Below are 115,343 nucleotides of genomic sequence, written 5' to 3' on the forward strand. Positions count from 1 at the left end.
CTTCTTCCTCACCTCCAAGCGACTCAATTCAGGTTTTGGTGTATCCAAATCCCAGTGATGGCCACATAAAAGTAATCTCTAATCAAAATGGAAAAGGAAGATTGATTTCAGCCATGGGGCAGGTTCTCCTTTCTGATATTTCTATTAATGCAGGACAAGAACTGGAAATTCAAGCTGGATTTTTGACTCCGGGCCTATATATTTTTCAATTAGAGGCTGCGAACCGAAGCATGATTTCCAAAAAAATCTGGATTCGGTAATTATCGCTGGATTTTGTTCGGATGGTTTAAATACACTAGCTTTCGTTTTAGAAATCAACGATTATGAGAAAATTATATATCCTTGCCCTAGTGGCATTTTTCGGGTTTTCCTGTGCCTCAGGCCCCGAAAATCCTGCTGACTCTGTTTTTATCAACGGAATCATTTATACAGTTGACGAATCCAATCCCAAAGTGGAAGCAGTTGCTGTCAAAAACGGAATGATTCAGGCAGTGGGAACCACTGCCGAAATCCAGGAATTGGTTGGAGAAAATACTGAAGTCATTGATTTAGCTGGAAAAACCATGACTCCGGGTTTTATCGAGTCTCATGCCCACTTGATGGGCATCGGGTACAACAAGCTGGAGCTTGATCTGATGTATGTCAAAACCTATGATGAATTAGTGGAAAAAGTAGCCAAGGCTGTCGCAAAAGCCAAGCCCGGAGACTGGATTACGGGTCGTGGATGGCATCAGGACAAGTGGATCCAAAAACCTGAGAAAATGGTCAAAGGCTTCCAAACAAATGATGCTTTGAATGAAGTTTCTCCAGACAATCCGGTATTTCTTCGCCATGCATCAGGGCATGCTACTTTTGCCAATTCGAAAGCACTGGAACTAGCAGGCATTTCGAATTTACAAGGTGAACGTCCCGGAGAAGTAGAAGGAGGTGAAATAATCGTGGATGAGTTGGGAAACCCTACAGGCGTTTTGACCGAAAGAGCATCAAGCCTTGTGGCACGATTAGTTCCTGAAGAAACCCCTGAGCGAGCAGAAGAGGCCTTAACCTTAGCCCTTCAAGAATTAGCAGAAAAGGGAATCACTTCTTTTCATGATGCAGGATCAGGTCAGGATGTGATCGATTTGGTTCAAAAATTCAAAGATGAAGGCAAACTCACCGCTCGAATGTATATTATGCTTACAGGGCGTCAGCCGGAGCTTTTGGAAGAGTGGTACAAGAAAGGCCCGATGATCGATTCAGAAGATCACTTGCTAACAGTCCGCTCCATCAAACTAAACTGCGACGGGGCCTTAGGACCTAGAGGAGCTTGGTTACTGGAAGACTATGCGGACAGACCAGGTCATCGCGGACATGAGACACTTCCTATGTCTGTCGTAACAGAAGTATCGGAAAAAGCCTTGCCGCTAGGTTTTCAGGTTTGTTCACATGCAATAGGTGACAGGGCAAACCAGGAAATTTTAGATCGCTACGAAGCAGCTTTTGCCAAAAATCCAGAAATCCAAGATCATCGATTCCGCATCGAGCATGCCCAGCATTTACATCCAGATGATATTCCAAGATTCGGGGAACTGGGAGTGATAGCGGCCATGCAGGCCATTCATTTGAGTTCGGATCGTCCTTGGGCCATTGATAGATTGGGTGAAAAGCGAATCATTGACGGAGCGTATGTTTGGCAGAAACTATTTCAGACAGGCGCTCGAATTGCAAACGGAACAGATGCTCCTGTAGAACCGGTGGATGCAATTCCTTCATTTTATGCTTCTGTAACCCGCAAAACCTTGGAAGGTCTTCCAGAAGGAGGCTATGAAGGCGATCAAAAAATGACTCGTGAGCAGGCATTGAAGTCTTATACCCTAGACGGAGCTTTTGCCGAGTTTGAGGAAGACTTCAAAGGATCTATCGAAGTTGGAAAAGCAGCTGACTTCACCGTTTTCGATCAAAATATTATGGAAGTACCTGAGGATGAAATTTTGAAAACTCAGGTGGAAATGACTATAGTAGGAGGAAAAATTATTTTCAGCAATCAGTAGATAGCAAGTTCTAAAAATTTAGACCTGCCAAGTTTTCGAAACTTGGTAGGTCTTTTTTGTATAGTCTCAATAGTCACTTCAAGAATACGAAAGCTGTAATTATCCTAATCATTATCCTCTACTCCAAGTAAATCAAATCGGAGTTTCTAGCATTTTTCCCTATTTTCCCATCCTAGAAAACAGATAATTATGCTAAGAAAACATTTACTCGCGTTCTGGGCACTTTTCCTTGTTGCCAGTTTGGCAATCGCCCAAGACACCAAACCCATCACCTGGAAAGATATCCCTACCTGGAAATACATGCCAGGCTCAGCTTTCCGACTTTCTCCTGACGGGCAGTGGATGGCTTATGGACTCGTCCAACTCGAAGGTGACGGTGAAATCATTCTCCAAAAAGTAGGAGATGAATCCAGTAAGAAAACTTTCAAAATTGGTTCGACCAACTTCCCATCTATGCAATTTAGTGAGGATGGAAAATGGTTTGCCTACACCGAATACCCAACCTTTGCCCAGAAGAAGGCCAATGAAAAAAGCAAGGGAAAGCCTTTGAAGAACAAGGCTATTCTAGTAAAACTCGGAACTGATGACAAGAAGGAATTCGAAAATGTCAGCAACTATTCATTCAATGGAGAAGCCTCTACCCATCTGGTCATCAACCTTTCAAAAGAAGGAAATGGAAATGGTGGAGATGCCCGCGGTTCGGATTTATTGATCTACCACCTTGCCTCTGAGAAAACTCAAAATGTGGGGAATGTGGCAGATTTCGCTTTCAACAAAGCAGGAACTTATCTAGCCTATACAGTCGACGCAGCCAATCAATCAGGGAATGGTTTGTATTTGATGAATCTATCAGCCAATAGCATGCAGATCTTAGATTCAGATAAGGCTTCCTATAGATCACTTGCATGGACGGAAAAAGGCGATGCTTTTGCCGCTTTAAAAATGGTCAAAGACAAGAAATACAAACAAGACAAAGGACAGGTTGTGGGTGTGAAAAATCTTGCTGCTCCTCAGGTCACGGTTTATAATCCTGAAAAAGACTCCGTCAATTTTGATCAGGCTTACACCATTTCTCCAAACAGAAGACCGATGTGGTCCGAAGATTTGACTCGCTTATTTTATGGCATCCATCCTTTGGTTTTAGCAGAGAAAAAGGAGGAGAAAAAAGAAGTAGATCAAGACTCAGTAAAAAAGGCCGAAGCCGAAGCCATGAAGAAAATCATGGCTGACACAACCATCAAATCCATTTCAGATTTACAAAAAGCTATCGCCAAATTGGACTCTGGTAAAGTAAATGGCAAAAAAGAAAACGATGCGAAAAAGCCTGATATGACCATCTGGCACTGGAATGATACCCGCTTGCAATCCAGACAACAGGTCATGCAGAATCAGGACAAAAATTATAGTTTCTGGTCCATGTATGATGTCAATGCTGGCAAACATATCCAATTGCAGGATAGCAGCATGAGAGACTTGAATATTTTGGATAAGCAGCGTTTTGCGTTAGGATCGGATTTTCAGGCTTATGAATTGGATGGAAATCTAAACGGTCAAAGTTACCGGGATTTTTACATCGTAGATCTGAAGACTGGAGAGCGAAAAGAGCTTTTCAAAAAATTCTATCTCCCTTCTTTTGGCTCTTTCCCAAGAGAATCTCCTGATGGAACGAAGTTGATTTATGGTCAAGATGGACATTTCTACATCTATGATATTCCTTCAGGGCAAAGCAAAAATATCACCGAAGGAATGCCTGTGTCTTTCGTCAATGTGGAAGACGATCATAATGTAGAAAAGCCATTATACAGCGCTTTGGGCTGGAGTTCAGACAGTAAATACGTCCTTCTTCGAGACGGATGGGATATTTGGCAAGTTCCAGTGGCTTCTGCTAAAGAAAGCCCTGTTAATTTGACTGTAAATGGAAGAGATGATCAAATCCGCTATCAGTATCGATTCACCTTGGATCCTGAGGAAAAAGGTATCGATCTGAGCAAACCTGCCTATATCCGCATGTATGGGGAATGGACGAAAAAATCCGGAATTGCACAGCTTTCTCCAGCGAAAAAAGGTGGAATGACAGCGGGAGCCAAGGTATTGATTTGGGATGACGCTAATTTCGGAACCCTATCAAAAGCCAAGAATGCGGAAACTTATTTCCTATACAAAGAGAAATTCAATGAGCCTACCCAAGTTTACTTGACGGACGCCTCAATTACTTCCCTTCAGCAGGTAACGGAAAATGCTCCTGACGCGAAAAAATATGCTTGGTCTGAAGGTACCATGCTAGTAGACTATGTCTCTGACAAAGGGGATAAACTTCAAGGTACGCTTTTCTTACCAGCCGGATACGAGGAGGGCAAAAAGTACCCAACCGTTGTGTACTATTACGAAAAGCTTTCCCAAACCCGTCACAATTGGTCTAATCCTGGCTACAGCGGAACAGGTTGGAATCCAAACGTGTATACTTCTAATGGTTTCGCAGTCTTTATTCCAGATATCGTATATAAGTTGGATGATCCGGGCATGTCCTCAGTTTGGTGTGTAATCCCTGCGGTAAAAGAAGCTATCAAAACAGGTGTCATCGATGAAAACAACATCGGTATTCATGGCCACTCTTGGGGAGGTTATCAAACTTCCTTCCTGATCACGCAAACTGATATGTTCAAGGCCGCTGCGGCAGGAGCTCCATTGACCAATATGATTTCCATGTACGATTTGATCTATTGGAATTCAGGCAGTGGAAATATGTCCATCTTTGAAGCTTCACAGGGTAGATTCCGAGGAGGACCTTGGGAAAACTGGGAAGCTTATGAGCGAAACAGCCCTGTTTACCATGTGAAAAATGTCAAGACTCCTCTTTTGATGCTTCATAATGATAAAGACGGAGCGGTGGACTTTACGCAGGGGATCGAGTATTATTCTGCCCTGAGAAGATTGAAAAAGCCAGTGGTTTTGGTTCAATACAAAGGGGAAAACCACGGTTTGAGTAAGCTGGAAAACCGAAAGGACTATAGCGTTCGAATGATGGAGTTTTTCAATCATCATTTAAAGGGAGAAGCTGCTCCTGAATGGTTGGAGAAAGGAGTGGAATTACTTGACCTAGATGATCATTTGAAGGAAAGGGCATTCTGATAAAAAGATTAAAAAATGAAAATCCCCCGAAGTAAAATCGGGGGATTTTTTTATGGAGGCGCATAATACTATTGCTAATTACTAATATTTAAATAAGTGTATCCTTGCTGGTCTAAGCTTACAAAGGAAAATTTTGCTGATATCGCGGGGTGGACCAAGTCAGAGATATCTTCTTCTTTGATATTCATAAATCCCATACTTTGCCCACAAACATAAAATTCTACCCCAACCTCCTTTAATTTTTGTAGCGCTTCCAAATTGGGATTGCTTTTCCCAAACTTCTCCTGATACTTCTCATCATTCAAGATCGCCTGGACCAGTCCTCCATGAATGACTGCAGCGATGTGAAGTTTTTCAGATGGGACACCTGTAGCAATCCCCAAATTATAGGTTCTTGCTACTTCGAGAAAGGTCTGATGAATAGCCGTAGTATCCCGAATTCTTCCATACAAATCCAAAACTACCTTATACTCCAAAGTAGAATCATACATCAATGCTGGATCCTGAATAGGCATAACTCCAACAAATGGATGAAAATCCAAAACAGGATAAGTGATGTGATCTTTGATATGGGCTGGAATTTCATCCTGAGCCAAGGCTTCCAGAGAAAAACTCATGAATAGCACCAAGCAAGCAAAGCCTAACTTTTTCATAAAATTTGAATTTATAGCATGTTAAAAGGTAGGTAGATTTAGCTGAAAATCATATAGCTAGCTTGGACCGGCTAGTTTAATTTAAGTGATGATCCCAAGTAGGATCCTCCTCTATAGTCCCTTCCTGTTTGAGAAAGTCTTGATAAGCCTCCTTGAATTCCCGTTTGTACTTTTCATTAATTCCCAATGGATAAAGACGAAAAATTGGATACTTCTCCAACAATGCAGAAAAAGCTTCTTTGAAATCATCGAACTCTTCAATGTAATTCACCCCAAACATTTTCTCAAAGTCATAATCAGGCTCAAAGTCAAAATACCCACTCTCATCCGTAGTAAAGAAAAAACGATCCTGATTACCCTTTTTGAAACGATAAAAATTAATGGTACCACCTTCTGCTCCTATTTCACAGATTCGCTCAAAATCCAAATTGAATTCCACATCCTCCAGCACTCCCATCAATACCATTTCGGTATCTTCTTTAATTCTTGAAGAAGGAAAATAATCTCTTCCAGCTTTTTGGACACGCTCCCACGCCACATCTGCATCTGTGGTGATCGTGATGACCTCAGTTCGGATTCCCAAAGATTTTGCTTTATTACAAAGAGAAAAAAGGCCTTCATCATACCCATCAGTGTAGTATTCGACGACCACTTCATTCCCATCCATTAAGGCCATAAATGCTTCGCTGCAGGACTCATTAATTGCTTGCAATTCTTTATCTCCATCGTCCATAGCTTCATAAGTTCCAAAGAGCTCTCTAGCTTTTCTTGAAATATTGAAGATGCAAACCTCTTTTTTTCCGGCATATTCCCGCTCTATGTAGCTACTTTTTCCGACCCCGCTCGGACCAATGATAAATGTGATTTTCATGATTTTTATTTTCGGTTTTTTGCATAGTCCCACATTACTCCCCAGATATCATGATAGGCATCAAGCTTATCTCGTTGATTTGGAGTCTTCGCGATAGCATTTTTAAAGTTGAGATAATCAATGTCCCATACCAGCCTGGAAATGATTTCTACAGCCTTTTCTTTACTCACAAAAACCCGAAAACCATAATCCGCCTCCGGAGTAGCAATGATCTCCTCACTTGGAAAAAGTGATTCCAAATCTTTCTTTACCCGAGCCCGAAACAATACCTGATCGGGCATATCTCGATGTTGTACTATGGATATAAACCCATTTTTACTTGCGATCCACATAATTGAAAATGAATTGATTACAAGAATAAAATTAAGCTATTGATAATTTAAAAAATAGTTTTTGACTGTAATTGTCGCTAATAATTTGAGCTTCTTCTACTCATTTTCCCAATCCAAAACCCCTCGTACCATTGATAAAAATTAAAGCATAATTCCAATTCAAGAATTTTAAATTGTAACTCTTAAATGGTAAGCAAACACTTACCAGCCCAGCCTACAAACCTATGATAACCCCAAAATTCACATTTCGGCTTTTTTTAGCCGGGTTTACCTGCTTTCTGTTTTTTAGCCTACCTGCCTTTTCGCAAGGGAAATTGCAGGGAAAAATCCAGGACCAAAATTCCAAACAAGCCCTTTCTTTTGCTTCTGTAGCAGTTTACTCTCCTTCCGACAGCCTTGTTGGAGGGGGGATTACTGAAGAAAATGGGAGCTTTTCCATTGATCTGCCTTTTGGGAAGTTCTACGCATTGGTAGAATTCATGGGATTTGAGTCCTTTAAAAGCGAGCTCTTTGAGCTTTCCCGATCTGGAAGTCAAGTGGATTTAGGTACCATTTTTCTCCAATCTTCTGCTGAAGACTTGGAGGAAGTTCTCGTTCAGGGGGAAAAAACCTTGATGGAGCTTTCTTTGGATAAGCGAATTTTTAACGTAGGTAAAGACTTGGCCAATGCCGGAGGAACAGCTACGGATATTTTGATGAATTTGCCTTCTGTAGCCGTGGATCCTGAGGGTAATGTTCGGCTTAGAGGGTCCTCGAATGTTCGGATTTTGATTGACGGAAAACCTTCCGGATTGGTCAGTTTCAAGGGCTCCTCAGGATTGCGTCAGCTCCCGGCCAATCTCGTCGAGCGAGTAGAAGTCATTACCAATCCCTCTGCCCGCTATGAAGCGGAAGGTATGGCCGGCGTGATCAACATTATCCTAAAAAAGGACAATAAACAGGGATTCAATGGTTCCTTTGAGGTAATCGCAGGCACTCCCTTAAATCTGGGATTCTCTGCCAATCTGAACTACCGGAAAAATCGAATCAACTGGTTCATCAATTATGGTTTTGCCCGACGCTATCAGCCTTATGTCAGTGAGCAATATCAGGAGGTCTACGAAGATGGAAATACCCTGATTTTAAATCAGGCAAACTCCGGGGAACTTCGGGGCTGGAATAATAATATTCGTGGAGGTTTGGACTATTTCTTCTCCGAACAAAGCGTTTTGACGCTTTCCTACCTATGGCGTAGAACTGACGGTAGAAGAATCACCGATATCCGCTATGATGACTATTTAAATTCTTTGGATAATTTTCTAGGCTACTCCCTGCGAAGACAAGACGAAAAAGAAAAAGAGCCCAACTCGGAAATAGCAGTAAATTATAAGCGGAGCTTTGCAGAAAAAGGGCATGAACTAACGGCTACCTTTACCTATCTGAATTATTGGGAAAATTCAGATCAACTCTTCACTGAGTTTCGCTTTGATGAAAATGGGCAAGCCATTCCCGAAGAGGATTTGGTGCAGACTTCTCTAAATGATGAATTCGAAAATCAATACCTGCTTCAAGTAGACTACACCAAGCCAATAGGAACGGAAGGAAAATTTGAAACAGGAATTCGAACCAGTTTTCGGGAAATGGAAAACGACTTTATCGTTTCTCAAGAAAATGAAAGTGGAGAATTAGTACCACTACCAGGATTGGATAATATTTTCCTCTACAATGAAAATATTCTGGCAGCTTATGGAATTCTGGGGAATAAAACCGGGAATTGGAGCTACCAAGCAGGCCTTCGAGCCGAACACACCGACGTGGAGACGATTTTAGCCGAAACCAACGAGCGGAATCCTCGGAAATACACCAATCTATTTCCAAGTGCACATTTGACATACAATATTTCGGAAGAAAATGCTTTTCAACTCAGCTATTCCCGAAGGGTAAGAAGACCTGTTTACAATGACCTTAGCCCCTATGTTACTTTTTCTGATCAGCGGAATTTTTTCAGTGGCAATCCAGATTTAGATCCTGAATTTACGGATGCATTCGAACTTGGTCACATCAAATATTTCGAAAAAGGAACCCTATTTTCAACGGCATATTTTCGGAATACAGTCGACAAAATCGAACGGATACGAACTGTCAATGAAGAGGGTTTTGCTAACACCCTGCCCTACAATTTGACAGGAGAGCAATCATTCGGCTTAGAATTCAGCGCAGACTATCGACCCGTGAATTGGTGGAAACTGGATTTGAATCTGAATTTCTTCCATGCAGATATTGACGGAAGTAATATTCAAGCAGATTTTCAGGCGAAAACCACTTCTTTTCTGGCAAGGCAAACTTCCAGATTTACCCTAGAAGGAGGATGGGACTTGCAGCTTAGAACCAATTATGATGCAAGACAAAAAACGGCTCAAGGCGTAAGGAAAGGCATTTTCTTTATGGATCTTTCTGCAAGCAAACAAATCCTGGAAGAGCGTGGCCGATTGATCCTAACGGTAAATGATATTCTCAATTCCAGAAGAAATCGATTCATTACCGAAGGAGTAAACTTCTACACCGAAGGAGACTCCCAATTCATCCGAAGACAGATCAATTTGACTTTCTCCTTCCGAGTCAAACAATAATCCATTCATCCAGCCTTTGCTATAAAAGTCACATAAATCAGCTCCCAAAAACCCTAATTTTGAGGGCTTTATCCCCATGACTCGATTACACCCACTTTCCTTTCTTCTTGGCTTTTTGCTTGTTTTCTCTGCGAAAGCTCAAAAAATCAATGATGCATACCGCTTGTCTATCCAAAAAGCAAGTTCGGAAATCATTATCGATGGAGTTCTTGATGAACAAGCTTGGCTAGACGCCGAAGTGGCAACTGACTTTTTTATGATTACCCCAATGGACACGAGTTTCGCTCAGGTCAAAACTGATGTCCGAATGACTTATGACGACCAAAACTTATACCTAATCGTAGTCAATCACCATGCAGTCGATGGCCCTTACATGGTTGAATCCTTGCGTAGAGATTTCAGTTTTGGGAAAAATGACAACTTTCTTCTTTTCATGGACCCTTTTGATGATCAGACAAATGGGTTTTCCTTTGGGGCGAATGCAGCCGGTGCCCAATGGGACGGTATCATGTACAATGGGGGAAGCGTAGATTTAAGCTGGGATAACAAATGGACTTCCAAAGTCCGAAACTATGAGGACAAATGGATTTTTGAGGCAGCTATCCCTTTCAAGTCCATTCGATACAAAAAGGGCATTACCGAGTGGGGGGTGAACTTTTCAAGACTTGACCTCAAGACCACCGAGAAATCAGGCTGGGCTCCAGTACCTCGACAGTTCCCTTCAGCATCCTTAGCCTACACTGGAATTCTTGTTTGGGATAATCCACCTCCTGACCCGGGAGCCAATATTTCAGTCATTCCCTATTTATTGGGAGGGGTCTCCAAGGATTTTGAAAATAATGGGGAAACTTCCTATCGAAGAGAAATCGGGATGGATGCCAAAATCTCCCTGACTTCTTCCCTGAACTTGGACCTCACTGTCAATCCGGATTTTTCCCAAGTGGAAGTAGACCGACAAGTGACCAATTTAGATCGATTTGAACTCTTTTTCCCAGAAAGAAGGCAATTCTTTCTGGAAAATGGAGACCTCTTCGCCAACTTCGGCTATAGCACAATCCGGCCTTTTTTCTCCAGAAGAATAGGTCTTAATGCACCCATCCAATTTGGGGCCCGACTCAGCGGGAAAATCAACAAAGACTGGCGTATTGGAGCTATGAATATGCAGACCGGGGAAGTAAGTGAGGAAGGCCTTCCCTCTCAAAACTTTACCGTGATGGCATTACAAAGACAGGTAGGAGCTAGAAGTAATATCACAGGAATTTTCATCAATAAACAATCCCTGAATTACAATCCGGATCCAGATTCAGAAGCTCCTGTTTACTCTCAATTCAATCGCAATGTGGGGCTGGAATATAACTTGGCTTCTTCTAACAATTTGTGGACTGGAAAAGCCATGCTTCTTCAAAGCTTCGGGCCGGATAATCTCGCAAATGGCTTTGTGCATGCCGCAAATTTAAAATATGCATCCGGTAATCTGACCTGGAATTGGCAACATGAATTGGTTTCTGAAAACTACACTGCAGAAGTTGGTTATGTCCCCCGACGAGGCTACACCAAAATCAACCCAACCATTGGTTATCGTTGGTTTCCCGTGAGTGAAAAAATCCTCAGTCATGGACCCGATATCGGAGTAACCTACTTCTTCAACAAGGAAGGAGTCAAAACCGATAACACCACCTATGTGGCCTATAGTATTAAATGGCGAAGCCAAAGCACCTTTCTGCTTTGGACGGCTTATGACTTCATCAAACTGCAAAGACCATTTGATCCAACCAACTTTTCAGGAGAGACACTACCAGCCGGCACAGATCATTCGTGGACTGCCTTAGGAGCAGAATACACCTCCAAGCCTCAAAGTTTATTTACCTACAGCTTCACTACTCGACTTGGTGGATATTATGCTGATGGAAAACGATATAATTTCACCACGGACCTTGGTTATCGTTTTCAGCCCTATGTCAGTTTGGCCTTAAGTACGAATTTCAATCGAATCAATCTTCCAGAACCTTGGGGGAATACGGATTTTTGGTTGGTTGGTCCTCGCTTGGATGTGACCATGACCAATACGCTGTTCTTTACTGCATTTGTTCAATACAATGAGCAAATCAAAAACATCAACCTGAATACCCGTTTCCAATGGAGATTTAAGCCTGCATCAGACCTGTTTATTGTTTACACGGATAATTATTTACCTGCCCCATTTTATACCAAAAACAGGTCAATTGTGCTGAAATTCACCTATTGGTGGAATATTTAAGGAACCAACCAATTTCCTTCCCATTCTTTTTTAGAGGAAAATAAAATTCTTAAATGTCCATTTCGAGACAATTGTAGGACTTCAATTTCTAAGGGGATAAATTCAAGAACTGTGAAGAAATGATTCACATCATCTAAACGTTCCCATCCTTCTTCATGGTCAGGGATAAAAGTTCCAGGCGAGTATTTGCCCAAATATTCCTTTCTTCTGCTTTCAGAAATACTAAGCCAGAACTCTTCAGAGAAATCATTTTTAAAATGAATCTTGGTATTTGCTCTTACCCTTACCTGCACCTGTTTTTTGGGATGATAAAAATGAAGGGAAGCTTTGGGATTAGTCTTTAACTCCTTCACTTTTTGTGATCGATAGTCTGTAAAAATCAAAAAATGAAAAGTATCTGTGATTTTTCGAAGCACTACCTTTCGAATTTCAGGAAAATCAGCACCATGGGTTCCCAAATTCACCCAATGAAAAGGATGCTTAGCATCTAACGCCCCTCGATGTAGTTCATGCTTGACTACTTGCCAGATTTCTTCTAGGGAATCACTTTCCTTAAACAACATTATTGATCGATCGAATTTACTTCAAAGTAAACCAATTCTCCTTCCTCAAACTCCACCTGAAGTTCGATGGGGTTGCAGCAAACTTCACAATCCTCGATGTATTCCTGTCTGGATACAGAGGAATCCAAAAGCATGGAAATCTCCTGAAAGCAATGGGGACATTGGAAGAAGTGTTCTAACATGTTGTAGAAACCTGTGGTGCTCAAAAAAGTTGAGTGAACCCTTAAAAAAACGTCATCGCGAGAGAAGCCAAGCCCGCCTACCGGAGGGCAGGCGATCTCTTGCTTAAATGAGATTGCTTCACTTCGTTCGCAATGACGATTGTTACCGAGATACTCTTTCCTATTTAATCCTTTTTCGGAGCCAAAATCGGGATCTTCTGATCGATCATGGCTTTTTCCAAAGCTTTTGTATCTTGTAAAGCTTGATTCACTTGGACCTTAACCTTTGAATAAACATCAAGTAGATCCTTTACTCGCTGCTTTTGTCCTTCCGTAACAGGAGGCTCTCCCTCGTTGATGGCACCGTAGATATGCAGTAAATCTGCGTCTAACTTATTCGGGAAATTAATCACGTCCTGAAAAGTCTTCTGCTTGGTTTGAATCAATTCAGACTCAGCCTTATCGATAGTAGTAAGTACTTCTTTTGATTGATCATGCCAATCAGAATAAGTTTCTTCATCTATTCTACTTTGCAAATCCTTGATTTGATTTCGAATACTTCGAAGGTCCTCCGCCATACTTCGGGTATCAATAATGGCTTCTCTCAAGTTCAGAAGTTGGCTTTCTTGCTCCTGATACTGCGCAGCAGTTGCAGTCCATCGAGGATCAGCTTTGACTGTAAGATCCTTGGTAATTTCCTGATCACCATAACGCATCACAAGTTTATAATCACCTGGGATCACTCGCTGAGCAGAGGAACCGATTCCGGAAAACACCCCTTCCACACCTTCAAAGGCATCCAAACTCAAATCCCAGTTAAGCCTATTCATCCCAGCTTTTTTCTTGATTTTTCCGGTTTTGGCTTTGGAATCTGTAGTGAATTTTCGAAGCACTTTCCCATTCATATCCTGAAATTCAGCCTCTAAAAGGACTGAATCAACATTCTCCTTCAAATAGTATAGAATAGAAAAGCCGGGATATGGATTTTGTCCCAATTGAGGATTATTCCCCCGCATCGCATAATCCCGAATAGCTGGCTCTGGCTCATAGACATAGAAACCTGAGGAGGCAGCATCCTTCAATTCATACAGAGGATTCAAATCATCCATCACCCAAAACGCTCTTCCTGAAGTGGCGATGATCATGTCATTGTCCTGAATCATCAAGTCATTAATAGGAACTACAGGTAAGTTAAACTGGAATTTCTCCCACATTTGACCTCCATTGAAAGAAACATAAAGGCCAGTTTCTGTTCCTGCATACAACAAATCTTTTTGATTTGGATCTTCTCGAACTACCCGAACAAAAGCTTCATCAGGGATTCCATTAACAAGACGAGTCCAGCTAGCTCCATAGTCCGTAGACTTGAAAATATGAGGCGTGAAATCATTGAATTTATAGCTTGTAAATGCCACATAAACCGTTGCCGGGTCATGCGGTGAAACTTCAATCTGATTGACCATTCCATCCGGTGTATTTAGGATGGTGATATTGGTCCAGCTTTTACCACCATCCTGAGTCACATGAAGCAATCCATCATCAGCTCCAGCATACAAGACATCTGGAGTATGAGGAGATTCGGCTAAATACATAATGGTGTGGTAGACTTCCCCTCCTGCCCCTTCATTGGTAATTGGACCTCCACCATAATCCAAATGTTCTGGATCATTCTTAGTCAAATCAGGCGAAACTTCCTCCCAACTCAAGCCTCGATTAGTGGTCTTCAATACCACATTTCCGGCATGATAAATCACAGATGGGTCATGCTTAGAGGCGATGATAGGCGCATTCCAATTAAATCGATATTTAACCTCAGCGGGCTTGGATGCCAAACCCTGATAAGGATAAGCCATCACGTCTTTTTCCAATTCTGTTTGGGAATTCCACTCAGTAATGATTCCTTGATAGCATCCGGAATATACGTAGATCGGATTTTCTGGATCAAAGGCTGAATAGGCTGATTCACAACCTCCAACCGGATAAAACTCATCCCAACCAATTCCTCCACTATTTGCTCGTGAAGCAATGGAGACAGAAGAATTATCCTGTTGACCTCCATAAATCCGATAAGGAAACTGCTTGTCTACATTCACCCGATAAAATTGAGCGGTAGGCTGATTATCCTGTCGTGACCAGGTTTTTCCTCCATCAATAGAAACATTTCCTCCACCGTCATTAGCATTAACCATGTATTGAGGATGAGATGGGTTGATCCAAAGCTGATGATTATCTCCATGTCTAGTGCGAAGATTGACGAATGTTTTTCCTCCATCCTTCGATTCCACCAGAGGAGCATTCATGATATACACCGTTTCAGGCTCAGTAGGGTGAGCCAAAATATGCATGTAATACCAGGATCTTGCCCGAAGTAAACGATCTCCATTTACCAAGCGCCAAGATTTTCCTGCGTCATCAGATCGATATAAACCACCGTCCTCCGCTTCAATAATTGCCCAAACTGTATTTGGATTTGCTCGGGATACAGATACGCCAATTTTACCCATCACTCCTTTTGGGAGACCTTCAGAAAGCTTTTCCCAAGTTTTTCCCATGTCCGTGGACTTATAAATTCCACTTCCCGGGCCTCCACTTTGTACTTTCCATGGAAATCTTCGATGATCCCAATAGGCCGCGTAAACAATTCGGGGGTTTTTCATATCCATACTAAGGTCTGAAACACCTGAGTTTTCATCTACATAATGAACTTTCTCCCAAGTTTCTCCTCCATCTTCAGAGCGATAAATTCCCCGGGCATCAGTGGCTCCATAGGGACTTCCTTGACCTCCCACGATCACTAAGTCAGGATTGGAAGGATGGACAACGATCTTTGAAATTTGGCGAATCTCTGAAAGCCCCATGTTCTTCCAGGTTTTTCCTCCGTCAGTAGATTTATAGACCCCGTCTCCATGGGATGTCATCACACCTCGGACAGGCGCTTCCCCCATTCCCACATAAACCACATTTGGGTCGGATTCGGCTACGGTAATCGCTCCAACTGAAGCCGTCCCAAAATAGCCATCAGAGACATTAAACCAGCTTTCACCGGCGTCTGTGGTTTTCCAGACTCCACCAACGGAGCCCATGTAAAAGGTCAAAGGTTCTTGTACAACCCCAGCAACTGCCGTTGCTCGGCCACCTCGAAATGGTCCAACAAGGCGAAATTCCATCGCATTGTAAAGGGCAGTATCAAAAGTAGCCGTTTGAGCAGGCTCAGTTTTCTTTTTAGATTTCTGGGAAAACGCTATTTCTGGTGAAAAAAGCACAAGCAGTCCCAGCAAAATAGGAATGAATTTAAATCGCATGATAGATTGGTTTGGTGGTGAAAGGTAAGTTACGAAAGGAAAGGGTAATTTTTAAGAAAAAGTACTAAAGCACCTTTAATGAGAATTAGGGACTGAACTCATTTTGAATTGAATTATTATTTATCGACAAAATGGTTTTTGAAAAACTTCATTAATTAGTAAAAACTTCATCATCATAGTCAGCCAATCCTTGTTAAGGATTAAAATTTTAGAAAATATATGTAATAGCAATTTTTAGGTTTTGAGAAAAAATTTAAATTTATAGTTAGTTTTTAGTATTGCTCAATTTCGAAATGAAGGATAAAATTTATATCCCAAAACCTTGTTCTGAGAATCCAAAGAATTTCACCAAGACTCCAAACGGTGGGTTTTGCCGAAATTGCCAAAAAGAAGTAGTCGACTTTAGAGAAAAGGACAATCGAGAAATCCTTACTTTTTTATCAAAAAATCCATCCAAACAATGTGGTATTTTTTCGCCCAACCAAATACCTATACATGAAAGTCCTAACAGAAAAGTAAAATTTCAAAGTATTTGGGCTTTTGGACTTTTGGGATTATTAGGATTTTCATTACCTGCATTTGCTCAGGCACCCATTCCTCATTCATTTGAGCAATCTCCTTCTAAGGAGAATTTGATCTTAAAAACAGATACTAGTTCATTATACAAAAGAACAATTAAGGGTAAGGCGGTTAGCAAATACTTTAATGATATACAACCACTACCTGGGGCAACAATAAGCATCAAAAATTATACTATAGGAACTACTACTGATCTGGATGGATACTTTGAGCTTGAGGTACCTGATTCAGTCAAAGATCAAAAAATTATTTTGATGCTTTCATTTGTTGGTTATAAGATGAGAGAAGTAATTATATATGACACTCAGTTACCCGTCCAATTAGGTGAAATTGAACTTTATGAGGACCAAACAATCCTAATGGGTGAAATTATCTATATAAAACAAACTTTTTGGCAAAAGATTAAGCAGGTTTTCAAATCAAAAAAGCCTCAAAAGTGTGCTGATCCAAATCACCAGCATACATAAAAAACCCTCGAGAAGGATTTATCTCGAGGGTTATAAAAGAGTTGGTGCAAAAATTACTCTACAACGACCGGCGTTTCAATATTTTTGAAATACACCTGCTTATCAGCATCCAAGTCAACCATTACTGCTGAATCATTCTCAATGTATCCAGCCAAGATTTCCTTGGAAAGCTCATTCAAAATCAATCGTTGCATCGTTCGCTTAAGCGGTCTGGCTCCAAACTGAGGATCAAACCCAACATCCGCCAAGTAATCCAATACCTCTGGAGTAGCCTCAATCTCAATATTGGATTCAGACAATCGCTTCTGAATTTCTCTCCATTGGATATCCACGATTTTGCGGATTATCTCTTTGTTGAGAGGCTCAAACATGATCACTTCATCAATCCGGTTGAGGAATTCAGGTCGAACAGATTTTTTGAGTAGGTCGAAAACCTCTCCCTTGGTCTTTTCCAAAACCTCTTCCTTGTTCCAGTCCTCCATCTCAGCAAATCGCTCCTGAATCAAGTGCGAACCGATGTTGGTGGTCATGATAATGATCGTATTCTTGAAGTTGGCGATTCGACCTTTATTATCAGTCAATCGTCCATCATCCAAAACCTGCAATAGGATATTGAATACATCCGGATGGGCTTTTTCAATCTCATCCAAGAGAATAACAGAGTAAGGCTTTCTTCGAACTGCTTCGGTCAATTGTCCACCTTCATCGTATCCCACATATCCAGGAGGTGCTCCTACCAATCGGCTGACGGCATGTCTTTCTTGGTATTCGGACATGTCGATTCGGACCATGGCATTTTCATCATTGAAGAGATATTCAGCAAGGGCTTTCGCCAACTCAGTCTTACCCACACCGGTGGTACCCATGAAGATGAAGCTACCAATTGGACGTCTTGGATCCTGCAATCCGGCACGGCTTCGACGAACTGCATCGGAAAGGGCGGCGATCGCTTCTTTCTGTCCAGCCACTCGTCTTCCCAATTCATCCTCCAAGTGGAGTAATTTTTCCCGCTCGGATTGAATCATTTTGCTTACCGGAATTCCAGTCCATTTGGAAACAACGGCTGCGATGTCCTCAGCATCCACTTCCTCCTTAAGGAGAGGTGAGCCAGATTGCATTTCTACCAGTTGCTTTTGGAAGGATTCCAATTTCTTTTCAGATTCTACAATCTTTCCATATCGGATTTCGGCTACTTTTCCAAAATCCCCGGCACGCTCAGCTTGCTCGGCTTCCAGCTTAAACTTATCAATGTTCTCTTTTTCGCGCTGAATGCCCATAATCACAGCCTTTTCGCTTTCCCATTTCGCCTTTACAGACTGACGCTTTTCGGAAAGTTCTGCAATCTCCTTGCTCAAAGAAGCCTCTTTATCCTTGTTCTTTTCTCTTCGGATCGCTTCTCGCTCAATTTCCAATTGCATGATTCGACGATTCAACTCATCCAATTCCTGAGGCAAAGAATCAATCTCCATTCTCAGTTTGGCTGCTGCTTCATCCATCAAGTCAATGGCTTTATCAGGCAAGAATCGATCGGTGATATAACGTTGGGATAATTCCACTGCTGCAATTACCGCATCATCTTTAATCCGAACCCCATGGTGCAATTCATATTTATCCTTGATTCCTCTGAGGATAGAAATCGCATCCGCAACATCCGGTTCATCAACAATAACAGCTTGGAATCTTCGCTCGAGGGCTTTATCCTTTTCGATATATTTCTGGTATTCTTTAAGAGTGGTCGCACCGATAGCATGCAATTCACCTCTTGCTAAAGCTGGCTTCAGTAAGTTGGCGGCATCCATGGCCCCTTCACCTCCACCGCCTGCTCCGATCAAGGTGTGAATCTCATCAATAAAAAGAATGATCTCCCCTTCCGAGTCGGTCACCTCTTTAATGACGGCTTTCAGTCGCTCTTCAAATTCACCTTTATACTTGGCACCAGCTACCAACAAACCCAAATCCAAAGAGATAAGGGTTTTTGATTTTAGGTTTTCGGGCACATCCCCAGAAACGATTCGCTGAGCCAATCCTTCTACAATCGCTGTTTTACCTACCCCAGGCTCTCCCAATAGGATAGGATTATTTTTTGTACGTCTTGCCAAGATTTGCAACACGCGCCTAATCTCTTCATCTCGGCCAATGACAGGGTCGATTTTGCCCTTTTTGGCCAACTCATTTAGGTTTTTGGAATATTTTTCCAAAGCCCTATACTTACTTTCTGCGTTAGGGTCAGTCACTTTAGTTCCTTTTCGTAGTTCTTTAATTGCTTCAATCAAGGGCTTTTCAGCTATACCTTGATCTTTCAAGAGTTGGGCAGTGGCATCTGCACCTGCCAAAATCCCCAAGAGCAAATGCTCAATGGCGACAAATTCATCCCCAAAGGTTTTGAGATAATCCTTAGCTTTAGTCAAAGCTTGGTTGGCAGCACTTGAAAGATATGGCTGCTGATTATCTCCACTTACTTTGGGGAGTTTCCCCAATTGCTCATCAAGCTTTTGGGTAATCAACTGCTTATTTGCACCGAGTTTTTTAAAGACAAAATCGGTGACATTTTCATCCTCAGCAAAGATCCCCTTAAGCAAATGAGCCGGCTCGATGGTAGGTTGCCCTGAACCCATCGCCAACTCAACGGCTTTTTGGATCGCCTCTTGAGACTTGATAGTAAATTGCTTGAAATCCATGTATCGCTAGTGGTTTAGTTACTTTTTGTGTTCACTAACCTATTCAGCAAATCCACCTCCAAAGCTATTTTTCGGTCAGAATGGCTGGAAAATATGCTAGGAAAAACCCAATCAGGAAATTTTGACAGAAAAATAACGTCTTCAAAAAATAAGTTTAGCCAATAATGAAAATGAAAAATCTTATGCCTCTGATTCAAATGGGGCTAAAAATTTTAAAGCGAAAATCAATCCTTCTCCTCTTTCTTTTCTAAGATCATCCCATTATCTATATCTAAACTTGGATTCTCCTCTTTGATACGGTTTACGAGTTCAGAAGTAACTTTTGTGTTCCAGAGATAGACTCTTTTCAGACTTTTCATCTGTGACAAAAGAACCAAGGTAGAATCTCCAACAGAGGTATTGTAGAGGTTGACAGATTCAAGATTTTCCAATTGAGAAAGATGGGAAGTGCCTTTATCTGTGATTTCATTATTATCCAGCATCAATCTGGTCAGATTAGGGAAACCGCCTATGATTTCTAGCCAAGAATCTTCTGCCCCAGAACCACCCAAGTCTAACCAAGTGATTTGTTCCTTCGCCAAATCCAAAACTTGAATATTTTCCTTGGCAAGCTTTCCATTTCCAACTACATCCAAAAAATTGTTTCCCCCAGAAAGTGTAGAGACCCTAAATCCTTGCTCCTGCAACTTTCTTAAATCTTCTTCAGAGAGCTGAGCCACTTGAAATTTTTCATAATGAGCCTTCCTTCTAGTTGATAACCCATAAGTATTCTCCAAGAAAGCCTGAATTTCTTCCGGTATACTTTCATCCGTAATAGCAAGCTCAGGAGACATTCCGTTTTCTATCCAAAAATTCAAGAGCATGATTTCTCCATAAGAAAGCCCAGCACCTTTAGGAGGCATGTATTTTCGACTTTTTGGATCTAAAGTAACTCTAACAAAAAGCTCACTTGATTCGGGAGCACCGCTCTCAAAGGCAGGTCCGCTATCTCCTCCTCTTATGAGATCGTCAAGCGAAGTGACATTCAATCCTCCTTTAGGAGACTCTGCATTATGGCAATTCGCACATTTTTGTTGAATTGTGGGGCCTAGAATATGCTCAAAAAGTAAGGTAGAATCAGAATCAGCTGGAAAGGCCAAAGAATCCTGCTCATGATTTGCACTTAGAAAAAGGTCCTGGACAAATTCTGGAGCATAAGTATACAGGTAATTTTCTCCATGGGTCAAGCCTCCTCCCAAATGACCAGTAATCGAGACGCTGATCACAATAGCACCCATAAGTATCCCAAATGATGATTTTCGCTCAAGAATTGCTCTCTCCATTCGATCAATTTTCAATCTTGAAGTGAAGGGAAGGCCTTTCTCACTTTTTTTGAAAAATCCCAACATTAACAAAACAGCACCTACCGAAAGTACCGATACTGCAATTCCCATTATCCGGTGCCAAAAAAGATTATCAGAAGGATAACCCCCTTCTTCCGCTAAAAAGAAACCTAAAATAACAGATACCATTGCAGAAAGTGCTCCAAGAAAAAGTGTTAGTGGTAAAGCATTGAGAAGAAACCGAAATCTTTTTGAAAAGGAAAGCAAAAAAAGAATGGCTGCTAAAAGAAGAAAACCAATTGGTAAATGAACCAAAAGAGAATGAAACCGACCCAAAAAAAGTGTAGTCTCGGATTGTAAAAGGATATACATAAGAGTAAAATTGACTTATTTAAAGATAACAATTTTGTACCTTACCTTACTGTATTACAAAGACTTATTATTAAAGTTCAATAACATCAAGCTCAATGAATTCCAAATTTTTAAGGTTTAACACTTTACTTTTCGCAATTCTCCTTTTGATTTTTTCCTGTAAAAAGGCCGATGAAAACCCTCAATCGCAAGAATCTGACATTTATCTCTGGGAAGATCAAACGGCGGTTTATCTCCCCGAAACTGCTGAATGGACCAATCGAGTAGAAGTTGCAGATTTGAATAAAGACGGGTTGATAGATCTGATTTTTGCCAATGGAGGCAATTATTCTGAGCCGGGTGAGCTCGAGTCAAGCCGAGTGTTCTTAAATCAGGGACCGGATAAACAATTCCTTGAAATTACTGAACAGGTTTTTGGAGATGCAAAATTCTATGCTCGGGTAATTAAAGCCCAAGATTTGAACAAGGACGGATATTTAGATCTGGTAATTGGGAACACCTTTCAATCACAAAGCGAAATTTATTTTGGAACAGAAGAGGGTGATTTTATTCGAAAAACTTCCACACGCCTTCCCGCAATCTTAGCAAGTGTTGGTGATCTTGAATTTGGAGATGTGGATAGTGACGGGGATCTCGACATCATTTTGGCTGATTGGGGACCTGGATCCAACATGGAAAATAAAGGAGGAAGAACCATGCTTTGGTTAAATGATGGAAACGGGAAATTTGAAGATGTCACTTCCTCTCAAATGCCTGATATTCTAATCCAGTTTTCATGGGATTTGGAGTTTATTGATTTCGACAATGACTTCGACTTGGATATTGCTATTTCCTGCAAAAGATGTGGAACAAGCCGGCTATTCGTAAATGATGGAAACGGAAAATTCGAGGATAAACGAATGTTCCCAGCCTACACGAATAATTATGAATTCGAAGCAATGGACATCAACCAAGATGGGTTTTTGGATCTGGTAACAGTCAACGACGGGGAAATAGTAAATCAAATTTCCTGGTCAAGAAAAGAGCATGTTTTTTTGAATGACAGTGCTAAGCAATTCATTGATGCCACCGCTCTGCTTTGGGAAGACCTGGATAATATCGGTGAAGACGATAATAATGTGGCCTTCTTGGATTTTGATTCGGATGGGGACCCTGATTTTATTTTAAGTAGTCTTACCGGAGAAGACCGGCTTTTGGTCAATGATGGAACAGGTAAATTTCAATTAAGGCAAAAAGTACTTTCCGGAGAGGACACCCCACATACCCTTTCTCTAGTATTTGCGGACATAAATAATGACCAGAAAATGGATCTAGTAATGGGACAAGGCGAAGGTGAAAAGGATATTGAAGAGCGAATATTTATAGGAAAAGGAATAAACAAGGACTCTGCAAAACCCATCATCTCCCATTTTGAACTGAAAGGCTTAAATCAGGAAAAATCTGAGATTAGAGCCAGAATCAATGACAATAAAAGCCCGAGTGATTCCGAAGATTGGGAATCTGTATTTGTAAAAGTTAATTCAGAAATAATCCCCATGTATTGGTACGGCGAATATTTATGGAGGGCTCAATTCCAAAATGGAGAAAAAGACGAAAGTATTGAAATATGCGCAACTGATGCAAGCGGAAATCAGACATGCCTGAAGATCCAATAATCAGGTTATTTAGCTTAATATATCCTTTACTACCCTTCCTTCCACATCTGTTAGCCTGAATCTTCTTCCTTGGAATTTGTATGTGAGACGCTCATGATCTAACCCCATCAAATGAAGCAAAGTCGCATTCAAATCATGAACATGAACCGGATCCTCCACAACGTGGTAGCCAAACTCATCGGTTCTCCCATAAGTTAACCCAGCTTTAACCCCTGCACCTGCCAGCAACATGGTATAGGCATCAGGGTGATGGTCTCGACCAAAATTATCCTTGGTTAATTGACCCTGTGAAAAGCATGTTCTTCCAAATTCTCCACCCCATACAACCAGGGTGTCTTCTAACAATCCACGCTGTTTCAAATCCATGATAAGTGCTGCACTTGCTTGGTCTACTTCTTTGGCTCTCTTTCCAATTTCCTTAGGCAAATCACTATGATGATCCCAACCACCATGATAAACCTGAATAAATTTCACACCACGCTCGGCTAGCCTTCTCGCTAGAAGACAATTACTTGCAAAGGTTCCAGGCTTTTTACTATCCTCTCCATATTGTTCATAGATATAGTCAGGCTCTCCTTTTGTATCGACTACTTCAGGAACTGAGGTCTGCATTCGGAAAGCCATTTCGTATTGGGCCATCTTTGCTTTGATCGCAGGATCTTCCCAAAATTCGTAAGCTCCTTCTTGCATTTTTTTCAAATAATCTAGCTGCTCTCTCCGAGCCGATTCAGAAACTCCCGGAGGATTGGTCAAAAACAAAACCGGATCTTTTCCACCACGAAAGCGAACCCCTTGATGTTCTGCAGGCAAAAAAGCACTCGAATACAATCCTGCAAACCCTCCCTCCAAGCCTTCAGTTTTGAGAACAATGAATGCAGGAAGGTTTTCATTATCAGACCCCAAGCCATAACTTATCCAAGAACCAAAAGATGGCCGCCCAGGAAGCTCTGATCCAGTATTTGTAAACATTTGCGCCGGTTCATGTTGAACTGATGCAGTATACATGGATTGAATCTTGCAGAGTTCATCGGTAATCTTTGACATGTGAGGCATCAAATCACTCATCCACATCCCACTTTGACCATGCTGTTTGAAATTCCAACGAGTACCAACTAACGGAAGAGAATTCTGAGCCGATACAGTCCCAGTCACTCTATCCCCTAAAACGCTACCCGGAAGATCCTGCCCATTCATTTTGACGAGCTGAGGTTTAAAATCGAACAGATCTAATTGGGAAGGAGCTCCAGCCATGTAGAGGTAAATGATTCTCTTTGCTTTTGGGACAAAATGAGGTCCGGTAGTAGAGGCAAAAAGTGTGGTTGGATTGAGCAAAGAAGCCAAAGATACCGCACCAATCCCCAGTGAAGTTCTAGTCAAAAATTCTCTCCTTGTCAAAGGCGTATGTATATGATTATGTCCCATGATTACCTTTTCATGTAAGTTTCATCGAAATTATAAATGGAATTTGCCACCACTGCCAATGCAGCAGTTTGGATTTTATCCAACTTTGGGTCTCTTGGTCTTTCCCCTACAGCTAGTAATGAATCGGCTCGAGCAGGGTTTTCTTGGAAATATTTGAAAGCACTTTCATAATGCTCTTTCAAAGTATTCAAAAGCTGATCATTTGGAGTTACCCCTGTCGATAGCCTAAAACTCAGCGCAAGCCTTTCTTCCAATGATTCCTTTTCTTTGATGACACGCTCAGACAAAAATCTCGACGCCTCCACAAATTGAGGTGCATTGAGCAAGTTCAAAGCCTGCAAAGGAGTATTGGTGTTTTCTCTTCTTGTAATACAAATTTCCCGATTTCCGGCATCAAAAGTGACCATAAATGGTGCCGGAGAAAATCTCCTTGAGAAGGTGTACAAGCTCCTTCTGTACAGATTCGCGCTAGTATCTTGTTTGTATTTGTGGAGTTTGAAAGAAAAATCTCCCAACTCTGCCCAAAGGCCTTCTGGCTGGTAAGGTTTCACACTAGGGCCTCCCACCTCTTTATTTAAAATTCCACTTGAAGCCAAAGCATTATCCCGTATAAATTCTGCTGGTAGACGGTAACTGCTAGCTCTTGCATAATACTTGTTTTCTGGATCTGTCTCGTATTTTTCTTGATTAGCAAAGGAGGACTGCTGATAAGTGGCTGACATTACCATTAGCTTCAGCATTTTTCTCAAATCCCAATCGTTCTCCATGAACTCATAAGCCAACCAATCCAAAAGTTCAGGATGAGTTGGTAAATCACCTTGGATTCCAAAATCCTCCGAAGTTTTGACAATCCCTTTTCCAAAAATCATCTGCCAATAGCGATTGATAATTACGCGAGAAGTGAGCGGGTTTTCTGAATTGACAAGCCATTTAGCAAGCCCTAATCGATTTCGGGGATAATCTTCAGGAAAAGGTAAAATATATTCTGGGGTACTAGGCTGAACTTCTTCAAGATATTGATTGTAAATCCCTCGACTCAAAATATAAGTCGGCCGAGGTTTTGGCATATCTTCCATTACCATTACTTCCCGCACAGACCCCAACAAATCTGTCTTCTTTTTTCGCAAGACTCTAATTTCATTTCGAAGATCAATTGCTGATTTCTCTTTTGAAATTAGATGTTCTAGTGCTAAAAACTTTGAAAAAGAACTTTCTTCCAAACCGCCTAAAGTGGCCATTTCAATTGGGGATAATTCCCTATCATACAACTTCACTTCATCCATTGCTCCCCTGTAAATACCAGGGTCAAACGAAAAGAGTCTGTAACTTTTCCCAAGTCTAACCGGAAGCGTATCCAACTTGGATGTGTATTCATGAATTGGAAGAATACTTCGGCTTAACTTATCGGATAAAATGGATAGTTCTTGCTTTCCTCCATCGATAAAGATTGAAATTCCTGAAGCCATTCCTGTCCCATCATAGGTAAATCCAACTTGAGACCAGCGATCAAATTCTACCTGACTCTTTGTAGTCACTTCAATGTAATCATCCGGAAGCCGGTGAATTAGGCGTAGGTTTAGATGATTCATCGAATCGAGAAACATTTCCCATCCCCGATAAAAACTGGCGAAATTTCCGGTATTCCCTATAATATTTTGGATATGCTTTGTTTCTTCTTTTTTTGGATTGATCCAAAGGCTCACACTGAATGGATCATAGAGATCATAAAATCCTGACTTATTTAGACTGACATAATCATAGTCATCATCGAAAGAAACTGCTTTCCCTATTTTCCCTTCAACTAATTCAACCCCCAAAGTTGCCTCAGATATTTTATTCTTATCCAGAATTAATACTTCCTCAAATTCGACTTTCTTTTTCTTTGCCTTTTTGATTGAGTCAATCTTAGCCTTTTCCTTTGGTGACTTTTTCTTATACTCTTCAGCTTCTTCCTCCGCAAATGGATTCATCCGCTTTTCGGGCCGTTTTATTTTTTCGAAAGACTCAAATGAAAAAGCCCCAACTTCATTTTCTATCTTTTTTATTTGGCCGATTTCAGCAACATAATCCTTGATTTCGGAGGCTTGAATCCTCTTTAACTCATTTTCCTTTTCCAGAATTAATTGATCCAGAGAATCCAAGGAATTTTTTTGGGAATCTTCAAAAAGTAGAAGTGTAGGAGGTCGATTGAGATCTGTAGGGCCCAAGCCATATTCATCGATGCTATTGAAAAATGCAGAAAGCTGAAAGAAATTCTTTTGGCTAATAGGATCAAATTTATGATCGTGGCATCTGGCACAACCCATGGTCAAACCCAAAAATGCTGTCCCGGTAGTAGAAGTTCTCTCAGCCACATATTCTACCCGATATTCTTCCGAAACCGAACCTGCAGAAGCCTCCATAGGATTCAATCTGTAAAATGCTGTGGCTAGTCTGTCATCTCTTGAAGCGTTGGGCAATAAATCTCCTGCAACCTGTTTCGTGATGAAATCCCTATGAGACATGTTACTTTTGAAAGCTTCTATCACCCAATCACGGTAAGGCCACATCTCTCGATACCCGTCAAAAGAAACACCATGAGAATCTGAATACCGGGCCACATCCAACCATTCCATAGCCAGACGCTCCGCATGTGCTTGAGAAGCTAAAAGTTTATCGACTACTTTTTCATAAGCATCGGGGGTTTCATCATTTAAAAAATCATCCATTTCTTGGATAGTTGGGGGAAGTCCCGTCAAATCCATGGTGACTCTTCGCAAGAGTCTTTCTTTATCTGCAATTGGATTAGGGGTGAGATTTTGCTGCTGCAGTTCTTTTTGAATAAAATGGTCGATTGGATTATTTCTTTCCCAATCCGAATCCACACTTGGTACTTCAGGAGATTCCACCGGAATAAAAGACCAATGATCTTTCCATTCGGCCCCTTGCTGAACCCATTTAGCGATTGTTGCAATTTCTTTTGGACTTAAAGAAAGATTGGATTCAGGCGGTGGCATAATCGTCTCTGGATCCATGCTAATCATCCGATGAAAGACTTCACTAGAATTTAGATTTCCTTTGACAAAGGCTTTTTTACCCGATGCCAATTTCAAAAAAGCCTCTTCTTCAATATCCAATCTCAATCCGGCTTTTCGAGAACCTTCATCAGGCCCATGACAAGCATAGCATCTATCCGCTAATATGGGTTTGACATGAAAATTGTAATCGATTTGATCTGGAAGATCAGCGTAAGCTATTTCGACTTCTTCTGGAAGTGAAGGTTGACAAGCGACTGTAAAAAGGAGTCCAAAGAGTATTAAAGTGGAAATACAAGCAGTAGACCAATTAAGTGGGTTATAGTTAAAGTTCATAAAAAAATATTTATACTAAATATAGGGATTTATATGTAAAGTGCTGATTTTAAGCCAAATACTTTCCTTCAAAAAATACAATTTTTTATTGCTCCCAATCTCCGAAAAACAAAAAATCCAGACTTCAAAAAGTCTGGATTTCTTTCATTCCTTTAGAATAAAAATTCTAATTGGCGTTGGCAGCAAAATCCTCCACTGCCTTCCAAACTCGGAAAATGTTTTTGTAACATATTTTCTCAATATCCTCCCGAGAATATCCACGCTTTAAAAGCTCAGCGATCAAATTCGGGAACATGGACACATCCTTTAAGCCTGTGGGTAATGAATCCCCTACTCCATCAAAATCAGATCCAAAGCCCACGTGATCAATTCCAACTATACTAACCACATGGTCAATATGATCGGCAACTTTTTGTACAGTTGGAAATGGATTATTTGCTGCTGCATATTCAGCTATATAAGCTTGAGCAGCTGAGTCTCTTCGGCTCAGATTATTTTCTGCAAGCCAATTCACAATATGCTCTCGAACTTTTGCTTGACCTGCAGCATAGGTAGAATCGATAAAACTTCCTCCGAAGTTAATCATCATTACTCCCCCATTTTCAGCCATAGCTTTGATCAGTTCATCGCTCATATTTCGCTCAAAACCAGGGGTGAATTTTCTAGCTGAAGAGTGAGAAGCAATAACCGGTACCTGGGTGATAGCCAATGCATCTTTAAAAGTTTCATCAGAAACATGGCTTAAATCAACCATAATCCCTACCCGATTCATTTCCTTCACCACTTGCTCCCCGTACTCACTCAATCCTCCATATGGCCTCAATGAATCATAACTACTGTCTCCGATCAGATTAGCTTTTCCATGTGTAAGTGTTATGTATCGGATACCTCGTTGATGAAAGTATTCCACATTCTTGATATCATCCTCGAGACCAGCTCCATTTTCCATTCCCATTGGAAGAGAAATCAATCCTTTGGCAAAGTTCGCCTCGATATCTGCCGGGCTGTAGGCCATAGCAAACTTATCAGGGAATGTATTTGCCAATCGTTCAGTCATCATAATCAAGGAATCAGCAAGCGCTTTTGAGGCACCGGGAATTTGCTGATTGCCAGCAGGAATATAAATGGACATAAAAGGCGCATCCAATCCACCTTCTTTCGATCTTGGATAATCGAAGTTTCCATCAGGCGTACGGACTGATACATCCAAAATTTCTCGTTGAAGGGTAAACCCTCCAACCTTCATTCGATAAGGAAGGTCAACGTGACCATCCACCATAATAGTTTGATGAGCGATTTCTTTTGCTGCTGCCAAGCGCTCTTCATCACTCATTTGAGTGTAATCAATAGCCTCTTCAGGGGAATTACAGGCGATTAGTAATCCTAGAAAAAGACCTGGAATCAAAAATTTTTTCATAGATGCGGATAATTATCGTCTTGAATATAACAGCTTTAGCGCACACAAGAATTAGAAATCCACAAACGGTAATAACTTAAAATATAGATTCCGAACATTTCCCGTAGCTGTCTTTTTTCACTTTTAAAAAATTTGGATAGAACTTAAACAAAACACTAGAAACAGGATTTTATTTGGTGAAAGATATTTACGAACTTTGAAAGAAAGTTTGAAAAATCTAAACCTCATGAATATGAAAACTGGAATAAAATTTAGCCTTTTGGGATTAGCTGCTGGAGTAGTTTTTGCTCAATGTACTCCTCAAAAATCTACTGAAACAGAGGAATCGGTCATCGTAGAAGAAATTAAAACTCCCAGCCTAACCTTGGTTTGGGAAACACCTGCTACTTTGGAAACTGTGGAGTCAGTATTATTTGACGAATCCACTGGGAAAATCTACACTTCCAATATCATCGGTCAAGATCCTTTGGAAAAGGATGGAAAGGGTTCTATTTCTATCATCGGAACTGATGGAAGTATCATCGAGCAAGACTGGGTAACTGGCTTAAATGCTCCTAAAGGGATGGCCATTTCAAATGGTCATTTGTATGTGACTGATATTGATGAATTGGTCGAGATCAACCTTGAATCAGGCGAAATCACGAACAAATGGGCGGTGGAAGGAGCTCAATTCCTAAATGATGTAGCAGCTCATGATGGAGTGGTTTATTTCACAGACATGAATACCGGAAAGGTCCATAGCTACCAAAATGGAAGCATTTCCACTGTTTCTGAAGGTCATACTTCTATCAATGGAATCGCTGTTGCGAATGATGGCACCATCTATGGTTTGGATGAAAGCGGCTTGAAGAAATGGAATGCTGACGGAAGCACTACGATTGTAAATGATGAAGTAACTGGAGGAGACGGATTGGTGATTTTGGGAAATGACAATTTTGTGGCTTCCAGATGGGCTGGTGAAATCTGGTTTGTATCACCTGATGGCGCTACTAAGATGCTCGACACCAAAGAAGCTGAATCCAACACAGCTGATATCGGATTCAATCCTTCTGAAAACATCGTTTACGTTCCAACCTTCTTTAAAAACAAGGTAGCTGCGTATAAATTAGACTATTAATCAGTCAAAGAATTTAGCTTCAAAGCCTGCAATTATTGCAGGCTTTTTTTATATCACCAAAAACATCCTTTGGTGGAAGCAAAAGTGTGATTTAGCTTTTTTAATACTATTTCTGCCTATTAGTGCTTAACTTGTAGGAATAATAATTTCTCAAACCAGCATTAACGCTATTTTATGAGTACATCAAAGCCAATCAATCACGAACTGGAGAAAAATATGGAAGTAATCTCCCAGTTGGATGACATCGTCGGTGAAGCGGTAGATACCATTCTTGTTGATCCCGATGACTGTTGGCAACCTTCAGATTTTCTTCCAGATTTTCAAAACCCAGAAGTTTTCGAAGAAGTAAAATTACTTCAAAAAAGAGCAGAAGGAATCCCTGACACGGTTTTGACTTCCCTAATCGGAAATATGATCACGGAAGAAGCACTTCCTTCCTATCAGACTTACTTCAACCTTTTGGAAGGCATCAATGATGAAAGATCATTGCTCAATCCTTCAGGCTGGGTGCGTTGGTCAAAATCATGGACTGCTGAAGAAAACAGACATGGGGATTTGCTGAACAAATACCTATACCTCACAGGCCGGGTGGATATGAACGCTGTAGAACGCACTATCCACCGATTGATCACGAATGGTTTTGATCCGAAATCAGAATCAGATCCATATCAGGCCATGATTTATACAAGTTTTCAGGAAAGAGCCACCAAGATTTCCCATGTGAATACGGGGAAATTGGCTGATAAAGCTGGAGATCATGTACTTTCAAAAATCTGTAAAACCATTGCAGGCGACGAAGCAAGACATGAAAAAGCCTATAAAACTTTCATGTCAAAGATTTTCGAAATCGACCCTAGTGGTGCTATTCTAGCTTTTGAAAAAATGATGCGAAAGCAAATCGTAATGCCAGCCGTTTTGATGGGCCAAGGTGGAAGTAACCCTTCTCTTTTCGAACAATTCTCTGCTATTACCCAAAAGGTTGGGATTTATACAGGTTGGGATTATGCAAGAATTATCCAACACTTGGTTGACCATTGGAAAATCGAAGCATTGACAGGACTTAATGATGTGGCCGCAAAAGCCCAGGATTATTTATCCAACCTAGCTGACCGCTACATGCGCTTGGCTGACAGGATGAAAGCTCCTGATGAAGTCCAACTTGCTTGGTTAAAATAAACCACGGTCCTTCCTTTTAGGGAAGGACTTTTTTATTCCAAATTATCCTTCTTATGAAAAAATTATTAATCCTAGGATTTACTTTTTCCTTACTCATTTCATTTCAATCAATTGCTCAGCAATTAAAAGTCAACGCTGATAGACTTCATGAAAGCTTGATGACGCTATCCACCTTTGGCAAAAATGCACAAGGAGGTTCTGATCGGGTAGCTTTCTCAGAATTTGATATTCAAGGACGGGAATACGTCATGGGCTTGATGAAGGAAGCAGGGCTAGATATTTCTATTGATTTTGCAGGAAATATTATTGGAAAAAGAGCTGGTCAGAACCCAAATCTCAAGCCAATCGCCTTTGGTTCTCATATTGATGAGGTGCCTAACGGGGGTGACTACGACGGCCCCGTTGGATCATTGAGTGCGATTGAAGTGATCAAAACATTACAAGAAAACTCCATCACAACCCAGCATCCCTTGGAAGTGATCATCTTCACCAATGAGGAAGGCGGTGTAATCGGAAGCAGAGCTTTGGTTGGTTCACTAAGCGAGGAAGCTCTTCAAGTAGTAAGTAATGCAGGGATCACCCAATATGAAGGAATCAAAAAACTAGGAGGAGATCCAGATCGAATTCAAGAAGTAGCCCGGAAAGCCGGTGATCTTGCAGTATTTTTGGAGCTACATATTGAACAAGGAGCCAATCTATACAATGAAAAGCTTGATATTGGCGTAGTCGAAGGAATTGTTGCCATCGAATGGTGGGAATTCACTTTTAAAGGATTTGCCAACCATGCGGGAACTACCCCCATGAATCTACGGCAAGACCCCATGCTTCCTGCAGCCAAATTCATTCTTGCCGTGAATGAAACCATCCGAGCCATTGAAGGTCGCCAAGTAGGAACAGTTGGAAAAATTGAAGCATTCCCCGGAGCAGGAAATGTGATTCCTGCAGAGGTAAAATTGAATCTGGAAATGCGGGATTTGTCATCTGAAAAGATTTGGGACATTTATCGGAGTCTTGAAAAGCAAGCCTTCCAATTCGCTGAAGAATACAATGTGGAGCTAGATATCCGTCACATTGATGTAGCATCCACACCAGCTTTGGCAGATCCAGAAGTTCGGAAAGTCATTCAATCTAGCGCTGAGTCTTTAGGCTTATCAACTCTCAGTCTTCCAAGTGGAGCAGGACATGATGCTCAAGAAATAGCTCGAATCGCCCCGATGGGAATGATTTTTATTCCAAGCAAAGATGGCATAAGCCATTCTCCTCAGGAGTTTTCTACCAAAGAAGATATTGCCAATGGCGCCAATGTCCTTTTGAATACCATTTTGACACTAGACCAAAAATTTCCCTGAATTTTCTGTCACAAAAGCTGAACTTTCTATGATATTTCAGGATTACATGTCTATACACGAATTAAGATCTAATGCTTATGACTCTTCGATCCATAAAAAAAATACATGGCGCAGAATATCGCCCAATAGCTGATTTGATCACTTACAGCCCGATGCCTACCCGGAGCTTAGATATGATCGATCCTTTTCTATTTCTGAATCATCATGGGTTCCAAACCTATCCTGCTAATAATAGAGGCTTACCTTTTGGCCCCCATCCTCATCGAGGAATGGAAACCGTCACTTTCATTTTAGAGGGAGACATTATGCATAAAGATTCTTCTGGTCATGAATCTGTGATCGAGGCAGGAGGAGTTCAATACATGACAGCTGGAAAAGGTCTCATCCATGCAGAAGTTTCTAGCTCAGAATTCAAAAAGAAGGGAGGAGATCTTGAAATTTTGCAGCTTTGGTTGAATTTGCCAGCAGCTAAGAAAATGGTTGCTCCCCACTATTTGGGTTTGCAAAAAGAAGAAATTCCAACATTGGAACTGGATGAAGGTAAAGTAAAAATTCAGCACCTATTTGGAGAATGGAATGGAGTTTCTGGAGCATTTGAAGGAAATTTCCCTGTTAGCTTAAGTACTATCTATCTCGATGAGGGAGGAAAATTCGAAAAGGAAATCCCTGCGGCTGAGAATATCTTCTTTTACATTGTCCGAGGAAAAATAAATGTGAATGGACAAAGCGTTCCTTTCCGAAACTTGGTTGAATTCTCAAATGAAGGTTCAACGTTGAAAGTGAAAGCAGAGGAAGATTCTGTGGTGATTCTAGGTCATGCACTACCATTCAATGAGCCTGTAGTTGCTCAAGGACCATTTGTCATGAATACCGAGCAGCAGATTTATGAAGCTTACCAAGACTATCAAACCGGGAAATTCGGTTCGTGGAATGGTTAAGAATCGATAATATCCTGAGAAATCTGCCTATAAATTTCGGCAAGCTGTTCATTATAATTTAGAAAACGGTGATGCTCTTCCAAGGTCTCGTAATCTTCTCGGATTGCGGGACCTGTTTGAGCTTTTTTCGCTCCAATCTGCAAACTTTTTGAAATTGTTTCCACGATCAGGGGTTTCAACATTTCGAAGTCCAAACCTTGCCTTTGCATCAATTCCTCAGCAATTCGAATCATATGATTCGTAAAATTGCTTGCAAAAACGGCTGCGATATGCACTGCCTTTCTGTCTTTGGATCGAACAGTATAAATATGATGAGAAAGGCTTTTGGCTAATTTTTTAAGGATTTTCAAGATTTCCTGATCATCAGATTCCAATAAAAAAGACACTTCCGAAATATCCATTTTTTGCCCTGCAGTAAAAGATTGGAGGGGATAAAAAATGCCTGTATAAGTAGCCGAGCTATAGTTCAAAATATCCAAAGGAAGAGATCCGGATGTATGCACCAAAATACTCTCATCAGGTAATATTACCGCATCAGCAACCTCTGGAATCGCATCATCTTTAACAGCTAATATGAAAATCTGAGCTTCGCTTTCAGAAAAATCTAAATCATCCTTGGGGTTGGCTGTATAAAGTCGCTCCGTCACCCTTTTTGCATGATCTATATTGCGAGAATAGACCTCTGTGATTTGATGTCCGGCATTCTCCAAAGCAGGAGCCAAATGCCATGCGACATTACCAGCTCCCAAAAATGCTATCTTATAAGTCATGAATGAATTAAATCATTTTTGGTAGAAAATAAAAAAGCCAAATCCGGTAATGGAAATGGCTTTCAATTTATAGAAAACATCAATTTAAATATGCAGGGCTCGATTTTCTGTCGCAGCCAAACAAGCTTCTTTAAATGCTTCTGTATAGGTTGGATGGGCGTGAGACATGCGAGCGATATCTTCTGCTGATGCACGATACTCCATAGCTACGACCGCTTCCGCAATCATATCAGCTGTTCTTGGACCAATCATGTGCACACCTAGAATTTCATCAGTTTCTGCATCTGCCAGCACCTTCACCAATCCATCGGTATCCATAGATGCTCTAGCACGACCAGATGCCATGAATGGGAATTTACCAACTTTATATTTTCGACCACTTTCTTTTAACTGCTCTTCGGTATATCCGACTGATGCTACTTCTGGCCAAGTGTAAACTACTCCAGGAATAAGGAGATAATTGATATGAGGCTTTTGACCTGCGATAGTTTCAGCTACAAATACGCCTTCCTCTTCAGCTTTATGAGCCAACATAGCCCCCTTAATCACATCTCCAATCGCATAGATATGTGGGACAGAAGTCTGAAGATGGTCATTAACTTCTACCTGGCCTCTTTCATTGATTTTTACTCCTGCTGCTTCAGCATTCAATCCATCTGTATAAGGTCTGCGACCGATGGAAACCAAAACATAATCCCCTTTCAATTCAACATTCTCACCTTTACTATTTTCAGCAGTGACAACTACCTCCTTGCCTTTATTTTCAACCGCAGTGACTTTGTGCTTGAGATAAAAATCAAAACCAAGTTTCTTAAGTGACTTTTGCAATTCCTTACCCATGGTTTTATCCATAGAAGGGATCAAGGAATCCAAATATTCTACCACTGAAACCTTAGCTCCCATTCGGCCATAAACAGAACCCAATTCCATTCCAATTACTCCCCCACCGATCACGATCAAATGCTTAGGAATCTCTTTCAGCTTTAATGCTTCAGTAGAGGTAATAATTCGTTCCTTATCGATTTTAATAAAAGGTAATGAAGCAGGTTTCGAACCAGTAGCAATGATGATATTCTTTCCTTGGATTTGCTCCTCGCTACCATCTGCTTTAGTCACCTTAATGGTATTCGCATCGACAAATGAACCAACTCCTTGATGAACATCAATTTTATTCTTCTTCATCAAATATTGAATCCCATCCACATTTTGCTTAACCACATCCTCCTTTCGAGCGATCATTTGCTTCAAATCAACTTTGAGGTTTGAAAGATTGATACCGTGGGTTTTAAATGTATGCAGGGCATTGTGGTAATGCTCGGAAGAATCCAATAGAGCCTTAGAAGGAATACAGCCCACATTTAGACAAGTACCTCCAAGGGTTGGATATTTTTCAATAATGGCAGTTTTCATCCCCAACTGAGCACCTCTGATAGCCGCTACATATCCACCGGGTCCTGAGCCAATTACTATTAAGTCGTACATTTTTTATAGATTTAAGACACTAGAAACAAGATCTGGCTTCCAGCTAAATAAATGGGCTTGATATTTTTTTACCCTCGTATTTCGTAATTCGTCAATCGTATTTCTTCTTACACTCCAAAAAGAAGCCGCTCAGGCTCTTCAAGAAGCTGCTTCACTCGTACCAAGAAGCTCACGGATTCTCTTCCATCAATGATGCGGTGATCATAAGATAAAGCCACATACATCATCGGTAGAATTTTCACTTCTCCATTTACAGCCATAGGACGCTGTACAATATTGTGCATACCCAAAATCGCAGACTGAGGAGCATTAATGATCGGAGTAGACATCATAGAACCGAATACACCTCCGTTTGTAATCGTGAAGGTTCCACCTGTCATTTCCTCGATGGACAATTTATTGTCACGGGCTTTAGTCGCAAGCCTAACCACTTCCTTCTCGATTTGGTCGAAACTCAATCCTTCTGCATTGCGAATTACAGGAACAACCAATCCTTTTGGAGCAGATACTGCAATAGAAATATCACAGTAATCGTGATAAACAATCTCGTTACCGTCAATTTTCGCATTTACTGCTGGCCATTCCTGCAAGGCTACGCAAACAGCCTTGGTAAAGAATGACATAAAGCCCAGTCCGACACCGTGCTTTTCCTTAAATAGCTCCTTGTATTTAGATCGAAGATCCATGATCGGCTTCATGTTAACTTCGTTGAAAGTAGTCAACATAGCCGTTTCATTTTTCACAGCAACCAAACGTCGGGAAACTGTTCGGCGAAGTGAAGACATCTTCTCACGCTTTTCATCTCGTGAGCCAGCTACTCGAATAGCTGATTGAGCTGCAGGCTCCTCTTTTTTCTCTTGTTTTGCAACAGCTGGAGCTTGTTTTTGAGCAGCTTGAGCATCTTCTTTTGTGATACGACCGTCTTTTCCACTTCCCTTCACTTCCTCTGGATTGATTCCTTTTTCCGCCAAAATCTTAGAAGCAGCTGGTGAAGCATGGCCTGTGGCGTAAGATTCCATAGAAGAAGTTGAAGCAGCAGCCGGAGTGGTAGATGGAGCTTCAGAGCTAGTAGCTGCTGGCTTTCCTTCCATCACCTCAATTTTACAAATCAATCCACCAATCTCGAGAGTCTCACCCTCTTGAGCTACATGTCTCAAAATTCCGGTTGCTTCTGCAGGCAATTCAAATGTTGCTTTGTCAGAATCAACCTCAGCAATGATATCATCCAATTCCACAAAGTCTCCATCTGCCTTTAGCCAGTTGGCCAAGGTCACTTCAGTTATGGATTCTCCAACTGTAGGAACTACCATTTCTTTCACCTCTCCTGTAGCTTTTGGAGCAGCAGATCCAGAACCTGCTTCTGATGGAGCAGCAGCACTTGGCTTTTCAGTAGCAACACCACTAGTAGACTCCTCGATGACACAAATCACCGCACCAATTTCCAGTGCATCACCTTCCTCAGCCTTAATTCGGAGTGTTCCCGCGGCTTCCGCCGGTAGTTCAAATGTTGCTTTATCAGATTCTAATTCACACAGCACTTCGTCCATTTCGACTTGGTCACCGTCCTTTTTAAACCATTGACCCACTGTCACTTCTGTGATGGATTCTCCAACGGCCGGAACTTTGATTTCTTTGCTCATGAGATTTTTGTTTAAGCTTTTACCTTTCGGTCAAAGCATCACTATGATTATTCTGGATTGATTTAAAATTTAAGTGCTCGGGATACAATATTTTTTTGTTCCTCCACATGGACTTTATTGTAACCTGTAGCTGGAGAGGCAGAAACTTTTCTAGCAATTAACTCCAAGTTCAACTCCTTGTAAAGTAAGCGAAGTAGGTAAGTCCAATAGCCCATATTTTCAGGTTCTTCCTGTACCCAAACCAATTCTGCGTTCTTGTAAGGCTTCAAAGCCTCCATGATTTGCTTCTTAGGAAGTGGATAAATTTGCTCGATCCGGATGATGGCTACATTATCGATTTTCTCCTTTTCTCTTACCTCTTCAAGATCATAGTAAATCTTACCTGTACACAGGATAACACGCTTAACCTTCTTCGGATCGGCGGAAGAATCGGTAATGATTTCTCTGAAGTTTCCTGAAGTAAATTCCTCAATTGGAGACATAACCTTAGGATGACGCAAGAGAGATTTTGGAGACATGACAACACATGGCTTTCTAAATTCCCAAGTCAACTGTCTTCTCAACAAGTGGAAGAAGTTGGATGGGGTCGTAATATTTGCTACCACCATGTTGTATTCAGCAGAAAGTTGTAAGAAACGCTCTGGTCTTGCATTGGAGTGCTCAGGACCCTGTCCTTCATATCCATGAGGAAGAAGCATGACGATACCGTTTTGCTTTCTCCATTTTGATTCGCCGGAAGAAATAAACTGGTCAATCATGGTTTGGGCACCATTTGCGAAGTCTCCGAACTGTGCTTCCCAAATAGTTAAGGAATTTGGATTTGCCATGGCATATCCATATTCAAATCCTAGAACAGCATATTCTGAAAGCAAGGAATTATAAATGTAGAATTGCCCTTTTCGCTCTGGCATTTCACGAAGCGAATTGTAAGGCTGATTCGTATTCGCATCATGGATGACAGCATGTCGGTGAGAGAAAGTACCTCTTTGTACATCTTGTCCGGTCAATCGAACTGTTTTTCCTTCCAAAAGAAGTGACCCATAAGCCAAAAGTTCTGCAGCGGCCCAGTTCAAGCTCTTTGACTCAAAGAACATTTCTTTGCGTTGCTTCATCTGAACCTCGATCTGCTTGATCGCTTTGAAGCCTTTTGGTATGGTAGTCAAGGCCTGCGCAACAGTATCGATTGCCTCAGTAGAAATGCCTGTTTCAGGAGATTTTTCAAAATCCTCCGGATTAGAGTGACGGAGATTTCCCCATTCTCTTTCAAATTTTGTCAAGTGGTAAGGAAGTGGTTTTTCCTTCACCATATTCAAGCGATCCTGAAGGAGCTTTCTAAACTCCTTATCCATTTGCTTCGCAATCTTAGCGTCAATATCCCCACGCTCGGTCAACTTCTTAATGTAAACCTCTCTTGGGTTTGGATGCTTCGAAATAATATTATAAAGTTCCGGTTGCGTGAATTTCGGTTCGTCAGATTCATTATGTCCATGACGACGATAACAAACCATATCAACGAAAATATCCCTCCCGAATTTTTGTCTAAATTCAGCAGCCAATTTCGCGGCAAACACTACAGCTTCAGCATCATCCCCATTTACGTGGATTACCGGGGCATCAATGATTTTAGCTACGTCTGTACAATAAATTGAAGATCGGGCATCATCAAAATCAGTAGTAAAACCAACCTGATTATTGATGACAAAATGAATGGTTCCACCGGTATTGTAGCCTTTCAAACCTGCCATCTGAGTGACCTCATAGACTATTCCTTGGCCTGCAACAGCTGCATCACCATGAATCAAAATAGGAAGCGCTTTCTTAGCATCTCCTTGATGCTCAGAATCAATTTTGGCTCGAATGAATCCTTCTACTACCGGGTTAACAGCTTCTAAGTGAGATGGGTTTGGAGCTAATTTCAGGTGAATTTTATTGTCATCAGGAGTAACAATATCAGAGGAATATCCCATATGATATTTTACGTCTCCGTCACCCATTGTTAGATCAGGCTTCGCCGTCCCTTCAAATTCAGAGAAAATTTGTTCGTAGGTTTTACCCATGATATTGGCCAGGACATTCAATCGTCCTCGGTGAGCCATACCAATCATAACTTCCTCTGCTCCCAAATTTGCAGCGGCATTAATAACAGCATCCAAGAATGGAATAGTACTTTCTCCCCCTTCTAGTGAAAAACGCTTTTGTCCCAAGTATTTGGTATGCAAGAAGTTTTCGAAAACAACGGCCTGATTTAATTTGAAAAGAATCCGCTTTTTCTCTTCTGGAGAAGGATTAAATGCCAAGGCTTCTTTCTCTACCTTGGTTTTAAACCAATCCAACATTTCCGGGTCCCGAATATTGAGATATTCAAATCCCATAGATCCCTCATAAATAGTTTTGAGGGCAGCAATAATATCTGAAAGTTTTGCTGGACCAATTCCTATTTCCTTACCTGCTTGAAATTCAGTGGACATATCCTCCGGTCCTAATCCGAAATCCTGCGGATCAATTAAGGCTTTTCTATCTCTTCTTTCCCGAACAGGGTTGGTTTTAGAGCGTAAATGTGCTCTAGATCGATGAGCATGAATCAAAGCTCTAACTTTAATCTCCTTCGGCAATTGCTCCATGTCCATGATGGTTCCAGGAGTTGCCAAAGCGCCATTCTTGGAAGGAGATGGAGCAGAAACAGCTACCGCTGAAGGCCCGTCTTCGCTTTCCCCATATTGGGTTAAAGCAAAATCGAAACCCTCAAAAAACTCTTTCCAACTTTGGTCAATAGATTCAGGATCAGATTTATAGGATGCGTACAACTCATCGATGTATGATAAGTGAGCGTTTGCAATGAAGGAAAATTTATCCATGGTTATTTTGTCTATGCACAACAAAACTAACCTGAATATATTGTTAAAAAAAATTGGATATTTGCTTATCCAAATATTAGCATAAAAAATAATAGCGGTGTTGAACACCGCTATTATTCAAATAATTATAGATGATTATCTCAAACCTGCAGGCCAAGGCTTTCCAGCATTTGATTTCACAGTTACCAAACCTGTTTCACCATCAGTATTCAACCACTGGAATACTAAATTGTCTGCATCAGCACTTACTACAGTCATAGAGTAAGAAGCGCCGTACTTATCAGAACCTGACATGCTCAACTTACCACAGGCATCACTAATACGAGCATTTCCATTGCCCCAAGAATCACCATAGCAATCCCAGAACCCGAAAGTACCATCAGAAACTGTATAAGCACCAGGAGTACTAGCTACAGCAGTCCAAGTAGTTGTACCAGTAATAGTGCCTGCACAAGAACCATAAATAGATTCCATATTGGATTGTTCGAAGTCATATGTTCCAGCCAAATCAGATGGACAGATCACACTAACATTGTACTGGAATGGAGATGCATAGAATGGTGCACCTGCAACGTTGTTGTTAACAGATGTGTTGGTGAAAGAACGACCGAAGCGATCATTCAATACCAAGCGGAATTCAAATACATCTGCGCCTTCAACATCAGCTGGAGTTAATCCCACCGCCTGAATCGCATCAAGAGCAGAAATCTCGAAAGAAGTTCGAAGAAATCTAGACTCTGAGTTTGGAGCGAAATCAGACTTCTGAAGAGTCTTAACCAAATTATCGCCTGAAGATGGAGTAAACTCCAACCCTACACCTGGGATCAATCGTCTGTGACGAACATAAATCTCAACCGTTTCTACGGTATTTCCGTCTTCAGCATCAACAGCTTCCAAAGTCAACGCTAACTTGGAATTAGCCAAATCGAAGAAATTGAAGGTTGTACTAGTCCGCGCGATCGTTCTCAAATATGCCCCTGTATCGAAATCGGTATAAGGGATATTCGGCTCAACGAAGTCTCTACAAGAGCTGAACAAAATCAGCACACTCGCTAGCAAACCGAAACTATATTTTAACATTTTCATATTTTTCTAGAATTTTTGGTTAATAAACCCAAGCGTTACCAGCAGGATTTGTATCCCAGAACACCTGTACGGATTGATCTGCTTTCTGAACAGCCTTGTTGTTAGTAACCATGTAGTTGTTTGGATAGAAGAATGACCGAGGGAAAGTACCTGGGTTTGGCTCCAATCCTGGCTGCATATTATCAGGCTTACCAGTTCTTCTGTACAAGTTGAATGCCTCAATACCGCTACCGAATAGAGACAACCAGTACTCACGACCAATGATGTCCATACGATCATCAGCAGAAGCAGCTGCATCGTACTCATCTCCTACGTAGGCAAGGTAATTATCAATTTCATCATCCAGATCGATACCTTCATCACCTAGGAAAGAAGAAATTGCACCAGCCTGGGAAGTACCCAAACTCCAATCGAACACGAAATTCATATGCTTTTCAATACCTGAAAGCATGTAGTCTTTCGCATTTCCAGAAGTACCCAAAGTCAAGGCGGCTTCAGCCAACATAAAGTCCACATAAGAAGCCAACATGATTGGGTGGATACCAGCTCCTTGAGCACCCAAAGACGGGTTGTTCACAGGAGAGGCAGAGTCATCATCAAATCTACCACCTGCAGGATATACACCCCATGCAGTTCTCTTCAATCCATCTGGTGGAATACCATCTGGATCAAGGTGATCTCGACCCCAGTATCCACGCTCACCCGGTAGACAGTAAATGAAACCACCTACAAGGTACTGAGGAGGAGGAAGCTGTGTAATACACTCAATTTCATCCGGATTGGTAGAGTTAACCAAAACCTGACGATAGAAGTAGAATCTAGCTCTTGGATCATCGAATCCCTTTGCTTCAGTCAAGTGCCACATGTAGTAAGTGGACTGATAGTCACCACCGCCTGAAGTGTACTGACCAGCAAATCTTGGATGACGAGAATCAGGGTCAGCAGCAGTTGTTCCAAATTGGAAAACAAAGTCATCTCCTTCCTTCAACATATTGTCTTCGGCGATCAATGCGTTAATTCCGGAAGTAGAGCCAGAAGGATCAACCAACTTTCTATTCAAGAAATAACGAAGCTTCAATGTATTCACTAAGCGAATCCACTTAGTATAGCTACCTCCATAGTAATAGTCATTCGGTGCACCAGAAGAAGGAGCCGTAAAATGAGCGGCAGCTTCATTCAATGCGGCAAACGCAGCATCGTATACTGATTCTCCTGAATCTACCGCAGGATTAAACTCACTTGGATCCAAAGCCTGAGAATAAGGCACATCTCCATAAGAATCCACTAGGTGGAAAAGAACCAATGCTTTGATGGTCTTTGCAATTCCTAGGTGTCTTTGGAAATCAGCTTCTTCTGCCAAAGGCTCCAAAAACTGAATATCTGCTAAGATATTAGCATATGCATTACTCCAATAACCATTAGTAGTAACAGGAGTATATGCACCTTCGTACTGAGCTGATCCCTGATTGATAATTCGGGTCAATCTCATTCCGTCATCCCCTATTGTATTGAATAGGTTTCGATAATCCAACTGAATTCTGTTTAACAGAAAGCTGGCATCTGCTGTGTCAGCATTTACAGCATTTGGGTTTTCCAATAGATCAAGATCACAGGAAACCGCAAACAAAGTACTCGCAGCCAACAATAAACTATATATTCTCTTTTTCATAATTGATTCTGTTTGGGATTAGAATGTAAGGGTTACAGTTCCACCGAATCTTCGAGAGCTAGGACCTGTTACAAAGTCAAAGCCCAAACCGTTACCTACACCTGTACCCAACACGTCAACATCGTAATTCATGTTTGGTGGGAAGTTCAAGGCAAGGAACCAAAGGTTAGTACCACTCAAGGCAATAGAAGCTCTTTTGAATGGAGTCTTAGCCATCAAAGTAGAAGGCAACTCATATCCCAAGGATACTTCTCTCAATCGGATCATAGAACCATCAAATACGTTAGGCTCATCTGTTGCACCCTGATATCCAGAGAAGAAGTAATCAGAAGCGGTAATCATAATATCGTTTGGAGTTCCGTCTTCTTTAACACCTGGCATGATGAAAGCAAATTCACGATCAACAACCGGATCTTTGGTCACACCACGAGCAAGAGTCGCAGTTACTGTATTCGAGAATACAGCACCTTTGTGACGATACTCAAGCATTGCGTTCAAAGTGAATCCTTTGAATGTAAAGCTGTTGATCCAAGAACCATTCCATCGTGGGTTAGGATCACCCAAGATTTGAAGATCGGCAGCAGGCTTATAGATACCATTAGAAAGTACAATAGGCTGACCAGTTTGCTCATCTCTTTCAAAGCCTACACCCTTGATAATATTGAATGGCTCTCCCGGAATAGCGAAGTTACCCAAAGTAGTAAATCCAGCTACAACGATTTCATCAAGACCTGCACCCAACTCAACAGTTACAGATCGATACAATCCCCAGTTGATAGTTGAGTTCCACTCAAATCCGGAAGCAGTAGAAACTGGAGTTACGGTTGCTTGGAATTCAATACCACGAGTTCTGATCTTACCAATGTTAATAGCTGTTGAAGTAAATCCAGTAGATGGGTCAATTGGAGACTGAGTGATCAAGTCTCTGGTGTTCTTTTGATACAAAGAAAGATCGAATCTCAATTTGTTGTTGAACATCACACCTTCAACACCGAATTCAATTTCTTCGTGAAGCTCAGGCTTCAAGTTAGGGTTACCCAAGGTATTGGATACAGAGTGAGTCTGAGTTACAGATCCGTCTCTGTCAAATGCACGTGCACTTTGAACCAATACGTTTCGAGTTCTATAAGGTGCAGGGAAACCTGCAGAAGTACCATAACCTAAACGAAGTTTCAAGTCATTAACTGTGCTGCTGTTCCAGTTGAAAGCAGTACTTGGAATGAAGGACACGGAAGCACCTGGATATAGAATTCTTCTATTTTCAGGCTCTACAGTAGAAGTCCAGTCATTACGAGCAGAAAGGTTGAAGTATAAGTAATTGGAATAATCCAAAGTTACGTTAGCGTAAACACCCATTCTTCTTTCTTCCTGAGTGAAGTTCAAGTTACCTCCGCTGTAAGCATCATTAGAAGATGAGTTGGTGAAGTTGGAGTGACGGAACAATCCGAAAGCCAACTGACCTTGAGAAGCAACACCATTCTGAGCATAAGAGTCATAACGGGAGTTACCACCGATCAAAGCACTCATTCCAAACTTATCAGAGAATTGCTTCTTCCAGTTGATGATCAAATCTTGGTTCCAGATTGTGTTCTGTACGTTTACTGATCTGTAGTAACCGGAAGTAGTTGCCAAAGAAGCAGATGGTCCACCTCTGTTGTATCTCAATTCTTGCAATTCAGTATAAGTATCTAAACCGATACGATAAGTAACAGAGAAATCGTCATTGATATCATAAATCAAGGAAGTAGAGTTGAAGAAACGCTGAACATCAGAAGTATTCTGATAATATTTCACCAACCAGTTCGGGTTTACGATGTCATTACCGCCTCGGTAGTATACAGAGCTTCTGTCAATTGGATTTTCAAATGGAAGACCACCCAAATCCACAGAACGAGGAGTATACAATACGTGAGCAAATACGGAAGGGATACCTCCAGAAGGACCAGAACCGAATGCTGCGTTAACTGGAGGAGACTCCAAGTCGGTGATAGCGAAAGTGAAAGAAGACTTCACAGAAAGCTTATCATTTACAGCAGAGTTGATACCCAAACCGAAGTTATATTTCTTCAAGTTGTTACCAGGAGTAAAACCTTCTTCGTCAGTGTAACCGAAGCTAGCATTGAATCCAGTACGATCAGAACCACCCGCAATTTGTACGGAAGTATTAGAGATCAAACCAGTCTGGAAGAAGATTTCAGAAGGATCTGCATATGCTTTGTACTCATAATCAACAGGAGTACCACCTACAATACCATCCACCCAAAATTCAGGGAATGCTTCCCTAACTTTCTGAACAGAAGATCTTGCATAAGGGTGTTGTACAACTATTCCCGCATCAAGTCTTGGACCGAAGTTAGAGAAAAAGAATCCTGGGGCTTGCTGGAAACCATTACCATAAGTAGTACCATAAGTTGGCAAAGAAGCCGCCTCATTAGTAAATACGGACTGATTGATAGTTACTTCAGCAGCTTTACGCTTAGAAGCTCCAGATTTGGTTGTAATCAAGATTACACCATTTCGTCCCTGATCACCGTAAAGTACGGTTGCAGAAAGACCTTTCAACACGGAAATAGACTCGATGTTGTTAGGGTCGATATCCAAGAATCTGGAAGAAGTGGTTGCACCACCAGTAGTAAATCCGTTTTGGTTGTTAGTGCTGGTGTTGAAAGGAACACCATCTACTACGAACAATGGCTGGTTAGAACCAGTCGCAGAAGAATAACCACGGATTACCATGTTGGTACCAGAACCTGACATACCGTTGGTGGAAGTAATGTTCACACCCGGTACTTTACCTTGCAAAACGCGGGCAACGTCTTGCTCAGGACGGTTTTCGAGTTGCTCGTTACCTACGGAGGTAACTGCATAACCCAAGGCTTTTTTCTCCCTTTCGATACCGATTGCAGTAACTACCACCTCGGATAGCTGGGCTGCGTCAGTCGTCAGGGTCACGTTGATCACGGTCCGGTTGCCGATGACTTCCTCTTTGGTCTCAAGACCTACAAAAGAGAAAATCAGGATCTCACCGCCCTCTGGTACACTAATAGAGTAATTACCATCCAAATCGGTGGTAGTACCTACAGTTGTACCCTTCACGAGAACGGTAGCACCTGGCAAGCCAAGGCCATCTTCGTCGGAAATTACCTGTCCGGTAATTACCCGCTGTTGCGCCGATACTTCATAACTGAGCATCATGGTGAAAAGCGCAACAACAAAGAGTAAAGCTTTTCTCATAAGGTATTTTAGTTTAGTTGATGCGTAAAGAAAATTCCTTTCTGTGGAAAATCAAAATACGGAAAGCCTGATTTTAATATTTATATAATTATACTTAAAAAGTAAAAAATATAATTTTTCTATATTTTCATTCATTTTTTAAATGAATTCTTTGAATAGGTAAATTTTAACAGAAATTTTGAAAATAAACGGTGAAAATTTTGTTTGAACGGCTAGAAAAAATGATTATTTGGCTAGTAGCCCTCATTTAAGAAATATTAACTGTTCGATTGAGATATTTTGACTTTAACAAAACAAAATTTGGCCTATCTCTCAGGGGTAATAAAAATTGAAAAAATTTTTTGTGGAAAATCATGAAAAAAATCACCTTGACTTTTGTCAAAATCGATTCTCTAAAAATTAATAATTCTCTTTGGGTGTATTTTTGAAATAAAATTTTGAAGACCAATAATCGTAGAAATATTTTTTTCCAAAAATTAATTTTTTTTGACTTGAGGGTTCAAAAAGACAGCTTTGAATAGATTTTTTTGAAAAATCCTTAAAAGTGGGTTCTGTTTTTTATAGATATCAGAAATTTTAAAATGAATATCTCAAAGTAAAGGCTGCTTCGTCCTCCCAGAGTTTAGTAAACTCTTCAAAGTTGTAAGCCGGCTTCCAATAGAGCCCAATGTAGAAATTGCTGTGGTTGATATTGTACTCTAAACCTACAATCGCATCTACTCCAAAAACATTGTAGTCCTGATCAATTTTATAGACCCAAGGAGGCTCACCTTTTCCGTCTTTCCAGATTCCGTAATGAGCTCCAGCCCCTACATACCATTCCAAACCATCAAACTCCCGGATATCCCAGTGATGCTCATATAACAATGCTCCTACCCAACCTCTCCAGCGATTGTACACGAGTAAATCAACAGCACCGGTTTCAGAAATAAACTGCTTTACTGTCCCACCGACATTCGTGCCCCCTGTTACACCCACCATGGTATTATAGGCGCCTACTTGTGCATTTGCTGCAAAAACAAATAGTCCCAAAAAGAAAAAAAGTAATATGGCTTTTTTCATGACTAAATAATTTGACTCAAAATCTAATGACTTTTTCCGGTGTAATGCAAAAATCTAACGGAATATCATGCGGCTCATGTTCCAGCTTTTCTTCTGGCTCAAAAAAACTCAATCCTACTTTCACGGGATTAAAATCCAGGCTCGAAAGAAATTGATCATAGTAACCCTTCCCAAATCCAATTCTCCAGCCTTCCAAATCGTAGGCAAGCAAAGGCACCAAAATCAAATCAAACTTTTCACCACTTGCTCTTTCAACACCTTGAGGAATTGGGATTCCCCAAGAATCCTCGAAAAAGTGGGTGTTTGGAGGAATCCGGACAGAAACCATTGTCCCTGTTTCTTCATCGATTATAGATCCAAAAACTCGCCAATCATTTTCCCAAAACCAATGTAGCATGGGAAAGGTATTTACCTCCCCTTGCCTTTTGATCGGAAAATAAAGGTGGACTGACTTCGATGAAGACCAATTTCCCAACCAAGCTAACAGTTCTGTAAAAATAGCACCGGACCTTCTCTCCTTTTCATCCTCAGAGAGAGCAGCCCTTTTCCGCTTGTACTCTTTTCTTATCGCGGCCTTTATGGAAATCATGCCTCAATGACATTCATACAAAAATCAAGTGGATCAAATACAGGATACAGCTTTTCGATGAACTCTGGATCAGCTAAGAGAAACTGCATTACATTCACCACTCGCTCCTGTGGGCTACCACCCGGCTTTATATAATCAAAAATATCCTCAGCCCGCTTGATCTGCACTTCCAATCTCCGCTCTTCAGCCTTTCGGACTTTCTTCCCCATATGATCCAAGATTTTTAAAGCTCGAACTTTTGCCGCCTCGAAAGACTCACCAAGACTTTTTTCTAGCCTCTCAGCTTCTTGTCCTTTTTTGTCAAAAATATCAGAAAGACACTCCTTCTCCTCCTTCAATTCAAAATTCACAGATGCCTGAGAAGCCACAAACTCTTTTTTCCAAGCATCAAAATCCTGAAATAAATCTTTTTCAGACCAACCTAATTGCTCCATTTTCTGAACTATCAAAGGTTCTAGCACCAAAGCGAAATTTCTTGGAAGTAAAACAGGAAAATGAACAGAAAAGTGATCAAATACACCTTTAAGCTGCAACCAATAAACAACCTCAGCAGGTCCGCCCAAATATGCTAAGTTTGGAAGAATAGTCTCTTGGTATAAAGGTCTCAAAACGACATTTGGACTGAATCGCTCGGGATGAGCCTCGATTAATTCTTCTATCTCAGATTTTGAAAATCGAAGTTCAGAATTTAATACCACAAACTCATCTCCATGCTGCTCGATTCTCTCCCGGATCCCGTGATCCATGTAGAAGAAATTGATTTCTCTTGGAAATATCTGGCCGGAGTAGCCCAAGGATTCTAAAGATTCAGTCTTCAGGACTGCTTCCTTATGCGGTGTATGCGAAAAAATATCCTCGAACATTACTTGACGGAACAAACCTTTTAAAGCTGGCACTTGTGCATCCACAACCAACAGACCCTTTTTCCCAAATAACTCATGGACATAATTCAAGACTGCTTCTTTTAAGGTTTTAGCATTCCTATATACCTCCTTGAAAACATCAGCTGCAAAAGGAACAGTTTTTTCAAACTCCCTGAAACTCTTGTCTAGCTCAAAATTTCCAACCGCCCCAGTTTGATCCGAATGCCATTGGTATTTTTTGCCATCCAGTTTGAAATAGTTGATTTCATCAAAGTCGTGATCCTCGGTAGCCATCCAATAAATTGGCACAAAATCATAATCCGGATAGGCTTTTTTCAACTCTTCTGCTAAGCGAATCGTGGACACAATCTTATATATGAAATATAATGGTCCGGAATATAGATTCAGCTGATGACCAGTTGTCACCGTGAATGTATTTGAGAATGCGAGTTTTTGAATTTGTGCTTCTTCCTCTTCAAACAGGGAAATATCGGCGTATTGGTTTTGAAGACTCTCTACCAAGACTTGCCGATGAGCTTCAGAAAACCGTTTTTCCTTAATAGCATTATGAAAGCTTTCGATTTTTGGGGCATGATTGTAAAATGGTCGCAAATCAGCTTTCCCATCAAGGTAATCCAGAAAAAAATTCGAGAATTGTCCAGTTTTTTTCAGCTCAATACAATGATGCTTCATGGGTCAAAGGATGGTAGGTTTTCGAAGGCAAACTACTGATGTTTATCCAAAGTTCGGCTTTTTTGGGAAAATCACCAGACTCTTACATGGACGGACGCTATCATTCATCAATTGATTTGTAGAACTATTTGTCTAAAATTGGTTTTACCCATAGAAGTGGTCAAACTCAAAAAAGTGTAGCTTTGCCTCCCGATGAAATTCCCCTACGAAAGACATTTCCTGGACAATGGGCTTGAGGTGATTATCCATCCTGATCCTCATTCCAAAATTGCTGTTTTCAACTTACTCTATAAGGTAGGGTCTAGAAATGAAAAGCCCGGAAAAACGGGTTTGGCTCATTTCTTTGAACATCTGATGTTTGGCAGCTCTCAAAATGTACCTGTCTTCGATCGGGCCTTGGAGCGAGTAGGAGGAAATTGCAATGCTTTCACTAGCCCAGACATCACCAACTATTACATGACTCTTCCGGTCAGTAATTTAGAAACAGCTTTTTGGTTGGAATCGGACCGGATGCTGCATGTTTCTTTGGTAGAAAAAACCATTGAAACCCAGCGGAAAGTTGTCCTAGAGGAATTCAAACAGCGCTACCTCAACCAACCTTATGGTGATATTTGGCATTTACTCCGCCCTTTGGCGTTTGAGGTTCATCCATATCGCTGGCCCACTATTGGAGCTACGACAGAGGATATCGTCAACTATACTGAGGAAGATGTTTGGGATTTTTATAAAAAGAATTACGCTCCCAACCATGCCATATTGGTAGTAGGTGGAGATGTGAAACCAAGCGAAATCATAAAGTTGGCTGATAAATGGTTTGGCGATATACCACCTGCCTCACAGCCACAAGAAAAGACCTTTCAAGAGCCAGAGCAAAAAGAAAATCGAGAAAAGATTCATACAGCAGCTGTTCCTACAGACCTGCTTATTAAAACGTTTAAAATGCCCGGAAAAGGGGAACCAGGATATCTAGAAGCAGATTTGATTACAGATATTTTAGGCTTTGGAAAATCCTCTCCAATAGAGCAAGAATTAGTCCGAGGAGGAAAAGAATTCGCTTCTGGAGGAGCCTATATTTTGGGGAGCTTAGATCCGGGATTATTGGTTTTTTCAGGGAAAATGGAAGCAGGAATTAGCAGTCAAGATGCCGAAGCCAAATTGGATAAATTCATAGAAGATTTTCTTCAAAAAGGGGTGGATGAACAAACACTCCAAAAGGTCAAGAATCAAGGTGAAGCCATGAAAACCTATGAGTCTATCCAATTGATCAATCGCGTAATGAATCTGGCATTTAATGCCAATTTGGGGCATCCGGATATGTATTGGGATGAATTCGAGCGAAAATCGGCTATCACTCCTAACCAGGTCATGGACTGGGCCCATGCTTTGATTAGACCCGAAAAGTCCACAGTTTTACACTATCAATCGACTAAAAAATGAGCAAGTTTCGAATAGGATTTGGCTATGACGTCCATCAATTAAAAGAAGGACAAGATTTTTGGTTGGGAGGAATAAAAATCCCTCATACCAAAGGCGCGGTGGGACACTCAGACGCAGATGTTTTGATTCATGTCATTTGTGATGCTTTGCTTGGCGCAGCCAATTTGCGAGATATTGGATACCATTTTTCAGACAAAGACCCTAAATACAAAGGTATTGACAGCAAAATCTTGCTTAAGGAAGTTTTAAAACTCCTTCGGGAAGCTGGATATGAGATTGGTAACTTGGATATGACGATTTGTCTTCAAAACCCTAAAATCAACCCACATATTCCAGCTATGAAAACCTGCCTTTCCGAAGTGATGGCTGTGGATGAGGGAGATATTTCCATCAAAGCTACCACCACTGAATGGCTAGGCTTTGTCGGAAGAGAAGAAGGAGTTTCAGCTTATTGTGTGGCTTTGATTTATGAAGTATGAGTGAAAAAATAAAAATCATTACAACAGAAGATGGTTCTCATTCGCTCTATCATGAAGAACTCAAAGAAACCTACCACAGCTTTCATGGGGCTTACCGGGAATCTTTGCATGTTTTCATGATTTATGGATTGGATTCTTGGGTTGCCATGAATCCCAAAAAATACCCGATTCGTATTTTCGAAGTGGGTTTTGGAACCGGATTAAATGCTTGGTTGACTTTGGTTTGGGCAGAACAATACCAAATACCGGTTCTTTATCATACAGTTGAGCCTTATCCTCTTGAAAAAGAAATTTACTCCCAACTGAACTTCATTCATCAGAATGATGCCATCTGGCATTATCACAAATATTTTGAAGCACTTCATGACGCCCCATGGAATGAGGGAGGCCCTATTTCAGAGTATTTTAATTTCAAAAAAGATAAAGTGAGTTTGCAAGAAGCTCAACTTTACCCCACAGATGTGGTATTTTTTGATGCTTTTGCTCCTAGCAAGCAACCGGAACTTTGGGAAAAAGAAATGCTTGAAAAAGTAATAAATAGCATGCGTCCCGGAGCGGTATTTACAACATACAGTGCAAAAGGACAATTGAAGCGGGACTTAAAGGAATTGGGATTAGAAGTAGAGACTCCTCCAGGACCTCCAGGAAAAAAAGAAATGACCAGAGCATGGAAAAAGGCAGAGTAAACTCTACCTTTTTTTATGATTTAAGTCTAGCGATCGGTGTTCTTCCTCCTTTGGTTTTTTGCTCCAAAGAAACCAAAATTTCTGTACCAAGAGGCAAAAACACATCCACTCGAGATCCAAACTTTATAAATCCAAATTCTCCGCATTGAGGAAGCGTATCACCTTCCTTTATATACCATTTGATGCGTCTTGCTAGGGCTCCGGCAATTTGTCGAACCAAGATTTTTGTACCAGATTCTGCACGAACCACCATTGTTGTTCGCTCATTTTCAGTACTGGATTTTGGATGCCAAGCCACCAAATATTTCCCTGGATGATATTTAAAAAATTCCACCACTCCTTTGATCGGAGATCGGTTTATATGAACATTCAAAGGAGACATGAAAATGGAAACCTGAATTCGTTTTTCCTTTAAATATTCTGTCTCTTCGGTTTCTTCAATCACCACGACCTTGCCATCAGCTGGAGCAAATACAACACCTTCTTCTTGAGGAAGCGTAAAGATTGGATTTCGGAAAAACTGCAAAATCAACAAGTACAGTATTAAGCTCCCCAATATGCTGACGTTTAACCAAAAACGGGCATCAGGATAGAAATAATACAGAAGGTAATTGCCGGCAACCAAAATGATCAACAGCCAAAACAAGAGTACGCGTCCTTCTCGGTGTATGGTCATATTTTTTCAAAATAAAAGGCGCAGGAAGTCCTGCGCCGTAAAGATACATCATTCTGAAGATAGTTGGAATCTTTAAAATCCTCCTCGGAATGTATATGTCTTTGCTACCTTATCGATTGCCACAATGTAAGCTGCAATCCGCATAGGAACATCATATTTTTTTGAAGCTTCATATACATGTTCAAACGCATCCTTCATAATCCGATCAGAACGTCTGTTTACACGGTCAGCAGTCCATTTATATCCTAGACGGTTTTGAACCCATTCGAAGTAAGAAACCGTAACTCCACCGGCATTCGCCAAAATATCAGGTACAGCCATGATTCCTTTTTCATTAATAATCGCATCCGCCTTAGCAGAAGTAGGTCCGTTAGCACCTTCAACAATCAATTTTGCCTTGATTTGATCCACGTTTTTCGCAGTAATCACATCCTCCACAGCAGCTGGAACCAACACATCTACATCCAAGGTCAAAAGATCCATTGGATCTTCCAGTTTATCTCCACCTTTGAATCCTTCTAAATGACCTCCATTTGAATCACGGAATTCAATCGCTTTCACGATATCAATCCCCTTTTCATCATAAAATGCGCCAGTATGATCAGATATAGCTACTACCTTCAAGCCTCTCTCTTCCAATAATCGAGCAGCCCAAGAACCTACGTTTCCGAATCCCTGAACGGCACAAGTAGCCTGGAAAGGATTGATTTTCAATTTTTGCATGGCTGCCAAAGCCGACACCATTACACCACGTCCAGTCGCTTCAGTTCGACCCAATGAACCTCCCAAAACAAGAGGCTTACCTGTTACTACAGAGTTTACGGTCATACCGTGAGCCTTGGAGTATTCGTCCATCAACCAGGCCATTTCTCTTGGCCCTGTACCCATATCTGGAGCAGGAATATCCTTATCCGGACCAAAAACATCAATCATGGCCATGGTATAGGCACGCATTAAGCGTTCAATTTCTCCTTTTGACATTTCTCGAGGATTGCAGCGAACCCCTCCTTTACCACCTCCATAAGGAATATCCACTACCGCACACTTCCAGGTCATCCAGGCAGCAAGTGCTTTTACTTCATCCAGATGTACATCCGGAGCAAAGCGGATTCCCCCTTTTGCAGGTCCCAGGATATTGGAGTGAACCACACGCATTCCTTCGAAAACCTGAATTTTCCCATTATCCATAGTGATGGGAAGGGAAACAATTACCTGTCGGGCGGGATTTTTTAAGACATTGTAAACTTCATCGGAAAGACCAAGCTTTTCAGCAGCGATGTTGAATCTTTCCATCATTGACTCCAAAGGATTCTCTCTATCCTTAATTGGAGCCGGTTCAATGTAAGCCATATTGGGTTTAAATTAGAGTAGTGAAATGCAATACAATATTACGTAGTTTTTCAGATTAGCCCTTCCGAACGATCAGAAGATTTTCAAAAAAGCAGTAATAAAAGGGGCTGACAAAAGCAAACCGTCAAACCGATCCATAAAACCACCATGTCCAGGTAAACCATGACCTGAATCCTTGATTTCAATTGAACGCTTGAAAAGAGATTCAATCAAATCTCCATACGTACCAGCAATGATGATAATTCCTGAAATCACCAACCATTTCCAGTCCTGAATTGACTGAAAATATCGGGCCAATAAAAATGCGACGGCAATAGCCGAGAATGCACCTCCAAGAAATCCTTCCCAAGACTTTTTGGGAGATACTCGCTCAAACAACTTCGTTTTCCCGAATTTGGTCCCCGCAAAATAGGCTCCCGTATCACTAGCCCAAAGGATTAGCAAACAGCCTAGAATAATTTCAAAGTGATAGACTTTATCCACCGAAAACACCGCCAAATTCAATAATGAAAAGGGCACTGCAACATAAAAAATACCCAAATAAGTAAATGCTACGCCTGTAAACGGTTTTTTGTCAGTCTTTTTATAAAGCTTGATAAAGAAAGTCAAAGAGATGATCGGGAAAATGAGATAGAGGTATTCATTGGGTAATTGCTCTTTCTCAATCATGAAAGTGAGTGTGAATATCATCAGCCCCAAAAAAGTCCCAAAACTTTTCAAAGGTAACATCCCGTCCAGTCCACACAACTTATAGAACTCCATTTGTGAAAAGCCCAGAATGAAAGCAAACACTAAAAAATAGGTCCAATCTGAATAGATAATCGAAGAAATGACAATCGCAGCTCCCACAACGGCTGTAATGGCTCGCTGGCCAAGATTGCTGTAATTGTTAATATTAAAACGAGATCTCATTATTGATCAGGGTAGTGGCTCTCAAAGCATCGGTACGGTTGACATGAACCTCATATAGACCAAACACTTGATAAACCGTTTCTTTTTTATTCAAGACCACCGCGGGAATATCATTTTCTTCCAAAACACCTTTGACGATTTCAGCTCGGATTTGCTGTGGAGTTTCAAATACTTTGATCCATTCCTTCATATTCGGAGGGCTTCGTTTTTTTAAAGTAATAGAATCCTGCCGAAAGAACCAATAATCCAAGTATGGCAGCCGGATAAGATACGGTATCTGTAGACTCCAAATCAAACTCAATCAATCCCTGACTGGAAGCATAAACCAGCAATACCGTGAAGGAATTATTGAAAATATGAGCTAAAATTGGATAAACTAAGCTTCCTGAATAAACATACAGGTAACCAAACAGAGCCCCTAAAAACAAGCGAGGAAGGAATCCATAAAATTGCATATGGATAGCTGAAAAAATTGCTGCTGTCAACCAAATCCCCCAATGATAAGAACCAGTATATAAATGCATTTTTGGCTGAAGTACTCCTCTGAAGAACAGTTCCTCACCCAAACCCGCAAAGACTCCGATTACCAGAATTCCCATCAATAACTCTGAAATATTTTGGAAATCGGTCAGGAACATGGTCATTTCCATCAAGTCTTTTTCCATTTCCTTCATCCAGCTTTCAAGCCCTGAAAGAGCGGAAGGAAGTTCCATTTGAGCATTTAAATAAACCAAAAGGGCATTGAACAGCATGGCTCCAAATGTCAAGAAAACTGTGATCAGAACTTTTTTTCCTTGTGTTCTACTCAGCTGAATATCCCACCTCAAATTAGCTTTATCAATCCAATTTGAGATAATGTAACCAGCTACCATAAAACCAATTCCAGAACCTAAACCCTGAACAAAATACAAGGCCATTCGACCATTCGGAACTGAAAAATCACCAGATAAAAGGGCAACAATATCCTCTAAACCGATCCCAAAAAGAAAAGGAACCAATCCTAATGCAATGCCCTGAAGTACAATCAGCACCCCAAATGACACTAAAACAATGACTACCAAGGACAAAAGCCAGCTTTTGCGCTGTGCTATTTCTCGCTGAGTTTCGTAAATCTCCATAATTGGCCGTAAATTTACGCCAAATTTAGAATAAGCAGTGGTAAAGATAGGAAAGTTAGAGCTGGGAGAATTCCCTTTGTTACTGGCACCCATGGAAGATGTCAGCGATCCCCCATTCCGTGCGGTTTGCAAGGAAAACGGCGCTGATTTGATGTATACTGAATTTATCAGTTCGGAAGGACTTATCCGTGATGCCGCGAAAAGCGTCCAAAAGCTGGATATTTTTGAATATGAGCGTCCTATCGGAATTCAGATTTTCGGAAATGAAATTGAGTCCATGAGGGAAGCTGCAGAGATTGCGGAGGCCGCAGGACCTGATATTTTGGATATCAATTACGGCTGTCCGGTACACAAAGTAGCCTGTAAAGGTGCGGGGGCGGGAATTCTTCTAGACATCGACAAAATGGTATCCATGACAGCCGAAATCGTAAAAGCTGTCAAAATTCCTGTAACTGTAAAAACACGACTAGGCTGGAACCATGAAACCATCCGTATCGTCGAAGTGGCAGAACGGCTTCAAGATGTAGGAATCCAAGCTATTTCAATTCATGCCCGCACCCGTCAGCAAATGTACAAGGGAGAGGCAGATTGGTCCTATTTGAACCTAGTAAAGGACAATCCTCGTCTGAGCATTCCGGTTTTTGGAAATGGCGATATTGATTCTCCGGAGAAGGCAGCTGAATACAAGGCCAAATACAATGTGGATGGCATGATGATTGGCCGTGCTTCCATAGGATATCCTTGGGTTTTTAACGAAATCAAGCACTACCTGCAAACCGGTGAAAAACTCCCACAGCCAGATTTAGCAGAGCGCCTTAATGTGGCCAAAAAACATCTGGATTTCTCTGTTAAATGGAAAGGTGAAAAACTTGGAATCCTTGAAATGCGAAGACATTACACCAATTATTTCCGAGGTATGCCCAACTTCAAAAGCTATCGAACTGAGATGGTAACTGCTGAATCCTATGAGGAAGTTTGTGAGATTCTAGATAAGGTTGGTGAAGTTTACGCTGATTACGTTTTCTAGGAATTTCCAATCTATTTTGTCCAATCTTGTAATTTTCTCAAACAATTCCTGAATGGAATTGCTTCTTTTCCGGTAGAATAGTTCATCCTTTCCATGTCCGATCACTCTTCTGAAAACACGTTAACAAACTGGGGATTCCTCATCGTATTGGCTTTGGTCTGGGGAAGCTCTTTTATTTTGATCAAAAGAGGGCTGGAAATTTTCTCTCCGGGAGAATTAGGCGCTTTTCGTATAGTAGCTGCCGCTAGTTTTTTATTACCGATTTCGCTGCCGGGAGTGCGTCGTTTGAATAGCACTCAGATTCAGAATTTGATTCTGGTTGGGCTAGTAGGGAGTTTTATTCCAGCTTTTCTTTTTGCAAAAGCCCAAACTCAACTGAGCAGTTCTTTGACTGGGGTTTTGAATGCCTTGACTCCTTTGTTTGTTGTTTTGGTTGGTGCTATTTTTTTCAAATCCAAAATTACCCGACAAAATGCCCTTGGTTTAGCAATCGCCTTTATTGGAGTTACCGTTTTGGTTTTGGTTAAAGAAGGAAGCGGATTTGGAGCCTTCAGCGAAATAAATGCATATGCTTTTTTTGTGATCCTGGCCTGTACTTGTTATGGGTTTAACCTCAATTTGATCAAATATCGATTCGTCACCCTTCGGCCTGTAGAAATTACAGCCATTTCACTTTTGCTGGTATTACCTGTTGCCCTGATTTATTTAATGGCTGGAACCCAATTCGCCTACAAACTCTCCTCTGTTGATGGAGCATGGCGGGCACTCGGTTACGTGGCTATTTTGGGGATTGTAGGCACTGCCCTAGCATTGATAATTTTCAATATGATGGTCAAAACCGCTAGTCCTGTTTTTGCCAGTTCGGTAACTTATCTAATTCCTATAGTGGCCATACTTTGGGGAGTTTGGGATGGAGAAGTTTTGCTTTTAGGACACTATTTAGGATTTGCAGCCGTGATTTTGGGAGTATGGATTGGGAATCGTAAAAAGGTCAATCGACCGAGTAATTAATTACCGGCTTTTTGTTTCCAGGCGTATACCAACATAGGCAACTGCTGATAGCTCAAAACCCCCGCTTTTACACCCTGAGATTTTAAGAATAAATCATTTGTTTTTCGGCTCAATTCGATGGAAAAAGGAGGGTATTGCGCATTTCTGTCTTGAATAGAGCGAATATCCTGAAGTACCCCTCGATCTAATTTTTCTAACCAAACTCTATATCCATCAGGGTCCATCCGATAATAATCCCGAGCCTGATACAAGAACAATCGCAAATAAGCAGTGTACTTTAGTAAAGGATCCGAAGAACGCGTACCAACAACCCAAGCCACAAAATTCGCCTCTCCTTCATCTGTGACCCCAAAACTATGAGCCATTTCATGAGCAATTGTAAAAGGTTGCTCTAGGGGGTGCAAAGTCGGATCGATGTAGCTCTCACCTGTGTAAGGAAAATAGATTCCTAGAATTCCCATTTTCCGCATAAAGCCTGGGGGTGGGAACATCCGAGTTCGGGGATTCCCGAAATATTCAAGCTTCACCAATTCTAAATTTTGAGAAAGGTTTTTCCTTACTTGACTTTCCAAACTTCTATAATCGACGATTTCTTCTATCGCCGAAGTATCAGCTTTTATTTTCTTTCGCAAGCTGACTAATTGATGATGGCTCTCCTCAATTTCATGTTCCAGTTGCTCCAAATTCAAAGGCTTTACTTCAATCCCTAATTGCTGAATGATGAATGTTCGCTGATAATTAAAACCCCAGAGAATCAAAAAAAAGAAAATCAATGCACCCGAAAAATTGAGAAGCGATCGAAGACTAAAAATCCATCTCGGCTTTCCCTTTGGGATTTGGACCAATTTTCTAAGAAACCATAGAAATAGAAATCCAATCAGAAGGATAAATAAAAAGACGCTGGGAAAAGGCAAATTCCCCAGCGTCTTATCAAATGCTTGTCGAATAAATAAAAATAATCCTCGAGAATAATAGTGCTCAGTCCATTCAGGAGAATTAGACGCAACCCAACGAAAACCAAGGGAAGCTACTCCTAACAGTGCCCAAGCCCATTTTTTTATTCCCATTTAATAAAATTAGATACCTTCTGCCTCTACTTCCTTCACTTCAGGAAGCATACGGGTCAGAAGATTTTGAATTCCCGCCTTTAGTGTGATAGTACTGGAAGGGCAACCTGAACAAGAACCTTGAAGCAATACCTTCACTACTCCATCTTGAAATGAGTGAAATACAATCGCTCCGCCGTCTTGTTCTACAGCAGGACGAATATATTCATCGAGAATACCCTTGATTTTTTTGACGATTTCAGAGTCATTTTCATCAAACAACGGATCTTTATCGAATTCTGCCTGAACAGGTTTTTTACCAGCTTCTAGATAGGATTTAATATGATCCCGAATGATCGTTTGAATTTCAGGCCATTCTACAGATTCTGATTTAGTCACTGTCACAAAATTGGAGGCGATAAAAACCCGCTCAACAGCAGCAAAATTGAACAATTCCTGAGCAAGCGGACTGTTAGTTACCTGTTCTGCGGATGGATAATCAAAACTCAAGCCGTCATCCACCAACATGAAATTGGCCACAAACTTTAAAGAATTTGGATTTGGATTTGCCTCCATATACAGATGGACAGGCCTTGACTGGGCTTTTAGCATAGGATTCTGATTTTTTTGTAAAGTTAAACCCATTCTATGGGGATAAGTTCCAAAATCTTTGATTCTATTTATTTAAAAGGCTCTCCAGTCGCAGCATACCAAATTCCTCCATACAAATGCTTCAAGAAATCAGGATCTTCATAAGCAGACTCCACATGTCCTAATGCTGTGTAGAACACTCTTCCTCCATCAAATTCATGATACCAAGCCATAGGATGCTTTTCACCCATTGGCTTTGCAGGTGAATAGGTGGATTCGTCAGCATTGACCAGGACTTTAATGTTTGGATTGATATCTCTGAATTCATACAATTCATCTGTCCAAAGCCAGTTTTTAGGGAGATGCCAAGTTGATGGATGATCTGAATCTACTACTTCCAATCGAAGGGTTTGCTGCCTTGGATGGGCCAAGAAATAAGCTCCCATCATTTGATTATACCATGGCCACTGGTACTCCGTATCTGTAGCGGCGTGGACACCAACCACCCCTTTTCCACTTCGGACAAATCGCTGAAAAGCGGCTTTTTGTTCATCATTGAAAATCGTTCCTGTGGTGCTCAGCAGGATGATCACATCAAACTTCTCTAAATTCTCATCGGTGAAATAGGCAGCGTCTTCCGTTGCGTGAACAGAAAAAACATTGGATCGCCCAAGGTTTTGAATCGCCACAACCCCAACCGGAACAGATTGGTGGCGAAATCCAGCAGTTTTGCTGAAAACCAAAGCTCGGAATTGTTGGGCTTCAGCAAATGAAAATCCAATAAGGAAAATTAAAATGGCAAGGATTGAAAATCTGATTTTCATAGGTTTTTTGGGTTTGATTTTTCCCAAAATACAAAATCAACAATTCAATTCAGCGAAATTTTGACAATTGGCAAAAAGGCAATTATTGGTCAAACCACCAATGCGGAGTTTGTGAAGTGCTGTTCGGAAATTCACTGCATCGAAGGCAGGTTCGAGGATATTTATCCAATGGCCTGGCAGGATCATAAGTGCAGACTTCCGGAATAAAAAACGGAACATCAGCCCGTGTAGTGTAAATCCGTTTTTGTGAAACACGAACCACCTCAAAGTATCCAAGAACGACCTCATCTGGATTTGAAGCATTATATACATTCCCTCGAACCGGTGCAGGTGGAGTGTCAAATACGGATCCAGAATTATTCACCAATTCTCGAATTCTTCTCCAATAATCATGGGAACCACGGCTAGTGCTAACTTGGCGTACATTGAAATAATGCCTGCTTAAGAATGATTCATCAACGATCCGTTCAGCGACAATCTGAGAACCTCCTTGTCCTGAAGCAGGAGCATTTTCTCCGTTGAATAGCGTAATTCTCTCAGGATCCGGAAAACCAAAAACATAGCAATCCGGTGGTGCCTTGTTGAAAGGGTTGGGGAAAAAGGTCAAATTCCAATAATAAGCCTCATCTACATCCCAACGAAGAAAATACGGAAAGTCGACAGCCGGCAATTGTACATCCGAAACTATGGAAATAAAGGCGGTCTCTGGAGCTCCTTTAAAATTGCCTCTTGAGAAGGTATATCCCAACTCATCTTCTCCTACAACTTGAGGCATTTGTTCGGGTTCGGATCGATATACCCTCCCCTCTATAAAAATTTCCACAAAATAGGGGACATCTTCTCTGATCTCTACATTCCTTGGAAGCATATACTTCCCGGGTTCAATTTGATTTAGAGAAAAGCGCTGATTATCTGAATTGACTACAAAAACCTGTGCAGTAGTAACAGGTCTAGGCAGGTCATTCAAGACCAAATATTGCCCAGCAAATAAGGGCTCCCGATCCGCTGAGGTGGTTTCTGAAAGAAAGACAAACTTATCTTCATTCAGATTGCTCAATTGACCATAGACAATCAGTTTTTCCACACCTCGATCCAGAGGGAAACTGATTTGATCCACACAGGAGTTGAATACTAGAAAAATCAAAGCCAGAATCGAAAAACGTCTCCAATTATTCATCTTCACCTCCTCCGAATTGAACACTATAGGTAATAGAAGGAAAAATCGATCCCAATACCGCCAAGCGATATGGCCTCAATTGACGACTGTCTCCATCTTTTTGCCAAAAAACAGAATAGGCATTTCTCCTCCCTAGTAAATTGTAAATACTAAAATTCAAGCTATCTCCTTTTTTCGAAAAGACTTTTTCCAGAGTATAGGAAACATCTACTCGGAAATAATCTGGTATTCGATATTGATTCCTATCGCTGTACTCAGGGATTATCAATGAATTAATTACATAGCTGGCGTTCACAGCACTTACAGGCCGTCCTGTAGCATAATTGATACTGAGATTAAACAAACCTCTGGGATACATCTTTCGGCTAAAAATAAAATTCACCTCATGAGGCTTGTCATAATTACTCGGAAACCATTCTCCCCGGTTAATTTGGGTTTCTTCAAACTGCCCAGAACTTCTAAAAAACGAGCGAGAATAGGTATAAGCCACCCATCCGGTCACGATTCCTAGATTTTTTTTAATTAAAAACTCCATCCCGAATGCTTTCCCTTCTCCCAATACAATCTCTGTCTCTAAATGAGGGTTCAGGAAAATCTGAGCAAAATCTCGGTATTCGACTTGATTTTGGGTAGTTCTATAAAAGCCATCGACTGAAAACTCCCATTTGTTGTCTTTGCTGTTTCTGAAAATTCCCAAGGAAAAATTGTCTGACTGCTGAGGAGGAATGTAGCGCGTACTGAGTTGCCAAAGATCAATCGGAGACGGCCCAAAAGTATTACTCACCGACTGAATGTATTGGTATAATCGAGCATAACTTCCCTTTACCGATGTATTTTCAGCCAAATTATGCCTAATGGACAATCGAGGTTCGAAACCTGAATAGCTTTGAATAACCCCCTTTCCAAACACTTCTTCACCCGTTATTCTATCTTCCGATATCGGACCAATTTCATTGTATTGGTACACGGTGTCGGGTCCCAATTGATTGTAGAAGGAATATCTCAATCCGGCGACGAGACCTGTTTTTTCACTTATATCCAATTCCAAACTTGAAAAAGCACCCAACTCAAGTCCTTGTTCTTTTCCTACTTTTTCAGGGCTGATATTGGATTCTGAGGAAAATGGGTTCAGTTCTTCGTCCTTACTGGAATAGGCGACACCTTCCAATCCTGTACTGATCGCTAATTTTTCATTTGCCCAAGTCAAAGTCACTTTGCCTTGCTGATAGCGCATTCCATTCCGAACCTCGGCAGCATCAAGTCCTTCCGGATCAAAAAACGCATTAGAAAAATCTCCGTCTGCTAAAAGGGCTCGAATGGATAGATTTTCACCCAAAACCCCTCGATAATTAATACTGCTTACCCGATTGGACCAATCATAGCCAAATTCATTGGAAAACTTAAAGTAATCCCCAGTTAGCAAGGTCTTGGCTTCAATATCATGTCCGGGTGAAATATTCCAAGACAGACCAAGATATCCGTCGTAGAAATTCAGTTTGGAATTTTGAATATCAAAATCGCGAGCTTGTCCAAGCAACCAATTGGCATTCGAAATCCGCCCACCAAAAATCAGACTTGCCTTATCTTTTTTGAGAGGGCCTTCGAGAACCAATTTCCCGTTTGAAGTGCCTAACCCTACTTGCCCTTGCCAGTTTTCATCTGATCCAGGCCTCATTTGAATATTCAAAGCGGAGCCTGCACGACCTCCAAAAGTTGCAGGCAAATTTCCCTTGTAAAGCGTGAAAGTCTCTGTCACATCCGTATTAAAGGCCGAAAGGAAACCAAGTGCATGATTGGAACTTAAAACAATTGCTTCGTCCATTAAAAGTAAGTTTTGATCGGTTTTTGCACCTCTGACATTGATTCCTGAAGTTCCCTCCCCTACCGAACTAACTCCGGGTAATAGTTGTAAACCTTTAAAAATATCAGCCTCTCCCAAAAAGGCCGGGATGGCTTGCAATTCACGGGTAGTGAGTTTAGTAATTCCAGTTATCGGATTCCGAACATTCCTATCCGGTTCATCCGATAATACCACAACACCTTCCAGTTCATAGTTTTTGTCTACCATTTGAAGGTTTACTACTCCATTTTCAAACAAGGTGACTTCCGTAAAAACAGGAACCTTAGACAAATGTCTAAAAGTCACCCGGTGAAGACCTGGAGTCAAATTGACTAAATAAGTCCCGAATCGATCGGTATTCGTTCCGGTGTAAAATCCATCGATATGTAAACCCACACCCTCTATAGGCTCTCCTGAATCTTGATCTAGAATTTTACCCGTCAAAATATAAGTAGCCGCATGTGGCCCTTTGGAGTCACCAAAATTAAACCTCAAAGAATCGGGAATAGCTTGGGCAAAGGATAAAGAGGATAGCAGAAAAAAAAGAATGAAAAATAAAGGAAATCTCATGAGTCAAAACTTAGTTTTGAAAATTATATACTTTCTAATTTGAAAAACTTGTCTCAATTTCACTACGTAAAACTCCATAAAAAAGTCATTACTATGAACCGAATTTATGTTTATGGTCTGATGATTTTACTTCTCTTCGCTGGTTGTAAGCAAGAAGACGAAGAGCCTCAAAAGGACGCATTCATTTTTGGTTGGTGGTCTGCAATATGTACAGGTAACTGCATTAAGATCTACAAACTAGAAAATGGGAAGCTCTATGTAGACAATTTGAATAGTTTTCGAGAGGCTGCTCTTATTACCTATCGCTCCCAACCGCTAGATGCTCAATGGGTCCCAATTGCTGAAAACTTAGAAGCCAATTTCCCTCAATATTTATTGGATAATCAATTTGCGGTAGTTGGATGCCCCGATTGCTATGATCAAGGAGCAATTTATCTTGCTTTTGAAAATGCATCAGGAGCACTTTACTGGCAGATTGATACAGATCCAGCCACCTGGCCTGAGGGTATAAAATCATATATGGAATCTGTCCTTCAGGCAATAGATCAACTTCCGCAGGACTAAAGCCGCTCCACCAAATGGTAAATTATCTTACTCAAAACGGGTTCAGCCTTTGATGCTGCGTTCACCACGTCCTGAAGGGTGATTTTGTGGATTTTCCCGGGAACTCCTAAATCCGTAATTGCAGAAATACCAAAGACCTCCATTCCAGATTGACGGGCAACCAAAACCTCTGGCACCGTACTCATCCCTACCGCATCTGCTCCAATAATCCGTAGGTATTTATACTCTGAAGGTGTTTCCAAATTTGGACCAGCCACTCCTGCATATACTCCTGTATGAACTGTCATACCATTTTCTTTGGCGATTTCCAGAGCTAATTTTACCAAGCGCTCGGAATACGCATCACTCATATCAGGAAATCTCGGCCCAAATTCAGCAGGATTCTCTCCTCTAAGTGGATTATCCGGAAAAAGATCAATATGGTCTGTCAAAATCATCACATCACCTACTTCCTGCTCAGGGTTTAAGCCGCCCGAAGCATTAGAAACCAACAATCGCTTCACTCCCAAATGCTTGAGAACCCGCACTGGAAACGTCACTTGTTTCATGGAGTATCCCTCATAGTAATGAAAGCGTCCTTTCATAGCCAAAACCTTTTTTCCTGCCAAGGTTCCCATCACTAATTTCCCAGAATGAGTCTCGACAGTAGAAACCGGAAAATGAGGAATATCCGCATAATCCACCTCCAAGATCGGATCAATATCCTCTCCCAACTTGCCAAGACCAGTCCCTAAAATGATCAAATTTTCAACAGGTTCGGGACAAAGGTTTTTCAAAAATTGAGCTGCTTCGTGAATTTGAGATAGATTGTTCATAAAGGAAAATTTTAGCTCAAAGATAGGAATCTCCACCATTCCTCGAACTTTTGAGGGCCTAAGCTTGTATTGCTATCATATTTGATTCTTGCTATGATAAAAATCATCCTAGGCACAAACCGAAAAAACTCTGTTTCTAAGCTGATTGCCTTGCAATACCAGCAGATATTAAAGGAAAAGGGAGCTGATTCTGAGATCTTGGAATTGGAAGATTTACCAGCTGATTTTATAGAATCAGCACTCTATGAGAATAATGGCAAAAACGAGGAGTTCAATCAATTCCATCAGCGTGTTTCACAAGGTAAAAAGTTTGTCTTTATCGTTCCGGAATACAATGGCTCCTTCCCTGGAGTCCTAAAAACATTCATTGATGGGATGACTTATCCCAATAATTTTAGAAACAAAAAGGCCGCACTGGTCGGCCTTTCTTCTGGAATAGGAGGAGGTGGCATCGCATTGAGCCACCTCACTGATATATTTCACTACTTGGGAATGCATGTCCTTGCTCTAAAACCAAAACTGGCGAAAATAGAGCAGAATATGTCAGATAACTTGCTCACCAACAAGCTTTATTTGGAACTACTACATACCCAAGCGGAAATGCTTTTGGAATTTTAGGATTAATCCACGTTGTCGTGAAGGAATCTATTATTTCCTAAAATTTCATTCTCATCATTGATATTGAACTTGCTGATAGAGTTTTCAGAACTGTGCTCAGGTTCGTTCAATGTCACATTCTTTCGAAGGTAAGCCGGAACTTCCAACTTCTCTTTCAGCTCTTCTGGACTTGGATTCAAGGAACGGCTTCCCTTCAACTTTTCAAATCGCTCATGCGCTCTTTGGATAGCCTTCTGCTTCATTTGCTCATAATAATCATTGGCAAATACAGGCTTAGCTGGCTCGGATGAAGCTTCTTCAGTAGGATTTTCCTTCTTCGGATTTTCTTCTTCCTCCTCATAAAGATCATGCACGATTTTCTCAGGCTCAGGAGTAGGTTTTACCTCGGCTGTTTTCTCTTTAGCTGATGGAAAATCAAATTTGAAACTTTCCTGCTTTGGTTCCTCTTTTACCGGACCTTCAGTACTTTGAATAGGAGTCTTTGGTGTTGAAAACACAAAGGTGCTTCCATTAGAAATAGGCTCTTCCTTTACTTTTTCAGACTTCCCGCTTTCCAAATTAATGACGGTCTTCACATCCTCATCCTGAACTTCAGGAGTGGCTGTTGGAGTAGAAACGGCTGGAGCAGGCTGAACTTTTGCTGCTACGGTTGAGGAAGAACTTTTATCCAGTTTATCCATTTCAAAGCCCGTTGCAATCACGGTCACTCGAATAGCTTTACCTAATTCTGGATCAATCCCTTGACCGAAGATCACTTCTGCATTATCACCGGCTTTTTCCTGAATGTATTCGGTAATCTCGCTCAATTCATCCATAGAAAGTTCCTCTTCCTCTCCAGACATGATGGAAAGAAGGATTTTCTGCGCTCCTTTGATATCGACATTGTTCAAAAGTGGAGAAGAAATTGCAGCACCTGCAGCCCGAATAGCTCGACCCTCTCCTTCTTCAGTTGATGACCCCATTACTGCAGCACCAGCTTCTTTCATTACAGTCTTCACATCCTCGAAGTCCACGTTGACATCCTGATGGACAGTAATTATTTCTGCAATAGACTTGGCAGCAGTAGTCAAAATATCATCTGCTTTGCCAAAAGCGGTACGAATAGCCAAGTTTCCATAAATCTCACGAAGCTTATCATTCAAGATTACCAAAACAGTGTCGCAATTTTCGCGAAGAGCTTCGATACCTGCTTGAGCAACAGCCATTTTCTTGCGACCTTCAAACATAAATGGAGCGGTCACAATACCTACCGTCAGAATATTTAATTCCTTGGCAATTTTAGCAAGAATTGGAGCTGCACCAGTACCTGTTCCACCACCCATTCCGGCAGTGATAAAGACCATCTTGGTATTGTCCGCAAGCAACTCACGGATTTCCTCCTGTGATTCAAGAGCAGCATTTCGGCCTTGCTCAGGATTGGCACCCGCACCGAGACCTTCGGTTAGGTTGGCGCCTAATTGAAGCCTCAAAGGAACCGGGCTAGACTTCAAAGCTTGTGCGTCGGTATTGACTACCACAAACTCCACGTCTTTAATTCCTTGATTGTACATGTGGTTGACGGCATTCGAACCGCCACCTCCGACACCGATTACTTTGATAATCGATTTTTGATTCTTTGGAAGATCAAATCTGTAATCTTTCATGTTATCTGACATATTTATTGAATTGGTGAACTAGTTATTTTCTTTTGTTTTTTGAGGTTAAATCGGGGAAATCAAGGACAGAATCCTTGATCTCCCCCCAATCATAAGCCCTAGTAATTACTGTCGTCTCCGATGTCATCGTGAATGATGCTTTTCAGCTTTTCACCGATGTTTCGGAAAATATCTTTTGCATTAAATTCTCTTTTGATGGCTTTGGTCGTCCCACCAGCATTTGCAATCCGCTGATTGTAGAGTTCCTCCCGATCATCCAAGGATTTGAACCCGGCCAATACCAAGCCTACTGAAGTCGCGTACATAGGACTCTTGACTTCTTCAATGGCTGTCTTACCCAAATGCTCATTTGGATGACCAATCCGGGTATCCAAACCGGTCATGTATTCAAATAGCTGCGCTACAAATTGAAGCTGGGATCCACCACCTGTGATGACAATTCCTCCAGCTAACTTTTTGTAGTATCCGCTTTGCATAATTTCATTTTGGACGATCTCGATGATCTCTTCCATTCTAGCTTGGATAATAGAGGCAAGATTTCGAATCGAAATTTCCTTTGGAGGCCGATTTCTGAGACCCGGTATGGAAACGATCTCATTTGGGTTAGCCTCCTCAGCGATTGCTTTTCCAAATCGAGTTTTCAGCAACTCAGCTTGGTTTTGCATAACCATGCAACCTTCTTTAATGTCCTTGGTGATGATATTACCTCCCAAAGGAATCACGGCTGTATGGCGAATGATATTTTCATAAAAAATGGCAACATCTGTGGTTCCCCCACCAATGTCCACCAAGCAAACGCCTGCTTCTTTTTCCTCATCACTGAGTACTGCAAGCGAGCTCGCCAAAGGTTCCAAAATCAATTGCTTGGAAGAAAGATTAGCTCTGCGAACACATCGGTTGATATTGTTGATAGCCGTAGTCTGGGCAGTGATGATATGGAAATCCGCTTCAAGGCGAGTTCCTGACATACCCACTGGATCCTTAATCCCACCTTCATAGTCCACGGTATAATCCTGTGGCATGACGTGGATGATTTTATTCCCCGGCGGTACAAGTATATTTTCCATTTCGGATGAAAGTCGACGTACATCCTCTACAGTAATTTCATCCTCAGTAGGCTGACGCATGATGCTGCCACTTTGAATTTTACTTTGGATGTGTTGGCCAGCAATCCCGACGATTACTTCGCCAATCTCCACCTCAGCCATATCGGATGCTTCCTCTACGGCCTTTTCGATGGCATGAACAGTCTTGTCAATATTGGTGACAACACCTCGCTCTACTCCATCAGAGACAGCTTTGCCCATTCCGAGCACTTCGAGCTTTCCATACTCATTTTTGCGACCGACGATGGCACAAATTTTTGTGGTACCGATATCCAGTCCGACGATTAATTTTTCATTTTCCATACCCAAGCTATTATTCACAGACTATTTGTTCTTTAAATTTCACACTGACTCTCTCGTAGGCATCCCAACCTTTTCTGGGTAAAATTTCACTGTAGAAAATCTGGATCCGCTCAAACTTATCGTCCAGATTACCAGCATCTCCCAGTTCAATCACCTGTCTACCCACCTGCTGATAAAGGCGGATATCCGTTTTGCTATTCACTTCTACTTCGGTAATCTGAGCTTTCCAAAACTCATCCCCATTAATGAATGTGATCAAATCCATCAATTCAGGCATTTCGGTCATGACTTCTCCCTGATCTAACAGCTTCTCCAGTTGTGGTCCATAAAGGATCAGCACCCGACTGGTATAACTTGGAGAGGTTGGGATAATTTTTCCTTCTGTAGTGATATAAGCATCTGCAGCAAGAGGTCTTGCAATTCTCGCGATGGGTTGATGTTGCTCAATCCAAAGCTGAAGAATCCCTTTTTGACCCAGACTTGCATCCGCATTTTTCACGAAAGGATGTCCTTTCAGTCTATCTTCGATTTCTTTCAGAGGCACTTCTTCCAGCATCATTCCTGCCTTCAGATTCGGAAAGCCTTCCTGAATCAGGGGTACGATTTCTTTCGAATCCACGAAGTAAAGGCCACTGACTCCTTCAATCTGAACCTCCAATCCTTGATAAGTCTTGTATTGACTTTGCTTCTCAACAAAGCCGATAAACCCAAGCAAAATCACGCTCAGAATCAAGAAGCCGATAAACTTTCGAATCCGCATCTTTTTCATAGCAACTCAGGTTTTAATCGTGAACGCATCCAATCCTGTACTTTAGGAACCAGCCTATCGATATCTCCAGCACCCATGGTCACCAAGAGTTCAGGATCCCATTTTTCCAGCACTTCAAATAGCTGTTCCTTGGAAACAATCATCTTATCCGAAGTATGGATGTCCTCAAACAGCATCTCCGAACTAACTCCCGGTATTGGTAATTCTCGAGCAGGATAGATATCCAACAAGAGTACCTGATCGGCGAGTGAAAGGCTTTCTGAAAAGCCTTCAGCAAAATCCCTTGTTCTTGAGAAAAGGTGCGGCTGAAATACCACCGTCAATTTCTTTCCCGGATACATAGCACGTACCGAACTTAAGCATGCTCTAATCTCTTCAGGGTGATGAGCGTAATCATCGATATACACCTTTCCACCTTCCTGAACCAATATTTCAAATCGTCTTTTCACACCTCGGAATGAGGCTAGTCCAGCCTTGATTTCAACAGGTGAAAGACCATGATCCAAGGCTACAGCAATAGCTGAAAGCGCATTTTCAACATTATGGAAGCCAGGAATGAACAATTCCAAATTCTTGATTTGAACCTTTCCATCTTCATAATCGAAGACAAAAGAACCTGGTCTAGCCTGCACATTTTCTGCATGAATACCAGAGGCAGATCGCAGTCCATAAATCTTTACACCTTTTTGTGGAAGGTTTTCCGTTCCGATTTTAGTAGCAGCTTTATCCTGAATCAGGAGTTTTCCTTTTTTCTGCAAAAGCTTGATAAACTCCCTGAAACCTTCCAAAATAGTTTCCTCATCACCATAGATATCCAAATGGTCAGGGTCAGCGCTAGTGACCACCTCTACATCCGGATGTAGTCTTAAGAAGGACCGATCAAACTCATCAGCCTCCACCACCATGATAGTGGCATCTTTTGTTGTATTTAAAATCAGATTGCTCTGGTAGTTTTGGGTAATCCCTCCCAAAAATGCAGTAACAGGCTTCCCAGCTGACTTGAGCAAATGGGCAATGAGTGAAGAAGTAGTTGTCTTTCCATGCGTGCCTGCTACAGCAATCGTGTAATGATCTGCTGTAATCATTCCCAAAACCTCAGACCTTTTCTTCATCGCAAATCCCCCTGAAGTAAAGAACTGATACAAGACAGAGTCTTTTGGAATAGCTGGAGTCCAAACAACCAGCATATCTTCTTTATCCTGCATGAAATTTTCCGGGATAGCAGAAGTTTGATCTTCAAAACTTATGGCAATTCCCTCATCGAATAATTGATCGGTCAAAGGAGAAGGCGTGCGGTCATATCCGGCTACAGCATAGCCAGCCTGATGGAACCAGCGGGCAAGGGCACTCATGCCAATACCACCGATTCCTAGGAAATAGACGCTATGTATGCCTTCCAATTTCACGCTACCAGTTTTTCGATTTCATTTACTATTGTTTCTGTGGCATGTGGTTTTGCCAATTTTTTTATGTTTTCACCTAGACTTTCTACCAAGTCAGGATTATTCAAAATCTGATCAATCTCCTTCTTCATATTCCCAATAGCTTCACCATCTTTTAATAAAACCGCTGCATGATGCGTCACATAAGCCATCGCATTTTTGGTTTGATGGTCTTCAGCCACATTGGGTGATGGAATAAAAATCACTGGCTTCCCAACCAATGAAAGTTCGGATACTGACAAAGCACCAGCTCGTGAAACAATCACATCAGCAGCAGCATATGCCAAATCCATTTCTCGGATAAATTCCCGTACATGAATATGCTTCAACCCGGACTGCTCGGTTAGCTCCGCCATCTCTTTGAAATAAAACTTACCGCACTGCCAAAGGACTTGGTATCCATCTTTTTCAAACTGCTCCATATCCTTCAACACCCCTTGATTTAGGGTTCGAGCTCCTAAGGATCCCCCAAGAACCAAAACAGTTTTGCGATTGCTATCCAGTCCGAAGTGATCCAAAGCCTTTTCTCGCTTTCCTTCTAGATTTAGTAAATCCTTTCTCACTGGATTTCCAGTATTGACAATTCTGTCAGCTGGAAAAAACTTTTCCATACCCGGATAGGCCACACAGATTTTTCTCGCTTTTTTGGATAAAATCTTATTGGTCAATCCTGCATAAGAATTCTGTTCCTGAATCAGCGTTGGTATTTTTTTGCCTTGAGCGGCATAGAGTACCGGACCGCTTGCATAGCCTCCCACTCCTACTACTACCTGAGGATCAAATTCCTTCACGATTCGCTTAGCTTGAGTTAAGCTTTTCAACAATTTGATCGGGAAACTGAGGTTAGCCAAAGTCAATTTTCGCTGAAGACCGGCTACTGGAAGTCCAATGATTTTGTAGCCAGCTTCCGGTACTTTTTGCATTTCCATTTTCCCCAAAGCACCCACAAAAAGCACCTCACTGTCCGGATGTTTTTCCATCCAGGCATTAGCAATGGCGATCGCCGGATAGATATGTCCTCCGGTGCCTCCTCCGCTAATCATTAGGCGATATGTAGGTGTAGTAGTAATGGTTAAGCAGTTTTAAGTTTTGGTCTATTCATGGCGCTACCAGTCTGCATTTCATCCTGATGGTCGCCACGGCTTACAGATAGAATAATTCCCAAAGAAATCCCTGTAAATACCAAGGAAGTCCCTCCCATACTGAGTAGAGGCAAAGGCAAACCAGTAATAGGTCCTAAGCCCACAGCAACGGCCATGTTCACCAATGCCTGGATTACCAGTGCAAAGCTTAATCCGGCGGACAATAATCCACCGAAGGCCTTATTGGAATTGGCTACGATCCGCATTCCCCGATAAAGCAAAGCCAAATAGAGGAAGAGGACGGAAATCCCACCTATCATCCCATATTCTTCTATTATGATCGCATAGATGAAATCGGAATACGGGTGAGGAAGCGAATTTCTTTGCTCAGAATTTCCAGGACCTTTTCCGGTAATCCCTCCCGTTGCAATGGCGATGTAAGACTGTTCTGCCTGGAATGGGATCTTGCTTTCATCAGTAGACGATTCTACAAAGTCCTGAATTCGGGACTTAAATGTTTCTCCTCGTTGTCCTAAGAAAATGGCGGATGTCAAACCTAAAATCCCGACCATCACAACGATCATAAGGTATTTGAGCGGCACCCGACCGATAAACATGATCAAGAGGCAGGTAGATAGCAACAAGATGGCTGTTGACATATTTGCCAAACCGATCAAAGCGCATATAATTCCTATCGCAATGATGATGGGCAAAAAGGTACTTTTGAAGTCTGTGATATTATTCTGACGTCTTGCCAACATAGCTGCCAAAGCAGCAATCAAAGCCAACTTGGCCAAGTCAGAAGGCTGGAAGGCTTGGTTAATAACCGGAATAGTTAACCAGCGATTTGCTTCATTAATATTGGAACCAAACAAATACGTAATCAAAAGCAAAGGCATGGACAAGTACATCGCTAGCCTTGCATAAAGGGCATAATTTCTATAAGGCACCTTGTGAGCTAACCACATCACTGCCAAGGAGACAAATACCAAAACAGAATGACGAACTAAATACAACTCTGTATTTCCTCCCGCATATTTGTATGCCAAAGAGCCAGTAGCAGAATACACTACCAGAATACTGAATAGAGATAGCAGTATCACGATCCCCCAAATGATAGGGTCTCCCTTGAAATGCTCATCGATCCATGACTTAAATTGGCTCATGCGCTGATTTTCATTTTAAGGTTCAACACTCCTTCTCTAAACTGATTGCCACGATCCTCATAGTTTCGGAATAAATCGAAACTCGCACAGGCAGGCGAAAGCAATACCACATCCCCAGGCTGGGATAATTCCCTTCCCCAGTCGATTGCTTCTAGTATATTTTGAGTTTCCCGTATGACAGGAATGACCCCGTTAAATTCTTTAAGAAGCTTTTCATTGTCCTTACCTAGGCAAACCAAAGCTTTCACTCTCCCTTGGATTAAAGGGAGAATCGTGGAATAATCATTTCCTTTATCCACTCCTCCGGCTATCCAGATAACACCTGAAGGGTAGCTTTCAAGTGCATAGGCGGTTGCCTCTACATTCGTTCCCTTACTGTCATTCACATAGACTACGCCGTCCAATTCCGCCACTTTTTCCATTCGGTGAGGGGCATTTTGGAAGGTCTTTATTCCCTTCTCAATTTGCTCTTTACTCAAGCCCACCAATCGGGCTGCAGTAATTGCAAACAGGGCATTGAGAATATTATGCTTTCCTTGAATAGGAAGCAGCTTTGTGGCAATCTGAATCGGCTCTTCACCAATTCCTATATGCAGCATTTCTCCATCTAAAAAGCTGCTTGCATCCTTTTCATTAAGAGAAATGAAAACCTTTTTAGCTCGGATTTTAGAAGAAGCCAATCCCTTTTGGCTAAGTGAATCTTCACTAAGGAATAATGCATAATCCTGCTTTTTCTGATTGATGAAAAGCCTAAACTTGGAAGCGATGTAATTTTCGATTTTGTACTCATATCTATCCAGATGATCTGGAGTGATATTCGTAAGCATGGCTATATGCGGATGGAAAGTCTGAAGACCATCAATCTGGAAACTACTGGTTTCAATCACCCACCAATCTTTATCAGACTCTAATAGTTGAGCAGCCCAACTATGACCAACATTCCCTGCCAAACCGACATTTAGCCCTGTTTCTTTCAGCAAATGATAAGTCAATAAGGTAGTTGTGGTTTTACCATTTGTTCCAGTGATCGCTATTACTTTTCCATTAGAAAAATGATGCGCCAATTCCAATTCATCCACTACTGCCAAGCCCTGATCCAATGCTTTTTGAATGATGGGAACTTTGAATGAAATACCTGGACTTTTGATGATCAAATCCACATCAAGAATCCTTTCTTCTGAATGCTGACCCTCTTCAAATTCAATTCCTGCTTCCAGTAATCGTTGTTTTCTTTCCGAATTAATCTGACCGGCATCACTAACGAAAACCCCATAGCCCATCCGCTGTGCTAGCAATGCTGCTCCCAGTCCGCTTTCTCCTGCTCCTATGATGGCTACGTTTTTCAAGGTTTATCTCAATTTCAAGGTTGCTAGTGTAATGACTGCCAGTAAAATCCCCACGATCCAAAAACGGGTGACGATTTTTGCTTCAGGAATATTTTTCTTTTGATAATGGTGGTGCAAAGGAGACATCAGGAAAATCCGACGCCCTTCCCCATATTTCTTTTTTGTGTATTTGAAGTAGCTGACTTGAAGAACTACGCTGAGATTTTCGATGACAAAAATCCCGCACATGATAGGAATCAAGAGTTCTTTTCGAAGTGTCAAGGCCATGACCGCAATCGCCCCTCCCAACATCAAGGATCCTGTATCTCCCATAAAAACTTGGGCCGGATAGGCATTGTACCAAAGAAACCCGATACAGGCTCCAATAAAGGCAGATGCAAAAATTACCAGCTCCCCTGAGTTGGGGATATACATGATATTCAGATATTGAGAGAAAATGGCATTACCGCTGAGATATGCGAAAATGGCGATAGTCAGACCAATAATGGCCGAAGTACCGGCCGCAAGCCCATCGATTCCATCAGTAATATTCGCCCCATTTGATACCGCTGTGATGATGAAAATCACTACCAAAATGTAGAGAATTGGAGTAACTGACTCACCCAAAAACCCAAGTAATCTTTCGTAATCCAACTCATTGTTTTTAACAAAAGGAATTGTGGTTTTCAAGGCCTTCACATCCTGAAATGCTGGAGTTTCAACTACCCCACTTTCTACTGAAACAGGTGTAGAAAACTCACGGATTACCACATCCTCATGGAAATAAAGTGTAGCCCCTACAATCACACCAATACCGATTTGGCCAACGATTTTGAAGCGACCCTTTAAGCCTTCCTTATTTTTCTTGAAAACCTTGATATAGTCATCCACAAATCCAATTCCTCCCAACCAAACAGTGGTCACCAGCAGCAGAATTATGTAGATGTTATCTAAATCACCGAAAAGCAATGTTGGAATTACAATAGCGGCGATTATCATCAAGCCCCCCATAGTAGGAGTTCCTTTTTTCTGAGCCTGACCTTCCAATCCTAAGTCTCGGACGGTCTCGCCGATTTGCTTATTTCGGATCCAATTGATGATGTGATTTCCAAAGGTGATCGTGATGATCAGGGAAACTAATGCTGCCATGCCAGCCCGGAAAGAAATATAGCGGAACACTCCCGCTCCCGGAAAATCCAATACTTGGTCTAAATATTCAAAAATCGGATATAGCATATCAGTTTTGACTCAATTGATCTAAAATTTCATTTACCACTTCAGCATCATCAAAATGATGCTTGACGCCCTGGATTTCCTGATAGTCTTCATGCCCTTTCCCGGCAATCAGAATGATGTCTCCTTTTTGAGAAAGCATGCAGGCTGTTCGAATTGCTTCTTTTCGATCGACAATGCGAAGTACTTTTCGAAGATCAGATGGACCAACACCCTGCTGCATATCATCCAGAATAGCTTCAGGATCTTCAAATCGTGGATTATCAGAAGTCAAAATGACTTTGTCACTTTCCTGCACAGCGATTTTTGCCATCATAGGACGCTTAGCTTTATCTCGGTTTCCTCCACAACCTACTACTGTGATCACCTGCTCTCCTCCTGTCCGTACCCCATTGATGGTTCTCAATACATTTTCAAGCGCATCAGGAGTATGTGCATAATCTACGATAGCCGTAATTCCAGCTTTAGAAATGCGATCAAAGCGACCCTTAGCGCCAGGAATAGCAGAAAGATGCTGTAAAACCTCTTCCTCATCTTCTCCCAAAAGCACTGCAGCCCCAAAAACAGCAAGCAAGTTGTAAGCATTGAATGCACCAATCAGCCTAAACCATACCTGCTTCCCATTCAAGTCTAATTCAAGACCTTCGATGGTATTGGAAATGATTTTTGCTTTAAAGTCAGCAGCTGATTTTAACGCATAGATTTGATGAGTAGCCTTACAGTTTTGAAGCATAACCAGCCCACGCTTATCATCTCCATTGACTAAGGCAAAAGCATCTTTTTGTAAGTCATCAAATAGCTTCTTTTTGGCTTTGATGTATTCATCAAAGGTTTTATGGTAATCCAGATGGTCATGACTGATATTGGTGAAAATTGCTCCAGCCAATTGCAACCCTGCAATACGCTCCTGTACTATGGCATGGGAGCTCGCTTCCATAAAACAATGGGTACAGCCCTCATCTACCATTTTGCGGAGCAAGGCTTGAATGCTGACCGCATCCGGAGTTGTGTGAGTAGCGGGGATTACTTCCTCATTGATTTTATTCTCAACCGTAGAAAGAAGGCCCGTACTATAACCCATAGCCATGAAGAGCTGATGCAGCAAGGTAACCGTGGTAGTTTTACCATTGGTCCCAGTAACGGCAACTACCTTGATCTTATGGGAAGGATTGTCATAGTAATTGGAAGCCATGATTCCCAAAGCCTTTGCAGAGTCAGTCACCTGAACCCAAGTGACATCTTCCGCTAAGTTTTCTGGTAATTTTTCGCAGACAACCACTCTAGCTCCCTGCTCAATTGCCTTAGGGATAAAATCATGTCCATCCACTTGAGTCCCAGCGACAGCAACAAAGGCAGACCCTTTTGATACCTTTCGGCTATCAAAAACCAGATCTTTCACCTTCACTTCCATGTCACCTTGGGTAGTGAGAAGAGATACTTTGTATAATATGTCCTTTAAAACTTTCACTTATCCGAGCTCCAGATTTATAGTCGTATTTGGTTCCAATTTGCTACCAGGAATAAGCGACTGACTCTTCACCAACCCCTTTCCTTGGTAATTCACTCTAATGCCTTTGTTTTCAAGAATAAATAGTGCATCCCGCAATGGGAGTCCGGAAACATCCGGTACCGTATTCGGGTCACTTTCATTGATTCGCCAATCAATCTTATTGTCATTTGCCACCACTTTCACCCATTCTTCAGGTTGTGTGGGCGAAGCTTTAATTCCTAGCTTTTCAAAAATCTGATGGATTTCTTCTGCCTTTCCAGCTCGGACATAGGGAAGGGCTGCATTCGGCTGCGCTGAAGCAATTTGAGCTTGTGAGTTTGGATTCAACTCCAAATCCAAGGCATAAATTTTATCAGCAATTTCTTTGAAAACTGGTGCTGAAACATCACCTCCATAAGCCGCAAATCCTGAAGGACTATCGATCACGACAATCATGGAGTATTTAGGGCGGTCCGCGGGGAAATACCCTGCAAAGCTGGTGTAATACCTCTTCGTATATTGACCATTTTCTAATTTCTGGGCAGTACCCGTCTTCCCTGCTATGGAATATTCAGCGTCGGAAATATTTTTGGCAGTACCTCTCACGACCACTCCTTCTAAGAGCTCCTGCAGTTGCTTGATGGTTTTCTCAGATGCGATTTGCTTTCGGATAATTTCTGTCCCGTACTCTTTTTCAATGGTATTTCCTTTTACAATAGCCTGCACCAAATAGGGTTTGACCATCTTTCCATCATTGGCCACGGCATTGTAGAGCGCCAAGGTATGGATTGGATTTAGCTTGCTTTCGTAGCCAATAGAGATCCAAGGCAGTGATGTGCCATACCAATCCTTTTCTCCGGGCTTTTTGAAAAATGGCTTTCCTTCTCCGGCAAGTTGGAAATCAAATGGTTCGTTTAAGCCAACCTTTTCTAGGTAGCCCATAAATTTGGATGGACTTGAGCCAAAATGCTCATCTACTAATTTGGAGATGGCAACATTGGATGATTTCTCGAAAGCTTCCCGAATAGTTAGCGTTCCGTAACCACCGTTTTTAGCATCACGCATTATTTGATTGTAAAATCGTTGAGCACCATTTCCGGTATCGACTTTTTCATCAAGAGAAATCTTATTTTCCTCCAAAAGGGTGAGCATGGAAAACAACTTGAAGGTCGAACCCGGCTCAGTATTTCCCTGATCACCAATTGCGAAATTGTAGTTTTCGCCATAACCGCGACCGCTTTTATTTTTTTGCAGGTTAGCGATAGCTTTGATTTTTCCGGTTTTAACCTCCATGACGATCACCGAACCAAAAGCTGCATCTCGAGCTTCTAGCTGTCGAAGCAAAGCTGTCTCTGCCACATCCTGAATGTTGACATCCAAGGTGGTGATTACGTCATATCCGTCTTCGGGCTTGATATCTTCTGCATCAAAAACAGGCTTCCAGCTTCCTCCAGCTAATCGCTGAAATAGAGCTTTCCCGTCTTTACCCTTTAAATAATTATTGAAACTGTATTCAATACCCGCTCCATATTCATCTTCATTGATAAAGCCAACCGTTCTGCTAGCCAAAGAATTAAATGGTCGATATCGTTTTTCAACTTTCTCAAAAAGTACTCCTCCCCCGAGTCGACCTTCTCGGAAGATGGGCCACTGAGACATCTTTTGCATGTCTTGATAGCCAATTTGTCTTCTGTTTAGAACGATGTAGCGCTTTTTATCCAAGCGAGCATCAGTAATCATACGCTTATAAGCTTTGGCTGATTTGTCTTTATAAAATCCTGAGAGCAATTGAGCCAAAGAATCAATCCCTTCTTCAAAAGTGGAATTTTTGGACATGGTAGGATCCAAGGCTACTCTATAAAAAGGTAAACTGGTAGCCAAAAGACTTCCATCCCCCGCGTAAATATTTCCCCGAGTGGCTGGCACTTCCCGATATTGAAAATTGATCGTTTGTGCTTTTTCCCGCCATTTATCACCCTGCTCAAATTGAATTTTGGCAATACGAAGAGGAATCGCCGTCGTAACGAGCGCTATGAGGATAAATACAATCCTCACTCGAAGCACTATGGAACGCTTGATATTCACTCTTCTACTTCTATTTTGACAGGTGGTTCTTTAAGTTCTATGATTCCTTTATTTGCTACTTTTTTTGCCAATTCAGACTGCATGCTGCTGAGCATGTACTCTGCTTCCAGCGTTGTCACATCAGCGCGAATGTCTTCCACTTCCTGCTGCACTTTCTCAATTTTTCGGACCATATTTTCAGCCCGATGATTGCTCCAGATATAGATCAAAGCCAATAAAACAACAAAGCCAACCGGGGGAACCAACTGTACCGGAACTCCTTCACCAAGAATCCGGGTCACATTCAGTTTTTCCTCCATCCAGGAGAAAATTGTCTTCCCAGAACGGGTCGACTTCGACCTGTTTCCTGATTTCAATTTTTTCCTAAATGTGTTTTGACTCATTTGCCTACTTTCTTTGCTATTCTGAGTTTCGCACTTCTTGCCCGAGGGTTTGCAGCTATTTCTTTCGCGTCAGCGGTAATTGCACCTCTGCTGACAGGCTCTAGTGGCCGAATAGGGTTGCCGAAAAAATCCTTTTCCAATTCCCCTTGAAACTTCCCTTTTGTAATGAGATTCTTGACCAATCTGTCTTCCAAACTGTGGTAACTCATCACTACCAATCTCCCCTCAGGCTTCAAAAGATCAACGGCGTTTAGAAGAAATTCTTCCAAAGCACCCAATTCATCATTCACTTCAATTCGCAAAGCCTGAAATACCTGCGCGAAATATTTAAACTCTCTCCCTTTCGGAGCATATTTTTTCAAAAAAGCGGTAAAGCCTTCTGTCGTTTCAAATGGTCTATCCATACGCTCCGACACAATTCCTTGCGCCAGAGTCTTTGCATTTTTGACTTCCCCATACATCCCCAGAATCCGATGAAGCTTTGATTCCTCATAAGTATTGAGGATATCTTTAGCACTCAATCCTTGGCTAGGGTTCATCCGCATATCCAACTCCCCTTCAAAGCGCGTAGAAAAACCTCGTGAAGGTTCATCAATTTGATGAGAAGAAATTCCCAAATCCGCCAAAATCCCATCTACCTCACGGACACCATAAAGTCGAAGAAACTTTTTGATATCCCGGAAATTGGCAGCCACAAAAGTGAAGCGATCATCATCTATCGCATTTGCCTCTGCATCAGGGTCTTGATCAAATCCATAAAGGTGCCCATTGTCCAAATGCTTGAGAATTTCACGGGAATGACCACCTCCACCGAAGGTAACATCGACATATACCCCGTTCGGGTTAATAGCCAAGCCTTCAGTGCATTGGGCGAGCATCACTGGAATATGGTACACAGAAGTTGTCATGACTTAGGAGAGATATTTTTCCATCAGTGCCGACAAGTCAGCAGGATCAGGGATGACATGTTTCGCATGATTCTCTGGATTCCATATCTCAATGCGTATCCCATTACCAGCGACTACTACTTCTTTTTCTAGACCTGCATAAGCCTGAAATTGCTTTGGGATCAAAACTCGGCCTGCACTATCGAGCTCCACATCCACCACCGAGTTGAAAAATGCCCGTTGCAATGCGCGCTGCTCAGGATTGTTGATGTTGAGGGATTTGATTTGATTTTCCAGCTTCTTGAATTCCACCATCGGATACAAAGCCAGACATCGATCCTCTGCCATACGAAGCATCAAAGTGGATCCATTAGCCTCCGGAATCGCTGCCTTTATCTTAGAAGGCAGCGCCAGACGACCTTTCGGATCTAGCTTACAATCGTAATGGCTATTAAACATTTCCTTTTAGCGCTTTGGACGAGTTTTTAGTAAAAACAAAAGTAATAAAATGATTTTCACATTCTACCACTTTCTTCCACTTTTTCCCACTTTGACTTAAAAGTAGCTAAAAGTTTTATCCATCCCAATATTTTTGAAAAAAAATCGAGGAATTTTAATTGGTTATCAGTCGGTTATCTCAGAATTGAAATTTTGTTTAAAAAGCTCATTTTTAGGCCAAATTGGCCGATTTTCTAAAAATAGGAAATCCCAAACCCTGAAAATTTTTGTAGTACATCCAAAAAAGTGGGAGAATTTCCCAATGAATAAAAAAAAGCAGTGACTAAGAGCCACTGCTTTTCAATAGGTATCAACACACAAATTAATTGTCTTTTTCTGTTTCTTTTAGTTTTTGCATTTTCTCTTCCATAGCTCGGTGAAACTCCTGAAGTTTAGCTTCGTTTTCCTTTTTCCACTCCTCCATTTTTCGCTGAAACTCCTCAATCTTTGGAGCTTGGCTTTTCTCCCACTCTTTCAGTTTTTGCTGAAATTCTTCCATTTTAGGAGCCTGAGTTTCTTTCCATTGTTGTTGCCAAGCTTGCATTTCCTTTTCCCAAGCTTCAAGCTTTGGGGCAATTTGTTTTTCCCACATTTTCAGCTGTTCTTCCCGCTCTTTTTCATTTTCCTTCCATTGCTTTTCAAACTCCTTTGCGCGCTCCTCCACCATTTTGGACCAGTCTTTTACTCGCTCCTCATATTCCTTCTGCTTTTCTTCATATTCCTTCATTTTACGCTCGCGATCTTTTTCCCAATTCTTGAGTTCTTCCTTTGTCATTTCGGCAGTATCAGGAAAGAAAAACATTTCACCATCAAAATCGAAAATCATAGGCTCACCTGACTCAAAAACAAATGGCTTCATATCCCCGAAAAATTCAAAAGAAAATTCACCTGGAAATTCCGGCATTGGAGGCATGGCAGGCATAGCTATCATTTCATCCAATTCTAGCTTTGGCATGGATTCAAAATCAAATTCAGGTTCAGGCATTCCCTGAATTATAAAGACACTTTTTCCGCCTTTGACAATGGTATCACCGTCTACAATCAAAGTATCTCCCTTGATTTCATACTGGAATTTTTGGTTTCCATTCTTTTGTCGAAAAACGTATGTGTCGCCATTTTCATTAGTCCATGATTGCTCTCCTTTTTCAGGGATAACAATCACTTTTTTCTCCTGATCGGTGGTATCCTTAACCGAAATCATAATTGGCTCAACTAGTTGATTTTGAGCAATAAAATCCAACTCAGGGTTTTCAATTGAGACTAGAGGAAGTACCTCCCTCTTCTCAGGGGAATCATGCTGACTTGCATTAGCAAGGATTCCAGCGGTAAGTAATAAGGTAAATAACATGGGTAGTGAAATAATAGGGTTTTGTGGATAGTTCTGTGCCGGGAAACCCAGCATTCTTTTGATTCGATGAAGGGTTGGATTTCTGCGTTTGGATGCTGCCAAAGCCAAATCCGGTACATGCTGTTGAGAATAATTGAGCACCTCGGCGAGAGCTTTTGCAAGAGTCTGCGGCTCAATTCCAGTAGAGATCGCCAAGTCATCTGTGGCATTTTCCCGAAGCTCTTTCGCTGTTTGATTTATCCACCAGAAGCAAGGATGGAAAAAGAAGACAACTTCTAAAACAGATTGAATCAGGTTAAGCAGGTAATCATTCCGCTTGATATGTGCTAGTTCGTGCGCAAGGATAGCTTCTATTTGCTTGGGTGAAAGTTGAAATATCAAACCAGCAGGGATCAAAATCATCGGTTTGAATATTCCAAAAGCCATGGGAGATAAACCCTCTGAAGAAATTTTTAAAGATACATTTCTGGAAATATTCAATCGCCTGGACAACTCTTCTAGATATCCATCCAATCTTGAATCAGAAGAAGGCTTACTACTCAAACGCAGACCTCTGACAGCTGAAAGATTATTAAATAATCGAAAGAGGAATAGAACTGCCCCCAAGAACCAAACATTTACTAGAAATGGAAGCTGAGATTCAATCCAAATTACCCAAGTTTCCAACAAACCTACTTCCTGATTTACAGCATTCTGAGATTCAAATGCAGCCCAAACGATATTGGATTGCACACCGGGCTTAGTTAGCATTGACCATTCATAAAACAGGGTTGAAAGTGCCACAAGAAGCCCAATTCCCAACGAAGCCATGGAAAGTTTATATTTGAATTGAGGAGATTTTTTGGAAAAAATCCGCAATGCTCCCCAAAGTAATCCTGCTACTAGAATCCATTGCCAAATGGAATGCACTAAAGTCCAACCCAAAGCCTGTAACAACTGATCTGGAATCCAATCATTTAAAAGGTTCATGATTTTTTGTTTTCAAGTTGATCTAAAAATGCCCGAATTTCATCCAGCTCTTCTTTGCTGGGTTCCTCTTGACCAAGTGCTTGCATCACGAGCGATTTGGCAGAACCTCCAAAAGCAGAATTCATCAAATTTTTCAACAAGGACTTTTGCGTGTCTCCTTGTTTGATCGCAGCTCTGTAAATGTGCGTCCGACTTTTTTCATCGCGCGTCACCATCCCTTTTGCATGCATGATCTGCATGATTTTTAAAGTAGTGGTGTAGCCAGTCTCCTTGGTTTCCGATAGTCGCTCGTGAATCTGACGAACACTGGCTTCTTTCATTTCCCAAAGCAGGGAAAGAATCTCAAGTTCTGCTTCTGTAGGTTTACTCATGGCGAATTATACGATAGCTTTCGTACAAAGTTATACGAAAGGAATCGTAATATCCAAAAAAGTACGACAATAGTCGTATTAAAAAGTGTTAAACCACCGGATATCAGGGATTTATTTTAATCTTTTGATAGTCTCTTTTCCTTTTTTCTCCAATCCTTTTCTAAAAACCTCTGCTAAAGAAGGCCATGCACCGGCAATTTTTGCGAGAAACCCTCGATTCTCTGGAATACAGACCAATAGTTTTGGTTTCTTCATCAAGTTGAGGATTGACTGAGTAAGATCTTCAGGTTGAAGAATCTTTTTCGGGCCACTAAAAGTTAATACGGCTTCCTCCGGATAATCCAGCTGCAGGTCCAGCATGGGCGTATTGACCAAATCGGGACAAACTACCGAAACCTGAACCCCGAATTTTTTCAATTCAGCAGCTACTGCCAAAGAAAAACCACGTATTGCAAACTTTGATGCAGTGTAAAGACTCAAACCCGAAACTGGCGCTAAGCCAGCTAATGAGGAAATATTGATAATATGACCAAAGCCTTGCTGTTTCATCAACCTTCCAATCAAGGTAGTTCCCAAAATACTTCCTTTGGTATTCACATCGAGGTGAAAATCGATATCCGAAATCTCAAAATCAGTTACAAACCCAGGGCGAATCACTCCCGCACTATTTATTAGATGAGAAATAGAACTGGATTCGTTCCGAGAGAGGCCAATCACTTCTTCCCAAACTTTCTTTTGAGAAACGTCACCTACTACCAATTTCACTCGATCCGAAGGTTTAAAATTCCCAAGAAGCGCTTCCTTATTGAAGTCAACCAATACCAATCTTTCTCCCTGTTCTTTAAGGGTTTGAGCGAGATTTAAGCCAATTCCGCTGGCAGCACCAGTGATTATTATAAATTTTTTTTCACCCATTTATTTATTCCAAATACAAGTTTCAAAACACAAAATACTATTTTTTCGGGATAAAATTCTGTTTGATTTTGACATATAGGTATTAAACAAAATTTTATGTTTTAGTTATTGTTATTTTCAAAATATTTTTTGCTATTTAGTCTCCTAACCATCAATACATCAAGCTATGTTTTCATCAATCAAATCATATCTAAAACCCAGTGGTGGATTCCTTTTGGGTTTGATTTTGATCCTAGGTGCCTGCTCTGAAATAGAGCAGGAAGTTCAACTTACTGCCCTGGACGAAGTTGCGCAAACAGGTGAGCCGGAATTTATTCCCGGAAAATACATTGTGGTACTCAATGATCAAACGGTCCGGTTCAGAAGAACTGATGATTATGAATCTGTTCAGGCCGGTATGCGAGTAGTTGCTAACTCTATCGCGGCTCGACACAATATCCAAGAGGAAAAAATTGAACGCGTGTATGGAAATCTTCTTCCAGGCTTTTCGGCAGAATTAACTCTTGCCCAACTTTCAGACCTTGAGAATGACCCTTCAGTGCGTTATGTAGAGCCAGACGGCTATGTGTACACCACCACTACGCAATCTAATGCTACTTGGGGAATTGATCGGATTGATCAAGCTTCTCTTCCACTTGATGGAACTTATACTTATGACTACTCAGGACAGGGTGTAACTGCATACATACTTGACACAGGCATTCGTACTGACCATGCTGAATTTGGAGGAAGAGCTTCTCAGGGGTTTGATGCCTTTGGAGGAGACTCCGAAGATTGTCATGGCCATGGAACGCACGTAGCAGGAACTGTTGGTGGCTCTATCTATGGTGTGGCCAAAAATGTATCATTGGTTGCCGTTAGAGTCTTAGATTGCGGCGGTTCCGGATCTTGGAGTGGCGTTATAGCCGGTATGGATTGGGTAGCAGCTAATGCTTCTGGACCTTCGGTAGCAAATATGTCACTGGGAGGTGGAAAAAGTAATTCCATTAATGATGCCGTGAACAGAATGTATAATGCTGGTGTAGCAGTAATGGTGGCTGCCGGAAATAGTAATGCCAATGCCTGCAATTATTCCCCAGCCAGTGCTCCCAATGCATACACTGTAGGAGCAACCACAAGCAGTGACACTCGATCCTCATTTTCTAATTATGGAGATTGTGTGGATATTTTTGCTCCAGGTTCTTCTATCCGGGCAGCCTATTACTCTAGTAGCACTGCAACAGCAACTATGAGTGGTACCTCAATGGCATCACCTCATGTAGCAGGTGCTGCAGCCTTGTATTTGGAATCTAGTCCTAGTGCCTCTGCACAAGAAGTCTATGATTACCTTTCAAGCACTGCAGCAAAATCTGTTGTTTCAAATTCCCTAAGTGTCAATAACGACTTGGTTTACACCTTGGGAACACCTGATAACGGTGGAGGAGGCGATCCTAGTGATCCTACTGGCATCGTGCTTTCAGCAGAAGGCTTTAAAGTGAAAGGTAGAAAAGGAGTCAATCTAAGTTGGTCAGGAAATACCGGTTCAGTTGATATTTATAGAGATGGAAATTTGATTGCCTCGAATATTTCCGGATCTAGCTATACCTATCAAACTGACGAACGCGGTGGCGGAAGCATGACGTTTAAAGTCTGCGATGCTGAAGGCGCTTGCTCTGCAGATGTCACAGTAAGTTTCTAATATTCCTTTTCCCAATTTTTTTAGACCGCTTTTCCATAAAAGCGGTCTTTTTTTTGAACCTGCTACAGCTCAAGCTAGTTGAAGCATTATACTCAAAAATCCATGTGCTTAGTAGCATTTTCCTGGAAGCAACATATTGATTTCCCTCTAATCATTTCTGCTAATCGAGATGAGTTTTTCGATCGGCCAACTGCTCCCCTACATCAATGGGAAAGTGGAATTTTAGCAGGAAAAGATCTACGAAGTGGCGGTACTTGGATGGGTTTTAATCCGAATGGTAGATGGTCTCTTTTGACGAATTATCGGGATTTCCGAAACATGGGTCAGAGTCAAATCAGCCGTGGAAAACTAGTTCTGGACTTTCTGGAAAACAGCATTTCTCCTAAAGATTACCTTCAGGAAATCCAAAAAGATCAAGACCGCTATGAAGGGTTTAATCTATTGGTTTCAGATGGGAATTCGCTTTTTTACTTGAGTAACTATGGAAAAGGAATTCAGGAAATTGAACCGGGAATCCATGGGCTGAGCAATGGTTTAATCAATGAACCTTGGCCAAAAGTAGAATTAGCAAAAAGACAGTTAGAGGAAACGATAAATGAAAAAATCGAGCATGACAATTTGCTCCAAATCCTCAAATCAATAGAAACCTACCCTATCGAAAAACTCCCAGATACGGGAGCACCGCAAAGCCTAGAAAAAGCACTTTCGGCTCAATTAATTCGAACGGAAGGAAATTATGGAACCATTTCTTCTAGCGCAGTCATTCAAAACCAAAAAGGTCAGATTGAAATCCAAGAGCGTCGCTTTGAATGGGATTATGCTAATTTTACAGATACAAAAGCGCTTCTTCAAACCTAATTAAACATCAAACTTTTATGAATCACCTATTCGACGTCATCATTGTAGGAGGAGGACCAATTGGCTTGGCTTGTGGGGTCGAAGCACAGAAAAATGGCTTGGACTACCTGATTCTCGAAAAGGGAGCCCTGACCAATTCCATTTACAATTACCCTGTCAACATGACTTTTTTCTCGACATCCGATCGATTGGAGATGGCGGGAATCCCATTTATGTCCATTGGTAATAAGCCTACCCGAACGGAGGCCTTGGAATATTATAGACGGATTTATTTCCACTTCAAGCTCAAAGTCAACCTATATGAGGCTGTACAAACCTTAGAGAAGGAAGAGGAACATTTTAAAATTACTACTTCCAAGGCGGTTTATCACACCCGAAAAATCGTATTAGCAACCGGCTTCTACGATTTACCAAACTTGATGAATGTACCAGGCGAAGAACTTCCCAAAGTCATGCACTATTACAAAGAGCCTTGGCCATTTGTCGCTCAAAAAGTACTTGTAGTAGGCGGAGCCAACTCTGCGGTGGATGCAGCTTTGGAATGCTGGAGAAAAGGAGCCGAAGTCAGCATGGTATTACTCGGTGATGAAGTGGATGAAAATGTGAAATATTGGGTTAGACCCGATATCATGAACCGAATCAAAGAAGGCTCCATCAAGGCATTCACCCGATCCAAAGTCAAGGAGATTCGAGAGCATGAAGTAGTGATCTCCACCCCTGATGGTGAAGTCATTATTGAAAATGACTTCGTGTTAGCCATGACAGGATACAAACCCAATTTTGCTCTTTTGGATCAGTTGGGAGTGGAATTATCACTCGATGAAAAGCGCCAACCTTGCTACGATCAAGCCAATCAGGAATCCAATGTACCGGGCGTTTATCTTGCAGGAGTCGTATGTGGTGGATTAAATACCCGGGAGTTTTTTATCGAAAACTCAATCGTGCACGCCGAATCGATTATGAAGGATATCAAGGGAAACCTTTCTTAAACAAGCTCATTTATATTGGCTACCTTTGCAAAACTTATGAAAAAGAAGCCTTTCAACGTCGTTTACGAAGACAATCACTTACTTGTAGTCAATAAGGCTGCAGGAATTCTCGTTCAAGGTGACAAAACCGGGGACAAGACCCTCACCGACTACTGCAAGGAGTACATTGCCGAAAAATACAACAAGCCAGGAGCAGTCTTTTTGCATCCTGTGCACCGATTGGATAGACCTGTGAGCGGATTGGTGGTTTTTGCACGTACCAGCAAGGGTTTGGAACGCATGATGGAGCTCTTCCGAAAGCGGGATATTCACAAAGTTTATTGGGCTGTAGTGAAAAAACGTCCAAGGGAAGAAGCAGGCAAACTAACCCATTGGCTGACCAAGGATGAGAAAAAAAATATTGTAACAGCCCATGAGCGGGAAGTTCCTGGTTCGCAAAAAGCCGAACTCAACTACAAAACACTTGGCAAACTTAATGATCATTGGCTACTCGAAGTCCGTCCTGTTTCCGGTCGCCCTCATCAGATTCGTGTACAATTGGCTTCTATGGGTTGCCCGATTCGGGGAGATTTGAAGTATGGTTTCCCCAAGCCTAACCCGGATGCGAGCATCAATCTTCATGCATTTCATTTGGTGTTTGTTCACCCGATCAAAAAGGAAAAACTATATCTACGAGCTGCCCTTCCTGAAACTGAATTTTGGGAGCAGTTTTATGAATTTGAAGCTGTAAAGGCCAAGGATCAGCATATTGATAATTCCTTCTCAGGGTAATTAAATCTCCCGACAAGTAGGAAAGAAGGAAATTGAAATACGGTTGAAATACAATTGAAATAAGCCCTCCTTCGTCGAGCGAAATATCTTACCGAAGGCATATTTCATCGAACGAAGTGAGATGTATTTCGGCATAGTCCTATTTCACTAAGCGTAGCGAAGTATATTTCCTGCCACGGCAGGCAGGCACGAACAAAGTGAGGTATATTTCGTAAGGCACAGCCGAACATATTTCGCCGAAGGCCTATTTCCATTATATTTCGGCGAAGCCATATTTCAGCCGAGGAACGAGGCTATATCTTGCCGAAGGCTTATCTAACCGAACGAAGTGAGGTATTTCTTTGCCGAAGGCATATCTTATAAAGCATATCTTTTGAAACCATGAAAAATCTACTCACCCTTTTCATTCTTGTCTTAATTTTCTTTTCCTGCACCTCCCAAAATTCCCCCAAAACAATCTTCATCGTACGGCATGCCGAGAAGCAACTCGTGGATAATCCTGATCCTGATTTGGCGCAAGTGGGACAGGTTCGGGCAAAAAAGCTTGCACAGATTCTTGAGGATCAAGAAATCAAACACATTTTCAGCTCTGACTATAAGAGAACCCGTCAAACAGCCCAGCCAACAGCTGAGCAATTTGGATTAAGTATCCAATCCTACGATCCAAGAAATCAAGATGCGCTTGTAGAGCAGCTACGGAGCTTAGAAGGAAATATTCTAGTTGTAGGTCACAGCAATACAGTTAGTCAATTGGCAAATTATTTTGTGGGTGATGGAGAAAAATTCAAAGATTTAGAAGATATCGAATATGACTTTATTTACGAGGTCAGCTTAGAGAAAAATGGGAGTTCTGTCACACGGAAGCTCTATAAGGATTATTAATTCAGAAATAAAACCTCTTCAGAAGCGGTTATTCTTTTAGTAGAATAATCGCTTTGTTTTTTTCCCTTCCGTCCAATTCCCCTATTTTTAAATACTATGAATAGGGAAGAAAACATCAAACAAATCTCCGATTCTTCCAAAACTTGGGATATCGCTGTAATAGGTGGAGGTTCTTCAGGATTGGGAGTAGCCTTGGATGCAATTTCTCGGGGACTTTCCGTAGTACTTTTAGAGAAGGCGGATTTCGCAAAAGGGACTTCGAGCCGTAGTACCAAATTGGTTCATGGTGGGGTCCGGTATTTGGCCCAAGGTGATATTGGATTGGTATTGGAAGCCTTAAAGGAAAGAGGAAAACTTTTACAAAACGCCCCACATCTAACCTCCAATCAGCCATTTATTATCCCCATTTATTCTTGGTTTGACCGCATTCAATATAGCGCAGGACTCAAAGTCTATGATTGGATGGCTGGAAAACTTCGAATCGGGAAAAGTCGATTTATCTCTAAAGATGAAACGCTCAATAGGCTTCCCGGGATCAAATCCAAAGAATTATTAGGAGGTGTGGTTTACTACGACGGACAATTTGACGATGCACGGCTAGCCTTGGCAATTGCAATGACAGCAGATGATGCCGGTGCTTGCATCCTCAATTATGCCTCAGTCCGTGGCTTAATTAAAGATGAAAACGGCAAACTCATTGGCTTAAAAGTTCGGGATGAACTGGACAAGACGAAATACACGCTAAAAGCCAAAATGATTGTAAATGCTACGGGAGTTTTTGCCGATAAAATTCTCCAAATGGATAACCCCAATGCGGAAAAAATGATCCAACCGAGCCAGGGAATTCATCTAGTGATGGATTTGGATTTTTTAGGTGGAAAAGATGCATTACTAATTCCAAAAACAAAAGATGGAAGAGTTCTCTTCGCTGTGCCATGGCATGGAAAACTAGTTGTAGGGACCACTGATACGCTCCGCGAAAAAGCCAAACTGGAACCTCAAGCTCTTCAAAAGGAAATCGACTTTGTCCTTGAAACAGCCGATGGCTACTTGACAAAAGCTCCCACTCGAGCGGATGTCAAATCTGTATTTGCAGGCCTTCGCCCTTTAGCCCGTCCAAAAGAGGAAGGGGCAAAAACCAAGGAAATTTCCCGATCACATAAAGTCATTATTTCAGAAAGCAATCTGGTCACCCTGACAGGAGGAAAATGGACGACCTTTCGAAAAATGGGTGAAGATACCGTGGATCATTATCAAGAAATCACAAAAGAATTATTGGCTCCGAGTGAATCCTTTGAAATGAAACTTCATGGATACACCAATAAAATTCCCGGTGGACATTGGACAGTTTATGGTTCAGATGCGGCCTATATTCAAAAACTGTCAAAAGAGCATCCCGAACTCACTGAAAGGGTTCATCCCGACTTCCCCAATATTTTGGCTGAAGTAGTTTGGTCTGTTCGGGAAGAAATGGCCGTCAAAGTCGAAGATATTCTATCAAGGCGAATTCGAATGCTGATTCTTAATGCTCAAGCTGCATTGGATTCGGCTGAAAAAGTAGCCAAACTAATGGCCAAGGAAATGCAAAAGGATGAGAATTGGATAGAACGGGAACTGGAAGATTTTAGAAAAGTGGCTGAAAAGTATTTAATTAAAGCCTGACAATAACCCTAATTCTTTTCATAAAGGATAAATCGAAATAACCCAAAATGACCCAAACAAAACCCTATATCATGGCCTTGGACCAAGGAACCACTAGTTCGAGAGCCATCATTTTTGACAAGCAAGGGCAAATCATTTCTGTCGCCCAAAAAGAATTCAAGCAGTATTTTCCCAAACAAGGCTGGGTAGAACATGACCCGGAGGAGATTTGGACTTCCCAATCTTCGGTGATGATCGAAGTCTTGGTCAATCAGGGAATAGCTGTGGATGATATCGCGGGAATCGGAATTACCAATCAGAGGGAAACTACCCTTGTTTGGGATCGAAAAACCGGAAAAGCAATTTATAAAGCTATTGTATGGCAAGACCGGAGAACAGCTGCCTTTTGTTACGAATTGAAAGAAAAAGGTCATTCTGAGCTTGTTGCTTCCAAGACCGGCTTGATCATCGATGCCTATTTTTCAGCCACCAAAATCCGCTGGATTCTAGACAATGTAGAAGGAGCTCGAGAAAAAGCCGAGGCTGGAGAATTGGCTTTTGGAACGGTGGATTCTTGGCTTGTTTGGAAATTGACAAAGGGTCAGCATCATTTGACAGACATCACCAATGCCAGCCGTACCATGTTGTTCAATATTCACACTCAGCAATGGGATGAAGAATTACTTTCCCTTTTTGGGATACCCAAAACCATGCTTCCAGAAGTCAAAAGTTGCTCCGAAGTGTACTGCGAAACAGCCGGCGATGTTTTGCGAAGCAAGATCCCTATTGCAGGAATCGCAGGAGATCAGCAAGCTGCCCTTTTCGGTCAACTTTGCACCGAACCAGGCATGGCCAAAACAACCTACGGAACAGGATGCTTCCTGGTCATGAATACCGGAAAAGAGGCTGTTCAATCCAAAAATCAATTGCTAACTACCGTAGCCTGGAAAATCGGGAATGAGATAAATTATGCCTTGGAAGGCTCTGTCTTTATTGGCGGGGCTGCCATCCAATGGCTACGTGATGGTTTGGAATTATTTAAGCACGCCAAAGAATCTGAAAAACTAGCTACGAGCTTAGAAGATAATGAAGGTGTCTATTTTGTTCCGGCATTAGCGGGACTGGGAGCTCCTCATTGGGATCAAAATGCAAGAGGCGCATTTTTTGGGATTACACGAGGAACGACTACTGCACATTTTACTCGAGCCGCTTTGGAGGCTATTGCCTATCAAGTCTATGATGTCATCAAGGCCATGGAAAAAGATGCCGGTGAAAAGACAAAAGAACTTCGAGTTGATGGAGGTGCTACGGCCAATAATTTCCTAATGCAGTTTCAGTCTGACCTATTGGATTGTGAAATTAAACGGCCTCAAATCATTGAAACCACAGCCATTGGAGCAGCATTCTTGGCCGGATTGGCGGTTGGATTTTGGAAGGACCAATCCGAAATTCAAGCACTTTGGCAGGCAGATAAAAGCTTCCAACCTGAAATGGGAAAAGAGAAGCAGGAAAATTTATTGCACTTTTGGCACAAAGCAGTCGAACGATCTAAAAACTGGGTAGAATAACATGAATCCATACATCGCAGAAATTATAGGAACCGGGCTCTTGCTTCTTTTAGGTTCAGGGGTGGTCGCCAATGTGGTCTTACCACAAACCAAAGGAAATAATTCAGGCTGGCTAGTGATTACAACAGCATGGGCTTTGGCCGTATTTGTCGGAGTGGTGGTGGCAGGGCCTTACAGCGGAGCTCATCTAAATCCGGCTGTAACTATTGGATTGGCATTGGCTGGAAAATTCGAGTGGGGAATGGTTCCCGGCTACATCGGAGCCCAAGTCGTCGGTGCTTCCTTGGGCGCATTTTTATCTTATATAGTTCATATTGACCATTTTAAAGTTACCCAGGACCCTGGAGAAATAGCGGCGCCATTCGGGACAAGTCCAGCAATACGAAATTTGAAAAATAATTTTATCTCAGAAGTCATTGGGACTTTTGTCTTGATTTTTGTGATTCTATATATCAAAGGGGCAAAGATCGAAGACAGTAATCAAACGCCTATCGGCCTTGGATCTGTAGGAGCCTTGCCTGTAGCTTTTTTGGTGTGGGTCATCGGTATGGCTTTGGGAGGAACAACAGGATATGCCATCAATCCAGCCCGAGATTTGGGGCCAAGAATCGTTCATCAATTATTACCTATTAGCGGAAAAGGAAGTTCTGATTGGGCCTATGCCTGGATCCCGATTTTCGGGCCAATTGCCGGAGCAGCATTGGCAGCTGGTTTGTATTTTTTGGTAGGAAGCTAAAATTCCTTTCAATGAAAAAAAATGGAGCATGTGAAATTACAAGCTCCATTTTTTTTATACTCTTCTTCAAACTGTTCACCGCCTACTCCACACTTTCCATAAAATCTACTGTAAAGTAACTTAAGGCCTTTACCCCTAGGATAAATCCGCTTTCATCGATAAAAAAGTCCGGGGTATGGTGGGAAGGCGTAGTCAAAGGGTCTCCTCCTTTTTTCATTCCTCCGAGGAAAATAAAGAAGCCCGGTTTCTCCCGTTGGAAAAAGCTGAAATCCTCTGCTCCAGTAACCGGAGGCATCGCAATTACATTTCCTTTTCCAGCGGCAGCTTCCATGGAAGGCATCATCTGAGCGGTAAGCTCAGGCGGGTTAACCGTGGATGGATAGAGTTTCCCGATGTTGACATCTGCTTTTGCCCCAGCACTTTCCGCAATATTGGTGATGATTTCGGTAATCCGCTTATGAACCAAAGCTTGCTGCTCATCTCCAAAAGTTCGGATAGTCCCGATCATCTCCACCTTTTCTGGAATGATATTATGACGAATACCACCATGAATAGCACCCACCGTGACTACAGCAGGATTCTCGGTGATATTGACATTTCGGGAAAGGATAGTTTGTAATCCCATAATCGCCTGAGCCGAAGTTACAATGGGATCCACACTGGACCAAGGAGCAGCTCCATGGGCCTGTGTACCTGTGATGGTCACTTCCAAATTATCCACCGCAGCCAAAAAAGGGCCTGATCGATAGCCGATTTTACCAGCCTCAATTTGTGACCAAATATGCAAGCCAAAAATAGCATCCACATCTTCCATCACTCCTTCTTTAACCATTAGCTCAGCACCGGCGATATCCACATCATAAACCCCTTCTTCCGCAGGTTGGAAAATAAACTTCACAGAACCTTTCAATTGGTCCTTCATCCCAGCCAATACTTCCGCTACCCCCATCAAAATAGCCACATGAGAATCGTGACCACAAGCATGCATGACTCCCGTTTCTTGACCATTGTACACAGCAGTATTGACCGATTTGAAAGGCAGATCATTTCGCTCGGTTACTGGCAAAGCATCCATATCTGCCCGAAGAGCTACCATAGGACCTGGCTTTCCTCCTTTCAAAACTCCAACGACACCAGTCACTGCGACCTCTTCTGTAACTTCCATTCCAAGAGAACGAAGATGATCCGCAATGATCTTTGCCGTTCGGAATTCTTGATTTCCGAGTTCGGGATACTTGTGAAAATCCCTTCTCCATTCGATCACTTGAGATTCAACTTCTGCTGCCTTTTGATCGATTTGGGAGCGAAGCGGAGACTGGGCATAAGCCATCGTCCCGATAAATAGAAAGGGTATTAGAAACTTGTTCATTTGTCAATAATTTTAGAGTTCAATTTAATCCAAAAATCGCCAGCTTGCCCGGTGATTTTTATCCAAAGTATTTCCGGTCACCTTTGCTCGAAGAATTTCTACCGGCATGGTGTTTTGTTGCATGATTAAGTCATGAAAGGCTTTCTCCTCCATTTTACCTGAATCGACCATTTCCTGACGCAAAGAGTAAAATTCCAAAGCCCCAATCATATAGGCAATTTGATAAAGCGGACCATACCGTCCCTCAAAAGATCGACGAACTTCCGCCTCTGCATTGGCATATTCATGCCCCACTCGATCGACCAACAAATCAATGCATTCTTGCGGCGTCATTTTCTCCAAATGATAGTTTAGGGAGAAAATAATTCGGGCACAGCGATGCATTCTCCAGAAAAGCATTCCGATTTTGTCTTTGGCATCTCTAGGGAAATCCCGATCCCAAAGTACAAACTCCCAATACAAAGCCCATCCTTCTGTCCAGAAAGGGGTGCGGAACAATCGGCGATGGGTCATGTAGCGCTGATTCATAAACTGCTGCAAGTGATGCCCGGGAATCAATTCATGCTGAACAGTTGCTCGGGAAAAATGAGGATTATTTCCCCGCATGGACATCATTTTTTCTTCATGACTCATTTCAGAAGTGGGATAGGAAATCTGTATTACCTCCCCTCCCAAAAAGAATGGACTTACCCGCTGCCGCTCTGCAGAAATCATACTGGTTCGCCAAGTTTCCTTTGCTAATTCCGGTACAGTAATCCAGTCATTTTTCTCCATAATCTCAATCGCCTCATTCCCCAATCGAACCACCTCTTCCGGCCAAGCGCCTGCAGGCAAATAGGTTTCCTTTACCATTTCCAAAGCCGCTTTCCAATCATCCCCAAAACCCAATTCATTGGACGCTTTAAGCATTTCTTTTTCACACCATTCAAACTGACGCTCAGCTTCTGCAATCAATTCTTCAGGGCTGTAGGCGATCATTTCAAAAGCCAATTGATTCAGAAGAGCTTCTCTTCCTATGGGTTTGCCAATAATTCCGCTTCCATCATCCTTGACCGAATTCGTGTAGTGCTCACGAAGTGCTTTGGCATAAGCACTTAAACTTGAATTTAGTTTTTCCCATGGCTCGGGCATCCACCAGGTAAATTCCGGATCGTAATCAAAATAAAAATCATAAGCCTCTTTGACGGTCCGTTGAAGGCTTTCTACAGCAGAAGCTGCCAAATCTGCCTTTTGCCAAGAATTATACTTAGGCTTGGAAGGAAGTTCCGCCAATTGACTATCAACTTCCTTGGCTACCTGATTCCATTCCGCCGCCAAATCCTTTGATCGAGGTTGCTTAGCTCGCCTTCTGCCAACCACAAAATCATGCAAGGGTCCCCCAAAAGCAACTACCGATTTGACTTCGTCAAAAGCTCTTCGCTCTAGATTCAATTCCGCTAATTCCTTCTCTAAGTAATTTCGGAAAAGCACATAATCGATCTTGCCATCTTCGGAAAAAGAATCATAATTGAAGCTTTCAAGAGTTTGCAAATACTCTTTGTTGAATGCTTCCATTCGATTGAAGTATTCGTCAGAAAGCGGATTGGTATACAAGCGGCTTAAAGCTCCACGATCCGCTTGATAGGTTTGAATCATGTTAGCAAGCTCTGTGGCCTTTGCTTGAAAGCAAATAATAATAACTAGGATTGAAAATAGGAGATTTTTAAGCATAGCATTTTAATAAAGAAGATCGATAATTTACTTGAAATCTAAGAATTTCAAATTACCATTGATCACCCTTTATTATTTAAAAGAACATAATCGAAAAATAAGATTCTGAAAATTAGTGGTTTACCGGAAACGCTTATGAATAATGATCATTTTATTGTTGAACCACATAGTCTCATAGAATACATAGAGAAACGCTATTGTAAGGAAGGTATTTAGAATTTGGTTTTCATTTACCAAACATCTTGAAAACACATGGGAGTTTTAAATAAACTTCAATGTTTTAAATCTCTTTCATCAGGGTCAAAAAACCTTCGTTTTCGATATTAAGGAGAATTATTCAGAGCAAAAGGAAAGTATCCTTTTTTCCAAAAAACTATGTTCTCTATGATTCTATGTGGTAAATAATTTTATTGAATCTGTCTAAAAAGACTATTCTTAGTTTTAAACAAATAAAATATTCAATACTTGAATAAATAAAAACCAGAATCTAGAAGAGCATTTTCAAACAATTCACTTTCAAGCCCTTTTGATTTCAAATATTCCTCCCAGCCTTCCGGGTTTTTCAAGCTGATTTTCAAATCCACCAACTTTTCTCCAGAAAAGGAATTCATTCCCCGAAGTCCATCAACCAGCCCAAGGTAAGAATTGGAGGATAGTTTATATATTTTCGCCCAACCTTGATCAGCACTAAGCCGGAGTCCGAGCTTTTCCTCCACAAATTGCTGAGCAGGGAGCATATCTTTGTAATACAGCCAGGTAATTGAACCTTTGAAAGAAAGTGGTTCCCCCAGACTTGTAGCCTCCTCCGCTAATTGATACAATTCTGGAATCAATCGCTCATTTTCAGGATGCTGGTAAAAAGTCTCAAATTCCAATAAATAACCCTCCGTATCAACCGCTACAAATCCATCGTGTGGACCACCTGGATTCCTCTTGAGGGAGTATTTCACAGGTATGCTCTCCTTTTGAATGTGGGAATACCAAGCATCCAAATCATCTGACAGTAAGGCCAAGGCAACAGACTTTGGTTCAGCACCATTATAGCCCGAGCTTTTCAAATCATGAAGAACCAATCGTGAATCGCCTGCGATTTGAAAGGTCACCTCACTTTCTGTCTCATTCAAAAGTGTTAGCCCAAGCTTATCTTGGTAAAATGCTTTTGCCTTTGGCAAATCACGATAGTACCAGTTCAGCTCCTGCCCCTGAATTCCAAAATCCTCCAAATCCCTGAAATTTGAATTAGCTTCTAGGAGTTCGTTGATTTTCCATACCGGATAGCCCAAAAGCCGCCCAAACCTCCTACTCAACTCCTGCAATTCCTCAGTTTTTGCGGATTCTATTTCATTTTTCAAATCTTGATATGCCTGTATATAAATTGAATCCTGATAGAGAATAAGCACTTCTTTCCCTTCACTTGCCTCAGTAGGAAAAAGATGGGTTTTTAATAAGTCCGATTCTCTATAAAGCTGAATTCCATATTTTTCCGCCAATCGTTCTGCCTCAGGCATAAAAAGATCAAGCTCCGCGGAGGTCATAGGAGGCACTAAAGCGATTGGTTTGACCCCGGTAGCTACCATTTCAGCAAAGGATTCAACTTGGCCGGATTCCTTTTCAAAACTTTTGGATTGACAGGCAACAACAAGCCATCCTAAAACAAAAAGAACCTGAATTTTAAATCTCATGAAATATTGAGCTTTTGAAATTGAAGATACCGAATTAAAGATTTTTCCTGAAGTCTAAGCAGCCATTCATCCAAATTATGCATCTCTTTGACAGCTGATTCAAATTTTAATTTTTCTAAGTTCCGAAAAATCAAATCGTTATATTGAGCTAGCTTACTTTATTAATCTAAATTTTATCACATAGCCTTCCTTAACAAATTTTCTATGGAACTCATCATTAACAACCTTTCCAAAACGTATCCCAATGGTGTCAAAGCATTAAATGGGGTTTCACTTACCATTCCCCAAGGCATGTTTGGTTTATTAGGGCCAAACGGAGCCGGAAAATCTACTCTCATGCGGACAATCGCCACGCTTCAAGAAGCAGATTCTGGCAGTATTCAATTAGATGGAATTGACGTACTCCATGATAAACAGGCAGTTCGGGAAAGATTGGGCTACTTGCCTCAGGATTTTGGACTTTATCCTCGAATCAATGCAGAGACCATGCTCGATCATATCGCTCAAATGAAAGGGATCGGCAATAAGTCAGAACGAAAGGAGGTTGTTGCTTCTCTTTTGAATCGAGTAAACCTATTTAAAGACAGAAAAAAAGCACTAGGGACTTATTCCGGAGGAATGAGACAACGTTTTGGAATCGCTCAAGCATTGGTGGGAAATCCTAGTTTAATTATTGTGGATGAGCCTACGGCAGGACTTGACCCATCGGAAAGAAATCGTTTTTACAACTTACTTTCTGAAATCGGTGAAAACACCATCGTTATCCTTTCGACACATATTGTAGAAGATGTTAATACCCTTTGTTCCAATATGGCCATTATCTGCACAGGCGAGGTTTTGATGCAGGGAACACCAAAAGAGGGCTTGGCACTAGTAAATGGAAAAATCTATCAAAAGACCATTGAAAAATCAGAATTGGATCATTATCGAAAAGACTTTCATGTCATTTCCACCAAATTGATTTCTGGAAAATTAAGCCTACGAATTGAAAGTGAATCTGATCCAGGCAATGGATTTGAACCTGCTGTAGCAGATTTGGAAGATGTGTACTTCAGCTTTATTTCGAAGAAAGTAGATCCGATCACTATTTAATCGCTGGCTATGTTTAAAGACATCTTTTTATTCGAACTCAAATACCGATTCAGTCGGCCGGCTACCTGGATTTATTTCTTTCTCTTGCTATTAGTAGCCTTATTGTTGATTGGTTTTGGTAATACTCCGGCATCTGAAAAAGTCTTTCACAATGCCCCAATTGTCATTGCCAACCTGCTTTTGTTGATTTCCATTTTTGGAATCTTGATCGCCTCCGCTGTTATGGGAGTGCCGTTATATCGTGATTTAGAGCATAAAACTGGAACCTTTCTTTTCAGCTATCCCATCACCAAATTCGGGTATTTTATGGGAAGGTTTTGGGGTTCTTTCGTCACCTTACTCTTCATTTCCCTTGGAGCACTCTTGGGGATTTATCTAGGAAGTTTGCTTGGTCCAGCTTTTGGAACGGAAGCCGAGCGGTATGGCCCCAATTTATTGGTCAACTATTTCCAGCCTTGGTTTACACTTCTGCTTCCCAACCTTTGGCTAGCAAGCGCCTTGTTTTTTGCACTCATCATCTTCACTAGAAATATTCGCTCCATTTATTCGGGAGGTATTGTGGTATTTATCATCTACCTACTTGCCAATTTCCTTTCCCAGGATATTGAAAACAAAGACTTGGTTCAGCTGATAGATCCCTTTGGATTAAACTCCTTCAGCTTCCAAACCCGATATCTCACTCCTTATGAGCAAAATAGTTTTTTCCTTCCTTTGGAGGGAAATTTATTACTCAATCGAGTCCTTTGGGTAAGCGTTGGACTGGTTCTTTTTATCGCCTCTTATTTCCGCTTTAGCTTTAGTTATTTCTTCCAAACTGCCCAGAAAAAGAGCAAAGCTAAGCAAGAAGAGTCCACGGGAATCGTTCAAAAAGTGATTTCAGTAATTCCAGATTTCTCAAAGAAATATCAATGGAATAGCCTGAAGACTTTGACTCGGATCGAAGTTCAAAATATCACCAAAGATGTCTATTTCCGCTCCATCCTATTGGGTGGTTTGATATTCCTTGTTTTGGATTTCTGGATTGGGATGACGCTCTACAGCGTACCCAACTATCCATCCACTTCCTTTTTGATGGAATACAAAACCTTTGACTATAACCTTTTTGTATTCATCATTATCGTGTTTTTCACAGGAGAGGCACTTCATCGAGATCAGTCCACAGGATATTCAGTCATTAATGATACCTTCCCGGTAAAGGACAGCGTGATCATCGCGTCCAAGTTTTTGGGAATGGCCTTCATTTGTTTGGTCTTGACTACTGTTCCGATTTTCGTTGGGATTCTTATTCAAAGTCTCAAAGGCTATTTCAATTTTGACCTTCCAGTTTACCTTATTGACAGCTACCTGATTTCCTTACCGGATTACCTTCAAATGGTAATGCTGGTATTTGCAGTGCATGTAGTGGTGAATAACAAATTTGCCGGTCACGCGACTGCCATTGCCATCTGGTTGGTGATGTTGATTTTGAGAAATTTTGCCGACTATAACTTCAATCTCTTCTTCTACAGCTACAAGCCGGGATATACTTGGAGTGACATGAATGGGTTGGGACATTTCGGTGAACCTCTATTTTGGTTCAATCTCTATTGGACGGCATGGGGAATATTTTTGGTGCTTTTCTTCAGTATTTTCTTCAGTAGAGGAACCGAAAGTTCCTGGAAAAGCCGTTGGCAAGTTGCCAAATCCCGACTCTCAAAGCCCGCACCAAGACTTTCCTTCCTGTTCTTGTTGGTTGCCTTGATTTCAGGAGGATACATTTTCAACAATGTGGTCTATAAGAATAATTATCGCACTCCGGATGAGGGCACACTACGAATGGTAGCATATGAAAAGCAACTGAAAAAATATGAAGGCATTCCTCAACCGAAATACACAAAGGTGAACATTCAAGCAGACCTCTATCCCAAGGAGCGTCAGGCTTATTTCGAAGCCGAAGTTGAGATGGTCAATAAAACGGACAGTCCAATTGACTCCATTCACTTTAACTCCACCGATTTAAGTGATTTCAAAGTCGTATTGAATGGAGATACCTTGAGCCATCGATTCCCGTTAGTTTATGAACCGAGCAAATTCCAAATTTTTGGAAAGAAAGCCGAGCGAGAATGGTACAAAATCACAGCACTTCCGGAAACCATGATGCCGGGAGACACACTACATTTCACTATCATCAGTGAAGCAGGTTATAATGGTTTCCCAAATTCAGGATTTGGAAGACAAATCGTTTACAACGGAACCTTCTTTTCTGGAGGAATTCCAGAAATAGGGTATAGTGCCCAAGCGGAAATTTCTTCGGATGAGGATAGACGAAAATATGATCTTCCGGAAAAACCCGAAGACCTTCCTCCACATGATGACCCAAAAGGAAAAAGCACACTTCTCTTTGTAGATGACGCAGATTTCATTCAATTCGAAGCAGTGGTAAGTACAGTTCCTTCTCAGATTGCAGTTGCTCCGGGCTACTTGCAGCGAGAATGGGAAGAAAATGGAAGACGTTATTTCCATTACATACAGGATACGCCTATTCAGTCCTTCTTCACCTTTGTTTCGGCTGATTATGAAGTTCTACGCGATGAAGCAACCCTTCCGGATGGGCAAAAAGTTAACATCGAAATCTTTTACGATGAGCAGCATCCTTACAACTTGGATCGGTTCTTACAGGCTTACAAGGATGGTTTGACCTATTTCTCAGAAACCTACGGAAACTTCCAATTTAGACAAATGCGGCTCCTTGAGTTTCCACGTTATGCTGGTTTTGCACAGTCTTTCCCGAATACGGTTCCTTTCTCAGAAAGCTTCGGTTGGGTAGCCAAATTCAGCGATCCAAATGATTTTGACTATGTGTATTATGTGACGGCCCATGAGCTGGCACATCAGTGGTGGGGCCATCAGATTACACCGAATTATACCCGTGGGTCCAATTTGATTTCGGAAGCCTTGGCAGAATTTTCCGCCCTGATTTTGACCGAAAGAAGGTACGGAAAAGACAATATGAAGCGCTTCCTAAAAGATGAATTGGATGATTATCTGAGAGGCAGATCCAATGAAAGTAAAAAGGAAAATGTCTTTATCAATTGTAACCGTCCTTATCAGTGGTACAATAAGGGAAGTTTGATTTTATATGGCCTTCGGGATTTGATAGGAGCTCATGCCATGGACTCAGCCCTCTATTCCTTTAATCAGGAATTTGGCCTGCGAGAAAGTCCTCCTTTCCCTGGAAGCTCTGATCTCTATCGACATCTTCAAGCAGTTACCCCTGATAGCATTCAGTATTATTTGGATGATACTTGGAACAAAATCACACTCTATGACAACAGAGCTGAGGAGGTTACCGCTACAAAAGTTTCTGATGATGAATATGAAATCACGCTAAACATCCGGTCTCAAAAACTTTATGCTGACGAAACGGGTAGAGAATCTGAAGCTCAGTATGAGGGAGATTATATCGACATTGGAGTATTTGCCGAAGAGGATACAGACGAAAATGGTCGAACCCGGGTGAATCCTTTGTACATCCAAAAACACAAGATCAAACCGGGTCAAAGCACCATCACCGTAAGGGTGAAAGGTGAGCCCGTTATGGCTGGAATTGACCCATATAATAAGCTGATCGACCGTATCCCGGATGACAATACGATGGATGTGGAAATAGAATAATATAAACTGGCCCTGCTCCAATGGACAGGGCCATTTTTTTGAAAAGCTGATTTTACAATAAAGCAGGAATCAGCGCCGTTCAAAAATTAAAATTTGGCTCAATTACCCCCATTTCTTAACTTCAAGTGTCACCCTGAAAAAGTACGATTCTATTTCTCATGAAGAAACCCACCCTATTCTTCGTAATTCTTTTTATTACACTCTTCTCATTAGGCACCCTTGCTATGGTCACTTACCCGACCACACTTAAAGCGCAACTCACCGAAACCTATACCAGTCTTTTGGGTGATTCGAGTTCCGACAATGAGTCGCAACCCGTAGAGATACCCGAACCGGAGGAAATTTTCATCATACCTGACTTAAAGGATTACAAAACCAAACTACGAAAAGACTCCTATTCCAATCACCTTTCTGCTGCAGAATTAAGCGGTGCACTTATCTTGGACGAAAAGCAGCTTTTCCAACTCGTGGAAAATGGAGCATTAGTGGAAATCAATTCGGGAATCGGCTATCAGGTCGAAAAACTCACCCATAGCCATCCTTATCTCACGCCTGAGTCAAAAAAAGTTCTGGAGGAGCTAGGTCTGACTTTTCAGAACTTGGTCGGAGGCGAAAGCTTTTTTACAGTCACCTCAGGTACACGCACCATCGAGCAGCAAGAGAAACTGACCCGTAGAAATCGAAATGCAACTAAAGGAACTAGTTCTCACTCCTATGGACTTTCCTTCGATATTTCCTACATCCGATTCAATGGTAAAAAGGCTTTCAACTGGAAGATGCAAAAGCAATTGGAGAAAGTGCTCAGTCACTTCCAAGAAGAAAATAAAATTTTCGTGATCAAGGAACGAAAGCAGAATTGCTTTCACATCACCGTTCGCTGAAAATCATTTTTTAACCTTAGCCTGATTTAAATCAATCATACTGAACCTATTGTCAAATCTTTTTTGATTACTTTCATATGTTAGATTTTCCTAGCAAAACCATCTACTATGAAGAAATTAATTTTTGCTATACTCATCGCTCTTGTAGTGATTGTAACTATTTTATTGATCAACACCTTTCGATTAAGCTCCAAGCAAGTTGATCCCGAACCCATTGAAAGAGTAGCCATTTCCGATGAGGTTTATCAAAAACTTTCCAAGGCTATCCAATACAAAACCATTTCATTCAATGAGGATGCAATTCCTGATTCGGCGGAGTTTTTTGGATTCCACCGATTTTTGGAAGAAACATTTCCTCTACTCCATGCAAACCTCAGTTTAGAAAAAATCAACACCTACAGTCTCTTGTACAAATGGCAAGGGGCCGATGAATCTCTAAAACCCATCATTCTCATGTCTCATCAGGATGTGGTTCCTGTAGACGAACCTACCTTAGAGCAATGGGAAGCAGGCCCTTTTGAAGGGAAAATCACCGATACGCATATCATCGGAAGAGGGACAATGGATGATAAAAGCACCTTGATTGCAGTGATGGAAGCGATCGAAAAACTCCTGGAGGAAAATTATCAGCCTGCCAGAACGATCTACATTGCTTCAGGTCATGATGAAGAAGTGGGTGGTCCTAAAGGTGCTGCCAAAATTGCGGAATACCTCAAGTCACAGGGCGTTCAGGCTGCGATGACCATAGACGAGGGCGGTTATATTGCGGAGGGAATGGTTCCCGGTGTGGAAGCCCCTGTTGCCATGATTAATCTGGGAGAAAAGGGTTTTGCATCCTTCCGATTAATTGTGCGCACCAATGGAGGTCACAGTTCTGCACCTCCCAAGGAGAACACCATCGGTATCCTTGCAAAAGCCATAGTGGATCTGGAAAACAACCAATTACCCTATAAGCTAATTCCTCCAATTGATTCGCAATTGGAATACCTCGGTCCCGAACTTCCCTTCCTGACCAGAGTAGCTTTTGCAAACCCTTGGCTTTTCAAAAAACAACTCTTGGAGGGACTAAATGCACACACCACTACTGCCCCAACTATCATAGAAGGAGGAGTTAAAAACAATGTAATTCCTACCGTAGCTGAAGCAACCATCAACTTCCGAATCCTTCCGGGAGAAAGCATAGAGACCGTTCAAGCTCATATTGAAAGCATTGTGTCAAACAAAGTACAGGTTGAGCCTGTTGGATTTTTGACAAATCCTCCAGCTGTATCTAGTGCTGATTCGGAGTCTTACAAGATTCTTGAAAAAACCATCCGAAGCATGTTTCCTGAGACAGTTGTCGTACCGGGACTGTTGGGAGGTGCTACTGATTCGCGCTATTTCATCGATATTTCTGAGGATGTTTACCGCTTCTATCCTGTTCGACTCGACCCGAAATCCATGGAGCGATTCCATGGGATTGATGAAAAAATCAGCAAGGAGAATTACAAGGAGATCATTCAGTTTTCCTATCAATTGATCAAGAACTTCAATTAATCCACGGAAGCTTATAATCTTTATTTCTCTCTTTTAATCGAATTCATTTAGTAGGAGCTAATAATTAAAGAATTTTCAGCTTTAAAATACAGCAATCATAAATCTCTTCTTTAGCTCCTTCCACCATTCTTTAATTTTTGAATAGGGGTAAAAGCGATTTCATTTGTCCTATCAATAAATCCCCTATTGTGTTAACTTGAAGGAACAATTCATTTCCATGCAGAACATAGATCAGGAGATTTTTAATTCTATCAAACTTGGTGACGAGAAAGTTCTGGAAATGTTGTTTCATGAATATTACCAACCACTTTGCCAATATGCTTTCTCCATTCTAAACGATCGGGAGGAGGCAGAAGAAGTAGTTCAGAATTCCTTTGTTCGAATATGGGAAAAGCGGAAAGATATCTCAATTCAGACTTCTGCCAAAGCCTATTTATATCGTGTAGTTCGAAATTCCTGTTTGAATGAAATCAAACACCAAAAGGTCAAAATTCAACATCAGGAATGGAGTAAAATGGACAGCGACAGATTGGAATTGGCCTCTGACACTATGGCTATTCGAGGTGAACTTGAACAGAAAATCAAAGAAGCCATGCAGAAATTGCCTGAGCAGTGTCGATTGATTTTTTCTTTGAGTCGATTTGAAGAATTGAAATACAAGGAAATCGCTGATCAACTGAATATTTCCATCAAAACTGTAGAGAATCAAATGGGCAAGGCCCTGAAAATAATGCGTGAAGAACTCAAAGAATACCTTCCGCTAATCCTTTTGCTATTGAAAAATTTTCTTGATCCATGAGCGAAAAAGAAGAATTTGACATAGAGACCCTAATCGCAAAATTCATTACGGAAGAATGCAATCAGGCTGAAATTGAGCAGCTTGAAAATTGGCGTTCTCAATCCGAAGAAAATGAAAAATATGTGGCAGACGCATTGAAAATTTTTGAGCGTGCAAAATTTGCTGTTGATGAAAAGTTTGACTCCACGGAAGCTTGGAAAAAAGTCTCAGCAAGAATAGATACCAAACCAAAGGGAGGAACTGCATTCATCGGCTTCTGGAAAGCAGCAGCAGGTTTAATCCTGATAGCAGCCCTTTCTTATCTTTTCTTTCAGAGTTTGGGCTTAAAAGAAGAATTCAACTTTACGAGTGAATCAGAAGTACAAATCCATACCCTACCTGATCAAACCACAATCGCTTTAAACCGTGAATCGGTATCAAAAGTAACGTACAACGAACGAAAGAATACCGGAACAATCGAACTAAGTGGTGAGGCTTTGATATCTATTCCTGAGGACAAAAAAGTAATCTGGCAAGTCAAAGTAGAAGAACTTGTCATTGAAGATATTGGAACAGAATTCAATGTAAAAGCTTATCCTCAAAGCGACGAAGTGGAAGTTTCTGTTCTTTCCGGAGAAGTTCACATCTACAAGCTTGGCACGGAAGGGATTAACATCTCGGCAGGGGAAAAAGCTAGTTTTAATAAGACTACCGGAGAATTTCAGGTCGATGAGGCAGACCGAAATGTCGCTGCCTATCAATCAAAAGTTTTCTCTTATGAGAATCAGCCCCTTGAGAAAATAGTCACTCAACTAAGCGAGGTCTATCAAATCCCTATTTTTCTTGATGGGGATATCGGCAATTGCACATTGACCGTGAATTTTGAAAATGAGGAATTGGAGGAAGTTATTTCCATCATTGCCGAAACTTTGGGATTGGAAATAAGGCAAACGGAAGAGGGAATCACACTTTCAGGTGAGGGATGCTTTTAGACTTTGATCAATGAGAAAAACCCTTTTTTATATCTCCACTTTTCTCCTTTTCAGCTTTGTCATTCATTCTGAAGAAAATCGTCTACTGGAAAAGGAAGTAAGTATTCATGTAGAAAATGAACGGTTAGATGACTTTCTAAACAGGCTTTCCCAGGAGGTCGGAGGGATTTTTTCCTACAGCCCTTCTGCCATTGATATAAGCCAAAGAATTACTGGAGAATTTACCAATAAATCCTGCAGAGAGATTCTTGAAGCAGTCTTCCAGGGAAGAATTAAATACAAGCAAAAAGGGAATTATATCATTCTTTCGCCCGCCCCTGCTCCTGAAAAAGAAATTACGATTAGCGGATACCTCGTTGATGAAAGTTCAGGAGAAAGAATACGAAACGCTACAGTTTATGACCCCATCACGCTCAAATCCTCTACGACTGATGAGTTTGGGTTCTTCGAAATTGCTTTAAAAAATCCCACAGGCGAAGATTTTGAATTGATCATCAATCAGGAGAGATATACTGATACACTTCTGGTGGATCAAAAACGGTCTTCATTTAAACGGATTTTTCTGAGGAAAGAGACTGCCGAGACGCTTACCAAACCAATGAAGGATTTTCTCCTATGGGCTAAAGAATCGATCGGAGTCAAAAACAGTAAAAACGTAAGGGACACACTTACACGTAAATTCCAGTTTTCAATAGTGCCTTTTGTGGGCACCAATCAAAAACTTTCCGGAAGTGTGGTAAATGACTATTCCATCAATCTGTTTGGAGGCTATTCCGCTGGAACCAATAAACTCGAGCTTGGAGGTTTGTTTAATTTAGATCGGGGTCAGGTCAGTGGAATCCAAATAGCAGGGCTCATAAATCAGGTGGGTGGATCAGTAAAAGGTTTTCAAATTGCCGGATTAGCAAATGTAAACTTAGATTCATTATCGGGATTTCAGGGTGCAGGTCTTACCAATTTTACGCTTCGAGATGTCAAGGGAGTTCAAGCTTCGCCATTATTGAATATTTCCGGAGGAAGTATAAATGGCTTTCAGGCCTCTGTTTTAGCAAACTATACCCACAAACATGTCAAAGGAGTTCAGGCTGGCATCCTAGGAAATATAGCAGGAGGATATGTGGAAGGATTTCAATTTGGCCTTTTCAATTATGCTGATAGTGTCAAGGGAGCTTCCATTGGTTTATTGAGTTTTGTAAGAAAAGGATACCATACCATAGAAATTGGCGCTGATGAAATTTATCCATTGAACATTGGTCTGCGAACGGGAACGAGAGGGTTTTATAATATCCTTTCTGCAGGCATCCGCCCCGAAAAGGCTGATTCTACAACATGGTCATTTGGATATGGAATAGGTACCTCCCCAAGGCTAGGGAAAAAGACCTATCTCAATTTTGAATTGAACACATCCCAAATGAATAAAGGGAAAGTGCTCGCTACGAATCTAATCAACCGCATATATCTAGGATTTGACTATCAGGTAGCCAAAGGAGTAGCCTTATATGGAGGACCTTCTTTCAACATTCGGATTTTTGATACCAGTTTTGATGATCACCCAGAAACATTTGCTTATTCTGCTCCAAGAGTTTTTGGTAGAAAAAGCATTGAAAACCTGAATCTGGGACAGGAAATTTGGTGGGGATTCAGGGCAGGAATTCGCTTTTTTTAGGCTTCAGGGAAGGATTTTACATTTTTTCAAAAAATTTTGAATCTCTCATAGGGGTTAGGGCTTCTTCGCTTGTCATATAGGCGAAACAAACCTAAACCAATGAAAAATTTAAAATTGATTATTGCTGTAATCTTCCTTTTTGCCTTGAATCCCCTCCAAGCTCAAACAGAAAAGGAAGAAAATTCTAAGGTGTATTTCCACCAAGATTTCCAGATTTCATTTGTCCCTTTTGTCGGTACCAATGGAATCAACTCAGGGATTACCATCAATGACTACTCTATCAATGTATTAGGAGGATTTTCTGCCGGTGCCAACAAGTTGGAATTGGCTGGATTATTCAATATCAATCGGAGCGATGTGAGTTATGCCCAGTTTGCAGGTGTTTTTAACCAAGTAAATGGCAAGGTGAAAGGAGCTCAATTCGCAGGAGTAATCAACTCAAACTTGGATTCCGTTGATGGCTTTCAAGCAGCAGGTGTAACAAATTTCACGACCGGGTCGGTAAAGGGAGCTCAACTTGCAGGGGTTATCAATTTAACCACAAAAAGTGTAGAAGGGTTTCAAGGAGCTGGAGTGATGAACTTTGCCGTTGGAAGCTTGAAAGGAACTCAACTTGCTGGAGTTAGTAACTTTTCTATCGGCGATGTAAATGGCACACAGGTCAGTGGCGTCCTCAATTTTGCCAGAAAGGTAAACGGAGCGCAAATTGCCCTTTTTAACTATGCTGACAGTATCGCTGGAGTTCCCATCGGGTTGATAAGCGTAGTGAAATCAGGTTACCATACGCTGGAGCTTAGCACAAATGAAGTTATGCCTTTCAATATGGCATGGCGAACAGGTGTCAGACCTTTCTACAATATTCTCTATGCGGGTATACGACCAGAAATTGATGACGAGGTTACTTGGTCCTTTGGATATGGTATCGGTACCTCACCAAGGCTAGGGAACAAGATTTTCTTGAATATAGAAGCAACCTCAGAGCAAGTAAGCAAGGGAGAGGTGGTCGACCTAAACTTGATCAATAGAATTTATCTAGGCTTTGAATATCAAATCAGTTCTAAAATTGCTGTTTTCGGTGGACCTACTATGAACTTCCGAGTATTTGAAACAGGTATTGAAAACCATCCCAAGCTCTTTGCTTATGGAGATCCAAAAATCCGTCATGAACGAACTTATGATAATGGAAATATTGGCAGTCAATTCTGGTATGGAATGAAAGCCGGTATCCGATTCTTTTAAAAAACTAAACCCCAAAAACTATGAAAAACTACATCTTTAAAACCAGTCTTTTCCTCATCGGCTTTTCCATGCTAATGGGCTGCGATTTGACCAATGATTTCTTAGGTTCTGAGGATCTCGTCACTATCGAAAGAGATCTCAATTCTTTCCAAAATATTATCGCAGGAGAAAACATAACAGTGAAAATCACACAGGGTCCAATTCAGCAGATTTTGGCGACTACCAATACAAATATGACTGAGAACCTAATCACAAAAGTAGAAGACAATACGCTTAAAATCTCCCTGAAGAATGGTTCTTACAAAAACTCCACCTTCATCTTGGATATTCAGATTCCAGATTTAAAAAAGCTCAAGTTCAAAGATGCTGCGGAAGGGGAATTATTTATGATCTCCGATATGCTATCAATAGAAATGCAGGATGCGAGCAAACTTAATTTGAATGGCAATTCCAGTATCCTCAATATCGAACTTTCAGATGCAAGTAAACTATTTGGCTTCGGCTTCCTTGCGAACACAGCCAATGTTAGCTTAAAAGATGCTTCCAAGCTTGAAATTGAAGTCTTGGATATTCTGCAGGGAAAAGCTTCAGATGCAGCCAAAATTATTTATAAGGGAAATCCTATAATTGATATTAATACCAAAGACGCCGCCAAAGTGATCAAGGAAAACTAGGCTACCTTCTGGGAAAAGTAAACTTTAAAGGCGTGGGTTTTTCCACGCCTTTCTGCTTTTTCATTACCTCTTTTGTTGTTGAAAAATAGAATGAAAGTATATTGTCCTTTCCTAAACTTTCCAGCCTTATGAAGAAAATCGCCCTATTTGTACTAATCCTGATAGTAGGATTGATAGCATTTATCTTTCACACTTTTTCTTCCACAGGGTATTTTCGAGATATTGAACCCAAACATGATTTTGGGGAAATATTCCAAACCATTAATCTTCCGGGAGTGGAGGATATGGCATTGGCAAGAAAGGACAGCTTTCTGATTTTGTCAGTAGATGACCGAGCAAAAAGAAGAGCTGGAGAAGAAGGTTTGCATGGGCTTTATTGGTTGGATTTGAGGCAAACTCCCTTTGAAACAAAAGCAATCCCACTTCCGACTAATTTGACACTCTTTCCTCATGGAATCAGTCTTTTTGAAATAGGCCCAAATCAATATCAACTGGCAGTTATCAACCATGTGGAAGGGAAGCATTCCATTGAACTTTTCACTATTCAGGATAGCGAAGTACTATACGATCGAACACTTCGGGATCCACTACTCATCTCTCCCAATGATTTGGTTTTGGTAGGCAAAGACAAATTCTATTATTCCAATGATCATGGAAATACATCAAAATTGGGGGTATTTGCCGAAAACTATTTGGGTGTGGCTGCTGCCAATGTGGGTTATTTTGATGGAGAAAATTTCCGAATTGTAGCGGAAGATTTAGCCTATCCCAATGGACTTGTTCCTGACCAATCCGGAGAAAAATTATTTGTAGCCTCCTCTCGAGGATTCCTGATTCGGGCGTATGACATTCAGAGAAATGGGGATTTGACGAGGTCAGAGGATATTTCAGTTGATACGGGCGTAGACAATTTAGAAATCGATGATTCGGGCACTATATGGACTGGCGCACATCCTGATTTGATGACCTTTTCAGCCTATGCAGCAGGCAAAAAAGAATTTGCTCCTTCTGAGATTTTGAAAATTTCATATAACGAGGGCCAATCAAAAATTGAATCCGTTTGGCTCGATGATGGGAAAACACTTTCTGCTACTTCTGTCGCCATTCCTTTTGGAGACTATTTGTTTTTGGGAAATGTCATGGACTCAAAGTTTTTGGTCCTGAAAAAGTAAGCTAGGAATTGAGCTTTCTCCATTCTTTGGGCGTGAGTCCGGTAATTTTCTTAAAACCCCGATTGAAATAAGAAAGGTTTTCAAATCCGACCTGATAGGCGATCTCAGCAATTCCCAAATCGGTTTCTCGAAGGAGCTTTTGAGCCTCATTGATTCGGAGTTCCAAGAGATATTGGGTAAAGGTCTTTCGGGTTCGGAGTTTAAAAAATCGACAAAAAGCCTCTTTGGACAAATTAGCAACTGCGGCAGCTTCCTCTAAGGCGATTTTTTCAAAACGTTTTTCCAATAAAAACTGCATTACCTGATTCATCCTAGAGCCATCCCGTTCGGTAAATCCCCGACTCAAAACCGACCGATTTAAAGAAACCATTTCCTCTCCCGACTGATCAAGAATTGCCAAGAGTCGAAAGGCCGATTGAAAGCGATCAAGTCCTTTTAGTCTGTCAAATCGCTCCATCTCTTGCTTAATTTCCTCCTGTGTCTCCCCTTTAATCTGAAAGCAACCTCCAGAGAAATCCCGGAAGTGATTCAAGCCCTCCAAATCCTCCAATTCCCCCAATACTTGAATCGCTTCAAAGTCAAAAAAAATCGTATTTCCAGCTACTCGAAGAGAACTTCCAACATCAAAATATTCCGAATCACTTCGAAACACATGAGGTGCATTTTCTCCTAAAAAAAACACATCTCCAGGCTGAAAGCGACCTACATAATCCCCACTTAGGAATTGACCTTTCCCTTCCAAAATAACTGTTAATTGCAATTGAGGGTGCTGATGCAGTTTATCATAGAAATATTTTCCCCTATCCTCCTGATAGCGGACAAACTCCTTTTTCGACTTGGGAACCTGAAATGAAATTACTTTAGCCATTTGATAAAAATGGTATCAAATTACATCAATTCAAAGCTATACCTTTTACTTATTATCAAAATAGTACCATAAAGTATTAATTCTGTAAAAGATTCGAGAACCGGTAAAAGGTACCTTTGATGGAAATTATTTATTCATCCAACTCACAGAACCTTCTGTGTTAAAAACGAAAAACCATGAATTGGAAAGGCGTATTCCCGGCTGTCACAACCAAATTTCACGCAGATGGAAGTTTGGATATGGACTTATTCTTCAAAAATCTTGACTTTCAACTAGAGTCCGGAGTCCATGGAATTATTTTGGGTGGTACTTTGGGAGAAAGCTCTGTTTTATCGCAGGAAGAGAAAATCACCCTAACTCGCGAGACAGTCAAACATATCAACGGAAAAGTTCCTGTAATCCTCAATATCGCAGAAGGAGCTACTCAAGATGCGCTGTTTTGGGCAAAAAAAGCAGAGGAATTGGGAGCTTCCGGCTTGATGATTTTGCCTCCTATGCGCTACGCAGCGGATGCCCGGGAAGTGGTGACTTACTTTAAGGCTGTAGCAAATTCCACGAGCCTACCCATGATGATTTACAATAATCCGGTAGACTACAAGACTTTGGTAACCATAGACATGTTTGCCGAATTGGCGGAATGCCCAAATATCCAAGCCATCAAAGAATCTACACGGGATATTTCCAATGTCACCCGCATGATCAACCGATTTGGGGATCGATTCCAAATTCTCTGTGGAGTAGACACTTTGGCCATGGAAGAATTACTGATGGGGGCTGTTGGTTGGGTCGCAGGTTTGGTCTGTGCATTTCCAAAGGAAACTGTAGCCATCTATAATTTAGTCCAAGAAGGTAAAATCGAAGAAGCTCGGGAAATCTACCGATGGTTTTTACCACTTTTGGAATTGGACATTCATCCAAAATTGGTTCAGTATATTAAACTGGCTGAACATCACTGTGGAATCGGGTCAGAATATGTCCGCGCCCCGAGATTGACTTTAATTGGGGAAGAGCGGGAAAGAATTGAGAAAATCATTTTGGATGGGATCCAAAATCGGCCGTTATTATAAGATTGAAATACAGTGGAAATCCAATTGAAATAAATCCCGCAAGCGGGATGAAATATTTCTCTGAGCGTAGCGAAAAGTATTTCCATGTATTTCTATAGTATTTCCAAAAATTAATAAACCATGAACCTAGACAACCTTTTCAACGCCGCACAAGAAGCTTTTCTTTTCTATAAAAATGTCTCAGGACAGGAAAAGGGAGCCTTTTTGGAAAAGCTTGCAGATACACTTGAATCAAACCGCGATGAAATCGTATCTCTCGCTGTCATAGAATCCAATTTGCCGGAAGGCAGAATCAACGGGGAATTAGGACGGACAGTCGGACAAATCCGTCTTTTTGCGAAAGTGGTCAAGGAAGGTTCTTGGATAGAAGCCACCATCGAC

The 115,343-nt window shown here is 41.4% G+C and carries 90 protein-coding genes (2 of these 90 cut by a window edge); 38 read left to right on the forward strand and 52 right to left on the reverse strand.

The window, feature by feature from the left end; translation table 11 throughout:
- From NY014_RS08890 to NY014_RS08900, 3 genes are all read left to right on the forward strand, one after another.
- Window positions 1-260 carry the 3' portion of a T9SS type A sorting domain-containing protein gene (locus NY014_RS08890; protein ID WP_259414246.1) on the forward strand. Its footprint begins 1,807 nt before the window's first position, so only the last 260 of its 2,067 coding nucleotides appear in the window; its start codon lies beyond the left edge, outside the window; it ends in the stop codon at window positions 258-260.
- Window positions 261-323: 63 nt separating this feature from the next.
- Complete coding sequence (locus tag NY014_RS08895; protein WP_259414247.1) at window positions 324-2,030, forward strand: amidohydrolase; 1,707 nt, start codon at window positions 324-326, stop codon at window positions 2,028-2,030.
- 189 nt (window positions 2,031-2,219) lie between these two features.
- Complete coding sequence (locus NY014_RS08900) at window positions 2,220-5,159, forward strand: S9 family peptidase (RefSeq protein WP_259414248.1); 2,940 nt, start codon at window positions 2,220-2,222, stop codon at window positions 5,157-5,159.
- A 74-nt stretch (window positions 5,160-5,233) separates the two neighbouring features.
- Here the strand turns inward: NY014_RS08900 and NY014_RS08905 are convergent, their stop codons facing one another.
- The 3 genes from NY014_RS08905 to NY014_RS08915 form a co-directional block, all read right to left on the reverse strand.
- The gene (locus tag NY014_RS08905) at window positions 5,234-5,812 is read right to left on the reverse strand and encodes a DsrE family protein (RefSeq protein WP_259414249.1); all 579 of its coding nucleotides are present in this window, start codon (window positions 5,810-5,812) and stop codon (window positions 5,234-5,236) included.
- A 76-nt stretch (window positions 5,813-5,888) separates the two neighbouring features.
- Entirely contained in the window at window positions 5,889-6,683 is a 795-nt protein-coding gene (locus NY014_RS08910; protein WP_259414250.1) for a hypothetical protein, read from the reverse strand.
- A gap of 5 nt (window positions 6,684-6,688) precedes the next feature.
- The gene (locus NY014_RS08915) at window positions 6,689-7,015 is read right to left on the reverse strand and encodes a hypothetical protein (protein ID WP_259414251.1); all 327 of its coding nucleotides are present in this window, start codon (window positions 7,013-7,015) and stop codon (window positions 6,689-6,691) included.
- 224 nt (window positions 7,016-7,239) lie between these two features.
- Here NY014_RS08915 and NY014_RS08920 point away from each other — a divergent pair, with 224 nt between their 5' ends.
- Window positions 7,240-9,624 (forward strand): TonB-dependent receptor, encoded by a 2,385-nt coding sequence (locus tag NY014_RS08920; protein WP_259414252.1) that lies wholly within the window; start codon window positions 7,240-7,242, stop codon window positions 9,622-9,624.
- A 76-nt stretch (window positions 9,625-9,700) separates the two neighbouring features.
- Window positions 9,701-11,881, forward strand: a complete 2,181-nt coding sequence (locus NY014_RS08925; RefSeq protein ID WP_259414253.1) for a carbohydrate binding family 9 domain-containing protein — start codon at window positions 9,701-9,703, stop codon at window positions 11,879-11,881.
- Here NY014_RS08925 and NY014_RS08930 read toward each other — a convergent pair.
- From NY014_RS08930 to NY014_RS08940, 3 genes are all read right to left on the reverse strand, one after another.
- Window positions 11,878-12,444, reverse strand: a complete 567-nt coding sequence (locus NY014_RS08930; protein ID WP_259414254.1) for a pyridoxamine 5'-phosphate oxidase family protein — start codon at window positions 12,442-12,444, stop codon at window positions 11,878-11,880. The genes NY014_RS08925 and NY014_RS08930 overlap by 4 nt on opposite strands.
- Window positions 12,444-12,626: a CPXCG motif-containing cysteine-rich protein gene (locus NY014_RS08935; RefSeq protein ID WP_259414255.1), complete on the reverse strand. Its 183-nt coding sequence runs from the start codon at window positions 12,624-12,626 to the stop codon at window positions 12,444-12,446. The genes NY014_RS08930 and NY014_RS08935 overlap by 1 nt, the downstream gene beginning before the upstream one ends.
- Before the next feature lie 164 nt (window positions 12,627-12,790).
- Window positions 12,791-15,907 (reverse strand): WD40/YVTN/BNR-like repeat-containing protein, encoded by a 3,117-nt coding sequence (locus NY014_RS08940; RefSeq protein ID WP_259414256.1) that lies wholly within the window; start codon window positions 15,905-15,907, stop codon window positions 12,791-12,793.
- 293 nt (window positions 15,908-16,200) lie between these two features.
- Between NY014_RS08940 and NY014_RS08945 the strand changes: the two genes are divergently transcribed.
- On the forward strand, window positions 16,201-16,953 hold the full coding sequence (locus tag NY014_RS08945; RefSeq protein ID WP_259414257.1) for a carboxypeptidase-like regulatory domain-containing protein: 753 nt from the start codon (window positions 16,201-16,203) through the stop codon (window positions 16,951-16,953).
- A 53-nt stretch (window positions 16,954-17,006) separates the two neighbouring features.
- Here NY014_RS08945 and clpB read toward each other — a convergent pair whose 3' ends face one another.
- Complete coding sequence (gene clpB / locus NY014_RS08950) at window positions 17,007-19,631, reverse strand: ATP-dependent chaperone ClpB (protein WP_259414258.1); 2,625 nt, start codon at window positions 19,629-19,631, stop codon at window positions 17,007-17,009.
- A 224-nt stretch (window positions 19,632-19,855) separates the two neighbouring features.
- On the reverse strand, window positions 19,856-21,325 hold the full coding sequence (locus NY014_RS08955) for a c-type cytochrome domain-containing protein (protein WP_259414259.1): 1,470 nt from the start codon (window positions 21,323-21,325) through the stop codon (window positions 19,856-19,858).
- A 95-nt stretch (window positions 21,326-21,420) separates the two neighbouring features.
- Here NY014_RS08955 and NY014_RS08960 point away from each other — a divergent pair, with 95 nt between their 5' ends.
- Complete coding sequence (locus tag NY014_RS08960; protein ID WP_259414260.1) at window positions 21,421-22,980, forward strand: FG-GAP repeat domain-containing protein; 1,560 nt, start codon at window positions 21,421-21,423, stop codon at window positions 22,978-22,980.
- Window positions 22,981-22,989: 9 nt separating this feature from the next.
- Here the strand turns inward: NY014_RS08960 and NY014_RS08965 are convergent, their stop codons facing one another.
- The 3 genes from NY014_RS08965 to NY014_RS08975 all read right to left on the reverse strand — a co-directional run bounded on the left by NY014_RS08965 (window position 22,990) and on the right by NY014_RS08975 (window position 29,169).
- The gene (locus NY014_RS08965; RefSeq protein ID WP_259414261.1) at window positions 22,990-24,402 is read right to left on the reverse strand and encodes a DUF1501 domain-containing protein; all 1,413 of its coding nucleotides are present in this window, start codon (window positions 24,400-24,402) and stop codon (window positions 22,990-22,992) included.
- 2 nt (window positions 24,403-24,404) lie between these two features.
- Window positions 24,405-27,752: a DUF1553 domain-containing protein gene (locus NY014_RS08970; protein WP_259414262.1), complete on the reverse strand. Its 3,348-nt coding sequence runs from the start codon at window positions 27,750-27,752 to the stop codon at window positions 24,405-24,407.
- 166 nt (window positions 27,753-27,918) lie between these two features.
- A complete protein-coding gene (locus NY014_RS08975) occupies window positions 27,919-29,169 on the reverse strand; it encodes a dipeptidase (RefSeq protein WP_259414263.1) in 1,251 nt (416 codons plus the stop codon).
- A 232-nt stretch (window positions 29,170-29,401) separates the two neighbouring features.
- On the opposite strand from NY014_RS08975, the gene NY014_RS08980 reads away from it, so the two are divergent.
- The 4 genes from NY014_RS08980 to NY014_RS08995 all read left to right on the forward strand — a co-directional run bounded on the left by NY014_RS08980 (window position 29,402) and on the right by NY014_RS08995 (window position 33,749).
- Complete coding sequence (locus tag NY014_RS08980) at window positions 29,402-30,286, forward strand: SMP-30/gluconolactonase/LRE family protein (protein WP_259414264.1); 885 nt, start codon at window positions 29,402-29,404, stop codon at window positions 30,284-30,286.
- Window positions 30,287-30,460: 174 nt separating this feature from the next.
- Window positions 30,461-31,462 carry an acyl-ACP desaturase gene (locus NY014_RS08985; protein WP_259414265.1) on the forward strand — a complete coding sequence of 334 codons (1,002 nt, stop codon included), beginning with the start codon at window positions 30,461-30,463 and terminating at the stop codon, window positions 31,460-31,462.
- Window positions 31,463-31,515: 53 nt separating this feature from the next.
- Window positions 31,516-32,811, forward strand: coding sequence for a Zn-dependent hydrolase (locus tag NY014_RS08990; RefSeq protein WP_259414266.1), 1,296 nt, complete (start codon window positions 31,516-31,518; stop codon window positions 32,809-32,811).
- Between the two features lie 77 nt (window positions 32,812-32,888).
- The gene (locus NY014_RS08995) at window positions 32,889-33,749 is read left to right on the forward strand and encodes a pirin family protein (RefSeq protein ID WP_259414267.1); all 861 of its coding nucleotides are present in this window, start codon (window positions 32,889-32,891) and stop codon (window positions 33,747-33,749) included.
- Here the strand turns inward: NY014_RS08995 and NY014_RS09000 are convergent.
- The 10 genes from NY014_RS09000 to bshC all read right to left on the reverse strand — a co-directional run bounded on the left by NY014_RS09000 (window position 33,746) and on the right by bshC (window position 49,692).
- Window positions 33,746-34,519 (reverse strand): Rossmann-like and DUF2520 domain-containing protein, encoded by a 774-nt coding sequence (locus NY014_RS09000; protein WP_259414268.1) that lies wholly within the window; start codon window positions 34,517-34,519, stop codon window positions 33,746-33,748. The two genes, NY014_RS08995 and NY014_RS09000, sit on opposite strands and share 4 nt — an antisense overlap.
- Window positions 34,520-34,603: 84 nt before the next feature.
- Window positions 34,604-36,001, reverse strand: a complete 1,398-nt coding sequence (lpdA, locus tag NY014_RS09005; RefSeq protein WP_259414269.1) for a dihydrolipoyl dehydrogenase — start codon at window positions 35,999-36,001, stop codon at window positions 34,604-34,606.
- A 107-nt stretch (window positions 36,002-36,108) separates the two neighbouring features.
- Window positions 36,109-37,641, reverse strand: a complete 1,533-nt coding sequence (gene odhB / locus NY014_RS09010) for a 2-oxoglutarate dehydrogenase complex dihydrolipoyllysine-residue succinyltransferase (protein ID WP_259414270.1) — start codon at window positions 37,639-37,641, stop codon at window positions 36,109-36,111.
- A 62-nt stretch (window positions 37,642-37,703) separates the two neighbouring features.
- Complete coding sequence (locus NY014_RS09015) at window positions 37,704-40,496, reverse strand: 2-oxoglutarate dehydrogenase E1 component (RefSeq protein ID WP_259414271.1); 2,793 nt, start codon at window positions 40,494-40,496, stop codon at window positions 37,704-37,706.
- A 135-nt stretch (window positions 40,497-40,631) separates the two neighbouring features.
- Window positions 40,632-41,576 (reverse strand): hypothetical protein, encoded by a 945-nt coding sequence (locus NY014_RS09020; protein WP_259414272.1) that lies wholly within the window; start codon window positions 41,574-41,576, stop codon window positions 40,632-40,634.
- A gap of 25 nt (window positions 41,577-41,601) precedes the next feature.
- Window positions 41,602-43,251, reverse strand: a complete 1,650-nt coding sequence (locus NY014_RS09025) for a SusD/RagB family nutrient-binding outer membrane lipoprotein (protein ID WP_259414273.1) — start codon at window positions 43,249-43,251, stop codon at window positions 41,602-41,604.
- Window positions 43,252-43,269: 18 nt separating this feature from the next.
- The gene (locus tag NY014_RS09030; RefSeq protein WP_259414274.1) at window positions 43,270-46,485 is read right to left on the reverse strand and encodes a SusC/RagA family TonB-linked outer membrane protein; all 3,216 of its coding nucleotides are present in this window, start codon (window positions 46,483-46,485) and stop codon (window positions 43,270-43,272) included.
- A gap of 576 nt (window positions 46,486-47,061) precedes the next feature.
- Window positions 47,062-47,547 (reverse strand): hypothetical protein, encoded by a 486-nt coding sequence (locus NY014_RS09035; RefSeq protein ID WP_259414275.1) that lies wholly within the window; start codon window positions 47,545-47,547, stop codon window positions 47,062-47,064.
- Between the two features lie 16 nt (window positions 47,548-47,563).
- Complete coding sequence (locus tag NY014_RS09040) at window positions 47,564-48,136, reverse strand: 5-formyltetrahydrofolate cyclo-ligase (RefSeq protein WP_259414276.1); 573 nt, start codon at window positions 48,134-48,136, stop codon at window positions 47,564-47,566.
- Window positions 48,133-49,692, reverse strand: coding sequence for a bacillithiol biosynthesis cysteine-adding enzyme BshC (bshC, locus tag NY014_RS09045; RefSeq protein WP_259414277.1), 1,560 nt, complete (start codon window positions 49,690-49,692; stop codon window positions 48,133-48,135). The genes NY014_RS09040 and bshC overlap by 4 nt, the downstream gene beginning before the upstream one ends.
- Before the next feature lie 192 nt (window positions 49,693-49,884).
- Here bshC and NY014_RS09050 point away from each other — a divergent pair, with 192 nt between their 5' ends.
- The 3 genes from NY014_RS09050 to mnmC2 are packed head-to-tail and all read left to right on the forward strand — an operon-like array spanning window position 49,885 to window position 52,294.
- Window positions 49,885-51,129 (forward strand): M16 family metallopeptidase, encoded by a 1,245-nt coding sequence (locus NY014_RS09050; protein ID WP_259414278.1) that lies wholly within the window; start codon window positions 49,885-49,887, stop codon window positions 51,127-51,129.
- A complete protein-coding gene (ispF, locus tag NY014_RS09055) occupies window positions 51,126-51,608 on the forward strand; it encodes a 2-C-methyl-D-erythritol 2,4-cyclodiphosphate synthase (RefSeq protein WP_259414279.1) in 483 nt (160 codons plus the stop codon). Before NY014_RS09050 ends, ispF begins: the two co-directional genes overlap by 4 nt.
- Window positions 51,605-52,294, forward strand: a complete 690-nt coding sequence (gene mnmC2 / locus NY014_RS09060; protein WP_259414280.1) for a tRNA (5-methylaminomethyl-2-thiouridine)(34)-methyltransferase MnmC2 — start codon at window positions 51,605-51,607, stop codon at window positions 52,292-52,294. The genes ispF and mnmC2 overlap by 4 nt, the downstream gene beginning before the upstream one ends.
- A 13-nt stretch (window positions 52,295-52,307) precedes the next feature.
- Here mnmC2 and NY014_RS09065 read toward each other — a convergent pair whose 3' ends face one another.
- The 5 genes from NY014_RS09065 to NY014_RS09085 all read right to left on the reverse strand — a co-directional run bounded on the left by NY014_RS09065 (window position 52,308) and on the right by NY014_RS09085 (window position 56,350).
- Window positions 52,308-52,970, reverse strand: coding sequence for a phosphatidylserine decarboxylase family protein (locus tag NY014_RS09065; protein ID WP_259414281.1), 663 nt, complete (start codon window positions 52,968-52,970; stop codon window positions 52,308-52,310).
- A 72-nt stretch (window positions 52,971-53,042) separates the two neighbouring features.
- Window positions 53,043-54,320, reverse strand: coding sequence for a Glu/Leu/Phe/Val family dehydrogenase (locus NY014_RS09070; protein WP_259414282.1), 1,278 nt, complete (start codon window positions 54,318-54,320; stop codon window positions 53,043-53,045).
- A gap of 72 nt (window positions 54,321-54,392) precedes the next feature.
- Entirely contained in the window at window positions 54,393-55,232 is an 840-nt protein-coding gene (locus NY014_RS09075; RefSeq protein WP_259414283.1) for a phosphatidate cytidylyltransferase, read from the reverse strand.
- Window positions 55,216-55,422 (reverse strand): putative signal transducing protein, encoded by a 207-nt coding sequence (locus tag NY014_RS09080; protein WP_259414284.1) that lies wholly within the window; start codon window positions 55,420-55,422, stop codon window positions 55,216-55,218. The genes NY014_RS09075 and NY014_RS09080 overlap by 17 nt, the downstream gene beginning before the upstream one ends.
- A complete protein-coding gene (locus NY014_RS09085) occupies window positions 55,397-56,350 on the reverse strand; it encodes a CPBP family intramembrane glutamic endopeptidase (RefSeq protein ID WP_259414285.1) in 954 nt (317 codons plus the stop codon). Before NY014_RS09085 ends, NY014_RS09080 begins: the two co-directional genes overlap by 26 nt.
- A gap of 37 nt (window positions 56,351-56,387) precedes the next feature.
- Here NY014_RS09085 and dusB point away from each other — a divergent pair, with 37 nt between their 5' ends.
- Together dusB and NY014_RS09095 are read left to right on the forward strand one after the other, a co-directional pair.
- Entirely contained in the window at window positions 56,388-57,377 is a 990-nt protein-coding gene (gene dusB / locus NY014_RS09090) for a tRNA dihydrouridine synthase DusB (protein ID WP_259414286.1), read from the forward strand.
- A gap of 93 nt (window positions 57,378-57,470) precedes the next feature.
- On the forward strand, window positions 57,471-58,388 hold the full coding sequence (locus NY014_RS09095) for a DMT family transporter (protein ID WP_259414287.1): 918 nt from the start codon (window positions 57,471-57,473) through the stop codon (window positions 58,386-58,388).
- On the opposite strand, the gene NY014_RS09100 is transcribed toward NY014_RS09095, so the two are convergent.
- From NY014_RS09100 to NY014_RS09120, 5 genes are all read right to left on the reverse strand, one after another.
- Entirely contained in the window at window positions 58,385-59,455 is a 1,071-nt protein-coding gene (locus NY014_RS09100; protein WP_259414288.1) for a DUF3810 domain-containing protein, read from the reverse strand. The genes NY014_RS09095 and NY014_RS09100 overlap by 4 nt on opposite strands.
- A 9-nt stretch (window positions 59,456-59,464) precedes the next feature.
- Window positions 59,465-60,046: a NifU family protein gene (locus NY014_RS09105; RefSeq protein WP_259414289.1), complete on the reverse strand. Its 582-nt coding sequence runs from the start codon at window positions 60,044-60,046 to the stop codon at window positions 59,465-59,467.
- 68 nt (window positions 60,047-60,114) lie between these two features.
- Window positions 60,115-60,849 carry a ThuA domain-containing protein gene (locus tag NY014_RS09110; protein WP_259414290.1) on the reverse strand — a complete coding sequence of 245 codons (735 nt, stop codon included), beginning with the start codon at window positions 60,847-60,849 and terminating at the stop codon, window positions 60,115-60,117.
- An 82-nt stretch (window positions 60,850-60,931) separates the two neighbouring features.
- Window positions 60,932-62,026: a DUF4249 domain-containing protein gene (locus NY014_RS09115; protein WP_259414291.1), complete on the reverse strand. Its 1,095-nt coding sequence runs from the start codon at window positions 62,024-62,026 to the stop codon at window positions 60,932-60,934.
- On the reverse strand, window positions 62,019-64,436 hold the full coding sequence (locus NY014_RS09120) for a TonB-dependent receptor (RefSeq protein ID WP_259414292.1): 2,418 nt from the start codon (window positions 64,434-64,436) through the stop codon (window positions 62,019-62,021). The genes NY014_RS09115 and NY014_RS09120 overlap by 8 nt, the downstream gene beginning before the upstream one ends.
- 93 nt (window positions 64,437-64,529) lie before the next feature.
- On the opposite strand from NY014_RS09120, the gene NY014_RS09125 reads away from it, so the two are divergent.
- Window positions 64,530-65,000 (forward strand): hypothetical protein, encoded by a 471-nt coding sequence (locus NY014_RS09125; protein WP_259414293.1) that lies wholly within the window; start codon window positions 64,530-64,532, stop codon window positions 64,998-65,000.
- Here the strand turns inward: NY014_RS09125 and NY014_RS09130 are convergent.
- Window positions 64,997-65,815, reverse strand: coding sequence for a purine-nucleoside phosphorylase (locus tag NY014_RS09130; RefSeq protein WP_259414294.1), 819 nt, complete (start codon window positions 65,813-65,815; stop codon window positions 64,997-64,999). The genes NY014_RS09125 and NY014_RS09130 overlap by 4 nt on opposite strands.
- Window positions 65,816-65,908: 93 nt before the next feature.
- On the opposite strand from NY014_RS09130, the gene NY014_RS09135 reads away from it, so the two are divergent.
- Window positions 65,909-66,433, forward strand: a complete 525-nt coding sequence (locus tag NY014_RS09135) for an NADPH-dependent FMN reductase (RefSeq protein ID WP_259414295.1) — start codon at window positions 65,909-65,911, stop codon at window positions 66,431-66,433.
- 2 nt (window positions 66,434-66,435) lie between these two features.
- Here NY014_RS09135 and ftsZ read toward each other — a convergent pair whose 3' ends face one another.
- From ftsZ to NY014_RS09215, 16 genes are all read right to left on the reverse strand, one after another.
- Window positions 66,436-68,076, reverse strand: coding sequence for a cell division protein FtsZ (ftsZ, locus tag NY014_RS09140; protein ID WP_259414296.1), 1,641 nt, complete (start codon window positions 68,074-68,076; stop codon window positions 66,436-66,438).
- 110 nt (window positions 68,077-68,186) lie between these two features.
- Window positions 68,187-69,497 carry a cell division protein FtsA gene (gene ftsA / locus NY014_RS09145; RefSeq protein ID WP_259414871.1) on the reverse strand — a complete coding sequence of 437 codons (1,311 nt, stop codon included), beginning with the start codon at window positions 69,495-69,497 and terminating at the stop codon, window positions 68,187-68,189.
- Between the two features lie 10 nt (window positions 69,498-69,507).
- Entirely contained in the window at window positions 69,508-70,266 is a 759-nt protein-coding gene (locus NY014_RS09150) for a cell division protein FtsQ/DivIB (protein ID WP_259414297.1), read from the reverse strand.
- On the reverse strand, window positions 70,263-71,672 hold the full coding sequence (gene murC / locus NY014_RS09155; protein WP_259414298.1) for a UDP-N-acetylmuramate--L-alanine ligase: 1,410 nt from the start codon (window positions 71,670-71,672) through the stop codon (window positions 70,263-70,265). The genes NY014_RS09150 and murC overlap by 4 nt, the downstream gene beginning before the upstream one ends.
- On the reverse strand, window positions 71,669-72,751 hold the full coding sequence (gene murG / locus NY014_RS09160; protein WP_259414299.1) for an undecaprenyldiphospho-muramoylpentapeptide beta-N-acetylglucosaminyltransferase: 1,083 nt from the start codon (window positions 72,749-72,751) through the stop codon (window positions 71,669-71,671). Before murG ends, murC begins: the two co-directional genes overlap by 4 nt.
- Window positions 72,752-72,780: 29 nt before the next feature.
- Window positions 72,781-73,956 (reverse strand): FtsW/RodA/SpoVE family cell cycle protein, encoded by a 1,176-nt coding sequence (locus NY014_RS09165; protein WP_259414300.1) that lies wholly within the window; start codon window positions 73,954-73,956, stop codon window positions 72,781-72,783.
- On the reverse strand, window positions 73,953-75,302 hold the full coding sequence (gene murD, locus NY014_RS09170) for a UDP-N-acetylmuramoyl-L-alanine--D-glutamate ligase (RefSeq protein ID WP_259414301.1): 1,350 nt from the start codon (window positions 75,300-75,302) through the stop codon (window positions 73,953-73,955). The genes NY014_RS09165 and murD overlap by 4 nt, the downstream gene beginning before the upstream one ends.
- 3 nt (window positions 75,303-75,305) lie before the next feature.
- Entirely contained in the window at window positions 75,306-76,517 is a 1,212-nt protein-coding gene (gene mraY / locus NY014_RS09175; RefSeq protein ID WP_259414302.1) for a phospho-N-acetylmuramoyl-pentapeptide-transferase, read from the reverse strand.
- A gap of 1 nt (window position 76,518) precedes the next feature.
- Complete coding sequence (locus tag NY014_RS09180) at window positions 76,519-77,982, reverse strand: UDP-N-acetylmuramoyl-L-alanyl-D-glutamate--2,6-diaminopimelate ligase (protein WP_259414303.1); 1,464 nt, start codon at window positions 77,980-77,982, stop codon at window positions 76,519-76,521.
- Window positions 77,983-80,088 carry a penicillin-binding protein gene (locus NY014_RS09185; protein ID WP_259414304.1) on the reverse strand — a complete coding sequence of 702 codons (2,106 nt, stop codon included), beginning with the start codon at window positions 80,086-80,088 and terminating at the stop codon, window positions 77,983-77,985.
- Entirely contained in the window at window positions 80,085-80,471 is a 387-nt protein-coding gene (locus NY014_RS09190) for an FtsL-like putative cell division protein (RefSeq protein WP_259414305.1), read from the reverse strand. Before NY014_RS09190 ends, NY014_RS09185 begins: the two co-directional genes overlap by 4 nt.
- Entirely contained in the window at window positions 80,468-81,379 is a 912-nt protein-coding gene (rsmH, locus tag NY014_RS09195; RefSeq protein ID WP_259414306.1) for a 16S rRNA (cytosine(1402)-N(4))-methyltransferase RsmH, read from the reverse strand. The genes NY014_RS09190 and rsmH overlap by 4 nt, the downstream gene beginning before the upstream one ends.
- 3 nt (window positions 81,380-81,382) lie before the next feature.
- Window positions 81,383-81,817: a division/cell wall cluster transcriptional repressor MraZ gene (gene mraZ, locus NY014_RS09200; protein ID WP_135072777.1), complete on the reverse strand. Its 435-nt coding sequence runs from the start codon at window positions 81,815-81,817 to the stop codon at window positions 81,383-81,385.
- A gap of 361 nt (window positions 81,818-82,178) precedes the next feature.
- On the reverse strand, window positions 82,179-84,173 hold the full coding sequence (locus NY014_RS09205) for a M56 family metallopeptidase (RefSeq protein ID WP_259414307.1): 1,995 nt from the start codon (window positions 84,171-84,173) through the stop codon (window positions 82,179-82,181).
- Entirely contained in the window at window positions 84,170-84,544 is a 375-nt protein-coding gene (locus NY014_RS09210; protein ID WP_259414308.1) for a BlaI/MecI/CopY family transcriptional regulator, read from the reverse strand. Before NY014_RS09210 ends, NY014_RS09205 begins: the two co-directional genes overlap by 4 nt.
- 111 nt (window positions 84,545-84,655) lie before the next feature.
- Window positions 84,656-85,459, reverse strand: coding sequence for an SDR family NAD(P)-dependent oxidoreductase (locus NY014_RS09215; RefSeq protein ID WP_259414309.1), 804 nt, complete (start codon window positions 85,457-85,459; stop codon window positions 84,656-84,658).
- Between the two features lie 166 nt (window positions 85,460-85,625).
- Here NY014_RS09215 and NY014_RS09220 point away from each other — a divergent pair, with 166 nt between their 5' ends.
- The 8 genes from NY014_RS09220 to NY014_RS09255 all read left to right on the forward strand — a co-directional run bounded on the left by NY014_RS09220 (window position 85,626) and on the right by NY014_RS09255 (window position 94,582).
- Window positions 85,626-87,137: a S8 family serine peptidase gene (locus tag NY014_RS09220; RefSeq protein ID WP_259414310.1), complete on the forward strand. Its 1,512-nt coding sequence runs from the start codon at window positions 85,626-85,628 to the stop codon at window positions 87,135-87,137.
- 102 nt (window positions 87,138-87,239) lie between these two features.
- Entirely contained in the window at window positions 87,240-87,995 is a 756-nt protein-coding gene (locus NY014_RS09225) for an NRDE family protein (RefSeq protein WP_259414311.1), read from the forward strand.
- Between the two features lie 17 nt (window positions 87,996-88,012).
- Window positions 88,013-88,984 (forward strand): YpdA family putative bacillithiol disulfide reductase, encoded by a 972-nt coding sequence (locus tag NY014_RS09230; protein ID WP_259414312.1) that lies wholly within the window; start codon window positions 88,013-88,015, stop codon window positions 88,982-88,984.
- Between the two features lie 36 nt (window positions 88,985-89,020).
- Window positions 89,021-89,755 carry an RluA family pseudouridine synthase gene (locus NY014_RS09235; RefSeq protein ID WP_135072770.1) on the forward strand — a complete coding sequence of 245 codons (735 nt, stop codon included), beginning with the start codon at window positions 89,021-89,023 and terminating at the stop codon, window positions 89,753-89,755.
- Between the two features lie 381 nt (window positions 89,756-90,136).
- Entirely contained in the window at window positions 90,137-90,637 is a 501-nt protein-coding gene (locus NY014_RS09240; RefSeq protein WP_259414313.1) for a SixA phosphatase family protein, read from the forward strand.
- 96 nt (window positions 90,638-90,733) lie between these two features.
- Window positions 90,734-92,299: a glycerol-3-phosphate dehydrogenase/oxidase gene (locus NY014_RS09245; protein ID WP_259414314.1), complete on the forward strand. Its 1,566-nt coding sequence runs from the start codon at window positions 90,734-90,736 to the stop codon at window positions 92,297-92,299.
- A gap of 47 nt (window positions 92,300-92,346) precedes the next feature.
- Window positions 92,347-93,846, forward strand: a complete 1,500-nt coding sequence (gene glpK / locus NY014_RS09250) for a glycerol kinase GlpK (protein ID WP_259414315.1) — start codon at window positions 92,347-92,349, stop codon at window positions 93,844-93,846.
- Window position 93,847: 1 nt separating this feature from the next.
- A complete protein-coding gene (locus NY014_RS09255; RefSeq protein ID WP_259414316.1) occupies window positions 93,848-94,582 on the forward strand; it encodes an MIP/aquaporin family protein in 735 nt (244 codons plus the stop codon).
- Window positions 94,583-94,664: 82 nt separating this feature from the next.
- Here NY014_RS09255 and NY014_RS09260 read toward each other — a convergent pair whose 3' ends face one another.
- The 3 genes from NY014_RS09260 to NY014_RS09270 form a co-directional block, all read right to left on the reverse strand.
- Entirely contained in the window at window positions 94,665-95,951 is a 1,287-nt protein-coding gene (locus tag NY014_RS09260; protein WP_259414317.1) for an amidohydrolase, read from the reverse strand.
- A 24-nt stretch (window positions 95,952-95,975) separates the two neighbouring features.
- Complete coding sequence (locus NY014_RS09265; RefSeq protein WP_354003173.1) at window positions 95,976-97,586, reverse strand: DUF885 family protein; 1,611 nt, start codon at window positions 97,584-97,586, stop codon at window positions 95,976-95,978.
- Between the two features lie 533 nt (window positions 97,587-98,119).
- Window positions 98,120-99,343, reverse strand: a complete 1,224-nt coding sequence (locus tag NY014_RS09270; protein WP_259414319.1) for a VOC family protein — start codon at window positions 99,341-99,343, stop codon at window positions 98,120-98,122.
- A gap of 204 nt (window positions 99,344-99,547) precedes the next feature.
- On the opposite strand from NY014_RS09270, the gene NY014_RS09275 reads away from it, so the two are divergent.
- The 10 genes from NY014_RS09275 to NY014_RS09320 all read left to right on the forward strand — a co-directional run bounded on the left by NY014_RS09275 (window position 99,548) and on the right by NY014_RS09320 (window position 113,027).
- Window positions 99,548-100,435 carry an ABC transporter ATP-binding protein gene (locus NY014_RS09275; RefSeq protein WP_259414320.1) on the forward strand — a complete coding sequence of 296 codons (888 nt, stop codon included), beginning with the start codon at window positions 99,548-99,550 and terminating at the stop codon, window positions 100,433-100,435.
- A 9-nt stretch (window positions 100,436-100,444) separates the two neighbouring features.
- On the forward strand, window positions 100,445-104,089 hold the full coding sequence (locus tag NY014_RS09280) for an ABC transporter permease/M1 family aminopeptidase (RefSeq protein WP_259414321.1): 3,645 nt from the start codon (window positions 100,445-100,447) through the stop codon (window positions 104,087-104,089).
- A 158-nt stretch (window positions 104,090-104,247) separates the two neighbouring features.
- A complete protein-coding gene (locus NY014_RS09285) occupies window positions 104,248-104,970 on the forward strand; it encodes a DUF5715 family protein (protein WP_259414322.1) in 723 nt (240 codons plus the stop codon).
- Window positions 104,971-105,078: 108 nt separating this feature from the next.
- Window positions 105,079-106,506, forward strand: coding sequence for a M20 family peptidase (locus tag NY014_RS09290; RefSeq protein WP_259414323.1), 1,428 nt, complete (start codon window positions 105,079-105,081; stop codon window positions 106,504-106,506).
- A gap of 217 nt (window positions 106,507-106,723) precedes the next feature.
- Complete coding sequence (locus NY014_RS09295; protein WP_259414324.1) at window positions 106,724-107,305, forward strand: RNA polymerase sigma-70 factor; 582 nt, start codon at window positions 106,724-106,726, stop codon at window positions 107,303-107,305.
- Complete coding sequence (locus NY014_RS09300; RefSeq protein WP_259414325.1) at window positions 107,302-108,276, forward strand: FecR family protein; 975 nt, start codon at window positions 107,302-107,304, stop codon at window positions 108,274-108,276. The genes NY014_RS09295 and NY014_RS09300 overlap by 4 nt, the downstream gene beginning before the upstream one ends.
- Window positions 108,277-108,286: 10 nt before the next feature.
- Window positions 108,287-109,942 (forward strand): carboxypeptidase-like regulatory domain-containing protein, encoded by a 1,656-nt coding sequence (locus NY014_RS09305; protein ID WP_259414326.1) that lies wholly within the window; start codon window positions 108,287-108,289, stop codon window positions 109,940-109,942.
- A gap of 99 nt (window positions 109,943-110,041) precedes the next feature.
- Window positions 110,042-111,181 (forward strand): hypothetical protein, encoded by a 1,140-nt coding sequence (locus NY014_RS09310; RefSeq protein ID WP_259414327.1) that lies wholly within the window; start codon window positions 110,042-110,044, stop codon window positions 111,179-111,181.
- A 20-nt stretch (window positions 111,182-111,201) separates the two neighbouring features.
- Entirely contained in the window at window positions 111,202-111,855 is a 654-nt protein-coding gene (locus NY014_RS09315; RefSeq protein WP_259414328.1) for a DUF2807 domain-containing protein, read from the forward strand.
- 128 nt (window positions 111,856-111,983) lie between these two features.
- The gene (locus NY014_RS09320; protein ID WP_259414329.1) at window positions 111,984-113,027 is read left to right on the forward strand and encodes an SMP-30/gluconolactonase/LRE family protein; all 1,044 of its coding nucleotides are present in this window, start codon (window positions 111,984-111,986) and stop codon (window positions 113,025-113,027) included.
- Between the two features lies 1 nt (window position 113,028).
- On the opposite strand, the gene NY014_RS09325 is transcribed toward NY014_RS09320, so the two are convergent.
- Window positions 113,029-113,895, reverse strand: a complete 867-nt coding sequence (locus tag NY014_RS09325) for a helix-turn-helix domain-containing protein (protein ID WP_259414330.1) — start codon at window positions 113,893-113,895, stop codon at window positions 113,029-113,031.
- Window positions 113,896-114,071: 176 nt separating this feature from the next.
- Here NY014_RS09325 and NY014_RS09330 point away from each other — a divergent pair, with 176 nt between their 5' ends.
- Both NY014_RS09330 and NY014_RS09335 read left to right on the forward strand, forming a co-directional pair.
- On the forward strand, window positions 114,072-114,962 hold the full coding sequence (locus NY014_RS09330; protein ID WP_259414331.1) for a dihydrodipicolinate synthase family protein: 891 nt from the start codon (window positions 114,072-114,074) through the stop codon (window positions 114,960-114,962).
- A gap of 120 nt (window positions 114,963-115,082) precedes the next feature.
- Window positions 115,083-115,343, forward strand: partial view of an aldehyde dehydrogenase (NADP(+)) gene (locus NY014_RS09335; protein ID WP_259414332.1) — the beginning only. The gene runs 1,185 nt beyond the window's last position; 261 of the gene's 1,446 nt are visible here — the first part of the coding sequence; it begins with the start codon at window positions 115,083-115,085; its stop codon lies off the right edge, out of view.

It is taken from the genome of Algoriphagus limi (assembly GCF_024919275.1).
GTDB classification, from domain to species: Bacteria; Bacteroidota; Bacteroidia; order Cytophagales; family Cyclobacteriaceae; genus Algoriphagus; species Algoriphagus limi.

What these genes read in the sequence shown, in the direction of transcription:
- NY014_RS09280 (WP_259414321.1), top strand. Translation starts at nt 100,445, where the DNA reads ATGTTTAAAGACATCTTTTTATTCGAACTCAAATACCGATTCAGTCGG.
- glpK (WP_259414315.1), top strand. Translation starts at nt 92,347, where the DNA reads ATGACCCAAACAAAACCCTATATCATGGCCTTGGACCAAGGAACCACT.
- NY014_RS09260 (WP_259414317.1), bottom strand. Translation starts at nt 95,951, where the DNA reads ATGAACAAGTTTCTAATACCCTTTCTATTTATCGGGACGATGGCTTAT.
- ftsA (WP_259414871.1), bottom strand. Translation starts at nt 69,497, where the DNA reads ATGGAAAATGAAAAATTAATCGTCGGACTGGATATCGGTACCACAAAA.
- NY014_RS09080 (WP_259414284.1), bottom strand. Translation starts at nt 55,422, where the DNA reads ATGAAGGAATGGATCAAAGTATTTGAAACTCCACAGCAAATCCGAGCT.
- NY014_RS09000 (WP_259414268.1), bottom strand. Translation starts at nt 34,519, where the DNA reads ATGACTTATAAGATAGCATTTTTGGGAGCTGGTAATGTCGCATGGCAT.
- NY014_RS09105 (WP_259414289.1), bottom strand. Translation starts at nt 60,046, where the DNA reads ATGCTAAAAGCCCAGTCAAGGCCTGTCCATCTGTATATGGAGGCAAAT.
- NY014_RS09240 (WP_259414313.1), top strand. Translation starts at nt 90,137, where the DNA reads ATGAAAAATCTACTCACCCTTTTCATTCTTGTCTTAATTTTCTTTTCC.
- NY014_RS09065 (WP_259414281.1), bottom strand. Translation starts at nt 52,970, where the DNA reads ATGACCATACACCGAGAAGGACGCGTACTCTTGTTTTGGCTGTTGATC.
- NY014_RS09070 (WP_259414282.1), bottom strand. Translation starts at nt 54,320, where the DNA reads ATGGCTTACATTGAACCGGCTCCAATTAAGGATAGAGAGAATCCTTTG.
- NY014_RS08990 (WP_259414266.1), top strand. Translation starts at nt 31,516, where the DNA reads ATGAAAAAATTATTAATCCTAGGATTTACTTTTTCCTTACTCATTTCA.
- NY014_RS09015 (WP_259414271.1), bottom strand. Translation starts at nt 40,496, where the DNA reads ATGGATAAATTTTCCTTCATTGCAAACGCTCACTTATCATACATCGAT.
- NY014_RS09110 (WP_259414290.1), bottom strand. Translation starts at nt 60,849, where the DNA reads ATGAAAATCAGATTTTCAATCCTTGCCATTTTAATTTTCCTTATTGGA.
- ispF (WP_259414279.1), top strand. Translation starts at nt 51,126, where the DNA reads ATGAGCAAGTTTCGAATAGGATTTGGCTATGACGTCCATCAATTAAAA.
- NY014_RS09315 (WP_259414328.1), top strand. Translation starts at nt 111,202, where the DNA reads ATGAAAAACTACATCTTTAAAACCAGTCTTTTCCTCATCGGCTTTTCC.
- NY014_RS09095 (WP_259414287.1), top strand. Translation starts at nt 57,471, where the DNA reads ATGTCCGATCACTCTTCTGAAAACACGTTAACAAACTGGGGATTCCTC.
- clpB (WP_259414258.1), bottom strand. Translation starts at nt 19,631, where the DNA reads ATGGATTTCAAGCAATTTACTATCAAGTCTCAAGAGGCGATCCAAAAA.
- NY014_RS09255 (WP_259414316.1), top strand. Translation starts at nt 93,848, where the DNA reads ATGAATCCATACATCGCAGAAATTATAGGAACCGGGCTCTTGCTTCTT.
- NY014_RS08920 (WP_259414252.1), top strand. Translation starts at nt 7,240, where the DNA reads ATGATAACCCCAAAATTCACATTTCGGCTTTTTTTAGCCGGGTTTACC.
- NY014_RS09230 (WP_259414312.1), top strand. Translation starts at nt 88,013, where the DNA reads ATGAATCACCTATTCGACGTCATCATTGTAGGAGGAGGACCAATTGGC.
- NY014_RS09265 (WP_354003173.1), bottom strand. Translation starts at nt 97,586, where the DNA reads ATGATTCAAACCTATCAAGCGGATCGTGGAGCTTTAAGCCGCTTGTAT.
- NY014_RS08980 (WP_259414264.1), top strand. Translation starts at nt 29,402, where the DNA reads ATGAAAACTGGAATAAAATTTAGCCTTTTGGGATTAGCTGCTGGAGTA.
- NY014_RS09030 (WP_259414274.1), bottom strand. Translation starts at nt 46,485, where the DNA reads ATGAGAAAAGCTTTACTCTTTGTTGTTGCGCTTTTCACCATGATGCTC.
- NY014_RS08960 (WP_259414260.1), top strand. Translation starts at nt 21,421, where the DNA reads ATGAATTCCAAATTTTTAAGGTTTAACACTTTACTTTTCGCAATTCTC.
- NY014_RS09220 (WP_259414310.1), top strand. Translation starts at nt 85,626, where the DNA reads ATGTTTTCATCAATCAAATCATATCTAAAACCCAGTGGTGGATTCCTT.
- NY014_RS09050 (WP_259414278.1), top strand. Translation starts at nt 49,885, where the DNA reads ATGAAATTCCCCTACGAAAGACATTTCCTGGACAATGGGCTTGAGGTG.
- NY014_RS09085 (WP_259414285.1), bottom strand. Translation starts at nt 56,350, where the DNA reads ATGGAGATTTACGAAACTCAGCGAGAAATAGCACAGCGCAAAAGCTGG.
- NY014_RS09295 (WP_259414324.1), top strand. Translation starts at nt 106,724, where the DNA reads ATGCAGAACATAGATCAGGAGATTTTTAATTCTATCAAACTTGGTGAC.
- NY014_RS09245 (WP_259414314.1), top strand. Translation starts at nt 90,734, where the DNA reads ATGAATAGGGAAGAAAACATCAAACAAATCTCCGATTCTTCCAAAACT.
- NY014_RS09125 (WP_259414293.1), top strand. Translation starts at nt 64,530, where the DNA reads ATGAACCGAATTTATGTTTATGGTCTGATGATTTTACTTCTCTTCGCT.
- NY014_RS09300 (WP_259414325.1), top strand. Translation starts at nt 107,302, where the DNA reads ATGAGCGAAAAAGAAGAATTTGACATAGAGACCCTAATCGCAAAATTC.
- NY014_RS08945 (WP_259414257.1), top strand. Translation starts at nt 16,201, where the DNA reads ATGAAGGATAAAATTTATATCCCAAAACCTTGTTCTGAGAATCCAAAG.
- NY014_RS08970 (WP_259414262.1), bottom strand. Translation starts at nt 27,752, where the DNA reads ATGAACTTTAACTATAACCCACTTAATTGGTCTACTGCTTGTATTTCC.
- NY014_RS09040 (WP_259414276.1), bottom strand. Translation starts at nt 48,136, where the DNA reads ATGATTTCCATAAAGGCCGCGATAAGAAAAGAGTACAAGCGGAAAAGG.
- NY014_RS09150 (WP_259414297.1), bottom strand. Translation starts at nt 70,266, where the DNA reads ATGAAAAAGATGCGGATTCGAAAGTTTATCGGCTTCTTGATTCTGAGC.
- bshC (WP_259414277.1), bottom strand. Translation starts at nt 49,692, where the DNA reads ATGAAGCATCATTGTATTGAGCTGAAAAAAACTGGACAATTCTCGAAT.
- NY014_RS09020 (WP_259414272.1), bottom strand. Translation starts at nt 41,576, where the DNA reads ATGTTAAAATATAGTTTCGGTTTGCTAGCGAGTGTGCTGATTTTGTTC.
- NY014_RS09035 (WP_259414275.1), bottom strand. Translation starts at nt 47,547, where the DNA reads ATGAAAAAAGCCATATTACTTTTTTTCTTTTTGGGACTATTTGTTTTT.
- NY014_RS08955 (WP_259414259.1), bottom strand. Translation starts at nt 21,325, where the DNA reads ATGTATATCCTTTTACAATCCGAGACTACACTTTTTTTGGGTCGGTTT.
- mraZ (WP_135072777.1), bottom strand. Translation starts at nt 81,817, where the DNA reads ATGTTTAATAGCCATTACGATTGTAAGCTAGATCCGAAAGGTCGTCTG.
- NY014_RS08965 (WP_259414261.1), bottom strand. Translation starts at nt 24,402, where the DNA reads ATGGGACATAATCATATACATACGCCTTTGACAAGGAGAGAATTTTTG.
- NY014_RS08915 (WP_259414251.1), bottom strand. Translation starts at nt 7,015, where the DNA reads ATGTGGATCGCAAGTAAAAATGGGTTTATATCCATAGTACAACATCGA.
- NY014_RS08940 (WP_259414256.1), bottom strand. Translation starts at nt 15,907, where the DNA reads ATGCGATTTAAATTCATTCCTATTTTGCTGGGACTGCTTGTGCTTTTT.
- NY014_RS09215 (WP_259414309.1), bottom strand. Translation starts at nt 85,459, where the DNA reads ATGGGTGAAAAAAAATTTATAATAATCACTGGTGCTGCCAGCGGAATT.
- NY014_RS09270 (WP_259414319.1), bottom strand. Translation starts at nt 99,343, where the DNA reads ATGAGATTTAAAATTCAGGTTCTTTTTGTTTTAGGATGGCTTGTTGTT.
- NY014_RS09165 (WP_259414300.1), bottom strand. Translation starts at nt 73,956, where the DNA reads ATGAGCCAATTTAAGTCATGGATCGATGAGCATTTCAAGGGAGACCCT.
- NY014_RS08935 (WP_259414255.1), bottom strand. Translation starts at nt 12,626, where the DNA reads ATGTTAGAACACTTCTTCCAATGTCCCCATTGCTTTCAGGAGATTTCC.
- odhB (WP_259414270.1), bottom strand. Translation starts at nt 37,641, where the DNA reads ATGAGCAAAGAAATCAAAGTTCCGGCCGTTGGAGAATCCATCACAGAA.
- NY014_RS08925 (WP_259414253.1), top strand. Translation starts at nt 9,701, where the DNA reads ATGACTCGATTACACCCACTTTCCTTTCTTCTTGGCTTTTTGCTTGTT.
- NY014_RS09330 (WP_259414331.1), top strand. Translation starts at nt 114,072, where the DNA reads ATGAATTGGAAAGGCGTATTCCCGGCTGTCACAACCAAATTTCACGCA.
- NY014_RS08895 (WP_259414247.1), top strand. Translation starts at nt 324, where the DNA reads ATGAGAAAATTATATATCCTTGCCCTAGTGGCATTTTTCGGGTTTTCC.
- mraY (WP_259414302.1), bottom strand. Translation starts at nt 76,517, where the DNA reads ATGCTATATCCGATTTTTGAATATTTAGACCAAGTATTGGATTTTCCG.
- NY014_RS08910 (WP_259414250.1), bottom strand. Translation starts at nt 6,683, where the DNA reads ATGAAAATCACATTTATCATTGGTCCGAGCGGGGTCGGAAAAAGTAGC.
- NY014_RS09130 (WP_259414294.1), bottom strand. Translation starts at nt 65,815, where the DNA reads ATGAACAATCTATCTCAAATTCACGAAGCAGCTCAATTTTTGAAAAAC.
- NY014_RS09025 (WP_259414273.1), bottom strand. Translation starts at nt 43,251, where the DNA reads ATGAAAAAGAGAATATATAGTTTATTGTTGGCTGCGAGTACTTTGTTT.
- NY014_RS09305 (WP_259414326.1), top strand. Translation starts at nt 108,287, where the DNA reads ATGAGAAAAACCCTTTTTTATATCTCCACTTTTCTCCTTTTCAGCTTT.
- NY014_RS08930 (WP_259414254.1), bottom strand. Translation starts at nt 12,444, where the DNA reads ATGTTGTTTAAGGAAAGTGATTCCCTAGAAGAAATCTGGCAAGTAGTC.
- NY014_RS09135 (WP_259414295.1), top strand. Translation starts at nt 65,909, where the DNA reads ATGATAAAAATCATCCTAGGCACAAACCGAAAAAACTCTGTTTCTAAG.
- NY014_RS09285 (WP_259414322.1), top strand. Translation starts at nt 104,248, where the DNA reads ATGAAGAAACCCACCCTATTCTTCGTAATTCTTTTTATTACACTCTTC.
- NY014_RS08905 (WP_259414249.1), bottom strand. Translation starts at nt 5,812, where the DNA reads ATGAAAAAGTTAGGCTTTGCTTGCTTGGTGCTATTCATGAGTTTTTCT.
- ftsZ (WP_259414296.1), bottom strand. Translation starts at nt 68,076, where the DNA reads ATGAAAGATTACAGATTTGATCTTCCAAAGAATCAAAAATCGATTATC.
- NY014_RS09320 (WP_259414329.1), top strand. Translation starts at nt 111,984, where the DNA reads ATGAAGAAAATCGCCCTATTTGTACTAATCCTGATAGTAGGATTGATA.
- NY014_RS09100 (WP_259414288.1), bottom strand. Translation starts at nt 59,455, where the DNA reads ATGGGAATAAAAAAATGGGCTTGGGCACTGTTAGGAGTAGCTTCCCTT.
- NY014_RS09290 (WP_259414323.1), top strand. Translation starts at nt 105,079, where the DNA reads ATGAAGAAATTAATTTTTGCTATACTCATCGCTCTTGTAGTGATTGTA.
- NY014_RS09115 (WP_259414291.1), bottom strand. Translation starts at nt 62,026, where the DNA reads ATGAATAATTGGAGACGTTTTTCGATTCTGGCTTTGATTTTTCTAGTA.
- NY014_RS09120 (WP_259414292.1), bottom strand. Translation starts at nt 64,436, where the DNA reads ATGAGATTTCCTTTATTTTTCATTCTTTTTTTTCTGCTATCCTCTTTA.
- NY014_RS09205 (WP_259414307.1), bottom strand. Translation starts at nt 84,173, where the DNA reads ATGAACCTTTTAAATGATTGGATTCCAGATCAGTTGTTACAGGCTTTG.
- rsmH (WP_259414306.1), bottom strand. Translation starts at nt 81,379, where the DNA reads ATGACAACTTCTGTGTACCATATTCCAGTGATGCTCGCCCAATGCACT.
- NY014_RS09235 (WP_135072770.1), top strand. Translation starts at nt 89,021, where the DNA reads ATGAAAAAGAAGCCTTTCAACGTCGTTTACGAAGACAATCACTTACTT.
- mnmC2 (WP_259414280.1), top strand. Translation starts at nt 51,605, where the DNA reads ATGAGTGAAAAAATAAAAATCATTACAACAGAAGATGGTTCTCATTCG.
- NY014_RS08985 (WP_259414265.1), top strand. Translation starts at nt 30,461, where the DNA reads ATGAGTACATCAAAGCCAATCAATCACGAACTGGAGAAAAATATGGAA.
- NY014_RS09275 (WP_259414320.1), top strand. Translation starts at nt 99,548, where the DNA reads ATGGAACTCATCATTAACAACCTTTCCAAAACGTATCCCAATGGTGTC.
- NY014_RS09225 (WP_259414311.1), top strand. Translation starts at nt 87,240, where the DNA reads ATGTGCTTAGTAGCATTTTCCTGGAAGCAACATATTGATTTCCCTCTA.
- NY014_RS09210 (WP_259414308.1), bottom strand. Translation starts at nt 84,544, where the DNA reads ATGAGTAAACCTACAGAAGCAGAACTTGAGATTCTTTCCCTGCTTTGG.
- NY014_RS08900 (WP_259414248.1), top strand. Translation starts at nt 2,220, where the DNA reads ATGCTAAGAAAACATTTACTCGCGTTCTGGGCACTTTTCCTTGTTGCC.
- NY014_RS08975 (WP_259414263.1), bottom strand. Translation starts at nt 29,169, where the DNA reads ATGAAAAAATTTTTGATTCCAGGTCTTTTTCTAGGATTACTAATCGCC.
- NY014_RS08995 (WP_259414267.1), top strand. Translation starts at nt 32,889, where the DNA reads ATGACTCTTCGATCCATAAAAAAAATACATGGCGCAGAATATCGCCCA.
- NY014_RS09325 (WP_259414330.1), bottom strand. Translation starts at nt 113,895, where the DNA reads ATGGCTAAAGTAATTTCATTTCAGGTTCCCAAGTCGAAAAAGGAGTTT.
- NY014_RS09075 (WP_259414283.1), bottom strand. Translation starts at nt 55,232, where the DNA reads ATGAGATCTCGTTTTAATATTAACAATTACAGCAATCTTGGCCAGCGA.
- lpdA (WP_259414269.1), bottom strand. Translation starts at nt 36,001, where the DNA reads ATGTACGACTTAATAGTAATTGGCTCAGGACCCGGTGGATATGTAGCG.
- NY014_RS09310 (WP_259414327.1), top strand. Translation starts at nt 110,042, where the DNA reads ATGAAAAATTTAAAATTGATTATTGCTGTAATCTTCCTTTTTGCCTTG.
- murG (WP_259414299.1), bottom strand. Translation starts at nt 72,751, where the DNA reads ATGATTAGCGGAGGAGGCACCGGAGGACATATCTATCCGGCGATCGCC.
- NY014_RS09190 (WP_259414305.1), bottom strand. Translation starts at nt 80,471, where the DNA reads ATGAGTCAAAACACATTTAGGAAAAAATTGAAATCAGGAAACAGGTCG.